94 protein-coding genes, 2 tRNA genes and 1 riboswitch (2 of these 97 cut by a window edge) are annotated in these 115,343 nt (G+C 69.6%); of the genes, 38 read left to right on the forward strand and 58 right to left on the reverse strand.

Annotation, left to right across the window (positions count from 1 at the left end):
* The 3 genes from AVR91_RS33255 to AVR91_RS44005 all read right to left on the reverse strand — a co-directional run.
* On the reverse strand, positions 1-521 hold the 5' end (the start) of the coding sequence (locus AVR91_RS33255) for a serine/threonine-protein kinase (protein ID WP_063276666.1). Its footprint begins 1,147 nt before the window's first position; 521 of the gene's 1,668 nt are visible here — the first part of the coding sequence; it begins with the start codon at positions 519-521; its stop codon lies beyond the left edge, outside the window.
* Positions 518-1,306 (reverse strand): hypothetical protein, encoded by a 789-nt coding sequence (locus tag AVR91_RS33260; RefSeq protein WP_063276667.1) that lies wholly within the window; start codon positions 1,304-1,306, stop codon positions 518-520. Before AVR91_RS33260 ends, AVR91_RS33255 begins: the two co-directional genes overlap by 4 nt.
* A gap of 171 nt (positions 1,307-1,477) precedes the next feature.
* The gene (locus tag AVR91_RS44005) at positions 1,478-1,672 is read right to left on the reverse strand and encodes a hypothetical protein (protein WP_228709411.1); all 195 of its coding nucleotides are present in this window, start codon (positions 1,670-1,672) and stop codon (positions 1,478-1,480) included.
* Positions 1,673-1,730: 58 nt separating this feature from the next.
* On the opposite strand from AVR91_RS44005, the gene AVR91_RS44010 reads away from it, so the two are divergent.
* On the forward strand, positions 1,731-2,270 hold the full coding sequence (locus AVR91_RS44010) for a hypothetical protein (protein WP_228709412.1): 540 nt from the start codon (positions 1,731-1,733) through the stop codon (positions 2,268-2,270).
* Between the two features lie 110 nt (positions 2,271-2,380).
* Here the strand turns inward: AVR91_RS44010 and AVR91_RS33275 are convergent, their stop codons facing one another.
* Together AVR91_RS33275 and AVR91_RS33280 are read right to left on the reverse strand one after the other, a co-directional pair.
* Entirely contained in the window at positions 2,381-3,364 is a 984-nt protein-coding gene (locus tag AVR91_RS33275) for a TerC/Alx family metal homeostasis membrane protein (RefSeq protein WP_063276669.1), read from the reverse strand.
* Between the two features lie 159 nt (positions 3,365-3,523).
* A complete protein-coding gene (locus AVR91_RS33280) occupies positions 3,524-4,327 on the reverse strand; it encodes an LLM class flavin-dependent oxidoreductase (protein ID WP_063276691.1) in 804 nt (267 codons plus the stop codon).
* A gap of 367 nt (positions 4,328-4,694) precedes the next feature.
* Between AVR91_RS33280 and AVR91_RS33285 the strand changes: the two genes are divergently transcribed.
* Positions 4,695-5,135, forward strand: coding sequence for an SRPBCC family protein (locus tag AVR91_RS33285; RefSeq protein ID WP_063276670.1), 441 nt, complete (start codon positions 4,695-4,697; stop codon positions 5,133-5,135).
* Here the strand turns inward: AVR91_RS33285 and AVR91_RS33290 are convergent.
* The 5 genes from AVR91_RS33290 to AVR91_RS33310 are packed head-to-tail and all read right to left on the reverse strand — an operon-like array spanning position 5,101 to position 9,023.
* Positions 5,101-5,532 carry a MarR family winged helix-turn-helix transcriptional regulator gene (locus tag AVR91_RS33290; protein WP_063276671.1) on the reverse strand — a complete coding sequence of 144 codons (432 nt, stop codon included), beginning with the start codon at positions 5,530-5,532 and terminating at the stop codon, positions 5,101-5,103. The genes AVR91_RS33285 and AVR91_RS33290 overlap by 35 nt on opposite strands.
* Positions 5,529-5,903, reverse strand: a complete 375-nt coding sequence (locus AVR91_RS33295) for a hypothetical protein (protein ID WP_063276672.1) — start codon at positions 5,901-5,903, stop codon at positions 5,529-5,531. The genes AVR91_RS33290 and AVR91_RS33295 overlap by 4 nt, the downstream gene beginning before the upstream one ends.
* A 29-nt stretch (positions 5,904-5,932) precedes the next feature.
* Positions 5,933-7,159 (reverse strand): glycosyltransferase, encoded by a 1,227-nt coding sequence (locus AVR91_RS33300; protein ID WP_063276673.1) that lies wholly within the window; start codon positions 7,157-7,159, stop codon positions 5,933-5,935.
* Positions 7,156-7,989, reverse strand: a complete 834-nt coding sequence (locus AVR91_RS33305; RefSeq protein ID WP_063276674.1) for an SDR family NAD(P)-dependent oxidoreductase — start codon at positions 7,987-7,989, stop codon at positions 7,156-7,158. Before AVR91_RS33305 ends, AVR91_RS33300 begins: the two co-directional genes overlap by 4 nt.
* On the reverse strand, positions 7,986-9,023 hold the full coding sequence (locus AVR91_RS33310; protein WP_063276675.1) for an alpha/beta hydrolase: 1,038 nt from the start codon (positions 9,021-9,023) through the stop codon (positions 7,986-7,988). The genes AVR91_RS33305 and AVR91_RS33310 overlap by 4 nt, the downstream gene beginning before the upstream one ends.
* A gap of 447 nt (positions 9,024-9,470) precedes the next feature.
* Between AVR91_RS33310 and AVR91_RS33315 the strand changes: the two genes are divergently transcribed.
* From AVR91_RS33315 to AVR91_RS33330, 4 genes are read left to right on the forward strand one after another with little or no spacing between them, the layout of a single operon-like run.
* Positions 9,471-10,130: a hypothetical protein gene (locus tag AVR91_RS33315; protein ID WP_063276676.1), complete on the forward strand. Its 660-nt coding sequence runs from the start codon at positions 9,471-9,473 to the stop codon at positions 10,128-10,130.
* 45 nt (positions 10,131-10,175) lie between these two features.
* Entirely contained in the window at positions 10,176-11,912 is a 1,737-nt protein-coding gene (locus AVR91_RS33320) for a fatty acyl-AMP ligase (RefSeq protein ID WP_063276677.1), read from the forward strand.
* Entirely contained in the window at positions 11,909-16,105 is a 4,197-nt protein-coding gene (locus AVR91_RS33325) for a type I polyketide synthase (protein WP_063276678.1), read from the forward strand. The genes AVR91_RS33320 and AVR91_RS33325 overlap by 4 nt, the downstream gene beginning before the upstream one ends.
* Positions 16,102-17,592: an MFS transporter gene (locus tag AVR91_RS33330; protein WP_063276679.1), complete on the forward strand. Its 1,491-nt coding sequence runs from the start codon at positions 16,102-16,104 to the stop codon at positions 17,590-17,592. The genes AVR91_RS33325 and AVR91_RS33330 overlap by 4 nt, the downstream gene beginning before the upstream one ends.
* Here AVR91_RS33330 and AVR91_RS33335 read toward each other — a convergent pair.
* Entirely contained in the window at positions 17,567-17,986 is a 420-nt protein-coding gene (locus AVR91_RS33335) for a VOC family protein (RefSeq protein WP_063276680.1), read from the reverse strand. The two genes, AVR91_RS33330 and AVR91_RS33335, sit on opposite strands and share 26 nt — an antisense overlap.
* Positions 17,987-18,074: 88 nt before the next feature.
* Between AVR91_RS33335 and AVR91_RS33340 the strand changes: the two genes are divergently transcribed.
* Positions 18,075-18,659 carry a TetR/AcrR family transcriptional regulator gene (locus AVR91_RS33340; protein WP_063276681.1) on the forward strand — a complete coding sequence of 195 codons (585 nt, stop codon included), beginning with the start codon at positions 18,075-18,077 and terminating at the stop codon, positions 18,657-18,659.
* Between the two features lie 220 nt (positions 18,660-18,879).
* Here the strand turns inward: AVR91_RS33340 and AVR91_RS33345 are convergent.
* The 7 genes from AVR91_RS33345 to AVR91_RS33375 form a co-directional block, all read right to left on the reverse strand.
* Positions 18,880-18,951: transfer RNA gene (locus AVR91_RS33345), tRNA-Val, on the reverse strand.
* A 36-nt stretch (positions 18,952-18,987) separates the two neighbouring features.
* A tRNA-Val gene (locus AVR91_RS33350) sits at positions 18,988-19,062 on the reverse strand.
* 79 nt (positions 19,063-19,141) lie between these two features.
* Positions 19,142-20,986, reverse strand: a complete 1,845-nt coding sequence (locus AVR91_RS33355; RefSeq protein ID WP_063276682.1) for a serine/threonine-protein kinase — start codon at positions 20,984-20,986, stop codon at positions 19,142-19,144.
* Positions 20,987-20,995: 9 nt separating this feature from the next.
* Entirely contained in the window at positions 20,996-22,879 is a 1,884-nt protein-coding gene (locus AVR91_RS33360; protein ID WP_063276683.1) for a serine/threonine-protein kinase, read from the reverse strand.
* Between the two features lie 49 nt (positions 22,880-22,928).
* Complete coding sequence (locus tag AVR91_RS33365; RefSeq protein ID WP_063276684.1) at positions 22,929-25,139, reverse strand: heavy metal translocating P-type ATPase; 2,211 nt, start codon at positions 25,137-25,139, stop codon at positions 22,929-22,931.
* 301 nt (positions 25,140-25,440) lie between these two features.
* Entirely contained in the window at positions 25,441-26,562 is a 1,122-nt protein-coding gene (locus AVR91_RS33370) for a DUF6801 domain-containing protein (protein ID WP_063276685.1), read from the reverse strand.
* 63 nt (positions 26,563-26,625) lie between these two features.
* Positions 26,626-27,858: a DUF6801 domain-containing protein gene (locus AVR91_RS33375; protein WP_063276686.1), complete on the reverse strand. Its 1,233-nt coding sequence runs from the start codon at positions 27,856-27,858 to the stop codon at positions 26,626-26,628.
* A 487-nt stretch (positions 27,859-28,345) separates the two neighbouring features.
* Between AVR91_RS33375 and AVR91_RS33380 the strand changes: the two genes are divergently transcribed.
* Positions 28,346-28,918 carry a hypothetical protein gene (locus tag AVR91_RS33380; protein ID WP_016335161.1) on the forward strand — a complete coding sequence of 191 codons (573 nt, stop codon included), beginning with the start codon at positions 28,346-28,348 and terminating at the stop codon, positions 28,916-28,918.
* 116 nt (positions 28,919-29,034) lie between these two features.
* On the forward strand, positions 29,035-30,252 hold the full coding sequence (locus AVR91_RS33385; protein WP_063276687.1) for a lipase family protein: 1,218 nt from the start codon (positions 29,035-29,037) through the stop codon (positions 30,250-30,252).
* Between the two features lie 251 nt (positions 30,253-30,503).
* Here AVR91_RS33385 and AVR91_RS33390 read toward each other — a convergent pair whose 3' ends face one another.
* Positions 30,504-31,700 carry a helix-turn-helix domain-containing protein gene (locus AVR91_RS33390; RefSeq protein WP_063276688.1) on the reverse strand — a complete coding sequence of 399 codons (1,197 nt, stop codon included), beginning with the start codon at positions 31,698-31,700 and terminating at the stop codon, positions 30,504-30,506.
* A gap of 314 nt (positions 31,701-32,014) precedes the next feature.
* Here AVR91_RS33390 and AVR91_RS33395 point away from each other — a divergent pair, with 314 nt between their 5' ends.
* The 4 genes from AVR91_RS33395 to AVR91_RS33410 all read left to right on the forward strand — a co-directional run bounded on the left by AVR91_RS33395 (position 32,015) and on the right by AVR91_RS33410 (position 37,361).
* Entirely contained in the window at positions 32,015-33,226 is a 1,212-nt protein-coding gene (locus AVR91_RS33395) for a PucR family transcriptional regulator (RefSeq protein WP_143254190.1), read from the forward strand.
* Between the two features lie 341 nt (positions 33,227-33,567).
* Positions 33,568-34,557, forward strand: a complete 990-nt coding sequence (locus tag AVR91_RS33400) for an alpha/beta fold hydrolase (protein WP_063276689.1) — start codon at positions 33,568-33,570, stop codon at positions 34,555-34,557.
* A 339-nt stretch (positions 34,558-34,896) separates the two neighbouring features.
* The gene (locus tag AVR91_RS33405) at positions 34,897-36,087 is read left to right on the forward strand and encodes a helix-turn-helix domain-containing protein (RefSeq protein WP_016335166.1); all 1,191 of its coding nucleotides are present in this window, start codon (positions 34,897-34,899) and stop codon (positions 36,085-36,087) included.
* A gap of 38 nt (positions 36,088-36,125) precedes the next feature.
* The gene (locus tag AVR91_RS33410) at positions 36,126-37,361 is read left to right on the forward strand and encodes a PucR family transcriptional regulator (RefSeq protein ID WP_063276690.1); all 1,236 of its coding nucleotides are present in this window, start codon (positions 36,126-36,128) and stop codon (positions 37,359-37,361) included.
* A gap of 391 nt (positions 37,362-37,752) precedes the next feature.
* On the opposite strand, the gene AVR91_RS33415 is transcribed toward AVR91_RS33410, so the two are convergent.
* The 11 genes from AVR91_RS33415 to AVR91_RS33465 are packed head-to-tail and all read right to left on the reverse strand — an operon-like array spanning position 37,753 to position 47,575.
* Positions 37,753-38,376 (reverse strand): hypothetical protein, encoded by a 624-nt coding sequence (locus tag AVR91_RS33415; RefSeq protein WP_143254191.1) that lies wholly within the window; start codon positions 38,374-38,376, stop codon positions 37,753-37,755.
* 11 nt (positions 38,377-38,387) lie between these two features.
* Positions 38,388-38,891, reverse strand: a complete 504-nt coding sequence (locus AVR91_RS33420; RefSeq protein WP_063274377.1) for a hypothetical protein — start codon at positions 38,889-38,891, stop codon at positions 38,388-38,390.
* 5 nt (positions 38,892-38,896) lie between these two features.
* Entirely contained in the window at positions 38,897-39,997 is a 1,101-nt protein-coding gene (locus tag AVR91_RS33425) for an MCE family protein (RefSeq protein ID WP_063274374.1), read from the reverse strand.
* Positions 39,997-40,974, reverse strand: a complete 978-nt coding sequence (locus tag AVR91_RS33430; RefSeq protein WP_063274373.1) for an MCE family protein — start codon at positions 40,972-40,974, stop codon at positions 39,997-39,999. Before AVR91_RS33430 ends, AVR91_RS33425 begins: the two co-directional genes overlap by 1 nt.
* Complete coding sequence (locus tag AVR91_RS33435) at positions 40,971-41,975, reverse strand: MCE family protein (protein ID WP_063274372.1); 1,005 nt, start codon at positions 41,973-41,975, stop codon at positions 40,971-40,973. Before AVR91_RS33435 ends, AVR91_RS33430 begins: the two co-directional genes overlap by 4 nt.
* Positions 41,975-42,985 carry an MCE family protein gene (locus AVR91_RS33440; RefSeq protein ID WP_063274371.1) on the reverse strand — a complete coding sequence of 337 codons (1,011 nt, stop codon included), beginning with the start codon at positions 42,983-42,985 and terminating at the stop codon, positions 41,975-41,977. Before AVR91_RS33440 ends, AVR91_RS33435 begins: the two co-directional genes overlap by 1 nt.
* Complete coding sequence (locus AVR91_RS33445; protein ID WP_063274370.1) at positions 42,982-43,995, reverse strand: MCE family protein; 1,014 nt, start codon at positions 43,993-43,995, stop codon at positions 42,982-42,984. Before AVR91_RS33445 ends, AVR91_RS33440 begins: the two co-directional genes overlap by 4 nt.
* Entirely contained in the window at positions 43,992-45,215 is a 1,224-nt protein-coding gene (locus tag AVR91_RS33450) for an MCE family protein (RefSeq protein ID WP_063274369.1), read from the reverse strand. Before AVR91_RS33450 ends, AVR91_RS33445 begins: the two co-directional genes overlap by 4 nt.
* Entirely contained in the window at positions 45,212-46,051 is an 840-nt protein-coding gene (locus tag AVR91_RS33455; RefSeq protein WP_007033208.1) for an MlaE family ABC transporter permease, read from the reverse strand. The genes AVR91_RS33450 and AVR91_RS33455 overlap by 4 nt, the downstream gene beginning before the upstream one ends.
* A 4-nt stretch (positions 46,052-46,055) precedes the next feature.
* On the reverse strand, positions 46,056-46,859 hold the full coding sequence (locus AVR91_RS33460) for an MlaE family ABC transporter permease (RefSeq protein WP_016335176.1): 804 nt from the start codon (positions 46,857-46,859) through the stop codon (positions 46,056-46,058).
* A 2-nt stretch (positions 46,860-46,861) separates the two neighbouring features.
* Positions 46,862-47,575: a hypothetical protein gene (locus AVR91_RS33465; RefSeq protein ID WP_063274368.1), complete on the reverse strand. Its 714-nt coding sequence runs from the start codon at positions 47,573-47,575 to the stop codon at positions 46,862-46,864.
* A gap of 338 nt (positions 47,576-47,913) precedes the next feature.
* On the opposite strand from AVR91_RS33465, the gene AVR91_RS33470 reads away from it, so the two are divergent.
* Positions 47,914-48,858, forward strand: coding sequence for an ATP-binding cassette domain-containing protein (locus AVR91_RS33470; protein WP_063274367.1), 945 nt, complete (start codon positions 47,914-47,916; stop codon positions 48,856-48,858).
* Positions 48,855-49,709: an ABC transporter permease gene (locus AVR91_RS33475; protein ID WP_063274366.1), complete on the forward strand. Its 855-nt coding sequence runs from the start codon at positions 48,855-48,857 to the stop codon at positions 49,707-49,709. The genes AVR91_RS33470 and AVR91_RS33475 overlap by 4 nt, the downstream gene beginning before the upstream one ends.
* Positions 49,710-49,827: 118 nt before the next feature.
* Here the strand turns inward: AVR91_RS33475 and AVR91_RS33480 are convergent, their stop codons facing one another.
* From AVR91_RS33480 to AVR91_RS33500, 5 genes are read right to left on the reverse strand one after another with little or no spacing between them, the layout of a single operon-like run.
* A complete protein-coding gene (locus tag AVR91_RS33480; protein ID WP_063274365.1) occupies positions 49,828-50,958 on the reverse strand; it encodes a glycosyltransferase in 1,131 nt (376 codons plus the stop codon).
* The gene (locus AVR91_RS33485) at positions 50,955-51,740 is read right to left on the reverse strand and encodes an alpha/beta fold hydrolase (RefSeq protein WP_063274364.1); all 786 of its coding nucleotides are present in this window, start codon (positions 51,738-51,740) and stop codon (positions 50,955-50,957) included. Before AVR91_RS33485 ends, AVR91_RS33480 begins: the two co-directional genes overlap by 4 nt.
* 4 nt (positions 51,741-51,744) lie before the next feature.
* Positions 51,745-52,044 carry a phosphopantetheine-binding protein gene (locus AVR91_RS33490; RefSeq protein ID WP_016335182.1) on the reverse strand — a complete coding sequence of 100 codons (300 nt, stop codon included), beginning with the start codon at positions 52,042-52,044 and terminating at the stop codon, positions 51,745-51,747.
* Between the two features lie 16 nt (positions 52,045-52,060).
* On the reverse strand, positions 52,061-56,089 hold the full coding sequence (locus AVR91_RS33495; protein WP_063274363.1) for a beta-ketoacyl synthase N-terminal-like domain-containing protein: 4,029 nt from the start codon (positions 56,087-56,089) through the stop codon (positions 52,061-52,063).
* Positions 56,083-62,394 (reverse strand): type I polyketide synthase, encoded by a 6,312-nt coding sequence (locus AVR91_RS33500; protein WP_063274362.1) that lies wholly within the window; start codon positions 62,392-62,394, stop codon positions 56,083-56,085. The genes AVR91_RS33495 and AVR91_RS33500 overlap by 7 nt, the downstream gene beginning before the upstream one ends.
* Before the next feature lie 303 nt (positions 62,395-62,697).
* On the opposite strand from AVR91_RS33500, the gene AVR91_RS33505 reads away from it, so the two are divergent.
* Positions 62,698-63,498 carry an SDR family oxidoreductase gene (locus AVR91_RS33505; protein ID WP_063274361.1) on the forward strand — a complete coding sequence of 267 codons (801 nt, stop codon included), beginning with the start codon at positions 62,698-62,700 and terminating at the stop codon, positions 63,496-63,498.
* Positions 63,499-63,500: 2 nt separating this feature from the next.
* Complete coding sequence (locus AVR91_RS33510) at positions 63,501-64,466, forward strand: aldo/keto reductase (protein ID WP_063274360.1); 966 nt, start codon at positions 63,501-63,503, stop codon at positions 64,464-64,466.
* 309 nt (positions 64,467-64,775) lie between these two features.
* Here the strand turns inward: AVR91_RS33510 and AVR91_RS33515 are convergent, their stop codons facing one another.
* The 3 genes from AVR91_RS33515 to AVR91_RS33525 form a co-directional block, all read right to left on the reverse strand.
* On the reverse strand, positions 64,776-65,339 hold the full coding sequence (locus AVR91_RS33515) for a TetR/AcrR family transcriptional regulator (protein WP_394329681.1): 564 nt from the start codon (positions 65,337-65,339) through the stop codon (positions 64,776-64,778).
* The gene (locus tag AVR91_RS33520) at positions 65,333-66,538 is read right to left on the reverse strand and encodes an MFS transporter (protein WP_063274359.1); all 1,206 of its coding nucleotides are present in this window, start codon (positions 66,536-66,538) and stop codon (positions 65,333-65,335) included. Before AVR91_RS33520 ends, AVR91_RS33515 begins: the two co-directional genes overlap by 7 nt.
* A gap of 142 nt (positions 66,539-66,680) precedes the next feature.
* Positions 66,681-69,257, reverse strand: a complete 2,577-nt coding sequence (locus AVR91_RS33525; protein ID WP_063274358.1) for a glycoside hydrolase family 3 protein — start codon at positions 69,255-69,257, stop codon at positions 66,681-66,683.
* Between the two features lie 339 nt (positions 69,258-69,596).
* Here AVR91_RS33525 and AVR91_RS33530 point away from each other — a divergent pair, with 339 nt between their 5' ends.
* Complete coding sequence (locus tag AVR91_RS33530) at positions 69,597-70,403, forward strand: NmrA family NAD(P)-binding protein (protein ID WP_063274357.1); 807 nt, start codon at positions 69,597-69,599, stop codon at positions 70,401-70,403.
* A gap of 403 nt (positions 70,404-70,806) precedes the next feature.
* Here AVR91_RS33530 and AVR91_RS33535 read toward each other — a convergent pair whose 3' ends face one another.
* Complete coding sequence (locus AVR91_RS33535; protein WP_016335192.1) at positions 70,807-71,283, reverse strand: RrF2 family transcriptional regulator; 477 nt, start codon at positions 71,281-71,283, stop codon at positions 70,807-70,809.
* A 113-nt stretch (positions 71,284-71,396) separates the two neighbouring features.
* On the opposite strand from AVR91_RS33535, the gene AVR91_RS33540 reads away from it, so the two are divergent.
* Complete coding sequence (locus AVR91_RS33540; protein WP_063274375.1) at positions 71,397-72,128, forward strand: SDR family oxidoreductase; 732 nt, start codon at positions 71,397-71,399, stop codon at positions 72,126-72,128.
* 53 nt (positions 72,129-72,181) lie between these two features.
* Here AVR91_RS33540 and glpD read toward each other — a convergent pair whose 3' ends face one another.
* Genes glpD through AVR91_RS33555 form a run of 3 tightly spaced genes read right to left on the reverse strand, consistent with a single transcriptional unit; the run spans position 72,182 to position 76,251 of the window.
* Positions 72,182-73,894 carry a glycerol-3-phosphate dehydrogenase gene (glpD, locus tag AVR91_RS33545; protein WP_043848198.1) on the reverse strand — a complete coding sequence of 571 codons (1,713 nt, stop codon included), beginning with the start codon at positions 73,892-73,894 and terminating at the stop codon, positions 72,182-72,184.
* A 5-nt stretch (positions 73,895-73,899) separates the two neighbouring features.
* Positions 73,900-75,417, reverse strand: coding sequence for a glycerol kinase GlpK (gene glpK, locus AVR91_RS33550; RefSeq protein WP_034316660.1), 1,518 nt, complete (start codon positions 75,415-75,417; stop codon positions 73,900-73,902).
* A 12-nt stretch (positions 75,418-75,429) separates the two neighbouring features.
* On the reverse strand, positions 75,430-76,251 hold the full coding sequence (locus AVR91_RS33555) for an MIP/aquaporin family protein (RefSeq protein ID WP_063274356.1): 822 nt from the start codon (positions 76,249-76,251) through the stop codon (positions 75,430-75,432).
* A gap of 151 nt (positions 76,252-76,402) precedes the next feature.
* Here AVR91_RS33555 and AVR91_RS33560 point away from each other — a divergent pair, with 151 nt between their 5' ends.
* The 5 genes from AVR91_RS33560 to AVR91_RS33580 all read left to right on the forward strand — a co-directional run bounded on the left by AVR91_RS33560 (position 76,403) and on the right by AVR91_RS33580 (position 82,292).
* A complete protein-coding gene (locus AVR91_RS33560) occupies positions 76,403-77,170 on the forward strand; it encodes an IclR family transcriptional regulator (protein WP_016335197.1) in 768 nt (255 codons plus the stop codon).
* A gap of 13 nt (positions 77,171-77,183) precedes the next feature.
* Positions 77,184-79,136, forward strand: a complete 1,953-nt coding sequence (gene glpK, locus AVR91_RS33565) for a glycerol kinase GlpK (protein WP_063274355.1) — start codon at positions 77,184-77,186, stop codon at positions 79,134-79,136.
* 160 nt (positions 79,137-79,296) lie between these two features.
* A complete protein-coding gene (locus AVR91_RS33570; RefSeq protein WP_063274354.1) occupies positions 79,297-79,566 on the forward strand; it encodes a hypothetical protein in 270 nt (89 codons plus the stop codon).
* Positions 79,567-79,821: 255 nt separating this feature from the next.
* A complete protein-coding gene (locus AVR91_RS33575) occupies positions 79,822-81,420 on the forward strand; it encodes a purple acid phosphatase family protein (RefSeq protein WP_063274353.1) in 1,599 nt (532 codons plus the stop codon).
* A gap of 65 nt (positions 81,421-81,485) precedes the next feature.
* Positions 81,486-82,292 (forward strand): serine hydrolase, encoded by an 807-nt coding sequence (locus AVR91_RS33580; protein ID WP_170064577.1) that lies wholly within the window; start codon positions 81,486-81,488, stop codon positions 82,290-82,292.
* Here AVR91_RS33580 and AVR91_RS33585 read toward each other — a convergent pair.
* Positions 82,249-82,884: a MerR family transcriptional regulator gene (locus tag AVR91_RS33585; RefSeq protein ID WP_063274351.1), complete on the reverse strand. Its 636-nt coding sequence runs from the start codon at positions 82,882-82,884 to the stop codon at positions 82,249-82,251. The two genes, AVR91_RS33580 and AVR91_RS33585, sit on opposite strands and share 44 nt — an antisense overlap.
* Positions 82,885-83,228: 344 nt before the next feature.
* Between AVR91_RS33585 and AVR91_RS33590 the strand changes: the two genes are divergently transcribed.
* From AVR91_RS33590 to AVR91_RS33610, 5 genes are all read left to right on the forward strand, one after another.
* Positions 83,229-84,092 carry an alkaline phosphatase family protein gene (locus AVR91_RS33590; protein WP_063274350.1) on the forward strand — a complete coding sequence of 288 codons (864 nt, stop codon included), beginning with the start codon at positions 83,229-83,231 and terminating at the stop codon, positions 84,090-84,092.
* A 66-nt stretch (positions 84,093-84,158) separates the two neighbouring features.
* A complete protein-coding gene (locus tag AVR91_RS33595) occupies positions 84,159-85,418 on the forward strand; it encodes an MFS transporter (protein WP_083737818.1) in 1,260 nt (419 codons plus the stop codon).
* Positions 85,415-86,404 carry a TolB family protein gene (locus AVR91_RS33600; RefSeq protein WP_063277206.1) on the forward strand — a complete coding sequence of 330 codons (990 nt, stop codon included), beginning with the start codon at positions 85,415-85,417 and terminating at the stop codon, positions 86,402-86,404. The genes AVR91_RS33595 and AVR91_RS33600 overlap by 4 nt, the downstream gene beginning before the upstream one ends.
* 9 nt (positions 86,405-86,413) lie before the next feature.
* The gene (locus AVR91_RS33605; protein WP_083737820.1) at positions 86,414-86,962 is read left to right on the forward strand and encodes a cysteine hydrolase family protein; all 549 of its coding nucleotides are present in this window, start codon (positions 86,414-86,416) and stop codon (positions 86,960-86,962) included.
* Positions 86,963-86,974: 12 nt separating this feature from the next.
* Complete coding sequence (locus tag AVR91_RS33610; protein WP_063277205.1) at positions 86,975-87,475, forward strand: VanZ family protein; 501 nt, start codon at positions 86,975-86,977, stop codon at positions 87,473-87,475.
* Here AVR91_RS33610 and AVR91_RS33615 read toward each other — a convergent pair.
* The 4 genes from AVR91_RS33615 to AVR91_RS33630 all read right to left on the reverse strand — a co-directional run bounded on the left by AVR91_RS33615 (position 87,439) and on the right by AVR91_RS33630 (position 93,052).
* Complete coding sequence (locus AVR91_RS33615; RefSeq protein ID WP_063277204.1) at positions 87,439-89,130, reverse strand: flavin monoamine oxidase family protein; 1,692 nt, start codon at positions 89,128-89,130, stop codon at positions 87,439-87,441. The genes AVR91_RS33610 and AVR91_RS33615 overlap by 37 nt on opposite strands.
* On the reverse strand, positions 89,127-89,882 hold the full coding sequence (locus AVR91_RS33620; protein ID WP_063277203.1) for a carbon-nitrogen hydrolase family protein: 756 nt from the start codon (positions 89,880-89,882) through the stop codon (positions 89,127-89,129). Before AVR91_RS33620 ends, AVR91_RS33615 begins: the two co-directional genes overlap by 4 nt.
* A gap of 118 nt (positions 89,883-90,000) precedes the next feature.
* Positions 90,001-92,037: an acyltransferase family protein gene (locus AVR91_RS33625; RefSeq protein WP_063277202.1), complete on the reverse strand. Its 2,037-nt coding sequence runs from the start codon at positions 92,035-92,037 to the stop codon at positions 90,001-90,003.
* Positions 92,038-92,488: 451 nt separating this feature from the next.
* A complete protein-coding gene (locus AVR91_RS33630; protein ID WP_063277201.1) occupies positions 92,489-93,052 on the reverse strand; it encodes a DinB family protein in 564 nt (187 codons plus the stop codon).
* 92 nt (positions 93,053-93,144) lie between these two features.
* Between AVR91_RS33630 and AVR91_RS33635 the strand changes: the two genes are divergently transcribed.
* The gene (locus tag AVR91_RS33635; protein WP_063277209.1) at positions 93,145-94,092 is read left to right on the forward strand and encodes a helix-turn-helix transcriptional regulator; all 948 of its coding nucleotides are present in this window, start codon (positions 93,145-93,147) and stop codon (positions 94,090-94,092) included.
* Positions 94,093-94,222: 130 nt separating this feature from the next.
* Here AVR91_RS33635 and AVR91_RS33640 read toward each other — a convergent pair whose 3' ends face one another.
* A complete protein-coding gene (locus tag AVR91_RS33640) occupies positions 94,223-96,040 on the reverse strand; it encodes a flavin-containing monooxygenase (RefSeq protein WP_063277200.1) in 1,818 nt (605 codons plus the stop codon).
* A 157-nt stretch (positions 96,041-96,197) separates the two neighbouring features.
* Between AVR91_RS33640 and AVR91_RS33645 the strand changes: the two genes are divergently transcribed.
* Both AVR91_RS33645 and AVR91_RS33650 read left to right on the forward strand, forming a co-directional pair.
* Positions 96,198-97,400, forward strand: a complete 1,203-nt coding sequence (locus AVR91_RS33645) for a sigma-54-dependent transcriptional regulator family protein (RefSeq protein ID WP_063277199.1) — start codon at positions 96,198-96,200, stop codon at positions 97,398-97,400.
* Between the two features lie 44 nt (positions 97,401-97,444).
* Positions 97,445-98,689, forward strand: a complete 1,245-nt coding sequence (locus AVR91_RS33650) for a cation:proton antiporter (protein WP_063277198.1) — start codon at positions 97,445-97,447, stop codon at positions 98,687-98,689.
* Between the two features lie 430 nt (positions 98,690-99,119).
* Here AVR91_RS33650 and AVR91_RS33655 read toward each other — a convergent pair whose 3' ends face one another.
* The 4 genes from AVR91_RS33655 to AVR91_RS33670 form a co-directional block, all read right to left on the reverse strand.
* Positions 99,120-99,629, reverse strand: coding sequence for an SRPBCC family protein (locus AVR91_RS33655; RefSeq protein WP_063277197.1), 510 nt, complete (start codon positions 99,627-99,629; stop codon positions 99,120-99,122).
* Positions 99,630-99,714: 85 nt separating this feature from the next.
* Positions 99,715-100,173 (reverse strand): hypothetical protein, encoded by a 459-nt coding sequence (locus AVR91_RS33660; protein WP_063277196.1) that lies wholly within the window; start codon positions 100,171-100,173, stop codon positions 99,715-99,717.
* Between the two features lie 3 nt (positions 100,174-100,176).
* Complete coding sequence (locus AVR91_RS33665) at positions 100,177-102,519, reverse strand: molybdopterin oxidoreductase family protein (protein WP_063277195.1); 2,343 nt, start codon at positions 102,517-102,519, stop codon at positions 100,177-100,179.
* A gap of 54 nt (positions 102,520-102,573) precedes the next feature.
* Positions 102,574-103,209, reverse strand: coding sequence for a DUF4230 domain-containing protein (locus AVR91_RS33670; RefSeq protein WP_063277208.1), 636 nt, complete (start codon positions 103,207-103,209; stop codon positions 102,574-102,576).
* A gap of 111 nt (positions 103,210-103,320) precedes the next feature.
* Between AVR91_RS33670 and mptB the strand changes: the two genes are divergently transcribed.
* The gene (gene mptB / locus AVR91_RS33675; protein WP_063277194.1) at positions 103,321-104,760 is read left to right on the forward strand and encodes a polyprenol phosphomannose-dependent alpha 1,6 mannosyltransferase MptB; all 1,440 of its coding nucleotides are present in this window, start codon (positions 103,321-103,323) and stop codon (positions 104,758-104,760) included.
* On the opposite strand, the gene AVR91_RS43220 is transcribed toward mptB, so the two are convergent.
* Entirely contained in the window at positions 104,664-105,209 is a 546-nt protein-coding gene (locus AVR91_RS43220; protein ID WP_157376238.1) for an SRPBCC family protein, read from the reverse strand. The genes mptB and AVR91_RS43220 overlap by 97 nt on opposite strands.
* A gap of 60 nt (positions 105,210-105,269) precedes the next feature.
* On the opposite strand from AVR91_RS43220, the gene AVR91_RS33685 reads away from it, so the two are divergent.
* Complete coding sequence (locus AVR91_RS33685) at positions 105,270-105,851, forward strand: TetR/AcrR family transcriptional regulator (protein ID WP_063277192.1); 582 nt, start codon at positions 105,270-105,272, stop codon at positions 105,849-105,851.
* A 2-nt stretch (positions 105,852-105,853) separates the two neighbouring features.
* On the opposite strand, the gene AVR91_RS33690 is transcribed toward AVR91_RS33685, so the two are convergent.
* Positions 105,854-106,756: a LysR family transcriptional regulator gene (locus tag AVR91_RS33690; RefSeq protein WP_063277191.1), complete on the reverse strand. Its 903-nt coding sequence runs from the start codon at positions 106,754-106,756 to the stop codon at positions 105,854-105,856.
* Positions 106,757-106,838: 82 nt separating this feature from the next.
* Here AVR91_RS33690 and AVR91_RS33695 point away from each other — a divergent pair, with 82 nt between their 5' ends.
* Together AVR91_RS33695 and AVR91_RS33700 are read left to right on the forward strand one after the other, a co-directional pair.
* A complete protein-coding gene (locus AVR91_RS33695) occupies positions 106,839-108,050 on the forward strand; it encodes an MFS transporter (protein WP_063277190.1) in 1,212 nt (403 codons plus the stop codon).
* Between the two features lie 79 nt (positions 108,051-108,129).
* Positions 108,130-108,198: riboswitch (guanidine-III (ykkC-III) riboswitch) on the forward strand.
* 11 nt (positions 108,199-108,209) lie between these two features.
* Positions 108,210-108,524, forward strand: a complete 315-nt coding sequence (locus tag AVR91_RS33700; protein ID WP_063277207.1) for a DMT family transporter — start codon at positions 108,210-108,212, stop codon at positions 108,522-108,524.
* Positions 108,525-108,891: 367 nt separating this feature from the next.
* On the opposite strand, the gene AVR91_RS33705 is transcribed toward AVR91_RS33700, so the two are convergent.
* On the reverse strand, positions 108,892-110,217 hold the full coding sequence (locus AVR91_RS33705) for an alpha-lytic protease prodomain-containing protein (RefSeq protein ID WP_063273808.1): 1,326 nt from the start codon (positions 110,215-110,217) through the stop codon (positions 108,892-108,894).
* A 134-nt stretch (positions 110,218-110,351) separates the two neighbouring features.
* Positions 110,352-111,335, reverse strand: a complete 984-nt coding sequence (locus AVR91_RS33710) for a LysR family transcriptional regulator (protein ID WP_016335225.1) — start codon at positions 111,333-111,335, stop codon at positions 110,352-110,354.
* 163 nt (positions 111,336-111,498) lie between these two features.
* On the opposite strand from AVR91_RS33710, the gene AVR91_RS33715 reads away from it, so the two are divergent.
* Both AVR91_RS33715 and AVR91_RS33720 read left to right on the forward strand, forming a co-directional pair.
* The gene (locus tag AVR91_RS33715) at positions 111,499-112,287 is read left to right on the forward strand and encodes a hypothetical protein (RefSeq protein WP_063273038.1); all 789 of its coding nucleotides are present in this window, start codon (positions 111,499-111,501) and stop codon (positions 112,285-112,287) included.
* Positions 112,288-112,439: 152 nt separating this feature from the next.
* Entirely contained in the window at positions 112,440-112,754 is a 315-nt protein-coding gene (locus tag AVR91_RS33720; protein WP_063273039.1) for a hypothetical protein, read from the forward strand.
* Between the two features lie 83 nt (positions 112,755-112,837).
* Here AVR91_RS33720 and AVR91_RS33725 read toward each other — a convergent pair whose 3' ends face one another.
* Both AVR91_RS33725 and secD read right to left on the reverse strand, forming a co-directional pair.
* Entirely contained in the window at positions 112,838-114,031 is a 1,194-nt protein-coding gene (locus AVR91_RS33725; protein WP_063273040.1) for a cation:proton antiporter, read from the reverse strand.
* 92 nt (positions 114,032-114,123) lie between these two features.
* On the reverse strand, positions 114,124-115,343 hold the 3' portion of the coding sequence (gene secD, locus AVR91_RS33730) for a protein translocase subunit SecD (protein WP_063273044.1). It continues 1,051 nt past the right edge of the window; 1,220 of the gene's 2,271 nt are visible here — the last part of the coding sequence; the start codon falls outside the window, past its right edge; its stop codon occupies positions 114,124-114,126.

Raw genomic sequence — 115,343 nt, forward strand, 5'->3', positions numbered from 1 at the left:
ACTTCGCCGCCGTGCGTGACGAGGGTGGCGCCCTCGCTGATCACCTTCGCGATACCGAAGTCGGCCACCTTCATCACGCCTTGTGCGGTGAAGAGCAGGTTCTTCGGTTTGACGTCGAGATGCAGCACGCCCGCTTCGTGCGCCGCGTGGAGCCCGGCGAGCATCGCCAGCCCGATCGCGCAGGCCTGTTCCCCGCCGATCTCACCACTGTGGAACCGGCTGTGCACCGTGCCGCCGTCGAGGCGTTCCATCACCATCAGATGTTCACGGCCGGTGCGCACGTAGTCGTACACCGGCACGATATGCGGATGGTCGAGGCTGGCCAGCACCCGGGCTTCGCGGTCGAAGAGTTCGCTGCTGACGGCGTGGTTCAGCACGTCCCACGGCAGTTGCTTGATGGCGACGTCGCGGCGCAGCGAACGGTGGACGCCGGCGAAGACGACCCCCATCCCGCCCTGGCCGATCGCGGCCCCGATCTCGTACTGCGGTAGCGCGGCGACGACCTCGGCGGGTGCGCTCATCGGTTGAATTCCTTGGTGGCGTCGGGAAAGCGGACCGTCTCGTCGCCACCGGGGCCCGGCGCGGGATGCGGGGTCAGGTAGCCGAGCAGGAAGGCGATCACGGCGGCGCCGAGGACCACCGGGATCTCGATCGCCGGCTCCGGCGGGACGAGTCGCAGCACCGACAGCGAGACGACGGCGACGAGCCCGGTGCCGAATCCGGCGGGCAGGAAACGCAGGCCGCGCCGCCACCGGTTGGCGGGAAGGCGGTGACGGGCCAGCGCGAGCAGGGCGGTCAGCCACGCCAGCACGGTGAGCACGAGCATCGCGAGCCCGAAAGCGCCGTAAACGGACCAGAAGGACCCGCGGATGTCCGCGACGGTGGTCGCCTCGCCGAGCGTGCCGCGCTGGGCGTCGAGCAGTTCGACCGTCGACGGGAGCAGCCCGATCGCTTGACCGGACAGATCCGCCATGTCCAGCACGAAGGTCCGGGTGACGCGGCTGTGCGCGGGGACCTCGAACGGTGCCGTGGTGTCGTAGGCGAAGAAGGTCAAGGCCAGCGCCACGCCGGACACCCGCACGCTGCGGACCTTGAGAGCGGTCCCTCCGCTGTTGGTGGCCGTGACGGTGAGTTCGACCTGTTTCGCCGGGTCGATCATGACCGTGGCGTTGGCGATCGGCCGGTCGTCGAGAGTGACCGCCAGGTCGAGCTTGCCACGGGCGACATCGTCCGCACCGGCCGGTGGTGCGCCCAAGAGGACCGCGCACAGCCCCAACGCAACCCCTGCCGCGATGACACGTCCCATTTTGCGCATCCCCTGTTTTCCTCGGCCGACTGGTCCGGAATGCTACAGCGAGTACTTACCGGAGAGGGACGTCCCAATGCGTATCGTGGTTCGCCTGATATTCGGCACCGTGACCGGGTTGTTGTTCCTGCTTTCCCAGGTGGGAACGGGAAACGCGCAGCAGTCCCCGTATCAGTCCACGGTTGGTTTGAAACCTTCGAGCGGACCCGCCGGGAGTTCTTTCACCATTTCCTGGAATTTCTCTCCGTGCAAAGGACCTATTTCTTTCACGTGGGACGGAACGGCCGTCACATCGGTCAGCGCCCCCAGCGGACAGGTCGGGACGACGGTGCCTGGCAACGCGGCGCCCGGCAGCCACACGGTCACGGGCACCTGCACGAACGCGCGGACCGGCCAGCCCTTGACCGGGAGTGCGGCCTTCCGCGTGACCGGGACCGTGACCACGGCGCCGCCGACGACGAAGGTGCCTCCGACGACCAAGCCGTCGGTCCCGGTGGCCACCCCGACCAGACCGGGAAGGACCACCACCCCGGTCACCACGACGACGCCACCCACCACGACGCCACCGTCCATAACGGACACTCCCCCGCCGCCGACGGACATCCCGTCGACGAGCAGCACCCCGCCGGGCCCGAACGACCTGATCCTCGACCGGCCGAGTGTGCAGCCCGGCGACGCGTTGTCCGCGACCGGCAAGGGCTGCACACCCGGCGAACGCGTCACGCTGACGTCGGACGGCGAACGCGTCGGCGGCGCCTACGCCGACGGCACCGGAGCCTTCACCGCGGCCGTCGAGTTCACGCGGATCGAGGCGGGCAGGCACACCGTCGTCGCGGATTGCGGTGTGCGGCTGACCGGCGCCGTCGAACAGGTCGTGACCAGTTCATCCGGCGGGCACAGTGGCACCCTGGTGGTGCTGGTGTTCTTCGTGCTGGCCGGGATCACCGTGATCCGCTTTCCCTGAGCTCAGCGCGGTGGCCGCATCGCCGCGAAGACCAGGAGCAACGCGGCCAGGAAGAGGGCGGCGACCGTCAGATCGATCAGGAAACCGACGACCAGTTCGGTGATCATCGCTCACTCCCGTGCCGCCCGCGCGGCTTCACGACGGCGCGCGTACAGGCTGGTGAACGACACCGTGACGAGGACCGCGACGATCACGCCCAGCGAGGCCGGGGTCGGGACCTGCGGCACCGACGGCCAGATCCCGTGTGCCCAGTGCAGCACCAGCTTCACCCCGATGAAGGCGAGGATGATCGCGAGACCGTGGTTCAGGTGGACCAGCTTCGCGAGCGCCGAGTGGAGCACGAAGTACAAGGCGCGCAAGCCCATCAGGGCGAAGGCGTTGGTGGCGAACACGAGGTACGGGTCTTCGGTGATGCCGTACACCGCGGGCACGGAATCGACCGCGAACACCACGTCGGTCGCGAAGACCGCGACGACCACGACCGCCAGCGGGGTGAGCGCGCGGCGTCCGTGTTCACGCACGGTCAGCCTGGTGCCGCGGTAGTCGTCCGTGACCGGCATCAGCCTGCGCAGCAACCGGACCGACCGCAGCTGCGAAAGATCCATTTCGCTTTGACCGCCGGACATGGCCTCGCGCAGGATCTTGATCGCCGAGACGAACAGGATCACGCCGAAGACGAGGAACGCCCAGGTTCCCGCCGACAGCATCGCGGCACCGGCCGCGATGAACACGCCGCGGAGCAGCAGCGCGCCCACGATGCCGTACAGCAGCACACGTTGCTGCACCTCGGACGGCACCGCGAAGGCGGCGAGCAAGAGCATGAAGACGAACAGGTTGTCGACCGACAGGGATTTCTCGACGACGAACCCCGTCATGAACTCGAGCGCCTGACCGCCGCCGAACTCGAGCCACAACCAAAGCCCGAACACCACCGGAAGCGCGAGGTAGAAGGCCGACCAGCCGGCGGCCTCCCGCATCGACACCTCGTGGGGGCGCCGGGTCACCGCGAAATCGGCGACGAGCAGTGCCAGCAGGACGGCGATGCTGATCGCCCACAACCCCGGTGATCCCACGGTTGCCACGGACTCGGGCATGAAGCCTCCTCGAACTCGAAGTTCGAGGTCTCCTTCACCCCGGCGGGGCGGCCTCCCGGGGACACCGGCGGGATGTCCGTACTGACCGGGCAAGCTCTTGGGAAGTACTCCCCTCGTCGGTCCAGTATCGCATTTAGTAAAGAGATATTAAAGCGAGGGTCAAGCCGGACCCTCCCTCAAGACGCCGCGAACCGCGTCGACGGACAGGTCGTCCCAGGGGAATTCGGCCATCCACCAGGTCGCCCCGGCGCGCTCGTAGGGCGCGAGATCCGTGCCCGCGGGCACCCCGATGGCGAAGTCGTACGGCGTCTCGTCGCCTTCGCGCAGTGCGGTGATCGTCTCGACCGCTTCGGCGAACTCGTCCGCGTGCGGCAGGTTGACCGGGAAGAACCCGTCGTATCGCGCGGCCCGGCGCATCGGCTTCGTCTTCCCCGGGAAACCGGCCAGCCACACCGGGATCGGGCGGGCGGGCCGAGGCAGGAAGGCGATGTCGTCGACCGTGTAGTGCGCGCCGTGATGCCGCACCGGCTCACCCGACCAGGCGACAGTGAGGATCTCAAGCGATTCGTCGAGCATTTCGGCGCGCTTGCGATCGTCCGATTCGTCACCGGTCCTCGAAAACTCCTCGCCGAAGCGGTCACTGCCGAGCCCCGCGCCGAGGATCAGCCGTCCGCCGCTCAACCGGTCCAAAGTGGCCGTCTCGCGGGCGAGCTTGACCGGACGGCGACGGGCCAGCGGCGTGACCATCGGGCCGAAGGCGAGTTTCTCGGTGGCGGCCGCGACGGCGGCGAGGGTGATCCACGGATCGGCGATGGCGCGCACCGGCGCACGCCAGCGGATGTGATCCCAGACGAACAAGCCGTGCCAGCCCGCTTCTTCGGCTTCGGCGGCGAGGCGCGCGATGATCACCGGATCGGCGAGATCGTCGAAGATCGGCAGCCAGAGTGCTGAGCGCAGAGTCATGCCTGCGACCGTACGGACCAGCACCGACGCACAGGGCGGTTTCCGGCGTCCGCGGGTCGGATTCTGGAGCCTGATACGCGGCCGCTCGACGATGTGGGAATTGGGACATTCAACGTCCCGATTCCCACAACGTCGGCACCTGACACGGTCGGATGACTCAAGCGTGGAGGATTCGGGACATTGAAGGTCCCAAATCCTCCACGCTCGACCGCTGACAGTCGCAGCACCCGGTGCGCGAAACCGCCTCGACCGCCGACACACTGGCGGGAGACCTCACGAACCGGGGTCGGGCGGTTGACAGCCCCACTAGAGTTCAACCAGGACATTGATTAACCTATCGGTTGAATACCTGCGGAAGAGAACCACGATGACCGACCTGACGATCACCCGCCTCCTCGACGCGCCGCGCGAGCTCGTCTTCCGCGTGTGGACCGACCCGGACCATCTCGCGCAGTGGTGGGGCCCGGCCGGCTTCACCGGCAAGTCCTGCACCGTCAACCTCACCGTGGGCGGAAAGTGGCGCACCTGCATCAGCGACGGCGAGACCGAGCTGTGGATGTCGGGCGTCTACCACGAGATCGTCGCGCCGGAGCGGCTCGTGTTCAGCTTCGCCTGGGAGGAGCCCGAAGGCTTCCGCGGGCACGACACCCTCGTCACGGTCGCCCTTTCCGACCTCGACGGCAAGACGGAAATGTCGTTCCACCAGGCGATCTTCGAGACCGTGGCGGAGCGCGACAGTCACAACGAGGGCTGGCAGTCCTGCTTCGGCCGCCTCACGGAGCATTTAGCTGATGCGAGCGGTCGATGAGATCGCTCATGGCCCGCCGAAACTCGCTTCGCCGCTTCTCGCTCCAACCGTCGGTGAGCTGATCGAAAACCTGTTCCTGCCAACGGTGGGCCTGGTCGAGCATCGACCGGCCCGCCGTGGTCAACGAAACCTCGCGGCGGCGCCCATCGTTCCGTGAGGCCTCCATGGACAGGTAGCCCGCCTCGATCGCGGCCTTGACCAGCCGCGACGCGCCGCTCTGGTCGAGGCCGATCTCGACGGCGATCGCGTTCACCGTCGTCTCGGCCCCGCGCCCGGCGAGGGAATGGGCCGCCTCGCAGACGAGGACGAGACGGCCCTGGTCGGCGACGGCCGCGGTCCGGCGCGACCAGTGCCGCACGAAGGCGAACAGGGCCTGGCCCGGACCTTGGGCGCTCATTCGGTCGCCGCCATCTCGCGGCAGAGGTAGGCCAGTTCGAGCGCGGACTTCAGATCGGGCAGCCGGAGCGCCGCGGTGACCTTGCCGCCGCCCACCCGGAACACGGTCGCCACCCGGGTCGGCCCCGCGCTTTCGGGCCAGGTCGCGTCCTCCTCGACCACCATCAGGCGATCGCTGACCGGATGCCACGATCGCGGCTTCAGCCTGATCCCCGAGCGATCCACCCAGTCCGCGAACTGCGCGGACGTGATCGGCCCGGCGCCTTTCGGCCCGAGGACGACGACGGGATCGCCGACGGCGTCCGCCGACCGCTTCAGGTCGCCTTCGTTGACGCTCTCGTGCCATTCGTTGATCGCCGTCTCCAGGTCCATGACCCCAACTATATGCGAAACGCATACATTTAGCCCACCGGTCGCAGCACCTGCCGGGCCCGCTCCACCCCGTCCTCCTCACGCAGCCGCGCCGCGACGTACTGCGCGCCGCGGCGGAACAGGAGGTTGCCGGACAGCTCCAGCAGCCGCGCGGTCAGCGAGTCGGCGGTCAGCTCTCGCAGCGGGAGCGGTCGCGGCCCGGCGCCGAGCCGGAAGACCCGGTCGCCCCAGTAGGGCTGGTCGGAGAAGACCGGGCAGACCAGTGAGGGGACACCCGCGCGCAACGCGGCCGCGGTCGTGCCCGCGCCACCGTGGTGCACCACCGCCGCGGTGCGCGGGAACAGCCACGCGTGCGGAACGTCCCCGACGGTCAGCAGATCGTCTTCGTCGGCTCGGGCATCGGTACCGAGCAGGCCGCGCAACCCCACCCGGCGCAACGCCGTGCGGACGGCCGCGAACGTCCGTTCCGCCTCCGACGGCCGCATACTTCCGAAACCGACGTACACCGGAGGCGGCCCGGACGCGAGGAAATCCCGCAGGCGCGGGTCCGGCCGCCAGGCGGCGGGCGCCTCGAGGAACCAGTACCCGGTGACGTGGACCCGCGCGGGCCAGTCCTTCGGCCGGGGCACCACGGCGTCGGAAAACCCGCACAGCACCGGGGTTTCCGTCCGCCGGGGTCCGCGCAAGCCTGCCGCGGGCAGGCCGAGTGTCCGCTCGCGCCACCGGTCGACCTCCGGCCGCAGCACCTGCCAGGCGACGGCGTCGACGGCGCGGAAGCTCAGCCGCCTGCCGCACGGCCCGGTCCTGGCCGCCCACGGCACCAGCGGATGCGCGAAGGCCCCCGTCGGCACGCTGGGCTGATAGTGCAGTTCGACGTCGGGAACGCCGAGCGACGCGCCCAGGTGCGCACCGAGAAAACCCAGCGTCGGGGCGAGCACGAGGTCCGCCCCCGCCGCGCCCTGGTGGACGTCGGCAAGCAGGCGCTCCATCACCGGGGCCAGCGCGCCGCGCAACCCGCGCAGGAAGGTCGCGGACGTGCGCCCCTCGGTCCATTCGCGTCCGCCGTCCGAACCGAGGATCTCCGCGGGATCTGCCGAAAGCGGCGCGAAATCCAGACCATGCGACGTCACCAGGGTCCGGAACCGTTCGGCCGCCAGCACCCGCACCCGGTCACCGTCGAGACCACGCCCCAAGGCGATGCACGGCTGGACGTCGCCCCGCGAGCCGGGGGCGACGATCACGACGAGCCGGCTCATCGCTTCGCCGCCGTGAGCCGGTAACGGAGGCGGAACGGCAGGTTCGCCAGCACGGCGGCGATATGCGCGTCCCTGCCCACCAGGTACCGCGGCGCGGCACGGCGTGCGGTCAGCGCGTGGACCACGACCCGCGCCGCCCGCTCGGGTGGCACACCGTTCCGCGCGGACCGCTCGGCACTGCGTTCGGCCTCGTCCAGCTGCGCCGCATACCTTTCCCGCGCGGCTTCCGGCAGCGCGGCGCGCACCTCTTCGGCGGCGGTGCGAGCGCGCGACCAGATCGAGGTGGCGACGGCGCCGGGTTCGACGAGGACGACGCCGATCCCGGACGGGGCCAGCTCGGCGCGCAGGCTGTCGGTCAAACCGACCAAGGCGAACTTCGACGTGTGATACGGCCCGACCATCGGCCCCGCGATCCGCCCGCCCATCGACCCGACCGTGACCACCCTGGCACCGGACGCGGCACGCAGCGCGGGCAGCATCGCCTGCGTGACGGCCAGCTGGCCGGTGACGTTGACCTCCAGCTGTTGCCGGAAATCGTCCAGCGGGACATGTTCCAACGGTCCCGGCCTGGCCATCCCGGCGTTGTTCACCAGCCCCCGCAACGGGCCCGCCGCCGCGACCTTTTCCCCACAGGCGGCGATCGACGCCGGATCCCGCAGATCCATCCGCAGCACGGTGACCGCTTCACCGAAGGTCCGCGCGAGGTCGGTCTCGTCAGCGTCGGTGCGCACGCTGGCCCAGACGTGGGCGTCCCGCCGGACGAGTTCGGCCACGCACGCCCGGCCGATCCCGCTCGACGCCCCGGTGACCACAAAGGACGGACGGGTCACGACGCCTCCCCCGCCTTCACCGGCTCGGCGAGGGCACGCAGCATCCGCGGCCACGTCTTGTGCAACTGGTCCTGCCAGTACGCCCAATGATGCGTACCCGCCCCGTAGAAGTCCGTCATGACCGGCACACCGAGCCGGTTCAGCCGGTCGGCCATCGCGGTCGTCTGGCCGGAACAGAGGAATTCGAGCAGCATCGCACCGGGCAGCACGTCGATCGGGAGCTTGCCGTCGAACGGCCCCGGAAGACCGTTGCCGGTGGACAGGTACAGCTCGGTGCCGCGCAGGCGATCGGCGTTCACCAGCGGATCGTGCGCGTCCCAGCGCGACGCCTCGCGACGGCGGTCGCCCCAGAGCGCTTCGGGGTCTTGCCGGGCGGAGGCGACGATCGCCCTGGTCAGCAGTTCGCCGTACGGACCCGTGGGGTTGAGGTTGCCGCTGAACGATCCGGCGAACCGGAAGACCCCCGGCCGCCGGGCGGCGAGCTCGACCGCGCCGTAGCCGCCGAGCGAAAGCCCCGCCGCCACCCGGCGGCCGTCCCCGCGATAGCCGCGATCGATCAGCTGCGGGATCTCGACGGCGGTGAACGTCTCCCATTGATTGAGCACGACGTTCTTGCCGTAATTCCACCAGTCGGAAAAGAACCCCGCGGAGCCCGAACCCGGCATCACCACCAGCGCGCCGGAGTCGTCGGCGAGCTTCCGGATGTCGGTGTTGGCGGTCCAGCCGCGATAATCCTGCAGCCGCGTCTCCCCGGCGAGCAGGTACACCGCCGGCCATTTCCGGTCCGGTTCGGCTGCCCACCCGGACGGCAGGATCAGCCGGACCATCGCGTAACTCCCGACGCCGACCGAGCGCACGGTGAGGTCCAGCATCCGCGGGTCACCGTCCACAGTGGTCTGGGCCACGACGTGCGAGCCGTCGTCCGCCCTGGCGTCCGGGACACCGCTCTCGGCTCGCGCCGGGGCCGCGACGACTCCCGGGAGCAGGCAGGTGACGGCCGCGACCGCCCACAGCCGCCTCGAAATATTGTGCATACGTAATCCTTTGTCCCGGTCGTTCGACAGAATTCGAAAATGTGACGGCGGTTACCCGAGAAAGAAAATCAGAGGTGGCGACACGTTAAGCGGAACGAGCCCCTCCAGGCAATTGTCCTGCCCACAATCCGGGAGGACAATATGAATGCCAGGGAAACAAGAAAACCATCGCCCTCCCCCAGTCGGGTGACCCATCGCTCACGGACGGTGAGCGACTGTGGCACGGGAGTACCAGACCGGCTCGCATACCTGCGGAAAGTCCGAAATCCCCAGGTCACACCCTGTACACGAAGGACATTTACGTTCTCTTGACGCCTTCCGGTATTCGATTTCCCGTCGTAGCCTTCGTCGTGCCGCCCGGGTTCGGCGTTCCCCGACGCGACCCCGGCGCCCGCGTCCCACCGAAGGGACCACCCCTCCCCAAGGACCCTTCCGAAAGGGCTATTCATGGCTGCCCGAATTCGCGCTCTCGTCGTGTCCGCCGCCGCGGTCGCGACCATTTCCGGCACCCCCGGAGAATCGATTCAGGCCGCGCCCGCACCGCCTCCCCCCGTCGTTCCGGAGGCCGCCCTGCTGCCACCGGAAACCGTCCCGCGAGCGTCCGCGCGCGACGGTTTCGACGTGGCCTCGGCACTGTCCACCCCGGACCGTCGAGAGAGCAGGGTCGACGTCGGCGGTTGCGAAGACGTCGTCCACGGCAGGCTGGTCCGCGACGGCGCCGCCGGCCAGGGCTTCCAGTCCGCCGTCCCCGGCGGCCAGGTCTCCGAACTGGTCGCCCGAATGACGAACCCGCCCGATCTGGCGGCCTGGGCCGCGCAGGCCGGGCGGTGCTCGAAGGTGACGGTCGACGACGCGGCGGGTACCGCGGTGTCGACCGTCACCGTCCATCCGGCTCCCGCCGTGCCGGGCGCGAAAACCCTTTCCTACGAACAACTCCTGACGCTTCCCGGGCAGCCCCCCGAGCTGCCGGGCCTGCGTCTGCGCACCGTCGCCATCGCCGCCGACGACGTGCTGGTCGTGCTTCGTGACGCCGGGACCACCGGCCTCGATCTCGACGCGCTCGCCGTCGACGCCTGGCGGCACGCCGCCGGTCCGCTCGGCCGCTGAATCCCTCGCACCACCCCGCCGAACGCCGAACCCCGAGGAGACGTCATGTCCTTGGCCCCCGAAAACCTGCCCGCCACGGCCGGCCCCACCCTTCCCGACTGCCTCCGGCATTGGGCGGACACCGACGGCGACCGGCCGGCGGTCACCTTCACCGACTTCGCGACCGATCGCGCCGGGCGACGGCGGACGCTGACGTGGAAACAACTCAAGGACCGCGTCGACGCCGTCGCGGGCGCGCTGCCCGTCCGGGCCGGTGACCGGGTGGCGATCCTGTGCCCGCAGAGCGCCGAGTACGTCGTCGCCTTCCTCGGCGCGATCACCGCGGGCGCGATCGCCGTGCCGCTGTTCGATCCCGGGCTGCCTGGGCACGCCGGACGGCTCGCCGCGGTACTGACCGACTGCTCCCCCACCGCGGTGATCACCACCGCCGCGGCCGAGGACGCGGTCCGCGAGTTCCTGGCCGGCCTGCCCGGCGGCGAGCACGTCACGGTCGTCGCGGCCGACAAGGCCGGACCTGTCCGCGCCTGGCCCGCCCCGGCTCCGGCGCCGGACGACGTGGCGTATCTGCAATACACCTCCGGCTCGACGCGCAGCCCGGCCGGAGTGGTGCTGACCCACGAGAACGTGCTCGCCAACGTCCGCCAAGCGGTCCACGGGCTCGGGATCGCACCGACGGGGACCACGGTGTCGTGGCTGCCGTTGTTCCACGACATGGGTCTCGTGCTCGGCTTGATCACGCCGCTGGCGATGGGCATGCGATCGGTGCTGATGGATCCGCTGGCCTTCATCGAACGCCCGGTGCGCTGGCTGGAACTGCTCGGCGACCACAACGGGAGCTGGAGCGCCGCCCCGAACTTCGCCTTCCACTACACCGCGAGCCGGGTGCGCGAGGAAGACCGCGGCAAGCTCCGTCTCGACCGCGTCGCCGCGATCGTCAACGGCGCCGAGCCGATCAACCCCGGCGTGCTCGACCGGTTCCACGAAACCTTCGCCGAAGCCGGGTACACCCCGGACAAGACCCGGCCCGCGTACGGGCTGGCCGAGGCGACCGTGTTCGTCACCACCGGCCCCGGCGTTCCGCCTCGGGTCACCACGTTCGACCGCGCCGCGCTGGGCGCCGGAACGGCACGGCCGTCGGACGACGGGCTCAAGCTGGTCGCCTGCGGTGTCCCGGTGGGCCAGCGAGTCGCGCTGGTCGATCCCGAAACCGGCGTCGCCTTGAAGGACGGTTCGGTCGGCGAGATCTGGGTCCACGGTCCCAACGTCGGCACCGGCTACTGGCAGAAGCCCTTGGAGAGCACCGAAACCTTCGGCGCGAGGCTGACCGGCGACCACGAGGGGCTGCCGGCCGGCCCTTGGTTGCGCACCGGCGACCTCGGCGTCCGGTACGACGGCGAGGTCTACATCGCGGGCCGGATCAAGGACCTGCTCATCGTCGACGGCCGCAACCACTACCCGCAGGACGTCGAAGCGACGGCGGCCTCGGCCGACCGCGACATCCGCCCCGGCAGTGTCGCCGCGTTCGCCGTCGAAGGCACCGACACCGAAGCCGCGGTCGTCGTCGCCGAGCACCGCGGCCACAGCGCGCTGACCACCGAGGACGAGCGGGCGCTCGCCGCGGCGGTCCGGCGGCTCGTTTCCGACGCGCACGGCCTCGCGCTGCGCGACGTCGTGCTCGTCCCGGCGGGCCTGGTCCCGCGGACCTCCAGCGGCAAGATCGCGCGGAGCGCCTGCCGCGACCGTTACCTCGCCGGCGATTACGGAAAGGCCTTGGTGCGATGAGAAACCCGTCGTTCGACACCCCCACGCTGCGCCGCTGGCTGCTGGACACCGTCGCCGGGCACACCGGCGTCGACGCGGCCAGGCTCGAAGCCGACCGCCCGCTCAGCGACTACGGCCTGTCCTCCCGCCAGGCCGTCGGTATCGCCGCGGACCTCGAAGATCTGCTCGGCACCCCGCTCCCGGCCACCCTGCTGTGGGAGAGCCCGACCATCGACCACCTGGCCCGCTCGCTCACCGGCGGCACCGAGCCCGAACCCGAACCGGCGGGCACCGACCGTCGCCGGACCGATCCGATCGCCGTCGTCGGCCTCGGCTGCCGCTGGCCGGGTGCGGACGGCCTCGACGAGTTCTGGGAACTGCTCCGCAGCGGGCGGGACGCCGTCCGGACCGCGCCGCCGGGCCGGTGGAGCGCCGACGCGGCACCGATCGTCGGCGGGTTCCTCGACGACGTGGCCGGTTTCGACGCGGACCACTTCGGCATCACTCCGCGTGAAGCGTCCACAATGGACCCACAACAGCGGATGCTGCTGGAGGTCGCCTGGGCCGCGCTCGAACACGCCGGGATCGCCCCGGCCTCCCTTCGCGGCAGCCGGACCGGCGTGTTCACCGGGATCTCGACTCACGACTACGGCCACCTCACGATGGCGGGCGGCGGCGTGGATCTGTGGACCGCCACCGGCGCGGCCGGGAGTATCGCGGCCAACCGGCTCTCCTACGTCTACGACCTGCGCGGGCCGAGTATGGCGGTGGACACCGCCTGCTCCTCGTCGCTGGTCGCGGTGCACCACGCGGTCCGCGCGCTGCGTGACGGCGAGGCGGATCTGGCCTTGGCGGGCGGGGTGAACCTCATGCTGCTACCCGGCCCGACGGCCGCGTTCGCCGCGGCGGGGCTGCTCGCCGGGAACGGCCGATGCAAGACGTTCGCCGCGGACGCCGACGGCATCGCGCGTGCCGAGGGCTGCGGTGTCGTCGTGCTCAAGCGGCTGGCGGACGCCGAATACGACGGGGACCGGGTGCTGGCGGTGATCCGCTCCACCGCGGTCAACTCCGACGGGCGCTCGCAGGGCATGGCCGCACCGAACCCCGTCGCGCAGCAGGACATGCTGCGCACGGCGTACCACGGCGCCCGGCTCGATCCGTCCACTGTGGACTACGTCGAGGCGCACGGCACCGGCACGTTGCTGGGCGACCCGATCGAGGCCCGCTCGCTCGGCGCGGTGCTCGGCAAGGACCGTCCCGCCGACGCACCACTGCTGATCGGCTCGGTGAAGACGAACATCGCGCACGCGGAGGCGGCCGCGGGGATCGCCGGGCTGATCAAGGTCGTCCTCGCGATGACCCGGGACGAACTGCCGCCTCAGCTGCACTTCACCGCCCCCAACCCGCATATCCCGTTCGACGACCTGCGCCTGAAGGTGGTGACCGAGCCGACGCCGTGGCCGCGCCGGTCCGGCCGCGCCACGGCAGGAGTGTCCGCGTTCGGTTTCGGCGGGACCAACGCGCACGTCGTCCTCGAACAGGCGCCGCCGCCGGAGCCGGTCCCGGACCGCGGTGACGTCCGCATCGGCCTGCTGTCGGCCCGCACTCGCGACCGCCTCACCGAACGCGCGACGCAGCTGGCGAACTGGCTGGAGGCCACACCTTCGCTGTCCCTGGCCGACGTCACCCACACCCTCTCCCGGCGCGACAACGGCGGTCCGCACCGCGCGGCCGTCGTCGCCGGGGACACGGCCGAGCTGGCCGGGCTGCTGCGCGCCGTCGGCTCCGGCGCCGATCCGCTGCCCGCGGGCGCGGTCACCGGCACCGCGCGGAGTACCGACGGGCCGGTGTTCGTGTTCTCCGGCCACGGCTCGCAGTGGCCGGGCATGGGGCAGGGACTGCTGGCCGCCGAACCCGCGTTCGCCGCACAGGTCGACAAGCTCCACGACCTGTTCACCGAACACACCGGCCGCTCGCTGCGCGCCCTGCTCACCAGCGGGGATCCCTTGTCCCTGCCCGAAACCCAGACGGCCATTTTCGGGATCCAGATCGCGCTCGCCGCCCAGTGGGAGGCACTCGGCGTCCGGCCCGCGGCCGTCGTCGGGCACTCCCTCGGCTCCGCGGCGGCCGCCGTGGTGAGCGGCGTGCTCACGCCCGACGAGGCCGTCCACCTGGTCGCGACCCGGGCCCGGCTCCTGGGCACCATCGGGCCCGGCGGCGCGATGGCGGCGGTCGAACTCGCGCCGGAAGAGCTGGACCTGTACCCGGACATCGAACTCGCCGTCGAATCCGCACCCGGTCAGCTGACCGTGGCCGGGGACGCGCTCGTGCTCGACCTCCTGGTCGCGGAACTCGAAGCCGCAGGACTGCGGGCACGTCGGCTGCCGGTCGAGGTCGCCGGGCACTCCGCCCGTGTCGACCCGGTGCTGCCCGCGCTGCGGGAGGCGCTCGTCGAACTGGGCGGCCGTCGTCCGACGGTTCCTTGGTACGACACGGTTCTGGCCGATCCGCGGGAGCTGCCGGACTTCGACGCCGGGTACTGGGCCACGCATCTGCGGCGTCCGGTGCGGTTCCGGCAGGCCGTGGCGGCCGCCGCCGCGGACGGGCACCGCGTGTTCCTCGAAGTGTCGCCGCATCCGATCCTGCGGGGTTCGGTGGCGAGGACGCTCGAAGCAGAGGGGATCGACGACGCGCTCGTCACCGGCACCTTGCGCCGGGGCCAGGACGAGGTCCGCGCGCTGGGCGCCGCCGCGGCCGAGCTGTACTGCGCGGGAACCCGGATCACCACCGCCGATCCGGACGACGGGGCCCGGCTGGTCGACGTCCCGCCGATGCCGTGGCGGCACGAACGGCACTGGTACACCTCCGCCGAGGAAACACCGTCGTTCGCGGCAAGCACTCCCGAGCCCGAGCCCGTGCGGAGCGGCGGAGGCGACCGGCTCACCGAGATCGTCGCCGCCGTCATGGGGCTGCGTCCCGACCGCCTCGACGCCCACGTCCCGCTGGTGGAACTCGGACTGGATTCCCTGATGGCGAACCGGATCCGCGAGGCCGTCCGCCGGGAGTTCGGCACCGAACCCGACTCGGCCGCCGTGCTCCGGGGCGCCACGCTCGCCGATCTCAGCCGCGATCTCGCGCCCCGCGAGAACGAGGAACCGCTGCCGTCCCGCGGTCGCGCCTGGGACGCGGCGGACCGGCTGGTGCTGCGCCTGTGGCAGGAGCACACCGGCACCGAAGCGGCGGGCACGCACGTCCGGCTGACCGAGACAGCCGCACCGGACCGGCTGGCCGAGCTGCTCGCCAAGGGGCTCGGCACCGAACTCGCCACGCCTGTCGACGCCGCCGAACTCCGTCGGCACGACACGCTCGCGGCCATCGCCGACGTCGCCCGAACGGTTCTCGACACGCGGGAGGAGCGAGGGCCGGTGCACGTCCTCGCGCCCGGTGAGGCCGGAGTCGCGCCGCTGCTGCTGTTCCACCCCGGCGGCAGCACCTGCACGGTGTACCGGCCGCTGCTGGAGCGGCTGCCCACCGGTGTGCCGTGCGTCGGGTTCGAACGCGTTCCCGGTGTCAGCATCGAGGAACGGGTCGAGCAGTTGCTGCCGTTGGTGCGGGAACAACGTCGCGACCGGCCGTACCGGCTGGCGGGCTGGTCGTTCGGCGGGGCGTTGGCGTACGGCGTCGCCGCGCGGCTCGCCGAAGAAGGCGAGGAGGTCGAGTTCGTCGCGCTGATCGACACGATGCTCCCGCTTCCGGAGCCGGACCTCGATCCGCGGGCGTCATCGGCCCGGCGGTTCCTGCGCTTCACCGGATACGTCGAAGGGACCTACGGCCGCGAAGTGCGGCTCGGCCACGAAGAGCTCGCACCGCTACCCGAAGAGGAGCAGATCGAGCTGACCATGCGACGGGTGGCCGAAGCGGGCTTGCTCAGCCCAGGCGTGCTCCGGCACCAGCGTCAGTCCTTTTTGGACACACTGGCGGCCGAACGCGGTACGCCCCGCCGCTACGACGGACGGGTCGTGCTCTACCGGGCGACCGAGCAGTACGCGGCCGGGCTGGCGATGGAACCCCGGTACTCGCGCACGGATCTCGCGGCGGGCTGGGCGGAACTGTGCCCGGGGCTGGAGATCGTGCCGGTCGAGGCGCATCACCTGTCGGTGGTCGACCCGCCCCACGTCGATGTCGTGGCGAGGCATCTGACGGAACTCCTGTGACCACGGCCCGGGCCGAGCGAGCGGTCGACCGCGCCTGGCCGCTTTTGGCGGTACTCGGCGCCGGGCTCTTCCTCGTGGCGGTCGACGCGACCGTGCTGCACGTCGCGTTGCCCGACCTCGTCCGGCAGCTGCGGCCGGGCGCGGCGGCTCAGGTGTGGATCGTGGCGATCTACCCGCTGACCGCCGCGCCGCTGCTGCTGCCGTTCGGCACCCTCGGCGACCGGTACGGGCGGCGGCGCGTACTGGTCGCCGGGTACGTCGTGTTCGGGATCGCGTCGCTCGGCTGCGCGTTCGCGCCGAACGTGCCGGTGCTGCTGGCCTGCCGCGCGCTGCTCGGCTGCGGCGGCGCGATGATCATGCCGGTGACGATGTCGCTGCTCCGCGAACTGTTCCCGGATCAGCGGCGTCGTCGCACGGCGATCGCGGTGTGCAGCGGGATCGCGGGCACCGGCTCGGTGTTCGGGCCGATCCTCGGCGGCGTGCTCGTCGAGGTGTGGGGCTGGCGGGCCACGTTCCTGCTGAACCCGCCGGTGATCCTGGCCGCGGTGGTGCTTGCGGTGCGCTGGCTCCCCCGGAATCCGCCCGGGCGGCGGCCGTGGGACGCGGTCAGTGCGGCGCTCGCGGCTGGCGGTGTCCTCGGGATCGCTTTCGCCGTCGGGCATCCGGGCGCCTGGAGCACGGCCGTCACCTCCGGCCTGACCGGATGTGTCCTCATCGGACTGTTCCTGCGCCGCCAGCGCCGGACCGACCCGCCGCTGCTGGACCTCGCCCTGTTCCGGCGGCCGGGAGTGCGGCCCGCGGTCGGCGGAGTGCTGCTGGTGATGAGCACACTCGTCGGGCTCGGCCTGCTGTTCGCCCAATATCTGCAGGTGGTGCTCGGGCTTTCGCCTACAGCGGCGGCGGGCCGGCTGCTCCTCGTGTTGGGCGCGTCGGCCGTCGGCAGTGTGGTCACGCCTTCGCTGCTGGGCCGTTTCGGCAACGCCCGGGTCCGTACGGCCGGGTTCGCGGTGGCGGCGGTCTCCTTGCTGGTCCCGGCGGCGGGTTCGGCGGCGCTGACGTCACCAGTGCTGCTGGGTGCGGGGCTGACCGGGCTGGGCCTGGGGATGGCGCTCGCGCTGACTTCCAGCACCGACACCCTGCTTTCGGCGACGTCGGCGGACCAGGCGGGTGGTGCCGCGGCGGTGGAGAAGACCGGCTACGAATTGGGTGCCGGCTTCGGGACGACGGTGTTCGGTTCCCTGGCCGCCGCCGTGTACGCGGGACACCTGGCAGTCCCGGCGGGCGTGCCGGAACCGGCGCGAGCGCTCGCGTTGTCAGGCCCGGCTCAAGCGGAGGCGGCCGCCTCAGGCCTCACGTCGCATTTAGCCGACGAATTGCTCGACGCCGCGAAAGCCGCCTGCACCACAGGGCTTCAGGTGTCGGCGGCGGTCGCTTGTGGGGCGTTCGTGGTGGCCGTGCTCGTCAGCTCGGGCGTGCCTCGTCGGTGAACTGCCCGGCGTACTCTCCGGTCGGCGGGATCTCCTGGATCACGTCGATCAGAACGCCGTTGGGGTCGGCGACGATGAAGTGCCGTTGCCCGAACTCCTCGCTGCGCAGGGAAAGCGCCTCGGGCAGCCCGGCGTCTCCGACCAGCCGCCGGTGCTCGGCATCGACGTCTTCGACCTCGAAGTTCAGCAACAGTCCCTGCACGGGTTTGCCCGCCCCGCCGGGAATGGTGTCGTGCCCCGGGGCGAGGATCGCGAGCTCCCACTCGCCGCGTTTGAGGCTGACGTACCAGTCGGCCTCGAAGGTGAGCTCGAAGCCGAAGTGATCGCGGTAGAAGTCCCGTGTCTCGGCGATCTTCTCGGTCATGAGAACGGGATAGAAGCTGGTCAGACGCATGATGCCACCTTGTCTCGCTAACAATACCGACCGTCGGTTTGTTTTTTCGAAGTTAGCCAACCGACGGTCGGTATGTCAAGATCCGGGTATGGCCCGCACGAAACAGCAGCAACGCGAAGAGACGATGGAGGCGTTGACCGCCACCGCCCGGCGGCTGTTCGCCGAGCACGGGTACGGCAAGGTCGGCCTGGAGACCATCGCGCAGACCGCGGGCGTGAGCAAAGGCGCGCTCTACCATCACTTCAGCAGCAAGGCGGAGCTGTTCCGGCACGTGCTCGGCGTCGTACAGCACGACGTCGGCGAGCAGATCGCGCGAGCCGCGGACGCCGCGCCGGACGCGTGGGCCGGACTGCTCGCCGGCTGCCGCGCGTTCCTCGCCGCCGCGACCGATCCGGAGACGCAGCAGATCATGCTGCTGGACGGCCCGTCCGTCGTCGGCTGGCAGGACTGGCGCGAGCTGGACGCGGAGTCCTCCGCCCGGCACCTCGCCGAAGCCCTGACCGGGCTGATGACCGAAGGCGTCCTGGCGAAGCGGCCCGTCGAACCGTTGGTACGCCTGCTTTCCGGCGCGATGAACGAGGCCGCCGTCTGGCTCGCCCACTCCCCCGACCCGAAGGCCGACCTCGCCGCGACCATGGACACCCTGACGCCGATGATCGAAGCGCTCCGCTAGGCGGCCTCGTGAGTCCTGACCGACTCGGCACCGGCGCCTTGCCCGCTTCGCGAGGTGCCAGACCTGGGGGAAGGGTTGCGAAAGCCACTTTCGCAACGTTGAAGGTTGCGAAAGTGGCTTTCGCAACGTCGACCGCGCGACACCGCCCGCGCGCTCCGGTAAGTCCACTCACGAGACGCGAAAAAGCCCCACCCGGCGTCGGGTGGGGCCTTCAGTGCGGTGGGCGATACTGGGATCGAACCAGTGACCTCTTCGGTGTGAACGAAGCGCTCTCCCCCTGAGCTAATCGCCCGTGGTACGAACTTCGGTCCACCGGAGGAAGCGAACCTGGTGCGCGATACTGGGATTGAACCAGTGACCTCTTCCGTGTCAGGGAAGCGCTCTCCCGCTGAGCTAAACGCGCGTGGTGTTTCGTTCGTACTGCGGATAGCTTAGCGGACCCCGTTTCCGAGGCCTCACAGGGGGTTCCCTTTCCGCGAAGCTCAAGGTCCCGGCAGCCGCGAGGCGATCGAGCCCGCGATCTCCTTCGCCCGGTCGCAAGGGCTTCCGCTCCCCTCGCGCGCCAGGAGACGGACGGCGACGTGTTCGGCCTCGCGGTCCGGCAGCGGACGATGCTGCCAGGTGACGGCGCAGTTCGAACCGCCGAACTCCCGCAGGTCACCGGTGACACCGCTGCCGAGATCGACCGGCGATCCCTCCGGCACGTAGGCGCCTCGCTGCAACTCGACGGTCAGCGTGTCCCCGCCGCCCACCCACTCGCAGATCCGCAGTGTCCGCGGCGCGGGCTGCGCGTTGGGCATCGCCTTGCCGAGCACAGCGGGGTCGCCGACCGTGCACGGGTCGAGCGGCAGGATGCTCGCCGGATCACCCGTACGGTCGACCTCGTGCGTGCGCAGCCGGGTGAGCGCGGCGCTCAGCATGTCGTCGGCGGCCTTGCAGGGATCGCCTTCCCGCCCCGGATGGGAGACGACGACGCCGAGCCGCCGGTCCGCCGGCAGTTGCGCGACCGAATCACAGCCGCCGCTGATCGTGCTGCGCAGCAACGGCAGCCCTTCGGCCGTGCGGTCCGTCCGTTCGACGCTGCTGGTGCTCACCCCTTCGCCGAGCCGGAGTTCGAAGCTGACGCCCTTGAGCCCGGTGTACTTGCAGCGCGCCGGGTAGATCGGGCCCGTTTCCGGTTTCAGGGTGCCGAATTCCTGCACGAACCGGCCGGCGAGCACCTTGCACGGATCCACCAGCCGCAGGCGTTCCGCGGCGAGTGCATCGTTCGCCGACAGCGAGGTGACTCCGGGATTCTCGGGTTTGGCGTGCTCGGCGATGGCGAGGCCGAGCGCGACCATCCCGGCGACGACGAGCAGGACGACCGCGGCGAGCGAGCCGAACAGGATCTTCTTCGTCCGCGGCGCCATCTTCTTGGGCGGCGGCCGCCAGATCGGCAGCGGCAGGGCCAGCACCGAGCGCACTTCGGTGTCCTGCTGCCGGATCCGGGCGTGCACGGCGGGCGGCCAGGGCGCCATACCTGGCGGCACGGGGCCGAGGAAGTCCAGGATCTGTTCCGGGGTCGGCCGTCGTGCCGGGTCCTTGGCCAGACAGGGTTCGGCGACCCGCCGGATCTCGTCCGGGACGGCACTGAAATCCGCCTCGGCGTGCACGACGTTATACAGTGTCTGCGGCGCGGTCGGGCCGGTGAACGGGCCGCGGCCGGTCGCGGCCATGACCAGGATCGCGCCGAGGGAGAACACGTCGCTGGCGCCGGTGATCTGCCCGCTGCCCGCCTGTTCCGGGGACATGAACGCGGGCGAGCCGATGATCGCGCCCGTCCCGGTGAGGTCCTGCGCGTCCTCCGCCACCCGCGCGATGCCGAAGTCGATCACCCTCGGGCCGTCACTCGTCAGGATGATGTTGCTGGGTTTGAGATCCCGGTGGATCAGCCCGGCACGGTGGATCTCGGTCAGCGCCGCGGCGAGCCCGGACGCCAGCAGCCGCACCGACTCGGCGGGCAGCGGTCCGGCCGCGTCCACGGCCTCCTTCAACGACGGTCCCGTGACGAAGACCGAGGCGAGCCACGGGGTTTCCGCTTCCGCGTCGGCGTCCATGACCGCGGCCGTGTACGCGCCGGAGACCAGCCGCGACGTGGCGACCTCGCGCCGGAACCGTTCACGGAAGCGCGGGTCGTGCGCGAACTGGGCGTGCAGCTGTTTGACCGCGACGAGCCTGCCGTCCGGGGCGAGCCCGAGCACGACGCGGCCCATCCCGCCTTCGCCGAGTTCGGCGATGATCCGGTACGGGCCGATCTGCCGGGGTTCGCCGGGGTTCAACGGTTTCACTGACCAGCCCTAGGGTTTCGGAAGTTTCTGCAGCAGCACCCCGGCGAAGGCCTTGGCCTTCTCGCAGGCTTCGTCGGCGGTCATCTTCGTACCACTGGTCCCGACGGTGAGCTCGACGTTCTCGCCGTCTCGGTCGCTGACGGACCGATGCTGCCAGGTCAGCGAACAGGTGGAACGGGCGACGCCGTCGTCCTTCTTCGCCAGGTACACCGTGGCACCGCCGAGATCCAGGGTGGCCGTCCCCGTGTAGTACGAGTCCTTCGACTGGGACGGCGGGTACGCCCGCACCAGGCTCAGCCGGACATTGCCCGCCGCGTCGTACCGGCATTGGTGCAGATGTTCGCGGATCGTTTCGACGACCGGCCCGATCAGCCGGTCCGTGGTCACGGGGCCGACCAGCGCACACGGGTCCAGCGGCGCCAGGGTCCCGGCGGGGAGCTCGCGTTCCTGGCCGCCTGCCCGGATCCGCTTCACCGCGTCGGCGAGCGCGGCCTTCACCACCGAGCACGCCGCGTCCTTTGTGGACATCGAGTTCACGTCGGCGGTGAGTTTGGTGTTCGGCAGGCCGGAGACCGGGACGGCGACCGCGCACGCGTCGTCGGATCCCTTGATCCGCGACGGAAGTCCTTCCAGCTCGCCGCCTGCTTCGCCCTCGACCAGGTCTCCGCCGACCGCGAGTTCCAGCCATTTGCCGTCGGGCGAAGAGTACGTGCACGAGTCGAACTGCATGTCGATCTTGGTGCTGAGCTTGCCGAACCCGGGCACGTCGCGGCCTTTCAGGACCTTGCACAGGTCGACCCGGCGCAGGTTGTCCGGGCCGAGTGGATCCTGGTTGACCGGGGTGGTGATCGGCTCGTCCGGTTGCGGCGGCGAACTCGGTGCGACGGCCACCGGCGGCGGATCGTCCCCGGACAAGGAGACCGCTGCGACGACACCGCCGACGAGCAGCACAACGGCGGCCGCGGCGATTCCGGCGTACAGGCCACGCCGGGATCGCTTCGGCGGTGGCGGGTTCAGCAGCCGCTGGACCTCGGCCTGTTGCGTCGCGATGAGGTGCGACACCACCGGCGGCCACGGGCCTGCCATCGGCGGGATCGGGCCCAGCCGCTCCAGTACCCAGGCCGGGGACGGCCGGTCCGCCGGGTTCTTCGCCAGGCACGGCTCGACGATCTGCCGCAGCTCGGGCGCGAGATGCCGCAGATCGGGGTGGACGTGGACGACGTTGTACAAGGTGTGCGGGGTGGACGTCCCGGTGAAGGGATTCGTTCCGGTCGCGGCCATCACCAGCAGCGCGCCGAACGAGAACATATCGCTCGCCGGGGTCAGCGGCTTGCCCTCGGCCTGTTCCGGCGACATGAACCCGGGCGAACCGATGACGGCGCCGGTATGCGTGAGTTCGGAGTCGCCTTCGACGGCGCGGGCGATACCGAAGTCGATCACCCTGGGACCGTCACCGGTGAGGATGACGTTGCTCGGCTTCAGGTCACGGTGGATCAGCCCGGCCCGGTGGATGTCACCGAGCGCCAACGCGAGCCCCGCGGCGAGATGCCGGACCGCCACCGGAGGCAGCGGACCGCCGGCCGAGACCGCCTCGGACAGTGCCGGCCCCGGCACGAACACCGACGCCAGCCACGGCGTCGGCGCGTTCGGGTCGGCGTCCATGACCGGTGCGGTGTACGCGCCGGACACCAGGCGGGAGGTTTCGACCTCGCGGCGGAATCGCTCGCGGAAGCCGGGGTCCTGCGCGAAACCGGGATGGACCTGCTTGATCGCGACCAGGCGCCCGTCGGAGGAGGTCCCTAGCAGTACCCGGCCCATCCCGCCCTCGCCGAGCGCGGCGAACACCCGGTAGCGCCCCACGCCGGTGGGTTCGCCGGTGTTCAACGGCTTCACGAAGGCCCCCTTGTTCCGAGGGGCGATGGTACAAAACCACCCGGAAGTGTCACGCGGCGCGTCGGAAGTCCTTGAGCCGGAGGCTGTTGGACACGACGAGCACCGAGGACAGCGACATCGCCGCCCCGGCGATCAGCGGGTTCAGCAGGCCCAGCGCGGCCAGCGGGATCGCGGCGACGTTGTACCCGAACGCCCAGGCCAAGTTCCCCCGGATGATCCGCAGCGTGCGATCGGCGAGCCGGATGGCGTCGGGGACCACGCGCAGGTCTTCGCGGACCAGCACCATGTCGGCGGAGCGGACCGCGATGTCGCTGCCCCGCGCCATCGCCATGCCGAGATCCGCGGTGGCCAGCGCCGGACCGTCGTTGATCCCGTCGCCGACCATCGCGACCCGCGCTCCCCCGGCCCGCAGTTCCTCGATGACCGCGGCCTTCTCCGCGGGCAGCACCCCGGCGCGCACGTCGGAGACGCCGATCTCCTCCGCGACCACACGCGCGGCGGCTTCGTTGTCGCCGGTCAGCAGCACGGTCCGCAGGCCGAGCGCGTGCAGGGCCTCGACGGCGGCCGGTGCCGACGGCTTCACGACGTCCCGGACCTCCAGCTGCCCGGCGACCCGGCCGTCCACCGCGACGAGGATCGCCGTCGCGCCGTCCGCCACCGTGAAGTCGCAGGGGATCCCTCGATCGGCGAACAACCGCGCGTTGCCGACGACGACGTCTTGCCCCTCGACCTCACCCTGCGCGCCGAGCCCGGGCAGCGCGGTGAAGCGTTCGACCTGGGGCAGGTCCGGCAGCTCGGCCCGCGCCGCGGTCACCACGGCCGTCGCGATGGCGTGCTCCGAACCGGCCTCCACGGCCCCGGCGAACCGCAGCAGCTCGCCGGTGGTGAACCCGTCGGCGGGACGGCACGCGGTGACGGTCATCTTCCCGGTGGTGACGGTGCCGGTCTTGTCCAGCACGACGGTGTCCACCGTGCGGCTCGCCTCGAGCGCGTCCGGCCCCTTGATGAGGATGCCGAGCTGGGCGCCGCGACCGACCCCGGCCATCAGCGCGGTCGGCGTCGCGAGCCCCAGCGCGCACGGGCAGGCGATGATCAGGACGGCGACGGCCGCCGCGAACCCGTCGCGTGCGGGTGCCCCGCCGAGCAGCCAGACCGCAAGCGTCAGAGCGGCAACGCCGAGCACGGCGGGGACGAACACCGCGCAGATCCGGTCGACCAGACGCTGCACCGCGGCCTTGCGTGCCTGCGCGCGTTCCGCGAGCGCGGTCATCTGGGCCAGCTGGGTATGCGTGCCGACCGCGGTCGCGCGGACGACGAGCCTGCCGTCCCGGTTCACCGAAGCACCGATGACCCGGTCCCCGGTGGTGACCTCCGCGGGCACCGGTTCACCGGTCACCGCACTGACATCCACAGTGGACAGTCCGTTGTGGACGACGCCGTCGGCGGCGATCGACTCCCCCGGCTTGACCACGAACAGGTCACCGACGGCCAGTTCGCCGATCGGGACCATCCGCTCGGCTCCGTCCCGCAGCACCCGGACGTCCTTGGCGGCCAAGGCGTCCAGCGCGGCGAGAAGTCCGGCGGCACTGCGCCGGGACCGGCTCTCGAAGTACCGCCCGGCCAGCAGGAAGGTGGTCACTCCGGCGGCGACGTCGAGATAGATGGCGTCGGCACCGGCCGCCGTCGGGCCGAAGCCGATCCAGTAGCCGGGTTCGGTGCCGCCGGCGAAGGCGGACCACGCCGACCACGCGAACGACGAAAGCACGCCCAGCGAGACCAGGGTGTCCATACTGGACGACCGATGGCGGAGGTTCCGCAGCGTGGCGCGATGGAACGGCAGCGCGGACCAGAAGACGACGGGCACGGCCAGCACGAGGCACAGCAGTTCCCAGCCGGGGAACCGCAGCCGCGGCACCAGGGCGAGCGTGATCGAGAGGTTCCCCAGCGGAATCGCCAGCAGCGCGGCGACGACCAGCCGACGGCGGAGATCCCGGACCCGCGCGAAACCGGTGTCCGGATCCTCGTCGCCGCGGATCTCCGCCGTGTAGCCGGATTTGCGAACCCGCTCGATGAGCACGTCGTCGGCCAGCGTTCCGGGGACCTGCACGGTGGCCCGCTCGGTCGCGTAGTTCACCGACGCGCGCACCCCGTCGAGTTTGTTCAGCGTGCGTTCCACCCGCGCCGAACAAGCGGCGCAGGTCATCCCCGACACGGTCAGCTCCACCGTGCGGACGGCGGCCTCCGGCGCGGAAATCGTCATTTCGTGGCACTCCCAGGTTTCACCGATGGTTCCTCGGTGGTGGAACAGGTGTCCCTGGTGGTGTCGCGACGCAGATTACCGGCGGCGGGAACCGGACCCGCCGCCGGGCCGACTACTGCGGTGGTGGTGGAAACAGATGTCCCTGTCAGGCTTCGGTAAAGGTGGTCGTGAGTGGCGTTCAGGGCCTGCCGCGCGTGAAGGACGCCATCCCCAAGTACATGAAGGCCCCCATCCTTGCGCCTAGCTACAGGAAGGGGGCCTTCACGTACTTCAACCGCGCCAGTTACGACCAGCGCGACCACTAAGCCTGGCGTGGGGTCAGTGCGAGTTCGAAGGTGTTGCCGTCTCCCTGGAAGAGGGTGCTCACGTACGAGGTGAACGCGCCGCAGCCGGTCAGCGGCGCGAGCGAGTAGGTGCCGGCGAGCGCGCCGCCTTTCGCCATGGTGAAACCGTCACCGGTGCGCAGTTCCGCCGTCGAGGGCGCCGACGTCCGGCAGGACGGCCCAGTGCTGACCGGCATGCCGACGAGCGTGACGAGTGGAAGCACGGTGGTGAACCGGGACCGCGCGACGAAACCGGGGCCGTCGAGGTCACCTCCCTGCGGTCCATCGGCGACGAACTCCAGATCGGCCGTGCCCGGCAGGAAGCCGAAGAGCCGGAAGTCGGCGTGCGCCTTGTCGAACACCGGGCCGCCGCTGAACACGGTGGCCGCGGTGGGGCTCAGGTCGAAGGTGCCGGTGAGCGGCGCCGCGGCACCGAGGGCTTTGATGCCGGTCTTCCCGGCGACCGCGTACCGGTGTCCCGCGGGTTTGTCACCGAGTTCGAAGGACAGCAGGACCGGGTCCTGGCCGGGGTCGAGCGTGCAGTCCGAGGTGAACGAGCCGAGCCCGGTGAAGGAACCGTCGGCCTTCTTCGGGGTGAGACGGGTGGTGAAGTCGCCGACGGTCAGCGTCGTCTTGCCCGGTTTCGCCAGCGTGATGGTGGGGACCGAGCCGGTCGCCACCGTGGCGAACGTGCCGGACGGCGGGAGATCGGTCTTCGCGACGTTGAGCGGGATGCGTACGGGAAGCGGATTCGCGTCGCCGTTGACCAGTGTCACGCCCGCCGCCGCGGTGCCTTCGATGGTGGTGGCGCCGACGAGGTTCAGCCCGCGGGCCGCCTTGTCCGGCACGGTCACCGTGATGGTCAGCCCGGAGGTGGTGAGCGTGCCGCCGGGCGCCGTCGGCACCTCGAAGTCGGCCTTGATGTTCACATCGAGCTTCTGCAGCCCGATCAGCGGGAACGGGCAGGTGAACGACAGCTTCTTGTCGACCGGCGTACCGGCCGCCGCGCTGCGGACGGCGACGAACAGCAGGCAGCCGGCGGTGATCAGCACGACGAGGCCCGCCGCGAGCAGCATCCGGACGTTGGCACGAAGGGGCATGGTCGCCTTCCCGAAAACGGCACCGGTCCCCGTCGCGGGAGGCGACGGGGACCGGCTGCTGACTTACTTCTTGGTGAGGTTCAGGTCCAGCGTGTTGCCGTCGCTCTTGGCGAACGCGCTGATCCAGTCGTTCAGCTGACCGCAGTTCTGCAGCGCGGACAGCGAGTAGGTGCCGGTGAGCTTCCCGCCCTTGAGCAGGTCGAAGTCCGGCCCCGTGGTCATCTCGCTGGTGGACGGGCTGACCGTGCCGCACTTCGGGTCGGTGCTGATGGGGATCCCGAAGATCTGCACGCTCGGCAGGAACACGTTGAACTTGATGTGCGCCTTGAACCCGGTGCCGACGAGCTCACCGGACTGCTTGCCGACCTGCTCGACCTTGATCTCCGACCGGCCGTCGATGAACCCGAACAGCTTGAACTGGGTGGACGACGGGTCGAGCTTCAGGTCACCGGTGAACGTCTTCGAGGCGAGGTCCACGTCCGCGTCGAACCCACCGTTGATCGCCGCCGTGCTGCCGAGCGACTTCAGCGCGGTCTGTCCCTTGATGCCGAACGCGTACTTGATTCCGCCGCCACCGGGGGTGGAGGTGGGCGGAGTCGTCGGCGTGGTCGGCGTCGTGGGGGTGGTGGGCGTGGTCGGAGTGGTGGGTGTGGTCGGGGTGGTCGTGCCGCCACCACCCTCACCGATCTTGATCGTGGCCAGGGTGTTGTTCTGGCCGGGATCCTGCGTGCACGGCGCGTCGATCGTGCCGTCCGGCGTGATGCCGGTGACCGAACCGTCGGCCTTGCGCGGGGTGACCTTCAGCTGAATGTCACCCACGGTGATCTTCGCCTCGCCGGGCTGGTTGAAGGTCAGCGAAGGCGTCTTGCCCGCCGCGTTGACCGTCATCTCGCCCGAGGTGGGGATGTTCTGCTTGGCGATGTCGTTCGGGACCTTGACCGGGAGGTTGAGCCCCGGCGCCGCCACGGTCGCCGCCGCGATGGCCTGGCCTTCCAGCGTGGTCGCACCGATCAGGTTGAGCCCGCTGACCGTGTCCGCGTTGATCGTGGAGACGGCCTTGATGTCGAACGTGCCGGTCGGCTGACCGGTCTTGACCGACAGCGGGAGATCGGTGTTGATCACCACCTTGAGCGACTGCGACCCCACGAGCGGCAGGTTGCAGTGATAGTTGAGCGGGAGCGAGATCGGATCGGCGACACTGGACTGTGCCCCGACCACGAGTACCGCGGTGGCAAGCCCCACGGCACCGGCAGCGGCGGCGGCGACCGCCTTCTTGGTTCCTCTACGGTGACTCACGATCGTCCTTCCGTGGTATCAACGATGATACGAAACGGCGTACAATTCCCCAGAGCAATGAATATCGGCCCAGGAGAATTCTCCGGGTAGCGACGATGTCTGACGGATCGCAACCGAACAGTAAACTAACGACGCGTCCGCACCGCTATCAAGTGCTTCCCCGGAAAAGTTGACGCGCCACCGGTAAATTGTCACGCTGGCACGGTGCGCCGGGGGTGTTCCTAGTAGCGACACATGGGTTTCCCCAGTTCAGAGCCGGATCAAGCCACTCGCCGAACCGCTGACGAGGGTGACAATCGCACCCCGGAAAACTATCTCGCGCATGCCAATCCGCCTTTTCCGCCCGTCACCTGCCTTGCCTGCCCGATTCTTTCGTGAGTAACCTCGCGGTTCAGCAAGCCGGTCGCCGCCGACCATCGCGGAATCCCGCTCGTCGCGCCGGGGCAGGCCCTCTTTCGCCGAATTCGACGGGGAAACCATGAAAAGAATGCGCCGCACGGCAGCGCGAATCGCGTTCGCCACCGTCTCCGTGACCGCCGCGTCGGTCCTGCTGACCGCCTGCGGGCCGGACGACCCCGCCGACGCGGGCAGGCACGCCGACCCGGCCGCGCTCGCGTGGGTGGACAAGGTGTGCTCGGGCGTCGCGACGGGCTCGGCGAAGCTGTCCCAGCCGCCCGCGTTCGATCCAGGCAACCCGCAGGCGACGAAGACCGCCATGGTGAGCTTCCTGAACTCGCTGTCCGCCGCGCTCGACGACATGGCGGGCGGGATCCGCAACGCCGGCGTGCCGCCGGTCCCGGATGGACAGTCCGCCGTGGACAAGGCCACCACCACACTCGGCGAGACCAAGTCGAAGGTGTCCGCCACCTTGACCCGGATGCAGGACGCGAAGGTCACCGACCAGGCGAGCCTGCAGAAGGTCGTCGCCGACGCGGACAGCACGATGAGCGGGCTGAGCGAGCCGGAAGGCCCGATCAAGCACCTGCGCACCAACCCGGAACTGGATCTCGCTTTCACCGAGTCCACGACTTGCCGCCAGGTCTACGGCGGCAACGCCTGATCCCCCGACCACGAAGTCCGAACGGTGTCGCGAAAGCCACTTTCGGGACATCGGATGTCCCGAAAGTGGCTTTCGCGACATCTATTCAGTCATCCATCCGCTCTGGAGGCCCGGCCGTGCCGACCCCGTTCCCCCGTCCGTCCCGCCGGGCGCTAGCCGTCGCGCTGGCGATCGTCCTGTCCGCGGGTCTCCTGACCGTGCTGACCGGAAGCCCGGCGAGCTCCGCCGTCCCGGCGGCGTCCGACGACTCCTTCTACACTCCGCCTTCACCGCTCCCAGCGGGCAAACCGGGTGACATCATCCGCTCGCGTGTCTCGAAAGCCGGTCCGCGTAAGGATTCCGTCAACGCGTGGCAGGTGATGTACCTGTCGACGAACGCGCTCGGGCAGCCGGACGCGGTGACCGGGACCGTGCTGGTGCCGAAGAACGTGGACCCGGCGAAGGCGCCGATCGTCTCGTTCGCCGCCGGTACGCACGGTCCCGCGTTCGACTGCACGCCGTCGAAGATGATCGACATCGGCGCGTTCTACGAGCAGTCCGGTCTCGACGACGCGCTCGACGCCGGGTACGCCGTCGCTCTCACCGACTACGAGGGCTACCGCCAGGATCCGAAGACGACGTACGTGGTCGGGCGTTCGGAAGGCCCGGCGGTGATCGACGCCGTCCGCGCCGCGCAGCGTCTGCCGGAGGCGAAACTGTCGGCCGACGCCAAGGTGCTCTTCCGCGGGTACTCGCAGGGCGGCGGGGCGGCGGCCTGGGCCGGGGAACTTCAGCCCGCCTACGCGCCGGAGCTGAACCTCGTCGGCGTCGCCGCCGGCGGTGTGCCCGCCGACCTCGTCCAGGTCACCCTGCAGCTCGACGGGAAGTTCGGTTTCGGGGTCTTCGCCTACGCCCTGATCGGCCTGGACAACGCCTACCCCGAACTGAAACTGGACTCGTTCCTCAGCGACAACGGCCGCGTGAAACTCGCGGAGATGCAGAAGAGCGCGTGCACGTTCGAGCTGCTCACCACCTACGCGAACAACAAGATCGCCGACTACACGACCAGCGCCGGGTACGTTCGTCCGGAATGGGTGAAACGCCTCAACGAGAACAAACTCGGCGGCACTCCCCCCAAGGTCCCGGTGTTCCTCTACCACGCCACCCATGACCAGCTCGTGCAGTTCGCCCAGGCCGACGCGTTGCACAAGGCCTACTGCACCGCCGGGGTGAAGACAACCTGGAAGACCTTCGAGACCGACCACATCACGGCGGTCTACACCGGGAACGCCGACGTGCTCGCCTTCCTCAAGGACCGGGTCGCGGGCGCTCCGGCGACGTCGAACTGCGCCTGACGCCCAGGTCGTGAGTGGCGATTCGGCTTAAAACCCGAATCGCCACTCACGACCCCGTGTCGCTTCGGCGATTGCGCGTGTTCGGCGGGACGGCGCACGTGATCAGACGGACGACACGCGTGACTGGACGGACGACACACGCGCAGCCGGAGCCGGTCCCGTGTCGTCCGTCTGGACACGCGTGTCGTCCGTCTGATCACACGTGTCGCCCATCCAGTCACGCGATCTATCCGTCCTTTGTGGACAAACCGTCACACGTCGGCGGGGCGCAGCCGTTCCGCGCGCAACGCCAGCTCGATCCGCAGCCGCTGATCCGGTTCGTCCAGCCGCTCGCCGAACAGTTCCGAAAGCCGCCGCAGCCGCGCCCGCACCGTCTGGGGGTGCACGGCGAGCTGCCGGGCGATCTCGGGCGCGCTCCCCCGCGTCTGCACCTGGGTGAGCAGGGTCGCGGACAGCTCGTCGTGCTGACGCGGCGCCAGCCCCGACAACGGTTCCAGTGCCTCGCCCGCCAGCCGGTCGAGCAGGAACTCGTCGGCGAGCAACAGCAGCGTGGTGATGTGCTCCTCGCACCACAGCACCGGCCCGACCGTGGTGATCATGCCCCGCTGGGCGAGCTCGGACGCGCGGCGCGCGATCCGGTACGACTCGGCGGCCTGCGCGGTCGGAACGGACACCCCGACCGTCGCAGTCCAGCCGGACGGCAGTTCCCGCAGACCGCTCAGGTCGGCTTCGGGGCACGCCACCAGCGCACCGGGCAGGTCGGAGACGAGATCGACGGGAACCGCCGAGGGCAGCAGCCCGGCCGGGAACGGGGGCGCTCCGGGTGACGCGGTGAAGACGACCGCCGTGATCCGCTCCGGGATCCGCCAGCCGATGGCGACGGCGAGCGCCCCGGCGTCGGCCTGGCTGTACCCGGTGCCGCCGGCCAGTAGCCGGAACAACCGCGCCCGCTGCTCCGCGGGGCCGGTCGCCTCCGCCTGCGCGGCGTTGTAGCCGTCCGCCAGCGCCATCGTCACCTCGACGACGTCGCCGAAGAGGCACTCGGCCGCGCCGTAGAGGACGTCGCCCGGCAGCTGGAGCTGACGGCCGATCGAAGCGATCGAACGCCACAGCACCCGGCTCGAGACCCTGAACGCCGCCTGCGCGGCTTCCCGACTGAGTCCTTGATGGAACGCGATCCGCCCCTGTGCGCGGAAATCGACCAGCAGGTCGTTCTGCAGCAGTTCGGGGACACCGACCCGGTCGATGGCGCGTTCGATACTGCGCCTGGTCAGCTCGACGGCCGCCGCGCGGGCCTCGCCGTCGCTGAACACCTCGGCGCATTCACCGATCTCGGACACCACGCCTTCGACGCAGTGCCGGGCGATCGCCGGGATCCGCGGACGGACGGCGTCGCCGAGTTCCCTCGGCAGGCGCGCCCAGAGGGCGCCGACGGGCTGCCAGGTCACGTGTGCGATCCCCCGTTGAGAAGTAGGCCGACGATTACGGGCACCAATTCCCTTTCGTCCGCGCGCCACCGGCGCACTCGAATGCACGGAGCGTAGAACCGTCGACACATCCGTGTCAAAAGACGTCACACCGAAACGCCCGTCCGTTGTCACCTCGGTGAGCCCCGCGACTTTCCGTTGCAAATTCAACGTCACATTCGGGGTACAGGCCGTCCGCCGATCCAGTACAAACGGCCCCGCACCGTTCCCGTCGATCCGACGCGGTCATGTAAACGGATTCATGTTCTTCTCCCCGGTTCGAAGAAAATCAAAGGGTGGTCTTGGTGGTCGAGTACCGCGGTTTCGGCATGCTGGCGACGTTGCCGCGTTCGCTCGGCGAAGAACTGCGTCCGTATACCGGGCACGCCGCGGCAGCCATGGTCAAGCAGGTGCAGCGATCGGTCACCGCGTATTCGCAGCCGTTGCGCGGTGTCTTCGGCCGCGTCCTGGTCGTCTCGTGCGAGCGGGCGGTGCGGCATTACGTCGACTGCATCGGCGATCCGGATCTCCCCCACGACCGCTGGATCGACTTCTACCGCATGCGCGGGCGGATGGAATTCGCCGAGGGCCGGAGCCTGGAACCGTTGCACGACAGCGTGACCGTCGGCGCGCGGGCGGCATGGCGGGCGATGCGGCCCATCGTGCGCGGGCTCGGCGTCGGTCCCGACGTCATCGCGCTCGCGGCGGAGTCCGTCTTCGTCTACGTCGACGAGCTGTGCGCCACGACGATCGAGGGCTACCAGCAGGCGGAAGCGAGGGCGGCCGGCGCGATCCCGCTCCGGCGGCGACGCCTGCTGGAGCTGATCGCCCAGGCACCGGACGGCTCGGCCTGCAGCATCGCCAGCCTGGCCGACGGCGCGGGCTGGCGGGTTCCGAGCGCCGCCGCGATGGTCGCCCTCCAGCGCGCCGCGGGCGCTCCCGCCTTCCCTGCGCACCTCCTGGACGACACCGTGCTGGCCGACGTCGACACCGCGGAGCCGTATCTGCTCACCGCGGATCCCGACACCGACCTCGCCCCGCTGAAGGACGCGCTGGACGGCTGGCGAGTGGCGGTGTCCCCCGTCGTACCGCTCACCGACGCGCCGGCCGCCCTCCGCACCGCCCGCCGCGCGCTCCTGCTGACCGGCGAGGACGCGCCAGGCCCGATCATCTGGTGCCGGGACCACCTCGCCACGCTGTGGCTGCTCGCCGAAGACTTCCTCGGCGCCGAACTCGCCAAGCAGAGCCTCGACCCGTTCACCTCGCTGAGCGAGAAACAGCAGGAACGGCTCAGCGAAACCCTGCTGGCGTGGCTGGAAACCCGTGGCGGGGCGCCGGAGATCGCACAACGGCTCGGCGTGCACCCGCAGACCGTGCGGAACCGTCTCCGTCAGCTGGAGGACCTGTTCGGCGACCGCCTCAGGGACGCCGACGACCGATTGAACATGCAGCTCGCCCTGCGCGCCCAGCGCCTCATGCGCGCCCACCGGCGCGACGAAGGGACCTGATGCGCCGCACTCGTCGTTCCGGTGGCCGCACGGTGGGGAGCACCCAGCGGAGGCCGCGGCGGGCGCGCTTCGCCCTCGGCTGTTCGACGTGGAAGTCCGCCCGGCAGGCCATTGCGTTTCTCCCCGTGGTGACGGGTGTTTACCGACGCTTTCCTGAATACCGGGACGGTGGGAAAATGTCGATGCGCAATAGCCCGTCGTCCCCGCTTTTGGCATCCGCCTCGGGGTCGGTCCCGGCATTCTTGTCACGCGGGTCGCAATCGCCCGACGTGTCCCGCGACACGCTGACGAACCGGCCGTTCCACACGTTATTTTGACGCCTGACAACGGAAAGGCGGGACATGGCCCTCCAAACGCGCACACTGACCCTGCACGGCAGGGAAATCCGGCTGCGGGAATACGTTCCGTCCACAAAGGACACCGCGAGCGAGCCGCTCGTGCTGCTGCACGGGATCTCGGGCAGCGGCGAGACCTGGGTCCCGTTGCTCGACCACTTCGAGCGAAGCGGATTCGGGCGCCGCGTCCTCGTCCCGGACCTTCCCGGCCACGGCGATTCGGCCGCCCCGCGGGCCGACTACGGCCTCGGCGCGATGGCGAGCGTGGTACGCGACGTCCTCGCGCTCACCGGGAACCGGCACGCCACCATCGTCGGGCATTCCCTCGGCGGCGGGATCGCGATGCAGTTCGCCTACCAGTTCCCCGAGATGTGCGCCCGCCTGGTGCTCGTGGGCAGCGCCGGGCTCGGCCCGCAGGTGACCCCGGTGCTGCGCGCGACGGCGCTGCCGGGGGCCAAAGTGACCCTTTCCCTCGCGGTCAACCCGGTCACCGTCGCGATCGCACGCGGACTCGCCGCGGCATGCCGGGCCCTCGGCGGGAAACTTTCCCCCGAGACCCGCGAGCTGACCCGTCACCTTGCGTCACTGGCGGACCCGGGCAGGCGGCGCGCCTTCCTGTTCATCGCCCGCAGCCTGATCGACCTCCGCGGCCAGCGCGCGAGCGCGATCGACAAGCTCTACCTCGCCAGGGAGGTGCCGACGTTCGTCGTCTGGGGCGCGCACGATCCGCTCATCCCGGTCGCGCACGGCCGGAAGACGGCGGAAGTGCTGCCGGACAGCCGATTGACCGTGTTCGAAAATGCGAAACACTTTCCACATGTGGCCGACCCGGCCAGGTTCGCCGGCGAGCTCGAACGCTTCCTCGCCGCGACCGCGCCCGCCAGGCTGAGCCTGGACGAGGTCGTCGAGGTACTCATCCGCGCCAGCGAGGCGGCGGAAGCGCCCGAAAACGTCCAGGAAAAGTTGTCATCCGGACGCCATCTCAGGCCCGCCTAAATGTCACTCGCCGCCGGTTCGGACCACCCGTTCGGGTGTAGTCCATCCAGGTGGCCGATCAAGCTCCCGCCAGCCGTTGACAGTCCTCTCGGCCGGATTTTATGTTGCGTGAGCCACAAAATCTGGATCGGCTTCACCGTTGAAGAGGCTGATTTTGTTGCCAGCAAGGATAAAAACATGACCGACTTGGATACCGGATTCTCGCGGCACGATCTGCGGACCGCACGACCCGACCCCGACGTGCGCCACCCCGCCACCCCGCACCGCCAGCCACCGGGTCCGGTCCAGCGACCGCGCGCCTTCACGCCGGCACCGAGAACCCCAGTGGAGAACCGACCTGTGCGCAGCACCGGTGCGAATGGACTGTGGGCGTCACTGCCCAGAGACCTGGGCGAGCGGTTCCGGCCGCGGGCCGACCCCTTGGCACGAGCCATCCTGCAGGAGGTGCAACGAGCCGTCCCCGAATACGCGCAGCCGTTGGAAGGCGCGTTCGGACAGATGATCACGCAGGGTATCCGGCAGGCGATCCTGCACTGCCTCGACACCGTCGGTCAGGGGACGGCGCCGCTCGACAAATGGTCGGCGGTGTTCCGCAACCTCGGGAAGGTCGAATTCAGCGAAGGACGCAGTCTCGACTGCCTTCAGACGGCGTACCGCGTCGGCGGCCGTGTCGCGTGGCGGCACGTTTCGGAATTCGGGCAGGCGATCGGAGCGGACGCCGATCTCCTGTGCACCGCGGCCGAGGCGATTTTCGCTTACGTGGACGAGATTTCCGCATTGTCCATCGAGGGCTACACGGCCGCGCAGGAACGGGCCGCGGGCACGAGGGCGAGACGTAGGCGCCGGTTGCTCGAACTGATGCTCTCCGATCCCCCGTCCTCACCGCAGTCGATCGCGTCGCACGCCGCGAACGCACAGTGGGCACTGCCCACGGAGGTCACGGTCGTCGCGCTGGAGCGACGGCTCGGCCCGCTGGACCCCGACAGCGCCGATCTGGACGCCGACGTCCTGGTCGACTTCGAAGGTCCGAAGCCCTGCCTGGTCACCGGCGACCCGGACAAGCACTTGAAGGACCTCGCCGAGCGGCTTCCCGGCTGGCGCGCGGTGATCGGCCCGGCCGTGCGGCTCACCGAAGCGCCGCGTTCCCTGCTGTGGGCCCGCCGCACGCTGCGGCTGGTCCAGCGCGGGGTCCTGCCGGACAATCCGGTCACGCGGTACAGCGACCACCTGTCCACCCTGTGGCTGCTCGCCGACGAGTTCCTGGTCCGTGAGCTGTGCACGCGCAGCCTCGCCCCGTTCGACGACCTCACGCCCAAACAGCGGGCGCGGCTCGGGGAGACGTTGCTGATCTGGCTCCAGTCCCGGGGCAGCGCCCCGGAGATCGCGAAGAAACTCAAGGTCCACCCGCAGACCGTCCGCTACCGCATGCACCAGCTCATCGATCTCTTCGGCGACCGGTTGAACAACGCCGACGACCGGCTCGACATGGAGATCGCGCTGCGCGCGGAGGCCCTGCTCGCCGACGACTGACCGGATTCAGCGTTTCCCACTCACAACGAGGTGACGAGGTGACCCGACCGCAGGACGCCCGCAGCGGGGTCGAGGCGACGTACGGACCGCTGCTCACGCCCGCCCGACCGGGTGGGTCGGGCGGGCGTCCGGTCCAGCTCTGGGCGCTGCTGCCGAGAGAACTGGCGACCGTGTTCCGGCCGGGGCTGGGCGATACGGCCGGGGAGGTGGTCCGGGAGATCCAGCGGACCATCCCCGAGTACGCACGGCCACTGGACGGCGCGTTCGGGAAGGCGCTCAAGACCGGCGTGCAGATGGCGTTCGTGCAGTTCCTCGAGCGCCTTGGCAACCCCGAGGCTCCGCCGGAGGACCGTCGGAGCGTGTTCGTGAGCCTGGGTGTCCAGGAGTTCCATCAGGGCCGCAACGTCGACGTCCTCCAGGCGGCCTACCGGGTGGGCGCCAGGGTGACCTGGCGCCGGATGGCCGAACTGGGGCGCCGGGCGGGGGTGCCTTCCGCCACGCTGTGCTTGCTCGCGGAAGCCATCTTCGCCTACATCGACGAGCTTTCGGCACTCTCGGTCGAAGGCCATGCGGAGGCACGGGAAAAGGCCGCCGGCGCACTCGAGCGCCGGCGGCACCGGCTGATGGAGCTCCTGCTCGCCGAACCCCCATCGCCGCCAGAGGTCGTCAAACACGCCGCCGACCTCGCCCGCTGGCAACTACCGGACCTGCTCGTCGCCGTCGCCCTCGACCAGCCGCCGGACGAGGCCCCGCCGGCTGCGCTGACCGACTTCGAGAGCACCTCGCCCTGCCTGCTGATGCCCGCTCCGGAACCGGACGAACGGGAGCAATTCGCGGAAGCACTGGCGGGCAGGCGGGCCGCGATCGGCCCCGCGGTCCCGCCCGTCTTCGCGGCCCGCTCGTTGCGTGCCGCGCGCGAGGCCCTGCGGCTCGTCGACTCCGGCGCGCTCGTGGACGAGCCCGTGACGTGGTGTGTCGACCATCTTTCGCGCCTGTGGCTGCTCAAGGAACCGTTTCTGGCCGCCGAACTCGTCCGGGAACGGCTCGGGCCGCTGGCCGGGCTGACCGGCAAGCAGCATTCACGGCTGGCAGGGACGCTGCTGGCGTGGCTGGAGACCTGTGGCAACGTCCGCGAGGTGGCGGAGCGGCTGGCGGTGCATCCGCAGACGGTGCGTTCCCGCGCCCAGGAACTGGAGGCGCTGTTCGCGGACGGGCTGCGGGATCCTGAGCGGCGGTTCGAGATGATCCTGGCTTTGCGGGCTGCTCCTTCTTGACGGTTTTGCGCGTGAAGGCCCCCTTCCCTCGGCTGAGCCGAGGGAAGGGGGCCTTCACGCGCTGGCGCGTCTCGGTACCGCAAGGTTCCGGTGTCGCGAAAGCCACTTTCGGGACATCTGAGGTCGCGAAAGTGGCTTTCGCGACGTTAGATCGCTGAGCGGCCGCGAGCGACGTTGTGAAAGCCACTTTCGCAACGTTGAAGCTTGCGAAAGTGGCTTTCGCAACCTTCGGACCAGGCGCAACTCCCGGTCATATCAAGGCTGCAGCACGGGAAGGTCACTCACGGAAGCGATTGGGGGACCTTGGTTGCGTTGAGTGAGGGGTGTGTGGAAATAGGGACGTTGAACGTCCCTATTTCCACACACCCCTCACCAAGGCGGCCCCCCGACGTCAGGCGGCAGCCAAAGCGGTCACCCGCCACTTCCCCTCGGCCCGTTCCGCACTCACGCTCAGCTGAGCCGCCCCCGTGCTCCGCTGGCCGTCACCCCGAACACCGGTCTGGTCGAGAAACACCAGCAGCGACGCCCGATCCCCGTCGAGGACCTTGACGCCCGAGACCACCGCAGTCGAGGTCACCACCAGCTTCTGCTCCGCCGCGAGCCCTCGCACCTGCGCGAAAAGCTGGTCGTACTGTCCCAGCGCCGGCCCGGTGAGGACCGCCTTCGCGGCTTGCTCGCTCTTGGCGGGGTCGTCGTAGCGGTAGGAGAAGACCGTGCCGAGCGCCTTGCCGATCTGGTCGCTGACCTCGGCGGTGGTGGCGACGTCGGTCAGCGCGGTGTTGTGTGTCAGCGCCGCCGTGGCGTCCCGCGCCTCGATGGCGAACCACCCCGCGAGGCCCGCCATCACCAGCGCGACCGCGCCGAACACCATCGCGCCCCGCCGGCGCACCGGAACCACGACCGGATCATCGGGGACTTCCTCGACAGGAGCGTCGAGCACCCGGGTGGTCCCGCCCATCTTCCCGGCCACCTTCACCGCGCGCCGTGCCGGTTTGTCGGCTCGTTTCGTGGTCATCGCGTCCTCCGTCAGGGCTTTCCGGTGTCGGTCACCGGCACCTGGCCGAGCGACGTGACGCGCCACCCGTCCGGCGTCCGCGTCAGGCCGGCGCGGAACCGGTTGTGCTTGGTCACCGCTTCCCCGCCTTCGGGCCGCACTTCGAGTTCGACCGAAGCGATCACCTCGGCCGTCCCGCCGCCACTGTCCACTTCGGTCACCGCGGCATCGACGACCCGGCCGGTGGTGACGGTCTTCGCCTGGCCGATCCGGCCGAGGCCGCCTTCCCGGTCCCGCGCCAGCTCTTCGTGGAGCGCACCGCCGGACAGGTTCAGCCAGTTCTGGTAACCCTGTTCCGCCTGCCGGTAGTCCAAAGTGGTCAGTGCGGCGACCGATTGCCTGCCCGCCTGCAAGGCCTCGTCGCGGACCGTGGCCCGCGCGACGCCGTCGTCGTGGCTCGCGTCCCACCACGAGTAGCCGAACCAGGCCGCCGCCGCGGTGGCGACGGCGGCGAGAAATGCGGCGATCCGGGTCATGGCCTTCACCTCCTGGGCACGTTCTGCGAGCCGCGCACGTTCGTCGGGTTGCCCTTCGGCAGGGCACAGCGCGCCGCGGTGTTCAGCGGACGCGGCGAGGTGTCGAGTCCGTCCCGATAGCCGGTCCCGTAGCCGGTGACGCATGGCGGCGGATCGAAGAACGTCAGCGAGAGACCGACGTGCGCGCCGTCCGGCCCCATGATCGCGTGCCCGGCGGCGACCGCTTTCGGCGCGGTGACCAGCAGCTGCTCGATGCCGTCCTGCCGCGTTTCCAGGACGTCCGCGGTGGTCAACAGGTTCGCCAGCAGGATGCCGAGGCTGGGCCCGGTCTCCCGCAGCAGCGTGCTGACCTCGTTCGCGGCCGCCGGGACGGCCGGGATCAGCCGTCGCAGATCGCCGTCGGAGCTCTTCAACGTCGCGGCGAGCAGTTTCGCGTTCGCGCCGAACGAGCGGATCGCGTCCGCCTGCGAGACCTGGGTGTCGAGCACGGTCTGCGCGTCGGTCACGAACCTGGTCAGCGGGCCGACGTGCGCGCTCGCCGCCTGCACGAACTCGATTCCCCTGCCGACGAGTTGGTCCAGCGCCGGGCCCGCGTCGGACGTCGCGTTGTACAGCTCGTCGACCACGGTCCGCAGCGCGGGCTTCGGCACCGAGTTCGCGAAAGAGTCCACACTGGACAGGACGACGTCCACCGGCAGCGGGATCTTCGTATCCGCCTCGGCGATCACCGAACCGTCCCGCAGCATGGCGCCGTTGTCGCGGCGCGGCCGCAGGTCGACATACTGCTCGCCGACGGCGGATCTGTTGGCGACGACGGCTTCGGTGTCCGCGGGTACCTCCGGGCCGCCCGGCTCGATTTCGAGATCCACCTCCATGCCGGAAGCGGTCAGACGCAGTTCGCCGACCCGGCCGATCGGCACGCCCCGATAGGTGACCTCGGCGTTGCTGAAGATGCCGCCGCCGGTGGCGAGCCGCACCTTGACGGTGTACCCGCGATCGAGCACCAGTTTGTCGAGCCCCGCGTACGTCGCGCCGACGTACGCGACGCCGACGACCGCGATGGTCACGAAGACCACCAGCTGCACGCGGACGAACTTGGTCAACATCAGCGGCCACCACTGTTCTTGAAGGTCAGGAAGGTGTTCAGGTAGTCGCCGCGGATGGCCTCCAGCGCGGCGTCGGGGAACGGGAAGGTGAAGATCATCTCCATCGCCTTCGGCAGTTTGTCCCCGGAGTCGGCCAGCTTCCGCAGCAACGGTTCGAGTGCCTTGAGGTCGGCGACGAGGTCGTCCTTGCTGCGATTCACCGTCTCGACCGCGACCGAAGTGAGCCCGTCCAACGACTTCAACATCCCGACCAGCGCCTGACGCTGCTGATTCAGCACCTCGATGCCGGGGGTGAGTCCGTTCAGCGTCGCCTTGATCTCTTCGGTGTTCGCGTTCAGGGTCGCCGCGAGCCTGTTGACGCTCTCGATGGCGCGGGTGATCTCCGCCTTGTGTTCGTCGAGCCCGCGGACGAACACGTCCAAATTGGACAGCAGGCTGCGGGCCGCGCTCTCCTTGCCGCCGAGCGCGTCGTTGAGTTCGCGGGTGATGTTCTGCACCTGCGCGACACCACCGCCGTTGAGCAGCAGGGAAAGCGCGCCGAAGACCTCCTCGATCTCAGGGGTCAGCGAAGAACTGGCCAACGGGATCACCGCGCCGTCGGCCAGCCGTCCGCTCGGCGTCCCCTCCGGAGGCGGCGCGAGCTCGACGAACTTCTCGCCGAGGATGCTCGCCTGCCGCAGTCGCGCGACCGCGTTGGCAGGCAGGTTCACGTCCCCGTTGATGATCAGGCCGACCACCGCGCTGCGGCCGTCAGGTGCCAGATCGACGGTCCGCACCTGGCCGACCGGGACGTCGTTGACCTTCACCCCGGACTGGGGCACGAGGTCCAGCACGTTGGTGAAACTCGCCGTGACGTGGATCGGGCGCTCCCCCAGTGCGGCCCCGCCCGGTAGCGGGATGTCGTAGACGTCGACGCCGTCGCTGCAGCCGGTGGCGGCCAGCACGAGGACGAGTACCGCGGCGATCCGGGTTTTCATTTCGCCCCCGAGAATTCGGTGAGGTTCCCTCGTCCGTCCAGCGTTCCCGCGCCCTGGTTGTACGCGCCGAGCACGTTCGTCAGCGCGTTCGGCGCGGCGTCGAGTGCTTCGCTCAGCGACGCCTTCTGCTGCGTGAGGAGCTTGGTGATCTCAGCGAGTTTGTCCACATCGGACTTGACCTTGCCCCGGTTGTCCTTGATGAAGCCCTGCACCACGCTGAGCGCCTCGGTGAGTTCGGTCATCGCGCCGGAGAACTGGTCCCGCTGGTCGGCCAGGATCTTGCTGAGCGAGGAGATCTGCTGGATCGCCTGCTTCACCTTGCCGTCGTTCGCGGCGAGCATCGCGGTGAACTTGCTGATGTTGTCGACGGAGTTGAAGAGATCGTCCTTGGAGTCGCTCGCCGTCCTGGCGAACTCGCCGAGGTTCTTGATCGCCTCGCCGAGTTTGCCACCGTTGCCGTCGAGGTAGGTCGCGGCCTTGGTGAGGACGTCGCTGACCGCGCCGTCCCGGTTGGCTCCCTTCGGCCCCAGCGCGGTCATCAGCTGGTTGAGGCTGCCCAGGAGTTCGTCGACCTCGACCGGGGTGACGGTGCGCTCGGGCGGGATCCGCGCGTCGCCGCCCAGCTCCGGTCCGCCGAGGTACACCGGGGTGAGCTGCACGTATCGGTCTGCGACCAGGCTCGGCGTGATCACGACGGCGCCGACGTCCGCGGGCAACTTGACGTCGGGCCGCACGGTCATGGTCACCTCGACGTTCGTGCCGCGCGGTTCGACCTTGGTGACCGAGCCGATCGGGACGCCGAGCACCCGCACCTCGGTGTTCGGGTACACCCCGACGGTCGCGGTGAAGAACCCGGTCACGACGCGGTCGGCCTGTCTGGTCAGCAGCGGCCAGGCCGCCGTCACCAGCAGACCCGCGACCACGGCGACCGCTAGCCGCCGCACCCAGGCCCGCCGCCGGGCGTGGGCGCCGAGATCCGTGAGTGTGAAGTGGCGTCCCATCAGCGTCCCCCTTGCCTCGAAGGCATGCAGCTGCCCGGCGTGCCGCCGGTCGGGACGAGCCCGCAGATGTAGGTGTCGATCCACCGGCCGTTGCCGACGGCGTTGCCGAGCAGCCGGTAGAAGGGGCCGGCGAGCCGCAGGCTCTCGTTGAGCTTGTCCTGGTTGCGCAGCAGCACGGTGGCGACGCGATCGAGCTGGTCGAGCGCGGGACCGAGCGTCTTCTGGTTGTCCGCCACCAGTCCCTTCAGCTGGATCGACAGGTTCTTCACCCCGCTGAACAGTTTCGCGATCGCGTCCTTGCGCGCGTTCAGCTCCGTGAGGAGCGTGTTGCCGTCGCGGATCAGCGCCTCGATCTGCTGCGAGCGGTCCCCGAGGGTCTTGGACACCTTGTTCGTGTTCGCGAACAGCTTCACCAGTTCCTGATCCCGGGAAGCGAGCGTCTTGGACAGCGCGGTGATGCCGTCGAAAGCGGTCCGGACGTCCTGCGGAGTGGAAGCACCGAGGGTTTCCGACAGCGTTCCGAACGCCTTCGCCAGCTGATCGGTGTCGATCGCGCCCACCGTGTTCGCGAGGTCGTTGAACACCGTGGTGACGTCGTAGGGCGAGCTCGTGCGCTGCACCGGGATCGGCTCGTCCGGATCCAGTTCCGCGTTGCCGACCGGATCCAGGACCAGGTTCTTCTGTCCCAGCAGGGTTTTGATCTTGATCGACGCGGTGGTCCGGTTCCCGACCCAGGTGTCCTTGACCCGGAACAGGACCTTGACCTTGGCGCCGTCCAGCAGGACGTCGGAGACCTCGCCGACCTTCACCCCGGCGACGCGGACCTCGTCGTTGCGTTTGAGCCCGGCCGCTTCGGTGAACTCCGCCGCGTACGTGGTGCCGCCGCCGATCACCGGGAGATCGTCGGAGAAGAACACCGCCGAACCCGTGATGGTCATCAGCAGCGCCGTGATGGCACCGACGACGATGGGATTGCGGCTGCGGAAGGGTTTGATCCTCGGCGCTTTCATCGGCACCGTCCCTGGGTCAGCGGGATACCGACCGGCGGGCCGCCGGGGGCGGGCGGCGCGTCCGACTTCACCGAGCACAGGTAGAAGTTGAACCACGAACCGTACGAGACCATCGCGCCCATGCGGTCGAGTTTCTTGGGCAGGTTCGCCAGGAACTGCTCGAACACCGGGGTGTTGTCGGCGAGGTTCTTCGACAGGTCGCCGAGAGTGTTGATGCTGTCCTTCAACGGCGCGCGGCCGTCCTGGAGCAGATCCGCGGTGGCCGTGGTGAGCTCGCCGAGCCCGCCGATCGCCTGCCCGATCGGTTTCGCGTCACCTGCCAGCCCGGAGACCAGTTGCGCGGTGACGTCGACGAGCTTGTCGAACTGGTCGCCCTGCGAGTTGAGCGTGTCGAGCACCGTGTTGAGGTTCCCGATCACCTGGCCGATCACCTGATCCTTGCCCGCCAGGGTGCTGGTGAGCGACGCGGTGTGCTCGACGAGGCTGTCGATGGTGCTCCCCTCGCCCTGCAGCACCTGGACGATCTCGAACGACAACTGGTTGACGTCGCTCGGCGAAAGCGCCTGGAACAGCGGTTTGAACCCGTTGAACAACGCCGTCAGATCCAGCGCCGGATGGGTCCGCTCCGGCGGGATCAGCGCGCCTTCCTCCAGCGGCGCCGGCCCGTCGGGGCCCGGGTCGATCGAGAGATACCGCTGACCGACGAGGTTGCGGTACCGGATGGTGACCGTGGCCCCGGCCGTGAGACGGCGCTTGTTCTCGACCGAGAACCGCACGTCCGCCAGCCGCCGCTCGACCACGCCGACCGAATCGACCTGGCCGATGCGGACACCGGACATCCGGACCTCGTCGCCGGGGTTGACCGACGTCGCGTCGGTGAACCTCGCGGTGTAGCCGACCGTCGTGCCGACCCCCGAGTTGGCGATGGTGATGGCCAGGATCCCGGTCGCCACCGCGGTGATCACGAAGAAGATCAGGCCTTTGATCGCCGGCCCCGCGACACCCCTCATCGGACGGTCACCTCCGTACCGCGCAGTGCCGGGCCCACGAGCACGCTGCTCCAGTCCGGGACCTCGGCCGGCTTCATCCCGAGCGACGGCGCCAGGATCTCGGCGACCAGCCCCCGCTCCCCCTTCGAATTGGCCGGGCCGAGGTCCCCATCGGCGGCGAACGCGACCGCCACCGAAGACCCACCCCCGCCATAGCAGCGCGGCCCGCCCTTCTGGTCGAACCGCGGATCGTCCCGGCCCGGCACGTACTTGTCGCGCGGGTCGTGGACGGACAGCGTCACGTGCAGCCCGGGTTCGCCGGTGCCCTTGCCCAACGCCTTCTCCATCACCGGCTTGAGCCGGTTGACCGCGTCGAACAGGCAGGGGAATTCGGGTGCATACCGGGACAGCAGTTCCAGGGTCGGCCTGCTCTTCACGCTGACACCGATGATGTTGTCCTTGTTCTGTACGAGGAATTTGTTGAGGTCGCCGCTCGCGGTGGTGACGCTCGTGTACAGCTTGTCGAGGTCCGCGCGAGTGTCCACAATGGTCTTCGCGGTCGTCGAGAGATCCGAGAGGGCCTTGAGGATGTCCGGCGCCGCACCGGTGTACAGATCCGCCACGTCGGCGAGACCGCTGACGTCGGCCTTGAACTGCGGCATCAGCGGGTTCACCTGGTTGAGGAGGTCGTTGAGCTGGACGATGCTGTCTCCCAAGGACTTCCCGCGGTTGTCGAGCGCGAGCGAGATCGCGCCCAGTGAACTGTTCAGCTTCTGCGGCTGCACCGCCCGCAGCAGTGGCAGCAGGTCGCCGAGGACACGTTCGAGTTCGATCGCGTTGGCCGACCGGTCTTGCCCGATTACGTCGCCGTCCCGCAGCGATCCGCCGGCGGGCCGCTCCGGGAGCACGAGGTTGACGTAACGCTCGCCGAACACCGTCTTCGGCAGCAACCGCGCCGAGACGTTGCGCGGTAGCTGATCGATCTTCGCCGGGTCGATGGCGAGGTCGATCTCCGCGCCCTCCGCCGTGCCCCGGACCGCCCGGACCTCGCCGAACGGCACACCCCGGACCTTGACCTCGGCGGGCGGGGCCAGCTGGTTGCCGACGCGGTCGGTCTTGAGCGTGACCAGTTCCGCGCGCTCGAAGTCCTTGTTGAAGATCGCGACGGCGAGCCAGCCCAGCAGCACCAGGATGACGAGGAAGATCACCCCCGCCGCCTGCGTCCGTGCCCGCGCGCTCATCCGGACACCTTCACCGTGGTGGTCGCGCCCCAGATCGCCAGGCTGAGAAAGAGATCGAGCACGCTGATCAGCACGATCGACGTGCGCACCGCGCGGCCGACCGCGACGCCGACGCCGGCCGGGCCGCCCGCGGCGCGATAGCCGTAGAAGCAGTGCGTGAGGATCACGCCGACGCTGAACACGAGCACCTTGCCGAACGACCACAAGACGTCTTCTGGAGGCAAGAACAGGGAGAAGTAATGGTCGTAGGTGCCGCCGGACTGTCCGAAGAAGACCACCGTCGTCACCCGCGAACCCAAGTACGAGATCAGCAGGCCGATCACGTAGAGCGGGATGATCGCGATGAACCCGGCCACGATCCGCGTGGTGACGAGGTACGGCATGCTGCGCACGGCCATCACTTCGAGCGCGTCGATCTCTTCGGAGATCCGCATGGCGCCCAGTTGCGCGGTGAACCCGGCGCCGACCGTCGCGGACAACGCGAGCCCCGCCGAGAGCGGCGCGATCTCGCGGGTGTTGAAGTACGCGGTGAGGAAGCCGGTCATCGCGGAGATGTTGATCTGGTTCAGCGCGCTGAAACCCTGAAGCCCCACCGTGATCCCGGTGAACACGCACAGCCCGACCATCACGCCGACGGTGCCGCCGATCACCGCGAGCGCCCCACTGCCGAAGGTCACTTCGGCGAGGAGGCGCACCACTTCGCGGAAGTAGCGGGTGACGGCCATCGGGATCGCCGCGAGCGCGCGGATGTAGAACAGCAACTGGTCGCCCAGCTCGAAAAGACTGTTCCCGGGGCGTTTGAACGCCTCGCGGGCCCGTTCGGGGACGCTGGTCACGGGATCAGGTTCCCTTCGCCGGGACGAGCTGCAGGTACAGCGCGGTCAGGATCGTGTTGACGAAGAACAGGAGCAGGAACGTGATCACCACCGACTGGTTGACGACGTCGCCGACCCCCTTGGGGCCGCCTCTCGGGTTGAGGCCCCGGTAGGCCGCGACGACACCGGCGAGGAAACCGAAGATGAACGCCTTGATCGAGCTGACGACGAGGTCGGGCAGCTGGGCCAGCGCGTTGAAACTCGCGAGGTACGCCCCCGGCGTGCCGCCCTGCACGATGACGTTGAAGAAGTAGCCGCCGAGCACGCCGACGACGCTGACCAAACCGTTCAGCAGCACCGAAACGCCGATGGCCGCTTGTACGCGGGGCACGATCAGCCGGTGGATCGGCGAGACGCCGAGCACCTCCATCGCGTCGATCTCTTCGCGGATGGAGCGGGCGCCGAGGTCCGCGCAGATCGCCGACCCGCCCGCTCCCGCGATGATCAGCGTGGTCACGATCGGACTGGCCTGCTGAACCACCGCGAGGACGCTCGCGGCACCGTTGAACTGCTGCGCGCCGATCTGGCTCGTGAGCGAACCCAGCTGCAGCGAGATGACCGCGCCGAACGGGATCGACACGAGGATCGCGGGCGTGATCGACACACTCGCGATGAACCAGAACTGCTGGATGAACTCGCGGACCTGCACCGGGCGGCGGAACATCCCGAGGACGACGTCGATCCCCATGGCGCACATGCGGCCGAATTCGCGCAGTCCCGCGGCGGCCTTCTCCGGCGCGCGGGCGAGCAGGGCGACTGGATTGGCCATCGTCAGGCTCCACATCCGTTGGGGGGCGGGCCATCGCCGACGCATCGCAGCCTGAGGTCGGTGACCGGGGTGTTGCCGGGTCCGGACACCAGCCCGGTCAGCAACGGCCTCAGCTCCTCACGCACCCCGCATCCGGCGAATCCCGGTGTGGTGAAGGTGCTCGTGACCTTCACCGGCGGCGCGGGGAACGCGAGCGGCACCAGGGCCTTGATGTTCACCGCGACCGATCGCGCGGTCCGGCAGTTCGGGCCGACGTCGAGGACCTTGCCGTCCACCTTGGCGTTCGAGAGCTTGACGAACACCTTGTTCGTGACGTCGGTGAGCGCGCAGATGTTGGTGCCGACCGCTTTGCAGTCGCCGGTGGCGGGCATGAACCGGAAGGACACGAAATAGCTCGACGTCGGCGGGATGGCGAGTTTGCCGGTGATCGGCACCTGCCCGGAGAAACCGAGGATCTTGCCGTCCAACCGGTCCTGCGGGAAGGTGATGTCCGAACCGAGTTTCGCGACGCGGCTGGTCGTGGGCTGTTGTTCGTCGCCGACGTAGAACCCGAACGTCAGCCCGGCTTGCGCGATGGCGGGTTCCTGCGCGACGGCTTCTCGCGTCTGCTGCGTCCGCGCGGGATCGGCGGAGGCGGAAGCCAAGGAAAGCGCCCCCAGCCCCAGCACCGCCGGGAGCAGGAAGGCGCGCAGAACGCGCCCGGTCAGCACTGACATTCGGGCTTCCTCATTTCGATTGTCCGGCCGAACGGCCAACTGGTGCAGCACGCTACTGACGGAATGCCGGAGGGACAAGTAATGCGCGGCCGGAGGATCCGCGACACGGAAAGGTTGTCACGGGCATCACTGTTTCGCGTTCTTTTCCGTGCGTGGCAATGACGGTTCTTCGAGACGCGAGTGGCAGCGACGCGGCAGGCCCGGCCATCTTTCTCTTTTTCTTACGGCGATCACTTTTGTCACCCGCGTCAGCCGACACGTGCGGGGAATTGTCACGCGTAACTTGAGTCCTCCCACGCTCATTGCGGCCGCACCGAAACCCCCGCTACGTTCGGCGAATGGAGCAGGCTGCCATCGAGGTGACCGGCCTCGCCAAGCACTACGGTGAAGTGACGGCCCTCGCCGGCGTCAGTCTCCGGGTCGGCCGCGGCACCGTGCTCGCGGTGCTCGGCCACAACGGCGCGGGCAAGACGACGTTGATCGACATCCTCAGCACCCGGGTCAAGCCGACCGGCGGAAGCGCGAAGGTGTGCGGTTTCGACGTCGTGCGCGCCGGGCATCACGTCCGGCGGAGGATCGGTGTCACCGGCCAGTTCGCGGCGGTCGACGACGCGCTTTCCGGCCGCGGCAACCTCGAACTCGTCGCCAGGCTGCTGGGCGCGAACCGGCGCCAGGCCAGGGCCCGCGCGGCCGAACTGCTCGCCATGTTCGGCCTCGACGACGCGGCGGACCGGCCGGCGCGGACGTACTCCGGCGGGATGCGGCGGCGGCTCGATCTGGCAGCCGGCCTGGTCGGCTCCCCCGACGTCCTGTTCCTCGACGAACCGACCACCGGGCTCGACCCGCTCAGCCGGGCGGGGCTCTGGGACGGCGTCGAGCGCCTCGCCGCGCGCGGCACCACCGTCGTGCTCACCACGCAGTACCTCGAGGAGGCGGACAGACTGGCGGACCACGTCATCGTGCTGGGGCTGGGGCATGTCACGGTTTCCGGGCGGCCGTCGGAGCTGAAGGCGCGGCTCGGGGAAAGGACCGCGACGCTGACCTTCGGCACCGATTTGGCCGCCCGCCGGGCGCTGGCCGCGCTGCACCGGCTCGGGATGAGCTGTACGACGTCGGCCTCCGGGCTGGTGATCGGCGTCGCGCTGTCCGGGCCCGCCGACATCACGGTGCTGGTCCGCGCGCTCGACGCGGCGGGCGCGCCCATGAAGGACCTCACCGTCGCCGAGCCGACACTCGACGACGTCTACCTTTCACTGCACCGGAATCCGGCGGCCGCGCCATGACCGAGGCACGGCACCGCGCACCGTCGCAGCCGGTGCTGACCGATCCGGCGACCTGGCCGCCGAGTACTTTCGCCACCCAGGTCCGGGTGCTCGCGGTCCGCTCGCTGAAGACGGCGTTCGGAGACCGGAGGCTGGTGTTCTTCGGGCTGCTGCAACCGATCGTGCTGCTCCTGCTGTTCAGCCAGGTGTTCACCGGGGTCAGCACGCTGCCCGGGGTCGCGGCGTATCAGGGATACGTGAACTTCCTCGTCCCGGCGACACTGGTGAACATCGCGATGACCACGGCGATGAGTTCGGGTGCCGGCCTGCTCGCGGAGATCTACAGCGGCTTCACCGGACGTCTGCGGTGCATGCCCATCAGCCTTTCCGCCGTCCTGGTGGCGCGCACGATTTCGGATTCCGCCCGGCTCGGCGTGCAGCTGCTGGTGACCACGCTCGCCAGCGTGGTGCTGCTGGGATTCCGGCCGACCGGCGGCGTTTTCGGTGTCACCGCGGCATTGCTGCTCACGCTCGTCGTCGGCTGGTGCCTGAGCTGGATCTTCGTCGCCATCACGACCTGGCTGCGCAAGGCCGAGACCCTGCAGATGGCGTCGTTCGTGGTGATGTTCCCGCTGATGTTCTCGTCCAGCGCGTACATGCCGCTGGAGACGATGCCGTCCTGGCTGCGGATGGTCTCGGCGCTCAACCCGCTGACCTACGCGATCGACGCGACCCGTGCACTCGCGCTGGGACGTCCGTCGGGCTGGTCGATCCCGATCTCGCTGGCGATCGCCGCCGTCGCCGCGGCCGCCGGTGGGTGGATCGCGGCCCGGACCTTCCGGACCCCGCGCGACGTCACACCGATGACCTGACCCGAACCCGTCACTCGCGTGATTGAAGACCGAACTCGCGTGATTGAAGGCGGAACTCATGAGTTCCGCCTTCAATCACGCGTGTTACGCCTTCAATCACGCGAGATACGGCTAGCCGTCAGTGCGGCAGGGACTCGAGGTGGTCCGCGGCGGCCACGACTCCCCCGGCCGCCGCGAACGAGGCCCGCACCCGTGCGGCCGCCGCGGCGTAGGCGGGATCGGTCAGCACTTCGGTGACCGTGTCGCGGATGTCGGGCGCCTTCGCGCGGTCGAAACGCAGCCGCAGCCCGGCGCCGGCCGCCTCGACCTGCTGAGCCAGCATCGACTGGTCGTCCCGGATCGGGGCGATGACCAGCGGCAGCCCGGAGGCCAGGGTCTCGCTCACGGTGTTGTGCCCGCCGTGACAGATCACCGCCGCCGCTTTCCGCACCACTTCCGCCTGCGGGATCCGCTTGACGACCAGCACGTCGTCGCTGAGCAGTTCGCCGCATCCGTCGACGACGAGGCCCTGGACGTCCGGCATCCCGGCGAGGGCGTCGACGCATTCGGACAGGAACCGGCGGCCGAGGGCGGCGTTGGCGGTGCCGAGGGTGGCGATGACGAGCGGGCGGCCGTCGAGCCGGTCCCACGAGAAGCCCACCGGCGGCGCGGGAGCCAGCGCGGGGCCGACGAACCGGACCGCGCCGACGTCGGCGATCGGGCCCGTCAGGGACACGGTGGTGAACGCGAGGATGAGGTCCGGTGAGAACCGCAGGTCGCCACAGGACACCTTGTGCCGGGTGCGGAGGCCCTCCTGCAAGCCGTCGACCCAGGCGGCGATCTTCGGCATGGCGCCCAGCGGATCACCGAGTTCGGTGGACGTCGACGCCGACGTCACCCACGGCAGGGAGCGGCGGCTCGCCACGAGGGCGCCCGCGAAGGCCTGCTGGTCGGCGAGCACGACGTCGGGCCGGAAAGCCTCCACCGCCTTCTCGACACCCGGGACCATCGCGTCCGCGAGCGGGACCAGATACTGCTCCCACAGGTACTTCAGCGCCGCGAACCCGCGCAAACCTTCGGGACGCCGTTCGACGGCGAACTCCAGCGCGTCCCCCGCCGCGTACACCCGGCCCGCCCGCGTCAGTTCGGACGTCGTGGGTTCCGGGCCGCACCAGGCGACGTCGTGGCCTCGGTCCACCAGCTCGGCGGCCACCGCGCGCAACGGCGCGACATGTCCGGTGAGCGGCGGGACGACCAGCAGGTACTTCATCCGCGCGGCCTCCCGTGCCGGTCGATCCAGTTCAGCAGCAGCTCCCGGACCTCGCGGTGCTGCTCGACGAGCACCGAATGCCCCTGGCCCTCGAACACGTGCAGCTCGCCGCGGGGCAGCAGCGAGGTCAGCGCGGTGAGATCGTCGGCCTGGTAGCCGTGACTGCCCAAAATGGACAGTACGGGGCAGCCGATTCCGGCCACCTGGTCCAGCGTCAGCAAGGGACCGAGCGGGACCTCCTCGGCCATCGACGTCGACATGATCCGCTCGGCGGCCATTCTCGCCAGCCGCCGGTGATGCGCGCTGTAGTTGGCCTCGATCCAGTCGAAGCTCTCCTCGACCTTCAAGAACCGCACGGTGTGTTCGAGGATCTGCGACATCTTGCCCGCCCACAGTTCGGTGGCGGGCTCCGACTCGATGCACACGATGCTGCGCACGCGTTCCGGTTTCGCCACGGCGTAGCTGTAGGCGAGGGTGCCACCGAAACTGTTGCCGACCAGGTGCACGGGCCGGTCGAGGTCGAGCTGGTCGAGCAGGTCGTCGAGATCGGCGACGAAGTCCGCGATCGTGTACCCGCGCTCGGGGCGTTCGGTCTTCCCGTGCCCGCGCAGGTCGTAGCTGACCACGTCCACCCCGGCGGCGGCGACCGGCGGAGCGAGCGTGAGGTAGAAGCTCGCGAGGCTGTCGGTGCCCATCCCGTGCAGGAACACCACGGTCTCCGTGCCCCCGCCGGGCACGAGCTGCACGTTGGTGCGCAGCCCGTTGACGGTCATGGTCGGCACCGGCTCAGCCCCGTTCGGCGAGGCGGGCGGCCACGTAGTCGGCGATGTCGCCGACCCGGAGTTCGATCACGTCGTCGAGATCCTTCTCCGCCAGGAACTCCGCGAGGTTGACGTCCGCGCCGAAGAACTCGGCGAGGATGCTCGCGAAGGTCACCAGATCGATGCTCTCCAGCTGGAGATCCTCGTGGAAGGTGGTCTGCGGGGTGATCTCGATGCCGAGGACGTCGGTGTCCCCGACCAGTTCCTTCAGCAACTCGGCCACGGTGCCGAAGACCGACGCCGGGCTCTGCTGTTCGATCGTCATGCTCTGCTCCTTGCTCTTACCCGCGGTTCCAGGCCACCACGTGCCCGGGGATTCCGGCGAATTCCGCCCCGATACCGATCTCCTCGGCCAGCCCCGCCAGCTCGCCTTCGGCCCGGACCGCGATCCGGGGCGGCGTCGCGGTCTCTTCCCTGACCAGTGCGACCGCGACCTCGCCCGCCGACGCGACGGCCACCGCCAGCGGCGGCACGACCCGGCCGTGCAGCCCGGTCACCCTCGTCCCGTCGGCGCTCACGCGGAGTTCCGCCGGGTACACGCCATCGAGGCCGAGCTTCGCGCGGACCGCGTCCTTGATCGCGATCCGCTCCAGCAGCCAGCCGCGCTGCCGCCGCGGCGCGCAGGCGGCGAACTCGGCGCGTTCCTCCGCGCCGAGGTAGATGCCGGCGTAGATGTCCCGTGCGGCCGGGCTCGGCCACCGGTCCGTGACCACGGTCCAGCCGCCGTGGTGGTCCTCGGAAAGCCGATGCCGGTCGGGGAAGGCGTAGACGCGGTGGGCGGGCCGGTCGCACGGGAACCGGATGTCCCGCCACTGTTCGATCCTGGCCAGGACGGTGCCGTCCAGCACCAGTTCCGCGTCCATCTCCAGCACGTCCGGCCGCGGCAGCCGAACCCGGACGACGCAGCGCAGTTTGGTGCCCGGCGCCGGTTCCGGCGCGAACCAGGTGACCCGGCCCATCGACGTCGGGAACGCCAGCAGCGCGTCCGCCTTGGTCGCCATCAGCCAGCAGCCCAGCAGCTGGCCGACGTTGTCGAGCAGCGCGCCGGGCGCGGACGGTACGACGAGGTCGCCGCGGATGTGCCGCTCGCCGAGCCCGATGAGTTTGTCGAGCCCCTGGTACGCGGGGCCGTGGAACATCTCGCGGCGGGTGTAGATCTCGGCGGCGCTCAGCGGCGGCGCCGTTTCCGGACCCGGCGGCGGAGACGGCCGCGGAGCCGTGGGATAACGCTGCGCCAGATGGACGTCCATACTGGCGTGCGGTCCGATTTGGACACTGATCCGGTCGCCTTCGCGGGTCATCGAAAGCGGCACACGCACCGCCGGGGCGGCGATCAGCCAGCGGGAGAACGCCGCGTTGCTCACCCCCGTCGCGACCGTGCCCGGCCACGCCCGTTCCGCTTCCCGGCAGGCCAGGTCCACCAACGTCGTCGCGGGCACGGTGGGACGGAAGTCGGATTCGTCGGGCCAGTCCGCGCGCTGGCGGAAGAACCGGTGATCGACCAGATACGGCATCGTCGCCAACGATACGTCCACAGTGGACTCGACCGTGCGCCGTGCCGCCGCGTTGACGACGCTCGCCGCGGCCTCCCGCGTCTCCGCGAGCAGCGCGGTGAACTCCGCGACGATCGCGTCCGGGATCCCGTCGGCCAGTTCGGGCACCTCACCGGCACCCGCGAACATGCCCTTGACGTCACCCTCGACCGAAAGCAGCGTGCCCGCCGTGTCGATCCGCGTCCGGCGCGGCTCCAGCGCGTCGAACGCGGGCCGCCCGCCCTCCACCCAGACCGCGGTGGCGACCCGGCGCAATTGGGAGAGGCCTGCCCGCGTGCCGGAGGACGCGGGGATGACCAGGTGCGGCCGTGAGCCCAGCGTGTCCGACACGAACGAACCCAGCTGACCGGCGCCCGCCTGCACGAACACCCGGGCGCCGTCGGCGTAGAGCGCGTCGACGAGTTCCCGGAACCGGACCTTGCGCACCAGATGGGCCAGGTACAGCTCGCGGACCTCCACCGGATCCGCGGGATACGGCCGGGCCGTGGTCGCCGACCACACCGGGATCCGCGGCGGCTTCAGGTCCAGTTCGGTCGCGAGCCGGGTGAACGGGCCGAGCCGCGACCGCATCAGCGGGGTGTGGAAGCCGGACCGGAACGGCAGTGTCCTGGCGACGACGCCGTGCTGGGCGCACAGCTTGGCGAGCCGGGCCGCGGCGGCCGGATCCCCGCAGACGATCGTCTGCCGCGGCGCGTTCTCGTGGGAGATCATCAGCTCCGGCTCTGCGGCGAGCAGCGCCTCCGCCCGCTCCGCGGAACAGCCGAGCACGAGGAACTCGGCGTCCGGCAGGGTGAACCCCTGCGGCCAGTACCGGTTCAACATGTCCTCTGTGGACTGTCCGGGATACATCCCCGCCGCCTGCATCGCGGTCCATTCGCCGACGCTGTGCCCGGCGAGCAGATCCGGCTCGATCGCGAGCCGCCGCAGCGCGGTGTCGAGCAGCAGCCCGACCTGGGACACGCTGGAAGCGCGGGCGAGCACGCTCGCCGTCGACCATTCGGGCCGTTCGAGGCCGAAATGCCGGGCGACGTCGGCGCAGCGCGGTTCCGCGTCCGCTTCCAGCCCCGGGTAGACGAACGCGGTCTTCGCCCCGGCCTGCTCCAGCAAAGGCGCGGTCGTGCACCAGATGTCGTTGGGCCCGTGCCAGGAACCGCCCTCGGCCGCGATCTTCGCCAGTACCCTCCGCGCGACTTCGAGCCGCTTTTCGGTAGGCCCGACGATCCCGATCCGGCACGGGCCGTGCCCGCCGGACTCCGGATCCGGGCGATCGAGCAGCGTGCGCAATCCGTCGAGGGTGGACGCCGCGAGCAGGAGGACCCGCTCGGGCTCCCCGGTCACCTTGGCCCGTTTCGGCCGTGACGGCGCGGGGTCGGCCTCCTCCAGCACCACGTGCGCGTTGACCCCGCCGAAACCGAAGGCGTTGACCGCGGCCCGCCGCGGGACGTCACCCGACCGCCACCGCTCGGCTTCGGCCAAGGCACGGAACCGGGTCTTGTCCAGGAGCGGACTCGGGTCGGCGCAGTTCAAGGTCGGCGGCAGGACGGCGTGGTGCAGCGCGAGCGCCACCTTGACCAGACCGGCGGCCCCGGCGGTCGGCATGGTGTGCCCGATCATCGCCTTCACCGCGCCGATCGCCGCGCGGGGACCGTCCGGAGGGCCGAACACCTCGGCGAGAGTGGCCAGTTCCGCGGCGTCCCCGGTCGGGGTCGCGGTCCCGTGCGCCTCCAGCAGGCCGAGCGCGCCGGGAGCGGTGGGATCGAGGCCCGCCGACGCCCACGCGCGCCGCAGGGCCAGCGTCTGACCGGCGACGGCCGGGCTGAGCAGGCTCGCGCCCTTCCCGTCGCTCGACGTCCCCGAGCCGCGCAGCACCGCGTAGACCCGGTCGCCGTCGCGGCGCGCGTCGTAGAACCGTTTCAGCACGACCATCGCGGTGCCCTCGCCGATCAGGAGGCCGTCCGCATCACGCGAGAACGGGCTGATCCGCTGGCTCGGCGAGAGGGCGCCGAGCTGGGTGAACATCGACCAGAGCGTGTCGTCGTGGCAGTGGTGCACGCCGCCGGCCAGCACGACGTCACAGCGGCGGCGGGCGAGTTCGCCGATCGCCTGGTCCACGGCGAGCAGCGAGGACGCGCAGGCGGCGTCCACCGTGTACGCGGGGCCGCCGAAGTCCAGCCGATTGGCGACCCGCGACGCGGCGAGGTTCGGCACCAGCCCGATCGCGGTGTCCGGCCGGAACTCGCCGAGCGGCTCCAGCAACGCGTCCCGCAGCCTGTCCAGCATCTCCGGACGCGCCGACGGCAGGAGATCCCGGACGGCGCCGGTGATCTGGCGGACCGACCGGACCCGCTGGTCGAACCGCTGGAGCCCGGGCGAGAGATAACCTCCCCGGCCGAGGATCACACCCACGCGTTCGAGGTCGCCCAGCCGTCGCAGGCCACCGGCGTCGTCGACCGCGGCGGCGGCCACGGCCAGCGCGACCAGCTGGTCCGGCTCCATCCCGGCGACGGTGCTGGGGGCGATACCGAGCGCCGTCGCGTCGAAGTCCAGGCTGTCGGCGACGAACCCGCCGCGTCGCCCGTAGGTGCGGTCCGGGGTGCGGCCGTCCCCGTCGTGGAAGCTCGGGTCCCAGCGGTGCGGCGGGATCTCGGTGATCGCGTCGGTACCCGAAACGATGTTCTGCCAGTATTCGTCCACAGTGGACGAGCCGGGAAGGAAGACACCCATCCCGACGATCGCGACCGGCTCCTGGTTCACCACAGCGACGCCGTGTACAGCACCGAGCGGACGTCGGCCGAGCCGTAGGCCAGCTCGCGCAGGAGCGCGGCGGTGCCTTCGTCCGGATCGATCAGCGCCACCTCGCGGCGCTCGTATTCGCGTGCGAGCTCGGGCGACACCATGCCCGCGTGATCGTCCGAGGGCGCCCACGGTCCCCAGTGGACGGTCAGCGCGCGGCAGCCGGTGCGGTCCGCCCACTGTCCGCCGAGGGTTTCGAGCGCGTCGTTCGCCGCCGCGTAGTCGGTCTGCCCCCGGTTGCCCAGCACCGCGGAGATACTGCCGAAGAAGGTCACGAACCCGGGCCGCACGCCGAAATGCTCCAGCGCGTCGAGCAGTGCCCGCGCACCGTCCACTTTGGTCCCGTAGACCGTGCGGAACGACTGCTCGTCCTTGTCGGTCATCAGCTTGTCGTCGATCACCCCGGCCGCGTGGACGACGCCGTCGATGCGGCCGTAGCGGGTATGCAGATCCTTGACCACCTGCCGGACGGCGGCGGCGTCGCGCACGTCGAGCTGCCGGTACGCCGCGGTACCGCCCGCCGCGGTGATCTGGTCGAGCGTCCGCGCGATCTCACGCTGGGCCAGCACGGTGCGCACCCGGCGTTCGATGTCCGCCAGCGAACCGCCACGCGTGGCCAGCGCCGAGCGCATACCCGGCGCGTCACCGGGAAGGTCTTCGTCGCCGGGCTCGGCCGGCCACGGGGTGCGGCCCGCCAGCTCGATCCGGCAGCCGCTCGCCGCCAGCGCGACCGCCGCCCGCGCGGTGATCCCGCGGGCACCACCGATCAGCAGCAGCACGGAATCCGCGTCGAGGCCCAGCGCCTTGACCTCTCCCCCACCGGGACCCGCGCCCGCGTACGCGACAGAACCGAGCGAACCCGCGGAAGGCTCGAACGCCGCGCGCCCCGCGGTGTCGTAGCGGACGGCCGCCGGCCCGTCGGCGATCGCCTCTTCCAGCGCGATCCGGCCGAGGTCCACTGTGGACTCGACTTCGACCAGCCTGGTCGCCTCGCTCCGTTCCCGCGCGGCGGCGCGGACCAGACCGCGCAGCCCGGCGGTGTGCCCGGCGCCCGTCTCCGCCACCACGACCACCGCGCCCTTGGCGCTTTTGACGAGGCCGAACACCTGGGCGGCGACGGGTTCTTCGGCGTCCGACAGTGGGTTCAGCACGATGACGATGTCGGCATCGCTCTCTTCGGCCGGAAGACCGCCCGCGTCGGCGAACACCGCGCGGACCGACTCGGCCAACTCCTCTTGGCCGGGCTCGAAGCTCACCGAGACGGTTTTGCCCGCCACCTTGGCGAGGTCGGGCGTGCCGAGCGGCGCCGACACGCGGTCGAGCAGGTACCGGGCGGGGGCGGTACCCGCGGGAGCCTCATAGAGGGTCGCCGCCACGGTGACCGGGGCGGCCGGTTCGAGCCACTTCCGCAGCCGCGCGGCCAGCGCGCTCGCCGTCCGGTCGCGGCTGAGCTGATCCTGGGCGTCGTCGTGCACTCGTCCGGAGAGGCCGAGCTTCGCGAGCAGCGAGCCCGCGATCTCGGTGCGTTTGATCGAGTCGATGGAAAGATCCGCTTCCAGATCGAGATCGGCGTCGATCATCTCGGCCGGATAGCCGGTGCGTTCGCTGATCGCGCCGATCACGGTGGCCAGGACATCCGTGACAGGAGCCTCCGCGACCGGTTCCGGCTCGGGCACGACGACCGGGGCTTCGACCGGCGGCAGCAACGCGGGCACGACCGGCGCCTGCACCGGAGCGGGGACGAGCGGCGCGGTGCCGAGGTATCCCAGCATCACGTCCCGTTGCGCCGCCAGCAGTTCGCGGCTGGTGCGGAGGAATTCGACGACGGCCTGGTCACGACCGGGCGCGGGCTGGTTCATGGTCGTCCTCGGGATTCGTCGGGCGGGCACGAGCCCATGGGCGGGGACCTCGCCACCGGGCGCGCGGACGGTCTGGCCGTCCACGGTCCAGGCGGGTTCGGGGAGCGGGCCGACGCGGACACGGCCGCGGAAGAGCCGTTCGGTACGCACATCGACGCCGGTGAGCGCCAGGCGCGCGAGCGCGGTGAGGAATCCGCGCAGCCCCGGTCCACCGGGGTCGCACGCGATCACGGTGTGCGGACGGTCGCCGAGGATCTCCCTGGCCAGCCGGGAAAGCACCTGCCCCGGGCCCGCCTCGACGAACGTGCGCGCGCCCGCCGCGTACATGTCCTCGATCAGTTCCACGAAGCGAACCGGCGAGCCGATCTGCGCGGCGAGTTCGGCGCGGACCGCCCCGGCTTCGTACGGCCGTGCGGTGCGGTTCGACCACACCGGCGGCCCCGGCTCACCGATCTCGGCGTTGTCGAGATCGACGGCGAACACGTCGCTCGCCCCGGCCACCAGCGGGCTGTGGAAGGCGCAGGCGACCGGGATCCGTTTGGCGCCGATCCCCTGTGCCCGCAGTTCGCGGACCGCCTCCTCGATGGCGGCCGTCGGTCCGGAAAGGACGGTCTGGCCGGGTGCGTTGTGGTTGGCCAGTACCACGTCCGGATGGTCGAGGGCGGCGGCCAGTTCGTCACGGGACGCCTTCACCGCGGCCATCGCGCCCGGGTCGGCGCCCGCGACTTCGGCGATCGAACGGGCCCTCGCCCGGCTGAGCGCCACCAAGGTCGCGGTGTCGAACGCGCCCGCCACCGACAGCGCGGTCAGTTCGCCGTAGCTGTGCCCTGCCAGCAGATCCGGCCGGACACCGAGGTCGGCGAGCAGGCGGCAGACCGCCGATTCCACGAGCCCGAGCGCGGGCTGCGCGACACGAGTGTCCTTGAGCGCCTCGTCTTGCGCGGTGCGAGCGTCCTCAGTGAAGGCCCGTGGCGGGAACGCGGTCGCGGCGACGTCGGGAGCGAGCCCCAGAACGTCCGCCAGTTCGGGGAAGTGCACGAACAGCTCCGCCAGCATCCCCGTCCGCTGGCTGCCCTGTCCGGGGAACAGGAACGCGACCGCGCCGGCCTCGGTGTCCTGCGCGACGAGCCCTCCGCCGTTCTCGGCGGCGTCACGCAGTTCGGCGAGATCACTTGCGACGACCGCGAGGCGCACCGGCTCGGATCCGCCTCGCTCGGCGGCGAGGGCGGCGATCTCCCGCAGCGGACGACCTTCGTTGGCCGCCAGCAGATCCCGCAGCGCGGCCCGAGCGGTCTCCACGTCGGCGCCGCGGAGCAGGACCAGCTCGGCGTCCCAGTCACGCGGGCCGTGCCGCCGTCCCGGCGGGACTCCCGGGGCGGCGAGCACCGCGTGGAAGTTGGTCCCACCGAACCCGAACGCGCTCACTCCGGCGAACTCGCGTCCGCGCGGAACCGGCGCCGGCCGGGCGCCGGTGGAGAAGGTGAAGGGACTGCTCTCGGCGTCCCAGGCGGGGTTCGGCCTGCTCAGGTGCAGCGTGGGCGGCACGACCTCGTGCCACAGCGCCAGCGCCGCCTTCATCAGGCCCGCCAGCCCCGCGGCGCATTTCGTGTGCCCGATCTGGCTCTTCACCGAACCCAGCGCGCACGTGCCGGGCCCGGCACCCGCGGCGAGGAAGAACTCGGTGAGCGTCGTCAGTTCGGTGGCGTCGCCGACGACCGTGCCGGTGCCGTGCGCCTCCACCAGCGAGACGTCCGCCGGGGACACCCCGGCGTCGCGATAGGCCCGCGCGAGGGCTCGCCGTTGTCCCTCGGGACGCGGCGCGGTGAGACCGAGCGCCTTGCCGTCGCTGGCGGCGCCGACCCCCTTGACCACGGCGTACACCCGGTCGCCGTCGCGTTCGGCGTCGGAACGCCGCTTGAGCACGAGGCACGCGACGCCCTCGCCGAGCGCGATCCCGTCCGCCGACGCGTCGAACGGACGGCATCGCCCGGTCGGCGACAGCGCACCCGCGGAGGTGAACATGAGGTAGTCGTTGACCCCGTTGTGCAGGTCGACGGCGCCGCACAGGACCATCGAGCTCGTGCCCGCCCGCAGTTCCTTCACCGCGAGGTCGAGCGCGGCCAGCGAGGAACCGCAAGCGGCGTCCACCGTGTAGTTGGTGCCGCCGAGGTCGAGCCGGTTCGCGATCCGGCCGGAGATGACGTTGGCGAGTGTGCCGGGGAACGAGTCCTCGGTCAGTTCCGGCAACTGCGCGAGGAGTTCTTCGGGGACGTCCTCGAGATAGCTCGGCAGCAGCGCGCGCAGGACACCGGCGTTCGCCAGGTCTCCTCCGGCCTCGGCACCGAAGATGACGCTGGTGCGCTCGCGGTCGAAGCCGCCTTCGCCATAGCCCGCGTCTTCGAGGGCACGCCGCGCCGTCTGCAGGGAGACCAGCTGGGCCGGGTCGATACTGCCCATCGACTTGGGCGGGATCCCGTACGCGAGCGGGTCGAAGTCCACCGGAGGCAGGAAACCTCCCCACTTCGACGTCGACTGGCCGGCGTAGATCTCCTTGTCCCAGCGCTGATCCGGCACCTCGGTGACCGCGTCGGCGCCGCGCAGGACGTTCGACCAGAAGGCCGGGAGATCGGGTGCGCCGGGGAAGACGCACGCCATCCCGACGATCGCGATGTCACCGTCCACAACGGACTCTTCGGCGGGAGCGCGGGCGGCGAGCAGTTCCGCCGCGCCCGCGGTGACGTCCCGGTGCAACGCGGCGATGTCGGTACGGTCTTCGCGCAGGACGGTCACCTGCCCCGCCATGTACATCCCCTCGGCGAGCTGGCCGAGCGTGTCGACCTCGACGAGCGCGTCGCCTTCCCGCCGGATGCCCTTGCTGGCGATCCGCAGCCGTCCGGTGTTCAGCTCCTCCAGCCGTTGCCAGACCTCCTGCGGCGGGACGCCGTCCGCGCGGAGCCCGGCCTTCAGCGCGGCGAACTCGTCGGTGTACGGGCTGGGCAGGCACCGGGTGAGGTGCCCGGGCGCCGTCTCCAGGGTGACCGTGGACCCGGCGCCGAGCACCCGGTCCTGGAAGGTTTCGGTGATGGCGCCGTGGGTCACGGCTTCCTCGGTGAACAGGTACGCGGTGCCCATCAGGACGCCGACGCCGCCGCTCAGGGGCTCGGCCATCGCCGACACCATGGCGGCGGAGCGGGCGTCGTGGATCCCGCCCGCGAGCAGGATCTCGACGTCATCGGCGCCGTGTTCGCGTAGGACGTCCAGCTGCTGCTCCCACAGCACGAAGCTCGACCGCGGGCCGATGTGCCCGCCGCATTCGGCGCCCTCGAAGACGAACCGGCGGATCCCGGCGTCGAGGAACTGACGTAGCAGGATCGGTGACGGCACGTGGAGGAAGGTCGCGATGCCCTCGGCCTCCAGCGCCTTGGCCTGCGCTGGTTTCCCGCCCGCGATCAGCACGCAGCGCGGGCGCGCGGCCCGGATCGCCGCGAGCTGCTCGGCGCGCAGCGCCTCCGGGACGAAGCCGAGGATGCCCGCTCCCCAAGGCCGTTCGCCGAGCGCTTCGGCCGTGCGCCCGAGCAGTTCGGTGGTCTTGGCGCCGTTCGCGGTGGCCACCGCGACGAACGGGAAGCCGTCGTTCGCGGCGACAGCGGCGGCGAAACCGGGCTGGTCGCTCACCCGCGTCATCGGCCCCTGCACGACCGGCAGCCGGGTCCCCAACGTGCGGCACAGCCGTACGCCTTGGTCCGAGGGGATCACTGACGGCGCCGCGAGCGACCGCACGACCGAACGAACAGCGCTTTCCGCGTCCTCGAAGCGTTTCGCGAACAACGCGCTGAGTCCGTCGTCCGCCCTGGCGAGCTCGTTCCGGGCCGCCGCGGGCACGTCGGCCTCGGGGAACAGGCCGAGTCCGTCGAGCACCACCCCCGCCGCGCCGCCGGCGATCGCGGCCGCCGCCGTGCGCGGCCCGATGCCCCCGTACGCCCACACCGGGACGTCCTCGCCGAACCGCTCCAGCAACCGTTGCAGCAGGACGAACGTGGTGAGGTCGGAGCCGCCCGCTTCGGCTCCCTTCGCCACCAGACCGGAGGCGCCGGCGTCGAGCATGCGGACGGCCTGCTCGGCACCGGTCACCTCGGCCAGCACGGGGAGGCCGGCCCTGCCCCGCCAGACCGCCCCCTCGGCCAGCAGCACGAGCCCCGCGCCGCTTTCCCGCACTTCTTCGTCCCGCACGGTGCGACCGGCCGGGATCCGGACACCGAACGGGACTCGTCTGTCCGATGTGGACACTGTGGACCCGATTTCGACGATCCCGAGCCCGCCGCCCCTGGCGACGGCGGCCGCCAGCCCCGGATCCGGACGTCCGAGCGGGTTGACGCCGAGTACCCGCGTGCGCGCCGTCGCATGACTCACCGGCGGACCTCCTGTTCGGCTGGGGCTGGTCGAACCTCGCCGGGTTCGGCGATCTTTCAGCGGGATTCACAAGAAATAACCTACTTGCCGCAGAGAGCGCAATACTTTCGTGTGAAAACTCGGAAAACAAGGGAACGCATGCTAAAGTCCGGCGCCGGAAACAAATATGTCGACACCGCCAGAACAAGCCTCCGACCTGCACTTTTATCACGGCCGTCGGCGATTTCGACAACGCATTGCTCACCGATATAACAAAACACAAGAATTGTCATCGAACGCAGAATCGATAACCATGGAGCGCATGTGGAAGTGACAGGACGGGTCGTCGTGCTGACCGGCGCGGCACACGGTATCGGCGCCGCCATGGCCAGGCGGTTCGCCGCCGAAGGCGCCGCCGGGGTGGTGGTCTCCGATCTCGATCTCGAGGGCGCGGAAGAGGTCGTCGCCGGGATCACCGCCGCGGGCGGCACCGCGATCGCGCGCCACGCCGACGCGTCGTCCAAAGAGGACTTGAAGATGCTGGTGACCGAGGCCCGCGCGGCGTTCGGCCCGGTGGACCTCTTCTGCTCCAACGCCGGGGCCGCGTTCGGGACCGGGGTGCACGCCGCGGACGAGCAGTGGACGCGGTCGTGGGCGATCAACGTCATGCAGCATGTGCACGCCGCACAGGTCGCGCTCCCCGCGATGCTGAGCCGGGGCCACGGATACCTGCTGATCACGGCCTCGGGCGCGGGTCTGCTGGGCACGCCCGGCGACGCGCCGTACTCGGTGACCAAGCACGCGGCCGTCGGCCTCGCCGAATGGCTGGCCATCACCTACCGTCCGCGCGGGGTGCGGGTCAGCGCGCTGTGCCCGCTCGGCGTGCGGACCGCGCTGCTGGAGCCGGGTATCGCCGCCGGCCACCCCGCCGCGCTCGCGATCGCCGCCGCGGCGCCGCTGCTGGAACCGGAGGACGTCGCGGAGTCCGTCGTGCACGGGCTGGCGTCGGAGGAGTTCCTGATCCTGCCGCACGAATCGGTGCGGGAGACCTACGCCCGCAAGGCGGCCGGGCTCGACGAATGGATCGACCGCACCATCCTCGAAACCGGCGCGCGGAAGAGGTGACCATGGAGTACCGCAGGCTCGGCGCGAGCGGGCTGTCCGTCAGTGAGATCTCCTACGGCAACTGGCTCACCCACCCCGACGGCGCGGAATGCGTGCAGGCCGCGCTCGACGCGGGCATCACGACGTTCCACACCGCGGCCGCTTGGGACGGCGGTGCCGCCGAAGAGAACCTCGCCGCGGCGCTGAGCCACGCGCGCCGCGACGATCTCGTGCTGTGCACCGGTGTCTTCTGGCCGGAAGGCCCGGGCGTCAACGCCGCCGGTCTCAGCCGCAAGCACCTGATGACTTCGGTGAACGGCTCGCTGCGACGGCTGCGCACCGACTACCTCGACGTCTACCAGTTGCTGCGGTTCGACTACCGCACGCCGCTGGAGGAGACCTTCCTCGCGCTGTCGGATCTGGTGCGGCAGGGGAAGATCCTCTACGCGGGTACCGCGGAATGGACCGCGGAACAGCTGCTGGAAGCGCGGCCGATCGCCGAGCGGCACGGTGTCCCGCTGGTGGCGAACCAGCCGCACTACTCGATGCTCTGGCGGGTCGCCGAGGCCCAGGTGATGCCGGTGTGCGAACGGTCCGGGATCGGCCAGTTCGCGTCGGTCCCCCTCGCGCAGGGCGTGCTGACCGGCAAGTACCGGCCGGGCGAGATCCCGCCGGACTCCAGGGGCGCGAAGGCTGTCGAGACGAGGCCGCTGCTGCTGCCGGATCTCCTCGAACGCGTCGGCATGCTGCGCGGCGTCGCCGACGAGGCCGGGCTGACCATGGCCCAGCTGGCGCTCGCGTGGACGTTGCAGCACAACACCGTCGCGTCGGTGGTGATGGGCGCGAGCACCGCCGCCCAGGTGACCGAGAACGCGAAGGCGGCCGGGGTGGTGCTGGACCTCGACGCGCTGACGCGCATCGATCACCTGCTGGGCAGCTTCGTGCAGACGGATCCGCGGCTGACCTGGTCGCCGCCGGCGACCACCTGACGCCTCGCTTCACAAGTACGTGAAGGCCCCCTTCATTGCGTCTAGCGCAGTGAAGGGGGCCTTCACGTACTTGTGTTCGTGCTCGTGAATGGGGTGCTGGAGGTGTGTCGCGAAAGCGGTACCGGCCCGGCCACGCAGCCGACGTTGCGAAAGCCACTTTCGCAACCTTCAACGTTGCGAAAGTGGCTTTCGCAACCCCGGTCGAGGCCGACACCCGGCACCACTCAACGTCCCAAATCCTCCCCGCCCGACCAAGCCACGGCGGTCTTGCGGTGCCATCAAGCTCCGAGGCCCGACCGCTCCTGCCACTCACGAGGCCAAAGCGGTCCGCAGAAGGGCCTCGAACCGTTCCGCCGTCGGCGGTTCGTCGCGCAGCAATCCCTGCAGCAGAACACCGTCCACCAACGCGACCAGCATCTCGACCCGTACCGGATCACGGGTGTATCGGCGTGCGAAATCCGCCAAGGCCGCCATCCAGCGATCGGTCGACTCGCGGAGCTTCGGCTCCCGTGCCGCCAAGAGATACAGCTCGTACTCCGCCAGCAGATGGCCGGGTCTGGCGACGACTTCGGCCAGCAAGGCGGCGAACCGCCGCAACGCGTCCTCACCGCCGTCGGCCTCGGCGGCGAGCGCCCGCATCCGCTCGGCGTCCTCGTTCATGCACCAGGTGAGCGCGGCGGTCAGCAGTTCCTCGATCCCCTGGAAGTGGTACGCGGCCGCGGTCGCGGGCAAGCCGGCCTCGCGGGCGACGGTGCGATGACTGACTCCCGAAACCCCGTCCCTCGCGACGATGCGCAGGGTGGCCTCGATCAATTCCCGTTTGCGTCGCTCCCCTTTGGCGAGACGGCCGTCGGTGATCGGCTCGTTCAGCACGCCACCTCCTCGCTGGTCACGGTCTTCCTGCTCAGCAGAGGATACGAGAGCACGGCGACGAGGATGATCGAAGCACCGGCGGCGACCGCCACGGCGAATCCGCCGCCGGGTCCGAACCGGTCGACGGCCTCACCGGACACGGCGGCGCCCAGTGCGACACCGACGCTGAGACCCGTGATCGCCCAGGTCATCCCCTCGGTCAGCTTGTCCGCCGAGACGACCGTTTCGATCATCCCCATGACGACGATCATCGTGGGAGAGAAGAACAACCCGGCGACGAACACCACCGCGCACAGACCCACGACGCCGTCCACGAACAACAGCGGCACCGAGCTCGCGGCCGTGCCCGCGGTACCGATCAGGAGCAGCCGAGGCGGTGTCATGGCCGGTTTGAGCGTCCCGAAGACCAGTCCTGAGATGGCGGAGCCCACCGCGTAAACGGACACGACGACACCCGCTGCCGACGGCGAACCGGATCGCTCCGCGAACGCCACGCTGACGACGTCGACCGTGCCGACGATGATGCCGCCCGCCATCAACGTCAGCACCAGTACCCGCACCGCGCCCATCCGGACAGGCGAACTCCCGGCCGATCCGGTCGCCGGCCGCACGGGCGGTTCCGTCCCGCGTTGCGCGACGAACAGCACCACTCCGATCGCGAGGAACACCACGGCGACCAGCGGCCCGGCCTCGGGGAACACTGTGGTGCACAACGCCACCGACAGCGCGGGCCCGATGACGAACGTCAGTTCGTCGACCACCGACTCCAACGCGAAAGCCGTGTGCAGCCGGGGCGAGCCGTGGTACAGCCACGACCACCTGGCCCGGACCATCGCCGCCATGCTGGGCATGAACCCGGCCAGGACCGCGGACACGTACAGCGTCCAGACCGGCGCCCCGAAGCGGGCACAGAGCAGGAGCGCGCCGAGCGCCATCACACTGATCCCCGTCGCCGGCACCAGGATCCGGCTCTGTCCCCGGCGATCCACCAGCCGCGAGACCTGAGGCCCGAGCAGCGCCATGGACAGCGTGAACGTCGCCGAGACCAGCCCGGCGAGCCCGTAGTCGCCCCGCGTCTGCGCCAGCATCGTGATGATGCCGATTCCCGTCATGGGGACCGGCATCCTGGCGACCAACCCCGCGGCGAAGAAGGCGAGTGAGCCCTTCGTGGAGAACAGCTCTCGATACCGGCCTGACACGGCACACCCCCACAAGTTGAACGACCGTTACATTTTGAACAGTCGTTACACTTTATACCTGTGGCTCACCCTCCCCGCAAACGGCCCGGGACACGACGAGGGGTCCCTCCAAGACCTCTGGAAGGACCCCTCGCGGTGAAACTCAGTTCAGACTCGAGCAGGGTCTCGCGTCAGGATCCTGCGCTCCCTTGGGCACCCACCGCACGTTCGCGAACGAAGCCGAGAACCGGCCGTCGGTGTACACCAGGAACGGCGTGTTGACGTTCTCCAGATCCAGCCCGTTCGCGAAGCACGACACCGGGATCTTCACCGTCGACTTCGGCGCCCCCGCCAGATCGGTGAACAGCTTGGTCGCGTTCACCTCGGAGAAGCACGGGTAGACGCAGTGCATGCTGATCACCGTCCGGTTGGCAGGCGCCTCGTGCACGATCGCGTCGAACTCCAGCGCCGCGTCGGCGTTGAGGTAGCCGCGCAGATCGTTGGTACCGGCCGGGTTCTGGAAGTAGATCTGCGCCGGGCCGGTGCCGGTCCAGGTCGACTTGAGCCCGTCCTGCTGCACGTTCACGTCCGACTGCACGACGCTGATCTCGGCGTGCGACGCGGTGCCGTCGGGGCCGATCTCGGTACCGCCCCAGTTCTCCGCGGAACCGATGAAACCCTTGTACGGCGCGACATCGGTGCGGTTGAACACCTCGAGATCCTCGGTCGCGGTGCCGCCGCCACCGGTCGAGCCACAAGTCACCGGCCCGGCCGTCTCGTCCAGCTGCCCGATGGTGACACGCTGCCCGGTCTTGAGGCCGTAGCCGAGTTTGAACAGCGGGTCGTAGTCCGCCGAACCCGCGTTCAGCGGCGTCTGGCACGCGCTCTTCGGCCACGAGTACGGCAGCGTGGCCTTGAAGCCGCCCTTGACCAGGACATCGGCGACGCCGCCGCCTTCGGTGCCCGGCAGCCAGGCCGCGACGAACGCGTCGGAGCGGTTGATCTCCTTGTTCATGTACAGCGGACGGCCACCGACGTAGACGGTCACCACGGGAGCGCCCTTCCCGCGGACCTTGTCCAGCACGGCCAGGTCCTCGGGGTAGAGCCTCGACGCCTCCAGGGTCTTGCGCGTCAGGTCGCCGACGCCTTCCGCGTACGGGGTCTCACCGATGACGGCGATGACCGCGTCGTAGCCCTTCGGGTCGGTGTCGCCCTTTTCGTCGAAGGTGACGTTGACGTCGCCGAGCTGCTGCTTGAGCCCGGCCAGGATCGACGTGGCGTTCGGGAAGTCGGCGTTGGTGTTGCCGGTCCCCTGCCAGCTCAGCGTCCAGCCGCCGGTCTGGTTCTGGATGCTGTCCGCGCTCTTGCCGACCACGAGCACCTTCGACTTCGGCTTGAGCGGCAGCACGTTGCCGTTGTTCTTCAGCAGCGTCTGCGAGGAGCGGACCGCGTCGCGCGCCAGCCAGGTCTCCTTCAGCGCTTCGTCGGAGTTGGCGTAAGAACGGTCCGACGGCTTCTGCGACTCGTACAGCCCGGAGCGCAGCTTCACGCGCAGGATGCGGGTCACCGCGTCGTCGATCCGCGAGAGCGGGATCTGGCCGCCGTTGACCTGGGCGACCGTGTTGGTGATGAACGCCTTCCAGTCGTTCGGCACCATCACGATGTCGATGCCGGCGTTGATCGCCTGCGGACAGGAGGCGTTGGTGCAGCCCGGAACCTGGCCGATACCGTTCCAGTCGGACACGACGAGGCCGTCGAAGCCCATCTTGCCCTTGAGGATCTGGTTCAGCGCCTTGTCGCTGCCGTGCAGCTTGCCCTCGTCGATGCCGAGCTCGGCGTTGGTCCAGCTGTTGAACGACACCATCACGGTCTGGGAGCCCGCGGCGAGCGCGCCGTAGTAGCCCTGGCCGTGGACGTTGATCATCTCGGCCTCGGACGACGGGTTGACGCCCTGGTCCTGCCCCTTGAGGGTGCCGCCGTCGCCGATGAAGTGCTTGGCGGTGCCGATCACGCCGTTGTAGCCGATGCGTTTGGTGGAGCCGTCCTGGAGACCGTTGATCGCCTCGTAGCCGTAGGCCCTGGTGATCCGCGGGTCCTCGGAGAACCCTTCGTAGGTACGTCCCCAGCGGTCGTCCTTCACGACGGCCAGCGTCGGCGCGAAGGCCCAGTCCTGGCCGGTGGCGCGGATCTGCCGGGCCGTCGCCGCGGAGATGTCGCGCACCAGGCACGGGTCGTGCGCCGCGCCGAGCCCGATGTTGTGCGGGAAGACGGTGGCCCCGTACACGTTGTTGTTGCCGTGCACGGCGTCGATGCCCCAGATCACCGGGATCTTCGTCCTGCTGCTCTTGGCGGCGTCCCAATAGGAATCGGCGAGTTTCAGCCAGTCCTGCTGGGAGGCGTGCTTGTCCTTGTTCGGCCACGAGCCGCCGCCGTTGAGGACCGAGCCGATCGAGTACTGCCGGACCTCGTCGGGGGTGATCGCGGCGATCTCGGGCTGCGTCATCTGCCCGACCTTCTCCTCCAGGGTCATCCCCTCGAGGATTCCGGCGATCCGCTGTTCGTCACCGGCCTTGCCCTTGAACCGGCTCTCGACCTTCGGCCAGTCGGCGAGCGTCGGCAGGTTCTTCTCGATGCGGGCACAGCCATCCCGGTCGAGCGCGGGTTTCCCGATCACCGGCTGCTCGGCGGCGACGGCGGCGGGCGTGGCCACCACGGCCCCGCCGAGCAGGGTGAGACTCATCAAGGCGATCAGCGGACTTCGGCGCGCGCGAGCACGTCTTGCCATGGTCTGGTCCATTCTGCGGGAGGCGGGGACCGGCCGATCCTCACCGGACCCGGCGGCGACGTCAAGGGTTTCCGGGCGATAAGCCGCCTGTTAATTTTTGCCGTGAACTAAGAGTCACCCGGCCACCTGTCGCCGATTGCGCCGCTTGGCGGTGTACGGCAGCGCGAACAGGTACAGCCCGCTGAACATCAGCAGGAAGAGCGGCGGCACCGACGCTTCCCGATTCCCGACCGGTCCGCTTGACCTCCACATTACTTGAGCTTTTACCTTCACTGGAAACGAAGGGAATCACTCATGACCGTCTTGGTAACCGGAGCAACCGGGAACACCGGCCGCCACGTCGTGGCCGAACTCGTCCGCCGCGGGGAACGCGTCCGGGCACTCACCAGGAACCCCGGCGAAGCCCGGCTTCCAGCGGGTGTCGAACTCGCGGAAGGCACCCACACCGCTCCCGAGACACTGACCGAAGCCCTGGAAGGTGTCACCAAGCTGCACATCACCGTCACGGCGGGGCTCGCCGAGGTCGGCACCGAACTGGTCAAGCGTGCCGTGGACGCGGGCGTGCGCCGGATGACCGTCGTGTGGGGCGGTTACGTCGGGCCGACGGAACAGGCCATGGCCGAATCCGGGGTCGAATGGACGCGTCTGGAGCCGCAGGAGTTCATGTCCAACGCCCTGACCTGGGTCGACTCGGTCCGCACGGAAGGCGTGATCCGCGAGCCGTTCGACCTTCCGAGTGCCGTGGTGCACGAGGGCGACATCGGCGCCGTCGCCGCCACCGCGCTCGTGGAGGACGGGCATTCGGGCAAGGTCTACAACCTCACCGGGCCGCAGGCACTGACCACGAGCGAACGGATCGCGATCCTCGGCTCCGCGGTCGGCCGCGACATCACGCTGGAGAAGATCACGCGACAGCAGGCGATCGACCGACTGCTGACCGAAGGCGTCTCGGTCGCGGACGCCGAGTACGTCGTCGGCTGGCACAGCGATCCGCCCCTGGAGGCGCGCACCGTCGTCGACACGATCGAGAAGGTGACCGGGCGGCCTGCCCGCACGTTCGCGCAGTGGGTCGCCGAGCACGCCGACCGGTTCAAGCCGTGAGCGGTCCGACCGCCTTCACGATTTCCAGCACCGGGGCGGTGCAGTGGGCCTGAGCGGCGGCGCCGACGCCCGCAAGTAGGGAGGACTTGGGACGCTCAACGTCCGAAATCTTCCCCGCTCGGCATGACCTTGATCGACTCCTCGACGATGTGGGAATCAGGACGCTCAACGTCCCGATTCCCACATCGTCAACATCAGGTGCGGAGAGCCTCCGGAACCCCTTTGGCGACCGCTGACATACACATTCGCCTTGCTCAGACATGGGCACGCAAGAACCGACCCGTTCTAACCCGAACGCCACTCACGACCGCCCGGACCAAGTCGGTTGCGTGACCGAGTGGACGACACGCGTGATTCACGGACGACACACGTGCCGTCCAACGCGACCACCCGGACCGGCCCGCTACCCCTCGGCGGCCTTGAACCACGCACCGATCCCCGCGAGCGCGCCCGGACCGTAGTCACCCCGGACGTCGTCGGCCAGATCCGCGATGGACACGGCTCGCAACGCCGCCCGCCACTGAACCTCGGCGTTCGCCATCGCACGACTGATGGCACACGGCGTCGTGCACGCCTCGGGCGGCGTCGCCATCGGGCCGCGCTGCCGGATCTCGGTGCAGATGAAAGCCGGGCCGGGCCCGTCGATGGCCTCGACGACGTCGAGCACCGTGATCTCCGAAGGCGGCCTGGTGAGAACGTAGCCGCCGGCCTTCCCTTGCACCGACCGGATGAGATCGGCCCGCGAAAGGGCCTGGAGCTGCTTCGCGAGGTAACTGGGCGAGACGTCGTGCAGCTGCGCCAGGCGAGCGGCGGGCGCGGGTTCGTCGACGGAGGTCAGCACGACACAGCAGTGCAGGGCCCACTCGACCCCACCGGACATCTTCACCCGGACGACTCTAACCCGCCTCTTGACTCGGACACAATCTATCCGAGTAATATCCCGGACATGCGGTGTCCGGGTTCACGGGCGCCACCGACGAAGGGCACTGGGTCATGAAATTCGCGATCATCGGCGGGACCGGGCTGATCGGCTCGCAGGTCGTGCGCAATCTGAACGAGGCAGGGCACGAGGCGGTGCCGCATTCGCCGTCCACCGGGGTCGACCTGCTCACCGGCCAGGGCCTGGACAGCGCGCTCGACGGCGCCGACGTGGTCGTCAACCTCACCAACTCGCCGACCTTCGACGAGGCCTCCCCCGCGTTCTTCCGGACCTCGATGGACAACCTCGTGGCGGCCGCGAAGAAGGCGGGCACGGGACACTTCGTGATCCTGTCGATCGTCGGCGTCGACCAGGTGCCGGAGCTCGACTACTACCGGGCCAAGACCCTGCAGGAGGACATCCTCAAGGAGAGCGGTGTCCCCTACTCGATCGTCCGCGCCACCCAGTTCATGGAATTCGTCGACGCGGTCCTGTCCTGGACCTCCGACGAGACCGCGGTCCGCCTGCCCAGCACGCCGATCCAGCCGATCGCCGCGGCCGACGTCGCCGCCGCGGTGTCCGAGGTCTCGGCGGGAAAGCCGTTGAACGGCACCCTCGACGTCGGCGGCCCGGACGTCTACCCGCTGGACGAACTGGGCCGGATCACCCTGTCCGCCAAGGGAGACACGCGTCCGGTGACCGTCGACGAGACGGCGGGCATGTTCGCCGCGGTCAAGGGTGACGTGCTCACCACGAAGGACGGCGCCCGTATCGCCGCGACCCGCTACCTCGACTGGCTCAAGTAACGTGAAGGCCCCCTTCCCTCGGCTCAGCAGAGGGAAGGGGGCCTTCACGCGCTTCAGCTCGGCAGCAGCGCCGGAGCCGCGAGACGGCTGGCGTTCGCCGCCTCGTCGTCCGGCTGGGCCTGCGCGGAACGTTCCGCTTCGACCCGCGCGAGGTAGTTGGCGACCTCGCGTTCCTGCTTGTGCGAGTCCCAGCCCAGCAGCGGCGCCATCAGCTCCGCCACCACCGGCGCCGCGGTCACGCCGCGATCCCGCTCCTCGATGGAGATCCGGGTGCGCCGCGTCAGCACGTCCTCCAGGTGCAGCGCGCCCTCGTGCGAGACCGCGTAAACGACCTCCGCCTTCAGGTACTCAGCGGTCCCCGGGATCGCTTCGCCCAGTTCGGGACGGTCCGAGATCGACTCCAGGATGTCCTCGATCGCGGTGCCGTAGCGCTGGAGGAGATGCTCGATGCGGGCGATGGGCAGCCCCGTGCGCTGCACGAGCGAGTGCCGCGCGCCCCACAGTTCGTGGTAACCGGTCGCGCCGACGATCGGCAGCCGCTCGGTCCACGACGACGGCGCGGGGCGGCCGAGGTCCTCCACCGCGACGTCGACCGCGTCGGCGGCCATCACGCGGTACGTCGTGTACTTGCCGCCGGCCACGATCACCAGACCCGGCACCGGATGCGCCACGGCGTGCTCCCGCGACAGCTTCGTGGTCGACGTCGCCTTCGCGGCCAGCAGCGGCCGAAGCCCGGCGTACACGCCTTCGATGTCGTCGGCGGTGATCGGCGTGCGGAGGACGGCGTTGAGGTGGTCGAGCACGTAGTCGACGTCCGCCTGGCTGGCCGCCGGATGCTCGCGGTCGAGGTCCCATTCGGTGTCGGTGGTGCCGACGATCCAGTGCCGTCCCCACGGGATGACGAACAGCACGCTCTTCTCGGTGCGCAGGATCAGCCCGGTGTCCAGGTCGATCTTCTCGCGCGGCACCACCAGGTGGATGCCCTTCGACGCACGCACGGTGAACGGCGCGGGGATGCCCGCCGCTTCCGCCATGTCGTCGCTCCACACGCCGGTGGCCGCGACGACCGTCTTCGCCCGGACCTCGATCTCCGCACCGCTCTCGCGGTCGACGACCTTGGCCCCGACGACACGTTCGCCGTCGCGGATCAGCGAGGTCACCCGCGCCCGGGTGAGGACGGAAGCACCCTGCTCGGCCGCGGTCCGCGCGATGGTCATCGTGTGGCGGGCGTCGTCGACCTGGGCGTCGTAGTACTGGATGGCGCCGATCAGGGCGTCGTCCGCGAGGCCGGGGGCGACCTTGCCCGCACCGCGCTTCGACAGATGCCGGTGCCGCGGCAGGGCGCGTGCTCCGCCGAGGGTGTCGTAAAGGGTGACACCCGCGCCGATGTAGCCGCGTTCCCAGACGCGGTGCTTGAGCGGCACCAGGAACTTCACCGGCCGGACCAGGTGCGGCGCGAGGGTCTGCAGGAGCAGGCTGCGTTCCTTCAGCGCCTCGCGGACCAGCTTGAAGTCCAGGTTCTCCAGATAGCGCAGCCCACCGTGGATCAGCTTCGACGACCGGCTCGACGTTCCGGCGGCGAAGTCGCGGGCCTCGACGAGCGCGACGGAGAGCCCGCGCGACGCCGCGTCGAGCGCGACGCCGGCACCGGTCACTCCCCCGCCGACGACCAGCACGTCGATCTCCTCGCGAGCGAGCTTGCGCAGCGTCTCGGCACGGTAGACCGGGGAAAGCGGTACGGGTGTCACCTTGTTCCTCCTGTTCATCGGGCTCACTCGACCTCGACCCAGTCGAGCGTGCGGCCGACGGCCTTCTGCCAGCCCGCGTAGCCCTCGGCGCGCTGTTCGTCCGTCCACGACGGCTCCCAGCGCTTGTCCTCGTTCCAGTTCTGTTCCAGCTCGTCGGTGCTCTTCCAGAACCCGACGGCGAGCCCGGCCGCGTAGGCGGCGCCGAGCGCGGTGGTCTCGGCGACCACCGGCTTCGACACCGGCACGCCGAGGATGTCGGCCTGCAGCTGCATGCAGAGTTCGTTGGCGGTCACGCCACCGTCCACACGCAACACGTCGAGCGTGACGCCGGAGTCGTTCTGCATGGCCTCGACGACGTCGCGCGTCTGGTAGCAGATAGCTTCGAGCGTCGCCCGCGCCAGATGCGCGTTGGTGGTGGCGCGGGTGAGGCCGACGATCGCGCCGCGTGCGTCGGAACGCCAGTACGGGGCGAAAAGCCCGGAGAACGCGGGAACGAAGTAGACGCCGCCGTTGTCCTCGACCTGGCGCGCGAGGCTCTCGCTCTGGGACGCGCCGCTGATGATGCCCAGCTGATCCCGCAGCCACTGCACGGCGGAACCCGTGACGGCGATGGAGCCCTCCAGCGCGTACACCGGCTTCTCGTCGCCGAACTGGTAGGCCAGCGTCGTGAGCAGCCCGTGCTTCGAGCGCACGACCTCGTGCCCGGTGTTCAGGAGCAGGAAGTTGCCGGTGCCGTAGGTGTTCTTTGCCTCGCCGGGACGGAAGCACACCTGGCCGACGGTCGCCGCCTGCTGGTCGCCGAGCACACCGGTGATGGCGACCTCGCCGCCGAGCGGGCCGTCCGCACGGGTCACGCCGAAGCGGCCGTTGTTCGACGACGGCGCGATCGACGGCAGCATCTGCTTGGGGACGCCGAAGAACGACAGCAGTTCGTCGTCCCACTCCAGCGTTTCCAGGTCCATGAGCATGGTGCGCGACGCGTTGGTCGGATCCGTCACGTGCACGCCGCCGTCGGGCCCGCCGGTGAGGTTCCAGATGAGCCAGGTGTCGGTGGTGCCGAAGAGCGCGTCACCCTTTTCGGCGTCTTCGCGGACGCCCTCGACGTTCTCCAGGATCCACTGCAGCTTGCCGCCGGAGAAGTAGGTGGCGGGCGGCAGACCGGCCTTACGGCGGATGACGTCGCCCTTGCCCTCGCGTTCGAGCGCCGAGGCGATCCGGTCGGTACGGGTGTCCTGCCACACGATGGCGTTGCAGTACGGGCGCCCGGTGCGGCGGTTCCACACGACGGTGGTCTCACGCTGGTTGGTGATGCCGAGGGACGCGAGGTCCGCGGCGGTCAGCTTCGCCTTGTTGAGCGCGGTGGCGATGACCGAGCGGGTCCGCTCCCAGATCTCGGTGGCGTCGTGCTCGACCCAGCCCGGCTTCGGCAGGATCTGCTCGTGCTCGAGCTGGTGGCGGGCGATCTCGTTGCCGCCGTGGTCGAAGATCATGAAACGCGTGCTGGTGGTGCCCTGGTCGACGGCGCCGATGTAGTCAGACATGGGTTTCTCTCCTTAGGAAACGCGCTCGATGTCCTTGGCGGGCAAGGCTTCCGGTGCCGGTTCGGCGGGCAGGTAACGCTCGATGAAGAACTTGTAGATCGCCCCGCCGATGACCGCGCCGATCACCGGCGCCACGATCGGGATCCACCAGTAGGGATAGCCGTATTGGTCGGTGAACGCTGTGTCGTAGCCGGTGAGCCAGGACATCAGCCGCGGGCCGAAGTCGCGGGCGGGGTTGATCGCGTAGCCGGCGTTGGTGCCCCAGGCCATGCCGATCGCGACCACCAGGAAGCCGACGACGACCGGGGCGAGGTTCGCGGCGGGCGCGGTGTTGCGGAGGTCGGTGATGGCGAAGATCACCAGCGCCAGAATCGCGGTGCCGATGATCTGGTCACGGAAGGCACCCCAGTCACCCACCGGCAGAGTTCCGTTACCCGGAAGAGTGGAGAACACACCCTGGGTCTTGATCGTCAGACCGGGATCCGCGGCGTTGAGCACCTCGGTGTAGTTCCAGCGCACCAGCAGCGCGCCGAGGAACGCGCCTGCGGTCTGCGCCAGGGCGTACGGGGCGACCTTGCGCCACGAGAAACCCTTGAACACCGCGAGCGCCACGGTGACGGCGGGGTTCAGATGCGCGCCGCTGATCCGTGAAGCCACGTAGATACCCAGCGTGACACCGATTCCCCACGCCCACGCGATGCTGTCGTGGTCCCCGATGCCCGCGGCGACGACTTGGGCCACCACCCCACAGCCGAACAGGATGAGGATCATCGTCCCGACGAACTCCGCCGCCAGTTCGCCCGCCAGTCCGCGAGCCTTGAGGTTTCGCACCATTGCTTCCTCCACAAAGGACACCGTTGCCCTGTTGAGGCCGAAGTTAAGTTCGGGGAAACCCGGGGTCAACGGACGCCGGTCGGCATTGTCGAACGTCCGAAGACGATGTTCGACATTGTCGAATCGGGGCCGGTCGGGCTACGGTTGGGCCGTGCCCGGTCCGATCCAGTCCATCGAGCGCGCCGCCGCGATCCTGCGGTTGCTGGCGCGCGGTTCCGGCCGTCTCGGGGTCGGCGAGATCGCCGATTCCCTCGAGCTCGCCAAGGGAACGGCGCACGGGATCCTCCGCACCCTGCAAGGGGTCGGCTTTGTCGAACAAGACCGCGACACCGGGAAATACCAACTGGGCGCGGCGCTCCTGCACCTCGGCACGAGCTACCTCGACGTCAACGAACTCCGCTCCCGCGCCATCAACTGGGCCGACGCGCTGGCCGCGCGCAGCGGCGAGGCCGTCCGGATCGGCGCGCCGCTGGAGGGCCGGGTCCTGGTGGTGCACCACGTGTTCCGGCCCGACGACAGCCTGCAGACGCTCGACGTCGGCACACTTCTGCCGTTGCACGCGACGGCGCTCGGAAAAGTCCTTCTGGCCTACGACACCGGTCTCGTGGCATCGTTGCGCACCGGCGGACCGGAGGCCTACACGCGCCGGACCCTGGTCACCCAGACCGCGATCAAACGCGCCTGCGGCAAGGTGCGCGAGGCGGGCTGGGCGAGCGAGAACGGCGAGATGATCACCGGCGAGGCCGGGATAGCCGCGCCGATCCGCGGCCACGGCGGCATCGTGGTCGGCGCGATCGGGGTCTCCGGCGCGGCGGAACGGATCTGTGAAGCCGACGGCAGCCCGATCCCGCGGCTGCTCGGCCACGTGCGCGACGCGGCACGGGCGGTCTCCCGCGATCTCGGCGCGTCCCGATGGTGATGGAGGTGCTCGCGTGGTCCAGCGCTACGTGATGTCGATCGACCAGGGCACCACCTCGACCCGGTGCATCCTGTTCGACGCGCGCGGCAGGCTGGTGTCGGTCGCGCAGCGCGAACACACCCAGCACTTCCCGCGGCCGGGCTGGGTCGAACACGACGCGACGGAGATCTGGCGCAACGTCGGCCGGATCGTGCCGCAGGCGCTGGCCGACGCCGGGGTCGAAGCCGGCCAGGTGGTCGGGCTCGGCATCGCCAACCAGCGCGAGACGACGGTGCTGTGGGACAGGCACACCGGCAACCCGGTCGGGCGGGCGATCGTCTGGCAGGACACCCGCACCGACGCGATGCTCGAACACCTCGCCCGCGAGCCGGGCGCCGACCGTGTCCGGCGGCTGTGCGGGCTGCCACTGGCCACGTACTTCTCCGCGCCGCGTATCCGGTGGATGCTCGAACGCACGCCTGGCCTGCGGGAACGCGCCGAGCGCGGCGACGTGCTGTTCGGGACGGTCGAGAGCTGGCTGATCTGGAACCTGACCGGCGGCCCCGAGGGCGGTGTCCACGTCACCGACGTCACCAACGCCTCGCGCACCATGCTGATGAACCTGCGCACCCTGTCGTGGGACGACGAACTGCTGGAGTTCTTCGACGTCCCGCGCGCGATGCTGCCGGAGATCCGGCCGTCGACCGAGGTGTACGGGACGACGTCGCGGGTGGTCCCTGGCATCCGGATCGCGGCTGCGCTCGGCGATCAGCAGGCGGCGCTGTTCGGTCAGACCTGCTTCGCGCCCGGCGAGGCGAAATGCACGTACGGAACCGGGAGCTTCCTGCTGCTCAACACCGGTCCGACGCCGGTGCTCTCGGCGCACGGCATGCTGACCACCGTCGGGTTCAAGATCGGCGACGAGCCCGCCGTGTACGCGCTCGAAGGGTCGATCGCGGTCACCGGTTCGCTGGTGCAGTGGTTCCGCGACGGGCTCGAACTGATCGGCAGCGCACCCGAGATCGAGACGCTGGCGCGGACGGTCGAGGACAACGGCGGTTGCTACATCGTGCCCGCTTTCTCCGGTCTGTTCGCGCCGCATTGGCACAGCGAGGCGCGCGGCGTGATCGCCGGGCTGACGTCGTACATCACCAAGGGTCATCTGGCCAGGGCGGTACTGGAGGCGACGGGCTGGCAGACGCGGGAGGTGGTCGACGCGATGAACGCCGACTCCGGGCTCGCGCTCTCGACGCTCAAGGTGGACGGCGGGATGACCGCCGACAACCTGCTGATGCAGTTCGTCGCCGACGTCCTCGACGTGCCGGTGGTGCGCCCGATGGTCGCCGAGACGGTGTCGCTGGGCGCGGCGTACGCGGCCGGATTGTCGGTCGGCTACTGGCCGGACCTGGAGGGACTGCGCCGGAACTGGCACCGCGCCGGGCAGTGGCTGCCGACGATGGACCCGGCCCGCCGCGACAGTGAGTACTCACACTGGCGCCAGGCCGTGGAGCTGACCTTCGGTTGGATGCGCCCCGGCCCGACGGCGGCTCCCCCGGGCTCCGATCTGGTCGAGGTCGTCCTGGCCGATCACCGCCGGATCGAGCAGCTGTTCCGGGACCTGCGCAACGACGAGGCCGACCGTCCGGCGCTGATCGCCGAGCTCTCGGCGTCCTTGGTCGCCCATGCGACCGCGACGGAGCGGATCGTCCGTCCCGATGCGACGGAGAGCGGGCTCGCGGACGAGCTGCTGGCCGTGCTGGAGTCCGCCGACTCCGAGAAGGCGTTGGCAGTGCTGGAGAATTCGGTGGACGCGCATATCCGCGCGGAAGAACGCGGGTTGCTGAACGAACTCCGGCGCACACTGTCCACTTCGGATCGCACCGGCCTCGGCCGGGCGTTCGTGGCCGAGCGGCAGCGGCAGCTGGACCTCGACTGCGGCTCCGCCGCGCACGTCCGCGAGCAAGGCTCCCGGCTGCGCCTCTCGTGACGTGTTACCCTGTCGCCGTGCGCCGCTGGACTCGACTCGTAGTCAAGCGCGCCGGCTGAACCAGGTCGCCGGCGCGCATTCCGGCGACCCCTCGATACGGGGCATCTCCCGGGACCTGGCCCTCCATGGCCTGTACGTTTTCCCGCCTTCGGAGACCACGATGTCGATCACCGCCTTCCAGGTTCCCTCCCCTCGCTCGTCCATGCTGGTCCGCCGGCGGATCGCCACGTACTTCGTCGGCGGCGTCGAACAGATCCCCGGCCTGCTCGACGCGCTCGGCTGCCTGGTCCACGAACTGTCCGTCGACGTCCGCGACGGCGTCCGGGAAAGCACCATGACCTGCGCCGTCCTGATCGACGCCGCCGAGGTCGAGCCCCTGCTGGCCAGGCTGCGCGACCTGACCTCCGTCGTCTCGGCCGAGCTGGTCTGACCGCCGCGTGATCAGAGCCGGAACTCACGTGATTGAACGGCGATCTCGCGTGATTGAGCGGCGATCACGATGATCGCCGCCTGATCACGCGAGTTACGCCTCTGATCACGCGTGATCGCCGCTCAATCACGCGTGTTCGCCGTTCGGGCACAAAGTCCCCTATGCCCGAAGTCACTTGCACGGTTCCATGCAGCCGGTCATCGGATGGCCATCGGCCTCTTGACTTAGTTAAGAAGCCTTCTTAACTTCGATTTCATGGCCGAAACTCCCCGAAACAGCAGGTCCGAAGCCTATCGTCGACTCAGCCTGGCCGAAAAACACGACAATTTCGTCAAGCGGTATTCGCGGCGGACCCTGTTCCGGGTGGGCGCGGTGGGCGGGGCGGCACTCGCCGCCGGCGGCGTCCTGCTCCCGGGCGCGGCCACGGCCACCCCCGGGCCGATGGTGCTGCTCAACGCGGACAAGGTCGCGGGGTCGGCGCTACGGCCGTTCGGGCGGCACATCGCCTACGGGGCCGACCCGTCCCAGCAGGTCGTCGTCTCCTGGCAGGTGCCCGCGGCGGTGACCGCGCCGTTCGTCCGGATCGGCACCGTTCCCGGCGACTTCAGCCCGCCCATCCAGGCCGAGGTCCGGGCGCTGACCAGCCAGATGTCCTGGCAGCATCCGGTCGAGGAGGTCCCGCCGAACAGCCCGAAGTCGATCACCCAGTACTACCTCCACGCCCGGATCGACCGCCTCCTGCCCAACACCACGTACTACTACGTCGTCGGGCACGAGGGCTACGACCCCGCCGCCCGGCTCGGTGAGATGGCGAGTTTCCGCACCGCGCCCGCCCCTGGCGGCGACGGCACGTTCACCTTCACCGCATTCGGTGACCAAGGCGTCGGCTACAACGCCGTCGCGACCAGCAGCCTGATCGCGGGCCTCGACCCGGCCTTCCACCTCGCCATGGGTGACCTGAGCTACGCCCTGGAAGGCGAGGGCGGGCATCCGGAGGAAGACCAGTACGACGCGCGGCTCTGGGACTCCTTCTTCGTGCAGAACGAACCGGTCACCGCCGGGATCCCGTGGATGATGGCGCTCGGCAACCACGAGATGGAGGGCTGGTACTCCGAGGACGGTTACGGTGGCGTGCGGGCGCGTTTCACCATGCCGGACAACGCCTGGGACGGCTCCACCTGCATCTACTCGTGGCGGTACCAGAACGTCGGCATGATCAGCCTGGACGGCAACGACGTCTGCTACAACAGTCCGTCCAATCTGGACTACACCAAGGGCAAGCAGCTCAAATGGCTCGGCAAGACGCTCGCCGCCTTCCGCGCCGACCCCACGATCGACTTCATCGTCGTGTACTGCCACCAGTGCACGTATTCCACCTGTCATTCCAACGGCGCCGAACTCGGGGCGCAGAAGGACTGGGCACCACTGTTCGACAAGTACCAGGTCGACCTGGTGCTCAACGGTCACAACCACATCTACGAACGCACCGACCCGATCCGGGCGGGCAAGGCCGTCAAGAAGGTGCCCTCGCGCGGGACCACGAACCCGGTCAAGGACGGGACCACCTACATCACCGCGGGCGGCGGTGGCGGCAGTGTCTCCGAGTTCCCCGCGCCCGACACGTACCTCGGTCATGAGACGAGCAACGAATCCCCCGTCCCGATGAAGTACTCCGAACGGGACGGCCAGGACCGCACCAAGAAGGTCACCTGGTCCCGGGTCCGATTCCGTGGTTACAGCCTGGTCGCGGTCGACGTCATCGCGGGTACGGGCACCACACCGCCCAAAATGGACGTTCGCGCGATCAGCGCCGACGGCACGCTCGTCGACCAGATCATCGTGCAGCGTTCCTGACCTCGTTACAGAGTCATGACAAGAACAAGACGGGGCCACGATGATCGTCTCTGAACATCGGCACCATGTCCGACGAACGAACCAGGCCCATCGCAGTGCCCGGCGCGAACCGGCGACCACGACTTCGCGTGACGGTCCTGATCGCCCTCCCGGTGATCGCCGCGATCCTCGGCTACGTGATCTTCCAGTCCGTCGCGGAAAGCCGTCCGGTTCCGGAACGACGCGACGCCACTGTGGTCTTCGACCGCATATCGGGCGAGCAGGTGGTCGCCGAGCGGGGCTCGGAAAGGTTCCGCACGGCGTCGGTGGTGAAACTGTTCATCGCACTGGACGCCGTCACCCGCAAAGCGAGCAAGGCCGACGAAGCCCAGCTCCACCGGATGCTGGCGAAAAGCGACGACGCCGTCGCCAACACGCTCTGGACCAGGAACGGCGGCCCCGCGATCGTCACCAGGACGGTGGCGACCGCGGGCCTGGAGAACACCACCCCGCCCGCCGACGCGGGCCGCTGGGGCGACACACTGTCCACAGCGGACGACGTCGCCGCGGTGTACCGCCGCATCCTCAAACTGCCGAAGGCCAAGCGGGACGTCATCCTCGCACCACTGCGCCAGGCGAGCCGCATCGCGGCCGACGGTTTCGACCAGCACTTCGGCATCCCTTCGGCCTTCGGTGACCGGCCGTGGGCCGTGAAACAGGGCTGGGCGGCCGGGCGCGGCTCGGTGGACGCGCACACGACGGGGCTCGTCGGTGAAGGCGACCGCTACATCGTCGTCATCCTGTCCGGTTCCGCCGAGGGCACCGGCCTCGACGCGGCGACGGCCGCGGTCACCTCGGTGGCCAGGTCCTTGGCTCCGCGACTGGGAAAGTGACTTCGGCCGCGTTCTCCACGGCGATCTTGAAAGCGCTTACAAGGAGGTCCGCGAAACAGGCTCGCGGAGCCGCCGAGCCACCGTCCACTTGGGTTTTCAGCGCGGCCAGCTGGTCGCCGGCCAGCGGCGTGACCCGGTCCATGAACTGACCGAGGAACCGCAGGGCGGCGACGGGCGGGATCCCGGCGACGGCGAGGTCCGCCACCGCGCGCGAAACGGACGGGCGCACGACCGCCAGGGATCCCGTGCCGTCCCTGCCGAGCACGCCGTGACGCTCCAGGCATCGGGCGACGGCGGGCTGGTCGCGGGCGATTTCCGCCATCGCCGCGTCCAGCTGCTCGGCGCGGTCCACTGTGGTCGTTCCGAGCATCGCGGCGATGGACACCAGGTTGAAGCCCTGTTTCTGCAGCATCGTGATGCGACGCAGGCGCCGCAGATGGGCCGGTCCGTAGTAGGCGGACCTGCCGTGCCGGACCGGCGGGGCGAGCAGGCCCCGGGTCTGATGGGCCCGGATATTGCGCGCCGACATGCCGACGATCGTGGAAAGTTCTTCGATCGTGTATCCGGCCGGCCTCGGCGAAAAGGGCTTCACGCCGACAGCTTAACCAATGGTCGGATGAGTACACCACAGAGCCGGGGCAATGGCCGCACCACTGCCAACCGGCTGAATCAGCGAGTTGCCATAAGTTCATCGGTTCCGGGCGACGAACACAAGGTCGGCGGCCGGTTTACACGGTTTCATGCCAAGCAATGCCGGTTTTGGGGTGTTCCACACTCTCCGGTTACTCCAGTCAGGCGATCTTGATGGGCCGATGACTTCGTTGCCGTTTAAATGCACCAGAGACATCAGATGTCTCGACTCTGTCGACGCCCGCGGAGCGCCGCTGAACCCGATGGCTGGTCGTCAAAGTTTCAACCTTTTCCCAGGAGGTTTCCATGTTCTGGAAACGGATCACGGTCGCGGCCGTGGCCGCGACCGGTTTGGCCACGGCGCTGGTGGTGTCCCATCAGGACACTCCCGCCGCCGCGATAGAACCCGCCGCGGCGAAAGTGCCCGCGTTCGACCACATCGTCCTCGTGATGTTCGAGAACAAGGACTACAAGCAGATCAGCGGCAGCTCCAAGGCGCCGTACTTCAACAAGCTCGCCTCACAGGGCGCCAAGTTCACCAAGGCGTACGGGACGACGCACCCGAGCCAGCCGAACTACATCGCCCAGTTCGCGGGTTCGACGCACGGTGTCGACAGCAACAAATGCCAGGATCTCGGCAACAAGGAGAACCTCGCATCCCAGCTGGCTGGGATCGGCAAGAAGTTCGTCGGTTACGCGGAAAGCATGCCTTCCGACGGCTACACCGGCTGCACGAAGGGCAAATACGCCCGCAAGCACAACAGCTGGGTCAGCTTCAGCAATGTGCCGTCGTCGGCGAACAAAAGGTTCTCGTCGTTCCCGAGCGACTTCACCAAGCTGCCCCACGTCGCTTTCGTGACCCCGGATCTGTGCAGCGACATGCACGACTGTTCGGTCGACACGGGCGACAAATGGCTGAAGAACAACCTCGACGCGTACGCGCAGTGGGCCAAGACGCACAACAGCCTGCTGATCGTCAATTTCGACGAGGACAGCGGGACGTCGGTGAACCAGATCTTCACGACGTTCGTCGGCGCCCACGTGAAGCCGGGCAGCTACAGCGAATCCATCAACCACTACTCGATTCTCCGCACGATGGAGGCGTCGTTCGGCCTGCCGGGTATCGGCAACGCGGCCAACAAGGCGCCGATCACGAGCGTGTGGCAGTAGTCGGGTGAACCCCGCGGGCGTGTCCACTGTGGACGCGCCCGCGGGCGGGGAAGGATGGTTCGTCGCGTGTACCTGTCCACGATCGGCCGCCGGGAGCATCCCGGCGGCGTGTCCAAGAAGTCCTTCGCCCTGCTGGGCGGGAACGTCTTCGCCCTGGGCACCGTCAGCCTCGTCACGGACGTCTCGTCGGAGATGGTGACGGCCGTGCTGCCGGTGTACCTGGTGCTCGGGCTGCACCTCGGCCCGGCGGCGTACGGCGTGGTGGACGGCCTCTACACCGGCGCGACCGCGCTGCTGCGGCTGGTCGGCGGCTACGTCGCGGACCGGGTGCGACGGCGCAAGGCGGTCGCCGGGCTGGGCTACGCGATGTCCGCCGTGGCGAAACTGGGGCTCGTGGCCGCGGGATCGTCGGCGACCGCGATCGGCGTGGTGCTGACCGCGGACCGCACGGGCAAGGGACTGCGGACCGCGCCGCGCGACGCGCTGATCACCTTGTCGGCCCCCGAACACATGCTGGGCCGCGCGTTCGGCGTGCACCGGGCGATGGACAGCGTCGGCGCGTTCCTCGGCCCGCTCGCCGCGGTCGCGGTGCTGGCCGTGGCGGGTTCGGCGACCGGGGTCGAGGGCTTCGACGCGGTCTTCGTGACCAGCTTCTGCATCGCCACCGCCGGTGTGCTGCTGCTGGCGTTGTTCGTCCGCGACCACCGCGCGCCCAAACCGCCGTCCGGCACCGTGTCCCTGCGAGCGGCGGCGGGGCTCCTGCGCGGCGCCGGCGTGCGACGGCTGCTGATCGCCGCGTGCGTCCTCGGCCTGGCCACCATCGGAGACGGCTTCGTCTACCTTCTGTTGCAGGACAAGGAGGACATCGCCACCGGCTGGTTCCCGCTGCTCGCCGTCGGGACCAACCTGGCCTATCTGCTGCTGGCCGCGCCGCTCGGCGCACTGGCCGACCGCGTCGGCAGGCTGCCGGTGATGCTCGGCGGTTACGGCGCCCTGATCGCCGTCTACCTGCTGCTGCTCAGCCCGCTCACCGGCTGGGCGTTGTTCGCGCTCACGCTCGGCCTGTACGGCGTGTTCTACGCGGCGACCGACGGCGTGCTCATGGCGCTGGCCGGACCGTTGCTGCCCGAGGCGTTGCGCACCACCGGTATCGCGATCGTGCAGAGCGGGCAGGCGCTCGCGTACTTCGTCTCGTCCGTCCTTTTCGGACTCTCTTGGCAGTTCTGGGGTGCGGCCACGGCGATCACGATCGCCGCCGGGACGGTGCTCGCCGCCGTCGCCGCCACCTTCGTTCTCTTGGTTCCCCGCAGGAAGGCACGACCGTGAACACCCGCACCCGCGTCCTGATCGCCGTCACCGGAGTCCTCACGCTGGCCGCGGCCGCCGTGATCTACGTCGGGGTGGCGAGCGCGCGCAACCAGGGGACCGCGTCGGCGGGCACCAGCGACGCCGTCACCCTCGACGGCGGACGGTTGCTCTTCCGCAGCACCGCCGACGCCGACCGCGGGCACGTGTCCAGCGTCAGCGCCGCCGACCCCGGAGGCACACGGGCGGTGTCGACCGTGTCCTGCAGCCGGGTCTACGCGGCGGGCGGCACGGGGATCTGCCTGCGCCCCGAAACCGGCCTGACCACCTACCAGCTCGCCGTGCTCGACAGCCGTCTCGCGGTCACGCAGGAGATCCCACTGGTCGGCCTGCCCAACCGGGCGCGGGTCTCGCCCGACGGCAAACGGCTGGCGTGGACGGTGTTCGTCACCGGCGATTCCTACAACGGCGGCCGGTTCTCCACCCGGGCCGGCACCCTCGACCTCACCACCGACAACGTCGAGGGCACGCTGGAGGACTTCGCCGTGACCGTGGACGGCAAGCCGTACAAGGCCGCCGACTTCAACTTCTGGGGTGTCACCTTCACCCGTCAGCCGGGCCGGTTCTACGCCACCATGTCGACCGGCTCCCACCGGTACCTCGTCGAAGGCGACTCGACCGCCCGGACCGTGAAGACCTTGCGGGACAACGTCGAATGCCCGTCCCTCTCCCCCGACGAGACCCGCGTCGCCTACAAGGCCGCCATCGACGGCGATCCCGCGAAGGGCTGGCGGGTGTCGGTGCTCGACCTCGCGAGCGGCACCGTGACGCCGCTGGCGGAGACCAGGACCGTCGACGACCAGCCCGCGTGGCTCGACGACCGCACCGTCGCCTACGCCCTCCCCCGCACTCAAGGACATTCCGACGTCTGGGCCGTACCCGCCGACGGCTCCGGCGCGCCGCGGCTGCTCATCCCGGAGGCCGAGTCACCCGCCGCGCTGCCCTAGGCTCTCGGCATGAGGGCCGCGCTGCTGATCGTCGACATGCAGGAAATGCTCGTTCCCCTGGTCTGGCGCGGCGAGGAACTGGCGGCCCGGATCGCCGCCCTCGCCAGGAAGGCCCGCGAGAACGGGGTCCCGGTGATCGCGCTGCGGCAGATCGGCGCCCCCGGCACCGACTTCGACCCGGCGTCGCCGGGCACCCGGGTCAGCGCGCTGCTCGGCCTCGAACCGGTCGACGTGGTGGTCGACAAGACCGCGACGGATTCCTTCTACCGCACCGGGCTGGCGGGGCTGCTCGTCGACCGCGGCGTCGACACCGTGGTGCTGACCGGGCTGGCCACCGACTACTGCGTCGACGCGACCGCCCGGTCCGCTCAGAGCCACGGCTTGGACGTCGTGCTGGTCGCCGACGGCCACGCTCCCTCGTCCGACGGCGACCCCACCACCGGGCTGACCGCCGAACAGGTCGTCGCGCGGCACAACCTGCTGCTGAGCACGGCGATCCATCCCGGTGGACGGCTGCGTGTGGTGCCGTCGGCGGAGGTCGAGTTCACCGGCCCGTAGGATCGGCGGGCCATGATCACGAACTTCCTGCTCGACCACTCCGCCCTCGTGCCGGTGGCGATCCTGCTGGTCGCGCTCGTCTGCGCCGTCCTGGGCCACCTGTTCGCGGGCAGGCATCGAGTCCTCTGGACGCTCGCGGGTGTGGCGCTGGTACCGGTCTTCGCGCTGACGCTGGTGCCCACCCGGCACACGATCGACGAGATCCTGTGCACGGTCCAGTTCTCCCTGCCCACGCTCGGCTCGGTGGAACTCCTGGCCAACGTGGCGCTGTTCCTGCCGCCGGTCTACTTCGCCGCGCTGGCGTCCCGGCGGCCCGTGACGACGTTCGCGGCCGGCTCGGCGCTGTCCGCGGTGATCGAGGCGCTGCAGGCGTTCGTGCCCGCGATCGGCCGCGCCTGCGACACCAACGACTGGCTGATGAACACCATCGGCGCCCTCCTCGCGGCCGGTATGGCGTGGCTGGTGGGCCGCCGCGCTCAGTCGGGCAGTTCCACGGGCGCGATGTCGTCGTAGACGTCGCCGGGCCCCGGGTTCGCCGGATCCGTCTCGCCACCGAAGTGGTGCAGGACGCCCCAGACCGCGTTGAGTGCCGTCTGCACCGCGCCCTCGGCCCAGCCCGCCGTCCAGGAGACGTCGTCGCCCGCCAGGAAGAGGCCGCGGTGACGCTCCTCCAGCCGGTCCTGTTTGAAGTGGGTGAACAGCCGGTGCTGGTAGCGGTAGTGGCCGGGCAGGTTGGCCTTGAACGCACCCATGAAATGCGGCTCGGCCTCCCAGGACACGGTCACCGGGTCGCCGATGATGCGCCGCCGGACGTCGACGCCGGGGTAGATCTCCTTCAGCGACTGCAACATCACTTCGACCCGCTCGGACACCGAGAGCGGCAGCCATTTCAGCGAATCGTCGGCCCAGGTGTAGGACAGGCAGATCACCGCGGGGGCGTCCGGATCGTCGCCGAGCAGGTAGGTGCCGCGCGGCATGCGGTCGGTCAGCGTCATGCTCATCGTGTCCCGCCCGGTCTCCGGGTCCTTTTCCAGCCAGAACGGCCGGTCCACCGGGACGAAGACCTTCGAAGACTCCATGTAGTGCGTACGCTCGATCGCCGTCCAGTGGTCGATCGGGAACAGCGCCTCGTCGCATTCGATCTTGGACAGCAGCATCCAGCTCTGCGCGGTGAACACCGCCGCCGGATAGGTGCGGATACGGCCTTCGGTGTCGGTCACGGTGATGTTGTTCGGCGCGGTCCGGTGCAGCCGGGAGACGCCGGGGTTCGGGCTCCCGCCGTGCAGCGAGCTCAAACTCGTTCCGGCAGGCCAGAACGCGATGTCTTCGGGCGCGTGTTCCCACAGCCGCAACGGCAGCCGCCTGCTGCCGCCGACGATGCTGCGGTGCTCGTCGTCGGCGCCGGTGTAGACCACCCGCAGGATCTCCAGGATGGAGTTCGGGAAGTCGGTGTCCCAGCCGCCGGTGCCGAAGCCGACCTGTCCGAAGATCTCGCGGTCACGGAAGGAGGCGAACGCGGGCGAATCGCAGAGGAAACCGTAGAAGGTCTGGTTGTCCAGCTTCGGCACGAGTTCGTTCCACAGCCGCTTGATCGTCTTCACGTCGCGGTCGCGGATCGCCTTCTGCATCTCGGTGAACGCGGCCTGCTCGGCCAGCGTGCTGTCCCACGCGGCCGCGACCTTGCCGAAGACGGCGGGGAGTTCGTCCGCCGTGCGCGCGTAGTGGCTCTCCCCCTTGAGGTCGACGACGGTGCTGGGCGTGCCCGGCGCCAGCGGGTTCGGGAACGGCGTGGTCTCCAGGCCGACCTTGTCGATGTAGTGGAACAGCGCGGTCGACGCCGGCGGGAAGCGCATCGCGCCCATCTCCGCGACGACGTCGTCCGGGCAGCCGGGGAAGTTCACCGTGCGCAGGCGGCCGCCGATCTCGGCGATCTCGTACACGACCGGGCGCAGCCCCAGTTTCATCAGTTCGTACGCGGTGACGATGCCCGAGAGGCCGCCGCCGATCACCGCCACCTCGGTGCCGTGCCGTTCGGCCGGGAGGGAGCCGAGCCCGGCGGGGTGGGCGAGGAAGTCGTCGTAGGCGAACGGGAAATCGGGGCCGAACATGGTGATCGGGCGGCCCGCCGGTTCGTCGTGGTGGATCGCGGTCGGGAGGGCGGAGGTCATGCGGGAAGTCCTCGGTACAGATCGGGCCGTCGGTCGGCCAGGTGGGTGTTCTCCAGCCGCGACGCGACGAGCGCGTCACGGGTCACTTCGGCGCTGATCAGCTCCGGGCCGGCGCCCGCGCGGGCGAGCACCTCGCCGGTCGGGGCGACGACGCAGGAGCGGCCGCAGTAGGTCAGTTCCTGTTCGGTGTCGCACCGGTTCGCGTACGCGACGAACAGCTGGCTCTCGTAGGCGCGGGCGGGCACCAGCGTGTCCGCGACCAGTTCGTACGGGCTCATCAGCGCGGTCGGCACCACGAGCAGTTCGGTCCCGGCCAGCGCGTGCGCCCGCACCAGCTCGGGGAACTCGACGTCGTAGCAGATCAGCAGGCCGATCCGGATTCCGTCGAGCTCGGCCTGCACGACCGCCTCGGCACCCGGCTCGAAGCGGTCGCGGTCGATGTCGCCGAACAGATGCGTCTTGCGGTAGTTCGCCAGGCGTTGTCCGTCGCGGCCGATCAGCTGGACGCTGTTGAACACGCGGCCGCCGTCGGATTCGGGGTATCCGTAGGCCAGTGCGACGCCGGATTCCCTTGCCAGCGCGGACATCCGGGTCGCCGTCGGACCGTCGGCCGGCTCGGCGAGCTCATGCGACCGGGCGCCGATGTGGTAGCCGGTGGTGATCATCTCGGCGGCGATCACGAGATCGGCGCCCGACGCCTCGACGGCGGACGGCAGCTCGGCGTACGAGCCCTGATGGACGGCGACCCTCATGTCGACGACGATATCCGCCGTTTCGATGCACGGTTAAGGGCGAATCGTTGCACAGAACATTGGCAGACCGGCGAGTCAGTGCGCTTTCACGCAATCCAGCGGCGATCTGTTGTCTGGATCACCCGCCCGGCGGTGGCTCCTCCGCGTGATCGTCCGCCCAGCCGAGCGCCTCGGTGATCGCCTTCTCCGCGATGGCCGACATCGTCGACATGTAGGTACCGCTGACGTGGTTGTCGTCGAGATAGACCAGCACGTTGCCGATCACCGGCGGGCAGACCTCGGCCGTGCAGAAGTAGTCGCTGAAGTCGACGAATCGCACGTTCGGCGGCAGATCCTGGAGCGTCTCGTACGGCGGTTCCTCCGCATAGAGGTCGTAGCGTGGCGTGGCGCACTCGGGTGCCTCCGCGCCGCGGCTCTCGACGCACGCGGACGGCGACTGGCCGAAACGCGGGTTGTCCCGCACCGCCAGCACCGGGATCCCTGCCTCGTCGACCTTGCGCCACTGCGCGATGTAGCCGGCGGGAACCCGTTCTTCGACACCGACCTTCACGTCCCTGGTGCCGATCGTCATCACCGCGTCGGGACGGGTGGTGACGATTTCGTCCACCACGGCGGTGTTCCAGTCGATGCAGGACTGGTCGCCCGGTACGGCGTCGGAGTCGGTGGAGAACGGGCAGCCACCGCGGAGGATCGACGTGACCTCCCAGTTCTTCTTCTCGGCGACCGGGAGGAGAGCGCCGAGGAACTGCCCGGCGTGCGAGTCGCCGGCGACCACGATCCGGCGAGCGGGATGCCCCGTGGTCTGCGACGTACAGACTTCGAGATCGGCGTTGCGCGGCGAGGTTCCGCACCGGGCCGGGTCGATCCCCGCCCAGTCCTCGGACACCGCGACGAACGACGGGACCAGCGTGGCGTCGGCCGCGCCCCAGTACGTGAACCCTTCGGTGTGCGCGAGCGCGCCGGGATGGTCGGGATCGTCGACCGCGATCGAGTAGCTCTCCGCCTGGCTCACGCTCACCCACTGCCAGGCGCCGGTCGCGGCGAGCACGGCCGCGAGCGTCGCGGCACCGAACCGGTAGGCGCCCCAACGGTTCCCGGCCCCGATCGCGGACACCCGGACCGGCTTCTCGACCAGGTGATGGGTCAGCACGGCGAGGACGAACGCCAGCGCGATGATCACCGCGCCCCCGCGCAGGCCGACCTCTTCCCGGTCACGCGCGACGAGGTAGAAGACCAGGACCGGCCAGTGCCAGAGGTAGAGCGCGTAACTGAGGTCGCCCAGGTACTTCAGCGGGCGGCTGCCGAGGAAACGGTCGGCGCCGGCTTTGAACCCGGTGTCGCCCGCGAGGATCACCAGGGCGGCCGAAAGCGTCGGCCATAGCGCGAGATAGCCGGGAAAGACCGTCCCGACCTGGAGCACCAGCCCGCAGGCAACGAGCCCCGCGACCCCGGCCCAGCCGAACACGACCCGCGCCGGCCGCGCCACCTGGATCCGGTCGACGAGCAAGGCGAGCAGGCCACCGAGCGCGAATTCCCACACCCGCGTCAGCGAATCGAAGTACGCCAGCGGCTGATCGACGGCGGTCAGCCACACCGAGTACGCGAGCGAGGCCGCGAACACCACGCCGAGCACGCCGGTGAGCATCGGGCCGACGTTGCGCTTAGCTCGCTTGGCGATCAGGAGCACCGATCCGACCAGCAGCGGCCAGACGACGTAGAACTGCCCCTGGATCGACAACGACCAGAAATGCTGGACGACGCTCGCCGAATTGTGCTGCGCGAAGTAGTCGGCGGAATCCGCCGCCAGCTGCCAATTCTCCAGGTACAGCGCGGAGGCGACGACCTCCTTGATCGTCTGGAACCAGCGGTTCTGCGGCAGCAGCACCATGCTCACCGCGACCACCAGCAGCAGCACGGTGAGCGCGGCCGGGAACAGCCGCTTGATCATCCGGCCCCACATCGGCCGGTACTCGATCTTCCCCCGCGACGCCGCCCGGTAGAGCTGACCGGTGACGAGGAACCCGGAAATCAGGAAGAACGCGTCGACGCCGCCGGAGATCCGGCCGAGCCACACGTGGTAGACGACCACCAGCACACACGCGAGCGCCCGCAGTCCCTGGATTTCCGGGCGGAACCGCCGCTCCGTCTCCCGCACACAACCACCACCATGATCACCTGCCGCCGACGGGCCGGGACCCTACGGCAGGAAGCTGTGAGCAAGCTATGCCCCCTCGGGTGTGGTGAGGACGGTTAGAGCCAAACGTGTCCTGGATACCTACTTGGAGGTCTCGCGTGACTGGATGGACGACACACGTGATCAGGCGGACGACACGCGTGTCTGGACGGACGACTCGCGGCGAAGGCTTCGCCACGGCCGTGTCGTCCATCTGATCACACGTGTCGTCCGTTCAATCACGCGAAACCGCCGTTCGGCACAGGTGGTCGGGAGTGGCGATCCGGGTCAGAGCCAAGGCGGGACTCGCGTGATCAGGGACGTAACTCGCGTGCTTGGACGCCGCACTCACGTGTTCCGCCCCTAAGCACGCAAGATCCGCCTTCAATCACGCGAAATCCGGCTTCGATCACGTGAGTGCGGCGCCCGAGGGTCAGGTCGACTTCTGGCCGTCGATGCTTTCCCGCAGGATGTCGGCGTGCCCCGCGTGCTGCGCGGTCTCGGCGATGACGTGCGCCAGCACCCGGCGCACGCTGCGCACCGCGCCCGGCGGGTTCCAGGGCGCCTCCGGCAGCGGATGCGTCGCGGAAAGGTCCGGGATCGACGAGACGATCTCCTTCGTCCGCGCGGCCACCTCTTCGTAGCGTGCGAGGATCCCCGCGAGGGTGTCGCCGGGCAGCATCCTGAAGTTGTTCTGGTGGTCGATCGCCCACTGCGGGAACTCGCGGGCGGTCCCGGCGCCGATGTCGGCCCAGGTGACGCCTTCCGGCAGGTCGTAGGTCATCGCGGACGGGCCCTCGACCACGAAACGCAGCCACATCTCCTCGATCGAGGCGACGTGTTTGATCAGCCCGCCGAGGCTCAGCTCGCTGACCGTCGGACGCTCGTCGAGCTGCTCGTCCGTCAGTCCTTGCACGGTGGTGGTCAGCGTGGCGCGGACGGTGTCGAGGGCTTCGAGCAGGTCGGCGCGCTCGGCGTCGAGGATGGTGGCGGTCATCGGGCCCTCCGTGTTGTCGTTTTCTGGCACGACACGACTCTCGCAGGGGTAGAGGACAGGTTGTGGCCGCTACTGGAGGCATGATGGAAAACATGCCGAAGACCTCCGCGCGACTGCTGTCGATGCTCTCGTTGCTGCAGGCCCGCCGCGACTGGCCGGGAGCGCTGCTGGCCGAGCGGCTGGACATCAGCCCGCGCACCGTGCGGCGCGACGTCGACAGGCTTCGCGAGCTCGGCTACCCCATCGCGACCATCAAGGGGCCCGACGGCGGGTATCGGCTCGACGCCGGGTCCGAGCTGCCGCCGCTGCTGTTCGACGACGATCAGGCGGTCGCGCTGGCCATCGCGCTCCAAATCGCCACCACCAGCGGCGCGGGGATCGAGGAGGCGGCGATGCGGGCGCTGCACACCGTCCGCCAGGTGATGCCCTCCCGGCTGCGGCGCCGGATCGACACGGTGCGGGTCACCGCCGTCGAATCGCCCGCGAGCCGGTCGGAGCCCCGCATCGACGGCGACGTCCTGCTCGCGCTCGGCGCGGCGGTGCACGCCCGCGAGGTCCTGCGGTTCGACTACGCGGACGCGCGGCGCCGGGCCGAACCGCATCACCTCGTCACCTGGCACGGCCGCTGGTACCTCGTCGCCTGGGATCTGGATCGCGCGGATTGGCGCACCTTCCGGGCCGACCGGATCTCTCCGCGCACCCCGACCGGCCCACGGTTCACACCACGCGAACTGCCGGTCCCCGACGTCGCCACCTTCGTCGCGAGCCGGTTCCGTGGCGCGTCCGAGTCCGGCGAATGGCCGTGCCGCGGGGAAGTCGTCCTCGATCTCCCGGCGGCCACGGTGTCCCACTACGTCCGCGACGGTGTCGTGGAGGAACTCGGGCCGGATCGGTGCCGTCTGGTGCTGGGGTCGTGGTCGTGGGCCGGGCTCGCGGCGAGTATCGGCCGGTTCGACGCCGACATCGAGGTCGTCGGGCCTCCCGAACTCCGGGAGGCCTTCGCCGTGCTGGCCCGCCGTTACGCGAAGGCCGCCCGCTGAACACGGGTACGACGCCGGGAACCGCCCAGGGTCTGGAGGCGGTGCCCGACGCCGTCGACCGCCCGTGGTCCGGGGGCGGCGCCCTCCGGTGCCGGCCCGCCCGGGGTCCGGCACCGAAGCCTCTGGGCCGTCACGACTTGTGGTGCACCTCCTGGAGCCCGTACACCGGCGTCGGGATGCCCTCGTAACGCGCTTTCAGTTGCAGCGCCAGGTAAAGCGAGTAGTGCCGCGACTGGTGCAGGTTCCCGCCGTGGAACCACAGGCCTTCCTTCTGCGTGGGTTTCCACATGTTGCGCTGCTCCCCCTCCCACGGCCCGGGGTCCTTCGTCGTCCCGGAGCCCAGGCCCCAGCATTTGCCGACGAGGTCCGCGGTCTCCTGTCCGACCAGGTCCGCGACCCAGCCGTTCATCGAGCCGTAGCCGGTGGCGTAGACGACGAGGTCCGCCTCCAGCTCAGTGCCGTCGGACAACACCACCGCGTCGCGGGTCAGATGGTCGACCTGGCCGTGGGCCAGCTTGATCTTCCCGTCGGCGACCAGTTCCGACGCGCCGACGTCGATGTAGTAGCCGGAGCCGCGCCGCAGGTACTTCAGGAACAGACCGGATCCGTCGTCGCCCCAGTCGTGCTGGAACCCGGCCGCCTCCAGCCGGGCGTAGAAGTCCTTGTCCCGCTCACGGATCGCGTCGTACACCGGGATCTGGAACTGCGGCATGATCCGGTACGGGATCGACGCGAAGATCATGTCCGCCTTGTCGGTGGTGATCCCCGAGCGCACCGCGCGTTCCGAATACAGGTCGCCGAGTCCCAGGTCCATCAGCGAATCCGACTTCACCACATGCGTCGACGACCGCTGCACCATGGTGACGTCGGCGCCGTGCTCCCACAGCGCCGCGCAGATGTCGTGCGCGGAGTTGTTGGAGCCGACCACGACCGCCTTCTTGCCGGCGTAGGAATCCGGGCCCGGGTGCTGGGACGAATGGTGCTGATCGCCCTCGAAGTCGTCCATTCCCGGGAACGACGGGAGATTCGGCTTGCCGGACATCCCGGTCGCGAACACGACGTGCCGCGGAGTGAGCACCAGTTCCTCGCCCTCGCGGACGACGGTCACCAGCCACTGCCGCGCTTCCTCGTCCCAGGACGCCGAGGTGACCTCGGTGCTCGTCCAGTACGGCACCTCCATGAGCCGCGTGTACATCTCGAGCCAGTCGGCGATCTTGTCCTTGGGCGCGAACACCGGCCAGTTGTCCGGGAACGGCAGATAGGGCAGGTGGTCGTACCAGACCGGGTCGTGCAGGCAGAGGTTCTTGTAGCGCTTGCGCCACGAGTCGCCGGGCCGCTGGTTGCGTTCCAGGACGAGCGTGGGTACGTCGAGCTGCCGCAGCCTGGCGCCGAGCGCGATGCCGCCCTGGCCGCCGCCGATGACGACGACGTACGGCTGCTGCTCGTAGCCGAGCCGGGTCTGTTCCTCCTCGCGCTTCTCCGCCCACGACTTCCGGCCGCGGACGACGCCGTGCTCGACACCCTTCGGCCGCTGTTCGTTGCGACGTTCCTCGAAACCTTTGAGCTCACGCAGACTGGTCAGCAGGGTCCAGGCGCCTTCGTCCTTCAGCCTCAAGTGGCCCTTCGCGCGGCCGGTCGCGGTCTCGAATTCCAGCCACGCTTCGGTCACGCCATCGGCTTCGGTCGGCGTCTCGGTCGTGCGGAACCCGGAGGGGTCGATCCGGTCGAGGCAGTCGCCGAGCATCCCGGCCACCTCGTCGCGACCTTCGACCGTCTTGATCGTCCACGTGAAGGCGACCAGGTCACGCCAATAACTGTCGACGGCGAAAAGCGCCGCGGCGGCTTCGACGTCGCGAGCGGCGAGGGCCGATTCGAATCGGCTCAGCCAAGCGTCCACCCGAGCCTGCGGCGAGCTCGTCGCCTCGATCCGGTCCACCGTCTGTGTCATGGCCACTCCTGAACTTCGGCGTTCGGCTGTTACCCCGATCACACGCCGCGGGCGGGTGGAGCGGCAAGGGTTGCAGCGAGTTGCAGCGCGGCTCCATGGCGCGTCCCGTCCACCGGTCCTATGCTGGTCAGTCGACGCGATGGTGCGGAGGTGGCCCGTGGTCGTGCACAGCTCGGTTCCGCCAGGCGCCGACCTGCCGATGCACGCCCGCGACCTGATCCGCATGCACGAAGCCGTGATCGGCGGCGGCCGTCCCCGGGTCCGGCCCCGGCCGTTGGTGTCGCGTTCCTGGTCGCGGATGCTGAGCCTGGGGCTCGCCGCCGACGGGGTGAACACCCGGGATTCGGTGCCGCTCGACGAGGTCACCCGCCGCCGGCGCGCCTCCCCGCTGCGGTTGGTGGTGGAAGACCTCGGGCAGGTGGTCGGCGCGACGGCCGACACCGCGAACATGCTGCTCGTGGTGACCGACGCCGACGGCATCATCCTCTGGCGCGTGGGTTCGCCCGCCGTGCGACGCCGGGCCGACACCCTCGGCTTCACCGAAGGCGCCGTCTGGACCGAGACGAGGGTCGGCACCAACGCGATCGGCACCGCGCTCGCCGAGGCGGCTCCGGTGGAACTGCTCGCCGGGGAGCATTTCGAACAGGGCCAGCATCCCTGGTACTGCACCGCGTCCCCGGTGCACGATCCGCGCACCGGCGAACTGCTCGGCGTGATCGACGTCAGCGGTCCCGCACTGACCTTGCACCCGGCGATCGGCGCGCTCGTGGAGACCGGGCGGCGGCTGGTCGAATCCGAACTCTGGCGGCACCACCAGCAGGGTCTCGACCGGTTGCGCCGCACCGCCGAACCGGTGGTGACCGGCGTGGGCGGCCCGGTCCTGCTGGTGGACGACGACGGCTGGGTGGCCCACTCCGCCGGGGTCGCCTCCGGCGCGCGGATCGCCGCGCCGTCGGAAGGACAGATCCTCGCCGTGCCCGGGCTCGGCGCCTGCCTGCCCGAACGGCTGGCCGAAGGCTGGCTCGTCCGTCCCGCCGACACCGCGCGCCGGGTCCGGCTGGATCTCGAACTCGGGCACGCGCCGATGCTGCGGATGGCGTCGGGCGACGTCGGCTGGGTCCGCACCGTGACACCCCGGCACGCGGAGATCCTGGTGCACCTCAACACGGCAGGCCTGGCCGGGCTTTCGGCCGAGGCGCTCAGCAGGGCGCTCTACGGCGACGCCGAGCATCTCGTCACCGTCCGCGCCGAGGTCTCCCGGCTGCGACGGCTGCTGGGGGCCATTGTGGACACCCGGCCGTACCGGCTCGCGACGGGCGTCACCCTGACCGTCCATAAAGGACTCGAAGTCGGCGGCTGAACCACGCCCGGTTGCCGGACGATCGGTCCGGGTACTCCGGGCGCATGGAGATCTTGCTCGCCGGAGCGGGCGTTCTGGCATTGTGCGCCGCCGTGCTGCCGAACCTGCTGCACGAACGCGCGTTGTCGATGCCACTGGTCCTGTTGGTGGGCGGGCTGGTCTTCGGGCTGCTCCCCTTCGCGCACCCCTACGGCCAGGGTGTCCTCGACCCACGGTCGCAAGTGGGCACCGTCGAAGTGATCACCGAACTCGGTGTGCTGGTGTCGCTGGTCGGCGCGGGGCTGAAGTCCGACCGGCTGATCGGCTGGCGATCGTGGAGCTCGACATGGCGGCTGCTGGCGATCACGCTGCCGCTTTCGGTCTGCGCGGTCGCCTTCCTCGGCTGGTGGGCGCTCGCCCTGTCCCCCGCCGCCGCGCTGCTGCTGGGCGCCGTGCTTTCCCCGACCGACCCGGTGCTGGCGAGCGACGTCCAGGTGCCCGCGCCGCACACCGACGACGGACGGGGCTCGGACAACGAGATCCGGTTCACGCTGACCTCGGAAGCCGGGCTCAACGACGGTCTGGCCATGCCGTTCGTGTTGCTGGCCCTCGTGTGGGCAGGGACGGCGAGCACGTCGCCGGTGCCCTGGCTGCTGACCGAGGTCTTGGTCCCGCTCGCGATCGCCGTCCTGGTCGGCTTCGTCTGTGGCCGGCTGCTGTCGTGGCTGATGTTCCGCGTGCGGCACGAAAGACTGCGCCTTGGCGAATACTCCGACGGCCTGGTGGTGCTGGCCATCGCGTTCCTGCCGTTCGCGCTCTGCGAGTGGCTGGGCGGTATCGGCTTCGTCGCGGTGTTCACGGCCGCGGCGACCATCCGCGCCAGCGAACGGTCGCACGAGTACCACGGGGTGCTGCACGAATTCGGCGATCAGCTGGAACGGCTCTTCGTCGCGCTGGCCCTGCTCGGTCTCGGCGTCGCGCTGGGCGACGGGCTGCTGGCGGGTCTGACACTCGCCGAAATCCTGGTGGCGGTCGCGGCGGTGGTCATCGTGCGCCCGCTGTTCGGCGGGCTGGCACTGCTCGGCGGCTCCACCACCCGCCCGGCGGCGACGGCGATCGCGTTCTTCGGCATCCGCGGGATCGGCAGTCTCTACTACCTCTCCTACGCGCTGGGGCACGGCGATTTCCCGATGGCCGACTCGTTGTGGCGGGTCACGGCGCTGACGATCGCGGTTTCGGTGCTCGTGCACGGGCTGCTGTCGGGCCCGGTGATGCGCAGGCTGGAGGACCGGGGGATGCAGAACCGCTGAGCGGGGCCCAAGTCCGTGAAGGCCTCCTTAAGGGAGCCAAAGCCTGAGGGGTTCGGGACGTGGAACGTCCTGGCTCCTCCAGGCTTGGATGCGTTGATGAAGGATTTGGGACAGTGAACGTCCCGAATCCTTCATCAACAACGCCCGATCCGGTCTGGATCGGAGCGAATCCTGCTCACACACCGGTCAAGTCCGTGAAGGCCTCCTTGAGGGAGCCAGAGTCCCTCAAGGAGGCCTTCACGGACTCGCGGCCCGCCACACACGCCCCATCGGTATCAGCAGTCACGACGGTTGCGCGTGAAGGACCCCTTCCCTCGGCTCAGCCGAGGAAACTCGACCTTCACACCTTCCCAGTACGTGAAGGACCCCTTCACTGCGCTAGACGTGATGAAGGGGTCCTTCACGTACTTCAGCTGTTCTCAGCTAACCGTTAGCGATGCCACTCCCGGCCTTCGAGCCGAGCCTTCACCCGCTGCAACGTGGTCGCGATGTTGGCCTGATTCGTCCCGGCGCGATCCGGCTCGCCGGTGATGAGGATGGCGAGCGGGACGAACCACGGCGGCACCCGCAGCCAGTTCGTCACGGTGAGGCGGCTGCCGTCGCCTTCGGGGACGATGTCGTACTCCCACCGCGAAATCGGCACGAAGAACGGCGTGCGCACCCGGTAGGCGAACCTCCGTCCGGGTTCGGCCTCGACGATCTCGGCGTGGGTGACCCAGCGCCGTCGTCCGTTGCGGTTGCTGCCTGCGAACCAGTTCCCGACGCGCGCTTCGGTCGCACCGCGGATCCAGCGGGCCTTGCGCAGTTCCTCGGTGCACTCCGACATCGCGACCGGATCGCTGACGAGCCGGTACACCTGCTCGGGGCCGGTGCCGATGGTGACCTCCCCGGTCGCGATCGGTTCGCTGTAGGTCAGGCTGTCCCTCGGCTTCGTCGCCATCGCGCCTCCCAGTCGACTTCGCCAGCCCACCAGCAGGAGCCCTGCCGGTCAAGCCCGGCGCGGAAAGCACCGCACGGACGCGGAATCATCGTGCGGCGATGAGTGCCTGGGGCGCGGCTTGCTTCATCCGCGTACGAAGCCAGGTCAATTGCCGCGCGGTCTCCTGTTCGTGATCCTCGACGAGGTCGAGCAGTTCCCCGTCGCGCAGACCCTGCGCCGCCTGGCCCACCACGGTCCAGGTGATGTCGGTGAACGACGAGAGCGCGTACAGGTCCTGCAGGTCCCTCAACAGGCCGACGCCACCGCTGCGGGTGTCTTCCAGACCCGCGGCGTGGAGCCGTTCGGGCTCCTCTTCACGGTCTTCGCCGTATCGTTCGACGATCGGGGCGAGCGCCTCGGTCTGCCGGTCGATCCGTCCGGCGAGCAGCAGGCACGTGTGCTCGACGTCGGGCTCCTCGCCGTGGCCGCGGCCGACCTCCCGGAAGGCGTCGGCGAGGGTGTTCAGCGAAGTGTGCAGGAGCCCGAGGTAAGTCGCGAGATGCATGGGTCAGCCCTCCACCTTGCGGACGCGGACGGCACCGATCTTGAACAGCGGCTGTTTGGACACCGGATCCCATTCGGTCATGGTCAGTTCGTTGGCGGCGCGGGGACGGCCTTCGCCGCCGGTGTCCCAATAGCCGTAGTGGAACGGCAGGAACACGACGCCGGGACGGACCCGGCCGATCCGGGCCGGCACTTCGACACCGCCCCTGGCCGACTCGACCCGGACGAGATCCCCGTCCGTGACTCCGAGTTCGGCGGCGTCGGCCGCGGCGAGTTCCGCCCACGGTTCTGGCGCGGCCCGCCGGAGCTTCGGGGCACGGCCGGTCTTGGTCCGCGTGTGGAAGTGGTACACCGTGCGCCCGGTCGTGCAGACGAACGGATACCGCTCGCCGGGCTCCTCCGGCGGAGCCGTGTACTCCGCGGCCTTGAGGAACGCGCGTCCGTCCGGGTGCAGCGCCTTGTGTTCCTGAGCCGAAACCGTCCCGCCGGTGAGCAGGTCGTGACCGAAGTCCTCGCAGACGTCCGAATTCGTGGGGAAGACGCCGTCCGCGTAGAGCCGTTCGGTGCCGTCCGGCCGTTCGCTGTCGCAGGGCCATTGGATCCCGCTGCCGCCACGGAGTTTCTCGTACGACAGCCCGCTGTAGTCACACAACCGGCCCCGGCTGCACTCCTGCCAGGCGCGGAAGGCGTCCTCGGGGGTCCGCCAGCCGATCAGCGCATCGCCGTCACGGTCACGGAAGTCCATCCGCCGCGCGTAGTCGAGGAAGATGTCCAGGTCGGCCCGCGCTTCGCCGGGCGGCTCGACGGCCTTCTCCGACAGATGCACCGTGCGGTTGGCGTTGGTGAAGGTCCCCTGTTTCTCGCCCCAGAGCGCGGCGGGGAGGACGACGTCGGCGAACTCGGCCGTCTCGGTCCGGAAACCGTCCTGCACCACGACGAACAGCTCCTCCTTGCCGAGGATTTCGCGGATCCGCGGCAGTTCCGGCATGGAGACGGCGGGATTCGTCGCCGAGATCCACAGGAACCGGATCGAGCCCTGTTCGGCGTACCGCCAGATCTGCATGGCGTGCGTCGGCGGCGACCAGTGCGGGATGGTCAGCTCATCGACGTTCCACAGTTCGGCCAGTTGCCGGACATGGTCGGGGTTCTCCCAGTTGCGGAAGCCGGGGAGATCGCCGTCGGCACCGCATTCGCGCGTGTTCTGCGCGGTGGGCTGGCCGTTCATCTGCAGCACCCCGCCGCCCGGCTTGCCGAGCATGCCGCGCAGCAGATGGAGGTTGTTGACCTGGCAAGACGCCGCGGTGGCCTGGTGTGACTGGTAGAAGCCCTGCAGAACGGTCGACAGCACCCGCTCGGACGTGCCGAAGATCTCCGCTGCGCGCACCAGCGCATCCGGCTCGATCCCGCAGATCTCGCCGACGTGCGCGGGCGTGTACGGCTCGACGGTCTTTTCGAGTTCGGAGAAGCCGAGGGTGTGCGCGGAAATGTAGTCCTCGTCGAGCCACTTGTTCACGATCAGTTCGCGGACCAGGCCGTTCATCAGGGCCTGATTGGTGCCGGGCAGCGGGGCGAGATGGAGGCCACCGGACTCCACCGCCGCCTCGGCGACCTTCGTCCGCCTGGGGTCGACGGCGACGACCACGGGCGGCTCGGGTCCGGCGAGCCGGTCGAGGATCCGGCTCCACAGCACGGTCTGCGTCTCGGCCATGTTGTGGCCGAAGAGGAAAAGCGCGTCGCAGTGGTCGATGTCGGCGTACGTCCCTGGCTGGCCGTCGGAGCCGAAGCTCTCCTTCATCGCGGCGGCGGAGGTGGCCGTGCACAGCCTGGTGTTGCCGTCCATATGCGGGGTGCCGAGGCCTGCTTTGCCGATGACGCCAAGCGTGTAGTACTCCTCCAGGAACAGCTGCCCGCTGGTGTAGAACCCGTGCGACAGCGGCCCGGCGTCGTCCAGCAGTTCCTTGGAACGCCGCACGATCAGGTCCATCGCGGTGTCCCAGCCGGTTTCCACCAGCTCGCCGTCGCGCCGGATCAACGGCCGCGTCAGCCGGTCCTTCCCGTTCCACTGCCACGAGCCGTAGAGCCCCTTGGGCCCCATCCGGCCGTGGTTGACCAGGTCGGTCTCGCGGCCGCGGACGCCGACCATCCTGCCGTCCTTCACCGCGATGTCGCACGCGCAGCCGTTGCTGCACAGGACGCAGGCGGAGCGGACCCAGCGGTCCACATCGGATTCCCCGACACCCTCCTCGAGATGGATGTCCGCTCTGCGAGGCCAAGCGTCCCCTCGCTGGTACGGGGTCCGCTCTCCCCAGACCTCCGCGATGCGCTCCGGTACCCCGTCTCCGTTCATGTGGAAGCCGTACCACGCCGCTCATCAGCCGAAACACCGGACAAAGCGGACGGGTCAAGTGGCCGGTTCCGCCGGGAAGACGACCTGGAAGCCCAGCGCCCGCAGCATCTGCGTGAGCATCGCCCTGGTGTTGGCTTTGGCGCGTTCGAGCAGGCCGGAGTGCTGCGCGGCTTCGCCGATCCGTTTCTCCGCGGCGAGATGGAACGGCCGCTGATCCTGAACGGACACCAGTGCGCCGAGCCGGTCGATCAGGCCGCGCTCCTGGCCGAAGACGTAGCTGCGTGCGTTGTCCAGATTGGGTTTCGCCAATTTCGGTTCGGGCAGCCGTACCTCGACCGTCCGCCGGTCTTCGGACACGGTCAGCGCGTTGTCCACCAGGGGCCCGAAATCGACGTACGCGTCGACGGAACCCGCCGCGACGAACAGCGTGCGTTCCCCGGCGATGCTCGCGGGCACCCACGCGACGTCCTTCTCGATGTCCACGACGACCTGATAGTCACCGACGGCCGCGTGGTACTGGCTCAGATCCCGGACCGCCTGGAGCACCGCGGGCTGCGAACGGTCCACAGTGGACGTTCCGAACGGGTCGAGCTTCGGCAGGAGCCCGGTGATCTGCAGTGCCGCCGCAAGGATCAGGAGCGCGGCCACCGCGAACGCCCCGAGACGTACCCAGCGTTTCTTCACGCCCACCACCGCCTCTCGTCGGCGGGGAGTACCCGGCGGACGCGGCTCCGAAGCGTCGGAGGCGGATTCCCGTACGATCGGCGGAACCGGGTTTCGCACTTGGAGTAGTTTGGCCGCATGCAGAACGTCTTGCCCGCGCCGGAGAAGGCCGGGCTGAACATCTCGGCGTTGCACTGGGCGGGTTTCCTCGGAATCGCCGTACTCGTGCTGGTCACGTCCGGGATCGGCCTGCCCTCCGTGCTGGTGGTGGCGCTGGGCGTCGCCGGGATGGCCACCCTCGTGCTGTCCTGGCTCGGCATCGGACGGCTCGCCGCCGGGCTGCCCGAGCGGCGGCTGTACTGGATCGCGGTCTCGTGGTGCGCGCCGCTGCTCGTCGCGCGCCCCCTGTTCAGCGGCGACATCAACAGCTACCTCGCACAAGGACTGATCGCGGCCAAGGGGCTGGACACCTATCTCGTGGGGCCCGCCGAGGCACTCGGCGCCGATTCCCCGGTGACGATGGCGGTGAGCCACTACTGGCGGGACACGCCCGCACCGTACGGGCCGGCGTTCGTCGCGCTGGCCCGTACGATCGCCCAGATCGCCGGGGACGCCTTCGTGCCGACGGTGCTGCTCCACCGGCTGCTGGGCCTGATCGGGATCGTGCTCATGGCGTGGGCGCTCCCCCGGCTCGCCCGCCGCGTCGGGGTCTCGCCGTCGATCGCGTTGTGGCTGGCCGTGCTCAACCCGCTGGTGCTCTGGCACGTCGTGGCGGGCGTGCACAACGACGGGCTCATGGTCGGGCTGATGGTCGCCGGGCTGGAACTCGTCCTCATGGGCGCGGCGAAGACCGGCGCGGCCCGGCCCGCCCTGATCGCGGCGGGTGTGATCGCGGTGAGCGCGGCCGCGAACATCAAGATCGTGGCCGTCGCGGGCCTGCTGTTCGTCGGCGTCGACCTGTTCCGCCGGGCGACGCCCGCCGGCCGGGTGGCGGTCGCGCTCGGGCTGCCCGCCGGATTCGCCGCCGTCACCGCGGCGATCTCGCTCGGCAGCGGGCTCGGCTTCGGCTGGGTTCGCGTGCTGTCCGGCGTCTCTGGCCAGGTCCACAGCTGGATGGCGCCAACCAACGAACTCGGCTTCCTCGTGGGCGGGGTCGGCAAGATCTTCGGGGCCGACCTGACCGACAGCGCGATCGAGGTGTTCTCGCTCATCGGCGCGATCCTCGGTCTCGCCGTCGGCGCCAGGCTGCTGTGGCTCACGTACCGGGAGAAGTTGCACCCGCTCTACGCCGCGGGCCTGACCTTCGCCGCGATGCTGGTCCTCGGGCCGGTCATGCAGCCCTGGTATCTCCTGTGGACGGTCGCGTTGCTCGCCGTGAGCCTCACGACCGACCGCGGGCGGTGGATCCTCGCCGTCGTCAGCGCCGTGTTCGGCGTGCTGCTCCCGCCCGCGAACGGCGGCGCCGTGTCCTTGGCGCTGGGCTACCTGATCGCCGTCGTGCTCATCGGCGGCACCTTGTTCGTGCTCAAGCGGAAAGGCCTCTTGCCGGAGATCAGGTTCCGCAAGAGCCGGACGTAACGGCTCCATCGAGCGGGCGTCTCGACCGTGCCGGTGAGTTCACGCTCGGCACGGTCGAGGCAGTCTTCCAACAGGGCGTCGTGCATCGGCCGCCACAGCAGCGGATACGTCAGCCAAGCGGGATGCCGGAGCCGCAGCACCATGAGGTGCGCGAGTTCGGTCTTCCCGTTTTCGGTCGTCCGCAGGGTGAATTCGTGGAATCCGTCGAAGCCGCGCGGCGCGGTGAACCGGAACCGCACCGACTTCCCGGGTTCGTAGGACTCGACGTGATACCGCACCGGCCCATGCCCGCCGGTCGCTCCCACCCCGAGCGGCCGGTCGAACCGCATCGGCGGCCACGCGTCGACGGGCCAGAGCCGGTCACCGTCCGTGGACAGCGTGTCGATCAGCGCGCCGACGCGTTCCTGTTCCACATCGACGATCCGGTGATGCCTGTTCCATACGCGCATTCGCGCCTCCCAGTTCTAGAGACCTTCCCCTAAAAAGATAGTAGAGGATAGTCTCTGAAAATGGGACGGCCACCGCGGCACACCGCCGACGACTTCCTCGACGCCGCAGTGCGGATCTTCGCCACCGAAGGTGCGGCCGGGGTGACCATGTCCGCCGTCGCCCGCGAGGTCGGCGCGCCGAGCGGGTCGATCTACCACCGCTTCCCCGGTCGTCCGGCGCTGCTCGCCGCTGTCTGGCTCCGCACCCTCGACGGCTTCCAGCAGGGCTACCTCGAAGCGCTCGAACAGGAACCGGCCGTCGAAGCAGCCGTCGAGGCCGCCGCGCAGGTCGTCCGGTGGTGCCGCGCCCATCCCGCCGAAGCGAAGCTGCTCTACGGGGGCGACAGGGCACTCGGCCTCGAGGACTGGAGTGCCGAGGATCGCGCCCGTGTCGATGCCGCCAACCACAGGCTCGACACGGCGATCACCAAGGTGCTGCGGACACTGCGTCCACTGACCGGCCGGAGCACCGACGAACTGATGCTCGCCCTCGTCGATCTCCCCTATGCCGCGGTGAAGAGACATCTCGACCGCGGCGAGGCACCGCCGCCGCGCACCGTCGACCTGGTGACGAGGACGACCCGCACGTTGCTGACGGGCTGAGCTCAGGTCCGGGCGGGGATCACGAGGGAGAACTCCCCGCTGTCGACGAGATCCAGCAACAGCCGGGCGGCCCGGCTCGGCGGCCGCTCTCCCCTGGTGGCGATGGTCAGCGGCCAGGTGAGGCCGGGCTCGTCGAGCGGGATCGTCCGGACACCGGAGAGCAATTTGAGATCGGGCACGACGGCGACGCCGAGCCCCGCCGCGACATACGACGGCACGGCGCGCAGGTCGGCGACCTCGACGATGACCCGCCGCGGCGCCCCGAGCGCCTCGAAAGCGCGATCCAGGGCCACCCGGTTGCCGAAACCGCGGGGGTTGTCCACGAACGACTCGCCCGCGAGGTCGGCCAAGGTCAGCGACCCCCGTCCACCCAGCCGGTGGCCGTCGGGCAGCACGGCGACGAACGGCGCCGAACCGAGCAGTTTGGCTTCGAGTCCGGCCAGATCGGATTCGGGCAGGCCGAGGAGGGCGACGTCGAGCCTGCCCTGACGCAGGTCCTCGGCGAGCCCGGTCGAGCCGGTGATCGACACCGAAACATGCAGGTCGACCAGCGGATAGCGGCGGTGGAACGCGCCGAGCAGATCGGGCAGATCGAGATCACCGACGCTGGTCAGGGTGCCGATGCGGAGACTGCCCCGCAGGCCGGCGGAGGCGTCGGTGACCACCTCGCGCGCCCTGTCGAAGGCTTCCAGCGCGGCCTTCGCCTCGGGCAGGAACACCTTGCCCGCCGAGGAGAGCTCGACCCTTCGGGTGGACCGATCGAACAGCTTGACCCCCAGTTCGCCTTCGAGGGCCTGGATCGTCGCCGAAACGGTGGACTGCACCGCGTACAACCGCTGGGCGGCGCGAGTGAAGCTGAGCTCCTCGGCGACGGCGACGAAGCATTCGAGCTGACGGGTCTCCACGGCTTCGATTATCGCATCTGCCGATAACTCTGACCAGGATTGTTCGTTGGACTTGGATGATCCGAAGACTCACAGTGGAGACATGCTGAACAGTGTCGCCCTCCCCCGTCCCGCGTTCCGGCGGATCAGCCACGGTCGCGGTTTCTGGGTCATCGCGGCGGCCTACGCCGCCTCACTCGCCTTCTCCACCGTCCCGACCCCGCTCTACGTCCTCTACCAGCAGCGCGACGGTTTCCCGACCTACGTCGTGACCATCGTCTTCGCGGCGTACGCCGTCGGTGTGATGGGCAGCCTGTATCTCGCCGGCCATGTCAGCGACTGGCTGGGACGACGGCGGGTGATCCTCGCCGCGACCTTGGCCCAGGCGCTGTCCGCGACGCTTTTCCTGGCGTGGCCCGACGTTCCCGGCCTGATCCTGGCCAGGCTCGTCGGCGGCGCGGGTATCGGAGCGCTGACCGCGACCGCCACCGCGCACCTGTCCGAGCTCCGCGCCGTCGCCCGGCCGCGGGAGGACCACGGCCGCGCGGGACTGATCGCGACCGTCGTCAACATGGGCGGGCTGGCGCTCGGACCGCTGTTCGGCGGCGTGTTCGCGAGCTATTCGGCCGAGCCGCTCACCACTCCGTTCGTGTTCTTCCTGGTCCTGCTGCTCGCCGCGGCCATCGCCGTCGCGCTCGTGCCGGAAACCGTGGAGCGCGCCGAAGAACGGCCCGCCTACCGGCCGCAGCGCGTGTCACTGCCGTCGAGCGCGCGGCCCGCCTTCTTCGGCGCGGCGATCGGCGCCTTCGCGGCGTTCGCGATCACCGGTCTGTTCATGGCGCTGACGCCGACATTGCTGGCGCAGGGCATGCACGAGAGTTCGCGGCTGCTGGCCGGTCTCGCGTCGTTTTCCGTCTTCCTCGCGGCGGCCGTGGCTCAGGTGCTCTTCGCCGGTCTGGCCAGGAAAACCCAGCTGCGGCTCGGCCTCGGGCTGATGGTGAGCGGGCTGGTGGCGTTGCCGGTCGCGGTGACGACGTCCCAGCTGTGGCTCTTCGTCGCGGGCGGGATCGTGGCGGGTGCCGGCGTCGGGCTGGGCTTCCGCGCCTCGGTGGCCACCGTCGCCGCCCTCGCCGAACCGCCGGTGCGCGGTGAGGTCCTCGCCGCCCTGTTCCTGGCCGCCTACGCCGGGCTGGTCCTGCCCATCCTGCTCGTCGGCATCGCGCTGATCTGGCTGCCGAGCGCGTGGGCGCTGATCGGATTCTCGGTGCTGGAGCTGGGTTTGCTCGCCTGGTCGGCCCCCAAGGTGCTGACCTGACCGTCCACAATGGCGCGCCCGCGTGGTGACCCTCGTCAAACCGGCGGGCGATCCACGCGGGCGATGTGCCATCCTGGTGACGGAACCTCCTCAACGAGGTCCCCGGACGAGTGGGTGCCGTACCCGGCCAGCGACAAGACGGCGCTCTGGGAGCGCGTCATGTCGTGGCTTGTCCTCATCGTCTCGGGTGTACTGGAAGCCGTCTGGGCCACCGCCCTCGGCAAATCCGAAGGATTGTCCCGGCCGGTGCCGTCGGTGATCTTCGGCGTGACACTGGTCGCCAGCATGGTGGGTCTCGCTTACGCGATGAAGGATCTCCCCGTCGGCACCGCCTACGCGGTCTGGGTCGGCATCGGGGCTTCGCTCACCGTCGCCTACGGCATGTGGTCGGGCGCGGAAACCGTTTCGGTGGCCCGGATCCTGCTGATCGTGGGGATCGTCGCCTGCGTGGTGGGCCTGAAGGTCCTGCACTGACCCCGGTCCAGGTGGTCGTGAGTGGCGATCCGGGTCAGAGCCAATGGCGTCTCGGACACCCACCGGCGGTCTCGCGTGACTGATTGGACGACTCACGTGATCCGGCGGACGACACGCGTGTCTGGGCGGACGACACGCGGCGGAGCGGCACCGGGGGGTGTGTCGTCCGTCGGATCACGGGTGCCGTCCGATCAGTCACGCGAAGCCGCCGTTCGGTCCAGGTGGTCGTGAGTGGCGATTCGGGTTAGAACCCGAATCGCCACTCACGACCAACCCGGCCGAAGAGGGACCGCCCCCGACGCACGGACGACGTCGGGGGCGGTCGGGTCCGGGCGCACCCCTGCGTGTGGCCCGGACGGCTAGGTGGTCAGGCTCGCGCCCAAAGCGCTGGGACGTTCGGGGGCTCCCAACCGACCTGAGCGGTGTGGCCCTGCAGGGCCCGGTACGAAGCGCCGTCGTAGGTCACCGTCGCGCCCGCGGCGTAGGTGGTGCCCGCCGCCCAGGTTCCACCGGGCGGGTTGTTCGACGTCGTGGTGGTCGGCGTCGTGCTCGACGGCGGGTTCGAACCCGAGGTCACCAGGCGGAGGTTGTAGACGCTGAGGATCTCCGAAAGCGGCTGGAAGTAGAACGTGCCGCCCGAGCTGCAGTTGCCGGAGCCACCGGAGGTGACGCCCTGCGCCTGGTCGCCCGCGAGCCACGAACCGCCGGAGTCACCCGGCTCGGCGCAGGCACTGGTCCGCGTGAGGCCGGAAACGGTGCCCTGCGGGTAGTTCACCGAAGCGTTCTTCTGCTGGATCGTGCCGCAGCGCCAGCCCGTCGTGGAACCGGAGCGGCAGACCGACGCGCCGATCGCGGCCTCCTGCGAACCCGCCACCGGCACGGTGCCCGGGTAGCGGTTCACCAGCGGACGCGGGGTGTTGCCCGCGTCCACCCGGACCCACGCGTAGTCGTTGCCGGGGAAGCTGGAGCCCGCGACGGTCCCGCTCGGGTTCGAGGTCCGCGTGCCGGTGGTGCCGCAGTGGCCCGCGGTGACGAAGCCGCCCTCGACCGAGAAACCGATCGAGCACCGGCCCGAGCCGAAGGTGTAGGCGTTGCCGCCGATGACATCGATCAGCGGGACCGGGCTTTCGGTGCTGGTCTCGACCCGCACCGCGTCGGCACGCACGCCCGAGGCGGTCGCCCACGACTTCGCGGCGGCCTCGCCACCGGCGTTGGCCAGGACGACGATCGAGTTGGTGATGGCGTCGACGTACCAGCCGGGCACGGTCTTCGGCGCGCTGGTTCCCTTGGCGTCCAACGACAACTTCGCCGCGTCGAGCTGCGCGGCGCTCCGGGCGACCGTCTTCGGCGTCGCGCCGGCCGCGCGGACGACGCCTTCCAGGGCCGCGTCGGTGACCGCGACGGTCAGCGTGGTCCCGGACGCGTCCAGCCACGAGCCCGCGTAGGACGGGCCGAGCCGGGACTTGAGGTCGCTTTCGGCGCGGGCAGCCTTCTGCTCGACGGCGAGGCGGGTCCTTGCCTGATCCGGGCTGATCTTCAGGTCGCGCGCCATGGCGGCGACGATCTCCGACTGGACCTGGTCGGCCGCCGAGGCGGTCTGGCCGGCGCTGGCGCTCGGCGTCAGCGCGACGGCCGTGACCAGGCCCGCGCCGGTAAGGGCCGCCGCGGCGGCCGCTACGATCTTTCGGTTCATTTCAGGCGTTTCCTCACCGCGTTCCGGAAGAAGATCTCGTCCCAGACCGTACGAGGCACCTGCTACAAATGGTACATACCATTTAGGTCATATCCACCCCAATGGACTGGACCTTTCGACCGCTTCCGCGCTGGTCAGCCCACTCCCGCGTCGGTGTAGTCGACGCCATAGCCCGGATTCAACTCCAGATACTTCGAGTAGGTCGGCCGCCGGTCGATGAGTTCGCCGTACACCGCCCGCGACAGCGCGATCATCTCCGCGGCGAAGGGCCCCATCTCCCCGCGCTCGGACCAGCCGACGAGATTCCGCCAGCTCAGCGGATTCCCCGCGATCGGGACCGCGACGATCCCCGGGATCTCGTGGAACAGCGGCTGGCACAACACCACCGCGTGCCCTGATTCGACCATCTCTATACAGGTCAGCACATCGGTCTCGTACAACGAACGCGGCGTGAATCCCGACCGCGCGCACGCGGACGCGAAACAGTCGCCGAAGCATCCGTCGCCCGGCGTCGCGCACCACCGTTCGTCCGCGAGGTCGCCGAGCTCGACCTCGTTCTGCTGCGCGCGTTCGTCGCGCGCGGACATCAGCACGAACACCGGATGATGCGCGAGCGTCCGCCAGCGGAGACCGGGCTCCGGCGGCGGGGCCGCGTCACCGCAGACGCCGACGAAGGCGAAGTCCAGCGCGCCCTCGGCGGTCATGTCCGCGAGTTTGTTGGCCGACCACGACGTATGCGTGGCGACGTGGATGTCGGGATGGGTGGTGCCGAGGCGCTGCAGCAGCGCCCCGAGCATCGGCCCCGTCGCCGAGCCGAGCCGCAAGGTCACCGGCTCGCCGGTGCCCGCGTGCTGGGCGAGCCGCGCCGCCTCGTCGTGCAGCGACGAAACGGCGGGGAGCACCATCTTGGCCCGGTCGAGGACGAGGAGGCCGAGCGCGGTCGGCCGGGTGCCCGTGTGATCGCGCAGGAACAGCTTCCCGCCGAGGGTCCGTTCGATGCGCTTCAGTTGTGCTGTCAGTGCAGGCTGGGCCATTCCGAGCGTGTTCGCCGCCTTGGTGATACTCCCGAGTTCGGCGATCGCGCACATGATGCGCAGGTGGCGCAGTTCCAGCTCCATCCCTCTACGTTAGTAGACATAACTGGACTGGACCAGACAAATGGTTGAGCCAAATGGCTTCGTATCGCTTGGTTCGCGTGATGCCATCGATGTCAGCAATCCCGGACACGCCGGGGGCGTCCGGCCGATACTGTCTCCACGCAACCGACGACGAGGGGGTTCAGTGGCGGACGAGCGTGGACGGATCCGGCGATCGCTGGCGCGCGTGATCACCGACGACAACCTGGATCTGTACGTACTGGGCACCGTCGCACTGGCGTTCACCGTCCTGGGCGCGACCGGGATCTCGGACGTCAAAACGCTTTCCTCCGTGGTGACGGCGCTGCTGGCCCTGCTCGCCTTCTCCCAGATCCGCTCGCGGCGGCTGACCGAACAGGTCAGGGATTCGAATCGCGGCGGCCCCGCGGCGCTCTTCGAGCCGGAGTTCCCCGCGGATCTCATCTCCCGGCGCGCGGCGGCCTTCGACATCCTGCTCATCGGCCATTCGATGACCAGGACCGTGCAGGGTATGCGCAGTGATATCAGGTCGATCCTCGAAGCGGGCGGACGGATCCGGGTTCTGGTCCTGGATCCGACCGACGAAGCGATCGTGGAAGTCGCCGATCGCCGGATTTCCCAAAGTCTCGGACAAGGACGGCTGCGGCAGCGGATCCTCGCGACCCTGGACGAACTGACGTCCTTGAAGAGCCGGACGAGCGGCAGACTGGAGGTCCGGGTGTCGTCGCGGATCTCCTCCGCGGGCTTCAACTGTCTCGACGTCTCCACCAAACGGGGACTGATCTGCGTGCAGCACTACGAATACCGGCCCACCGGTGAAGCCTCGCCGGTGTTCACAGTGGAACCGAAGGACGCGCCCTGGTACCGGCACTTCGCCGACGAGGCGGAACGGCTGTGGGAGGACGGCACTCCCTGGCCTATGTCCGCCGCGGACCAGCCCGCAACACCCCGGTGAACGACAACTACGGCATGCTCGAAGGACGGGCGGGCCGAAGTTCGTCCTGCAGCCCGTGGACGGGCAAGAGACCCGATAACGGTTCGGAAACGGGGCTCACCCACTCGATTCCTCTCTCATAAGGTGCCTCTTTCGCACCCAGGGGAGGGTTCGTGCACATCCACGCCAGACGCCGATCCATCAGCTTCAGCGGCCGGACGATCACGATCAAAGCCGCGGTCAGCGGGCTCAACGACAAGAAGCACACGTTCAGCCTCGAGAAGGTCACAGCGATCAGGAACATCCCGCCGACGGCGTTCAAACCGGGAAGGCTCGTCTTCGAAGTGACCGGCGCGTCCAAGGCGATCGTCGAGGACGTGCCCATGTACGCCGACAAGGTCGACATGAACACCTTCACTTATGGCGGCATGAATTCGAAGCACGTGAAAGAGCTCGAAGCGGCGATCAGGAAGGCGATGAGCGGCTGACCTCGGACCCGCCGGCGCCACCAAGCCTGTCACGAGTGGGCTGAAGGCTCCCTTCACCGCATCTGATGCGGTGAAGGGAGCCTTCAGCCCACGGTCCTCTTGGACTTCCGGTTCAGGAACGCCGAAGCCCCCACCCCGTGCGCGGCGACGCTCGCCAGCACGGTCACCGACATGACGCTCAGCGCGACGTCGGCCGCCTCTCCCTCCAGTGAGTTGAAGGCCAGCAGCCCGAACACGATCGACGCCGCGCCGCGCGGGGCCAGCAGGCCGATGGTCATCCGGTCCTTCCACCGGAAGTCCGTCCGCAGCAAGGCGAGCAGCACCGGGATCAGCCGGGCGACGGTCAGCGCGACGACGCTGACGAGCACGATGCCCCAGGTGAGCCCGAACGACAGCACCAGCACCGCGGTGCTGCCGAAGACGAACCACATCAGCAGCCCGCACAACGAACTGACGTCCTCGGCGAGCCCGAGCTCGTCCTCACCGGGGTGCCGCGCGGTCTTGTACGCGATCCCGCAGATGAACGCGGCGACGAATCCGTTGCCGCCGATCGCGACGGCGGCGGTGTAGGTCAGCAGCGGCAGCGCGACGGCCGCGACCCGCGCGGAATGCCGGGTGGACCAGCCGTGTTTGGCCGTCACGTTCATCGCCACCGCGGCCACCGCCCCGATCACGGAGCCCGCCAGCACGGCCAGCAACGCCGCCGGGATCGCGGCCTGCAGTGCCTCACCGGGCGTGTTCGCCTGGTGGTGGCTCCCCGCGAGGGTGAGCGCGAAGATGAAGACCGGCGCGACGACGCCGTCGTTGTAGCCGCTCTCGACGTTCAGCAGATGCCGCACGCGTTCGGGCACCCGGACGTCGTGCACCACCGACGTCGCCGGCGCGAAATCCGTCGGGGCGATGATGCACGCGATCAGCAGGACCGCCGCCCAGCCGAGACCCGGCAGCGTCAGCAGGCCGACGCCCATGACGATCAGGATCGTCAGCGGCAACGCGATCAGCAGCAGCCGCACCGCCGTTTTCGCGTCGTGGCCGAGATAACCGCCCTTCACCGCGGTGGCGTCCACGAACAGCAGCAGCGCGAGGATCAGTTCCGCCGCGTTGAGCGCGATCTCGGTGTTGAGGCCGTTGCCGAGATCGTTGCGGGTGGTGAACCCGATCGCCAGCCCGGCCGCGACCATCGCCATCGGCGCGGTGATCTGCCAGCGTTCCAGCCGTGCCGCGGTCATCGTCCAGGCCAGCACGACGACCGCGCCGACGAGCACGCTCTGGATCATCTACCCCGCCCCTCGTTCCCGGTGGACTCCCCTGCCACCGGGAACGAGCATAGAGGCCGGGCGGAGCGCGGCGGTCCACAAAGGAACGTCGATCACACCACCGCGCCGTTGTCGTCCCGCTGCCGTGTCGGATTCGCCTTCCGGACGGGACGTCCGGCCCCGGGCCACCGCTTGTCGAGCAGGATCGCGACGGGCCCCGCGGTGGCCACTGTGGACACCGTGCCCGCGACGAGACCGAGCAGGAGCGCGAGGGCGAAGTCGGCCAGCGAGCCGTCCCCGAGGACCAGCAACGCCCCGAGGACGAACAGCACCCCGATGCCGGTGTTGATCGTCCTCGGCAACGTCTGCAGCACCGCCGTGCCGACGACGCGCGGGAACGGCTCCTTGCGGTGCTGTCCCCGCACTTCCCGCACCCGGTCGAAGACCACCACCGAATCGTTGACCGAATAGCCGATCACCGTCAGCAGCGCGGCGAGGAAGACGCCGTCCATGGACTTGCCCAGCCAGGCGAAGATCCCGAGGATGATCAGGACGTCCTGGGCGAGCGCGGCCACCGTGGCCAGGCCGAGCCGCCAATCGAATCGCACCGCCAGGTAGATCAGCTGCGCCAGCACCGCGAGGCCGAGCGCGATCACCGCCTTGGTGCGCAGTTCGGCGCCGAGGCTCGGGCCGATCTTCTCGTCGCGGATCTCGGTGGCGTCACCCGCGACCCCGGCGACGGCGGCCCGGATCCGTTCGGTGGCGTCCTCGTCGATCGGCTCGGTGCGGACCGAGATGTCCTTCTCGCCGGACATCTGCACGACGGCGCGGGGGAATCCGGCGTCGGAGACCGCGTCACGGACCCGCTCGACGTCGGCGGGCGCCGAAGTGCTGTATTCGACGACCCGGCCGCCGGTGAACTCGACGCCGAGGTTCGGCCCGGCGACGAACAGTCCCGCGATCGCGGCGATCACGACCGCGCCCGCCACCATCAGCCAGCGTTTCGGTTTCCCGAGGAATGCGGGATCGCGACGGTTCACCCACTGGCGGACCCGGCCTTCGTGGGTGAGCCCGGACAGCCGCGGTCTGCGCGCGACCACACCCCGCATCGTGAGGTGCAGCAGCAAACGCGTGAGCACGAGCGAGATGAACAACGCGACGACGACGCCGATCGACAGCGTCACCCCGAAGCCGCGCACCGGACCGGACGCCAGCCAGAACAACAGGCCCGCGGCGAGCAGGGTGGTCACGTTCGAATCGACGATCGCCGACAACGCGCCGCTGAACCCGCGGCTGACCGAGCGTGGCAGCGAGCCACCCCGTTTGACGGAAT

This window comes from Amycolatopsis keratiniphila subsp. keratiniphila, assembly GCF_001620365.2.
GTDB classification, from domain to species: Bacteria; Actinomycetota; Actinomycetes; order Mycobacteriales; family Pseudonocardiaceae; genus Amycolatopsis; species Amycolatopsis keratiniphila.

What these genes read in the sequence shown, in the direction of transcription:
- AVR91_RS33260 (WP_063276667.1), bottom strand. Translation starts at nt 1,306, where the DNA reads ATGGGACGTGTCATCGCGGCAGGGGTTGCGTTGGGGCTGTGCGCGGTC.
- AVR91_RS33275 (WP_063276669.1), bottom strand. Translation starts at nt 3,364, where the DNA reads ATGCCCGAGTCCGTGGCAACCGTGGGATCACCGGGGTTGTGGGCGATC.
- AVR91_RS33280 (WP_063276691.1), bottom strand. Translation starts at nt 4,327, where the DNA reads ATGACTCTGCGCTCAGCACTCTGGCTGCCGATCTTCGACGATCTCGCC.
- AVR91_RS33285 (WP_063276670.1), top strand. Translation starts at nt 4,695, where the DNA reads ATGACCGACCTGACGATCACCCGCCTCCTCGACGCGCCGCGCGAGCTC.
- AVR91_RS33290 (WP_063276671.1), bottom strand. Translation starts at nt 5,532, where the DNA reads ATGAGCGCCCAAGGTCCGGGCCAGGCCCTGTTCGCCTTCGTGCGGCAC.
- AVR91_RS33295 (WP_063276672.1), bottom strand. Translation starts at nt 5,903, where the DNA reads ATGGACCTGGAGACGGCGATCAACGAATGGCACGAGAGCGTCAACGAA.
- AVR91_RS33300 (WP_063276673.1), bottom strand. Translation starts at nt 7,159, where the DNA reads ATGAGCCGGCTCGTCGTGATCGTCGCCCCCGGCTCGCGGGGCGACGTC.
- AVR91_RS33310 (WP_063276675.1), bottom strand. Translation starts at nt 9,023, where the DNA reads ATGCACAATATTTCGAGGCGGCTGTGGGCGGTCGCGGCCGTCACCTGC.
- AVR91_RS33315 (WP_063276676.1), top strand. Translation starts at nt 9,471, where the DNA reads ATGGCTGCCCGAATTCGCGCTCTCGTCGTGTCCGCCGCCGCGGTCGCG.
- AVR91_RS33320 (WP_063276677.1), top strand. Translation starts at nt 10,176, where the DNA reads ATGTCCTTGGCCCCCGAAAACCTGCCCGCCACGGCCGGCCCCACCCTT.
- AVR91_RS33325 (WP_063276678.1), top strand. Translation starts at nt 11,909, where the DNA reads ATGAGAAACCCGTCGTTCGACACCCCCACGCTGCGCCGCTGGCTGCTG.
- AVR91_RS33335 (WP_063276680.1), bottom strand. Translation starts at nt 17,986, where the DNA reads ATGCGTCTGACCAGCTTCTATCCCGTTCTCATGACCGAGAAGATCGCC.
- AVR91_RS33340 (WP_063276681.1), top strand. Translation starts at nt 18,075, where the DNA reads ATGGCCCGCACGAAACAGCAGCAACGCGAAGAGACGATGGAGGCGTTG.
- AVR91_RS33365 (WP_063276684.1), bottom strand. Translation starts at nt 25,139, where the DNA reads ATGACGATTTCCGCGCCGGAGGCCGCCGTCCGCACGGTGGAGCTGACC.
- AVR91_RS33370 (WP_063276685.1), bottom strand. Translation starts at nt 26,562, where the DNA reads ATGCCCCTTCGTGCCAACGTCCGGATGCTGCTCGCGGCGGGCCTCGTC.
- AVR91_RS33380 (WP_016335161.1), top strand. Translation starts at nt 28,346, where the DNA reads ATGCGCCGCACGGCAGCGCGAATCGCGTTCGCCACCGTCTCCGTGACC.
- AVR91_RS33400 (WP_063276689.1), top strand. Translation starts at nt 33,568, where the DNA reads ATGGCCCTCCAAACGCGCACACTGACCCTGCACGGCAGGGAAATCCGG.
- AVR91_RS33415 (WP_143254191.1), bottom strand. Translation starts at nt 38,376, where the DNA reads ATGACCACGAAACGAGCCGACAAACCGGCACGGCGCGCGGTGAAGGTG.
- AVR91_RS33420 (WP_063274377.1), bottom strand. Translation starts at nt 38,891, where the DNA reads ATGACCCGGATCGCCGCATTTCTCGCCGCCGTCGCCACCGCGGCGGCG.
- AVR91_RS33425 (WP_063274374.1), bottom strand. Translation starts at nt 39,997, where the DNA reads ATGTTGACCAAGTTCGTCCGCGTGCAGCTGGTGGTCTTCGTGACCATC.
- AVR91_RS33430 (WP_063274373.1), bottom strand. Translation starts at nt 40,974, where the DNA reads ATGAAAACCCGGATCGCCGCGGTACTCGTCCTCGTGCTGGCCGCCACC.
- AVR91_RS33435 (WP_063274372.1), bottom strand. Translation starts at nt 41,975, where the DNA reads ATGGGACGCCACTTCACACTCACGGATCTCGGCGCCCACGCCCGGCGG.
- AVR91_RS33440 (WP_063274371.1), bottom strand. Translation starts at nt 42,985, where the DNA reads ATGAAAGCGCCGAGGATCAAACCCTTCCGCAGCCGCAATCCCATCGTC.
- AVR91_RS33445 (WP_063274370.1), bottom strand. Translation starts at nt 43,995, where the DNA reads ATGAGGGGTGTCGCGGGGCCGGCGATCAAAGGCCTGATCTTCTTCGTG.
- AVR91_RS33450 (WP_063274369.1), bottom strand. Translation starts at nt 45,215, where the DNA reads ATGAGCGCGCGGGCACGGACGCAGGCGGCGGGGGTGATCTTCCTCGTC.
- AVR91_RS33460 (WP_016335176.1), bottom strand. Translation starts at nt 46,859, where the DNA reads ATGGCCAATCCAGTCGCCCTGCTCGCCCGCGCGCCGGAGAAGGCCGCC.
- AVR91_RS33465 (WP_063274368.1), bottom strand. Translation starts at nt 47,575, where the DNA reads ATGTCAGTGCTGACCGGGCGCGTTCTGCGCGCCTTCCTGCTCCCGGCG.
- AVR91_RS33470 (WP_063274367.1), top strand. Translation starts at nt 47,914, where the DNA reads ATGGAGCAGGCTGCCATCGAGGTGACCGGCCTCGCCAAGCACTACGGT.
- AVR91_RS33475 (WP_063274366.1), top strand. Translation starts at nt 48,855, where the DNA reads ATGACCGAGGCACGGCACCGCGCACCGTCGCAGCCGGTGCTGACCGAT.
- AVR91_RS33480 (WP_063274365.1), bottom strand. Translation starts at nt 50,958, where the DNA reads ATGAAGTACCTGCTGGTCGTCCCGCCGCTCACCGGACATGTCGCGCCG.
- AVR91_RS33490 (WP_016335182.1), bottom strand. Translation starts at nt 52,044, where the DNA reads ATGACGATCGAACAGCAGAGCCCGGCGTCGGTCTTCGGCACCGTGGCC.
- AVR91_RS33510 (WP_063274360.1), top strand. Translation starts at nt 63,501, where the DNA reads ATGGAGTACCGCAGGCTCGGCGCGAGCGGGCTGTCCGTCAGTGAGATC.
- AVR91_RS33525 (WP_063274358.1), bottom strand. Translation starts at nt 69,257, where the DNA reads ATGAGTCTCACCCTGCTCGGCGGGGCCGTGGTGGCCACGCCCGCCGCC.
- AVR91_RS33530 (WP_063274357.1), top strand. Translation starts at nt 69,597, where the DNA reads ATGACCGTCTTGGTAACCGGAGCAACCGGGAACACCGGCCGCCACGTC.
- AVR91_RS33535 (WP_016335192.1), bottom strand. Translation starts at nt 71,283, where the DNA reads ATGTCCGGTGGGGTCGAGTGGGCCCTGCACTGCTGTGTCGTGCTGACC.
- AVR91_RS33540 (WP_063274375.1), top strand. Translation starts at nt 71,397, where the DNA reads ATGAAATTCGCGATCATCGGCGGGACCGGGCTGATCGGCTCGCAGGTC.
- glpD (WP_043848198.1), bottom strand. Translation starts at nt 73,894, where the DNA reads ATGAACAGGAGGAACAAGGTGACACCCGTACCGCTTTCCCCGGTCTAC.
- glpK (WP_034316660.1), bottom strand. Translation starts at nt 75,417, where the DNA reads ATGTCTGACTACATCGGCGCCGTCGACCAGGGCACCACCAGCACGCGT.
- AVR91_RS33555 (WP_063274356.1), bottom strand. Translation starts at nt 76,251, where the DNA reads ATGGTGCGAAACCTCAAGGCTCGCGGACTGGCGGGCGAACTGGCGGCG.
- AVR91_RS33570 (WP_063274354.1), top strand. Translation starts at nt 79,297, where the DNA reads ATGTCGATCACCGCCTTCCAGGTTCCCTCCCCTCGCTCGTCCATGCTG.
- AVR91_RS33575 (WP_063274353.1), top strand. Translation starts at nt 79,822, where the DNA reads ATGGCCGAAACTCCCCGAAACAGCAGGTCCGAAGCCTATCGTCGACTC.
- AVR91_RS33580 (WP_170064577.1), top strand. Translation starts at nt 81,486, where the DNA reads ATGTCCGACGAACGAACCAGGCCCATCGCAGTGCCCGGCGCGAACCGG.
- AVR91_RS33590 (WP_063274350.1), top strand. Translation starts at nt 83,229, where the DNA reads ATGTTCTGGAAACGGATCACGGTCGCGGCCGTGGCCGCGACCGGTTTG.
- AVR91_RS33605 (WP_083737820.1), top strand. Translation starts at nt 86,414, where the DNA reads ATGAGGGCCGCGCTGCTGATCGTCGACATGCAGGAAATGCTCGTTCCC.
- AVR91_RS33610 (WP_063277205.1), top strand. Translation starts at nt 86,975, where the DNA reads ATGATCACGAACTTCCTGCTCGACCACTCCGCCCTCGTGCCGGTGGCG.
- AVR91_RS33615 (WP_063277204.1), bottom strand. Translation starts at nt 89,130, where the DNA reads ATGACCTCCGCCCTCCCGACCGCGATCCACCACGACGAACCGGCGGGC.
- AVR91_RS33620 (WP_063277203.1), bottom strand. Translation starts at nt 89,882, where the DNA reads ATGAGGGTCGCCGTCCATCAGGGCTCGTACGCCGAGCTGCCGTCCGCC.
- AVR91_RS33630 (WP_063277201.1), bottom strand. Translation starts at nt 93,052, where the DNA reads ATGACCGCCACCATCCTCGACGCCGAGCGCGCCGACCTGCTCGAAGCC.
- AVR91_RS33635 (WP_063277209.1), top strand. Translation starts at nt 93,145, where the DNA reads ATGCCGAAGACCTCCGCGCGACTGCTGTCGATGCTCTCGTTGCTGCAG.
- AVR91_RS33640 (WP_063277200.1), bottom strand. Translation starts at nt 96,040, where the DNA reads ATGACACAGACGGTGGACCGGATCGAGGCGACGAGCTCGCCGCAGGCT.
- AVR91_RS33650 (WP_063277198.1), top strand. Translation starts at nt 97,445, where the DNA reads ATGGAGATCTTGCTCGCCGGAGCGGGCGTTCTGGCATTGTGCGCCGCC.
- AVR91_RS33655 (WP_063277197.1), bottom strand. Translation starts at nt 99,629, where the DNA reads ATGGCGACGAAGCCGAGGGACAGCCTGACCTACAGCGAACCGATCGCG.
- AVR91_RS33660 (WP_063277196.1), bottom strand. Translation starts at nt 100,173, where the DNA reads ATGCATCTCGCGACTTACCTCGGGCTCCTGCACACTTCGCTGAACACC.
- AVR91_RS33665 (WP_063277195.1), bottom strand. Translation starts at nt 102,519, where the DNA reads ATGAACGGAGACGGGGTACCGGAGCGCATCGCGGAGGTCTGGGGAGAG.
- mptB (WP_063277194.1), top strand. Translation starts at nt 103,321, where the DNA reads ATGCAGAACGTCTTGCCCGCGCCGGAGAAGGCCGGGCTGAACATCTCG.
- AVR91_RS43220 (WP_157376238.1), bottom strand. Translation starts at nt 105,209, where the DNA reads ATGCGCGTATGGAACAGGCATCACCGGATCGTCGATGTGGAACAGGAA.
- AVR91_RS33685 (WP_063277192.1), top strand. Translation starts at nt 105,270, where the DNA reads ATGGGACGGCCACCGCGGCACACCGCCGACGACTTCCTCGACGCCGCA.
- AVR91_RS33695 (WP_063277190.1), top strand. Translation starts at nt 106,839, where the DNA reads ATGCTGAACAGTGTCGCCCTCCCCCGTCCCGCGTTCCGGCGGATCAGC.
- AVR91_RS33700 (WP_063277207.1), top strand. Translation starts at nt 108,210, where the DNA reads ATGTCGTGGCTTGTCCTCATCGTCTCGGGTGTACTGGAAGCCGTCTGG.
- AVR91_RS33705 (WP_063273808.1), bottom strand. Translation starts at nt 110,217, where the DNA reads ATGAACCGAAAGATCGTAGCGGCCGCCGCGGCGGCCCTTACCGGCGCG.
- AVR91_RS33710 (WP_016335225.1), bottom strand. Translation starts at nt 111,335, where the DNA reads ATGGAGCTGGAACTGCGCCACCTGCGCATCATGTGCGCGATCGCCGAA.
- AVR91_RS33725 (WP_063273040.1), bottom strand. Translation starts at nt 114,031, where the DNA reads ATGATCCAGAGCGTGCTCGTCGGCGCGGTCGTCGTGCTGGCCTGGACG.